This window comes from Chryseobacterium sp. GTID13 (assembly GCF_056172655.1).
Genome location: NZ_JAOCMB010000005.1, coordinates 57672 through 173014, shown reverse-complemented (window position 1 = coordinate 173014; position 115343 = coordinate 57672). Strand labels below are relative to the sequence as shown.

The window sequence follows — 115343 nt, the reverse complement described above, 5'->3', positions numbered from 1 at the left end:
TACCAGAAACTGCAGGATCAGGATGGCGGAAGATTTCTTATCTTCAAACAAGCTTGCCGCCAAAGGATTCAAAGTAGTGATAGAAAGTCCGAAACCAGAGCCTGTAAACGCCACCAGAATCATTAATACCGGAAATAGCAGGGATGTGTCATTCATATAATACTGAAGCGTCCATAAAGCTCCGGTAGAAACGATCATCAGTAATAATCCAATAGCCAGAATGGTCTTCGGACCCCATTTATTAACTAAAAACGGGGCCGCAAGGCAGGAAATAATAATACAGATCACCTGTGGAATAAACAGATTTCCAAACTGAGAGGGAGAAAGCGCAAATAGCGAAGAATCTGTAAAAGCTGTTCCCAATGCAGGAAATACAACAAAATTAACTCCTGTCAGAAAGGCTAATGAAAAGATGATTATAATTTTGGCCAGCCTGGAATTCATGATGTCAGAATATTCTTTTTAAGATGCTCTCCTACCCTCAAAGCCATCGCAATAATGGTAAGAGCAGGATTCACTGCACCGCTGGAAACAAAAAAACCACCGTCCACTATATATAAATTTTCCAGGTCGTGTGTTTTACAATTGGTATCTACGACTGAAGTTTTGGGGTCCAGTCCCATCTTTGTGGTTCCATTCTGGTGGGCCGGAGAGGCAATATCCATTCCTTTGCTGAAATAAATCCCTTTAAACAGGAAGCTTTCAAATTTCCCTGATGCTTTGAGTGCTTTTATAAGTTCGGATTTAAGGTGCTGATGACCTTCTTCGTTATTGGAGCTATAACTTATTTTAATCTGTCCGTTTTCTACAGTTACTCTGTTTTCCGGATCAGGAAGGTCTTCTGAGGTAAGCCAGAAATCAACGGCGTGTTCAGCCATCAGTTCAAAAGTGAAACCCGGTGCGGCTACAGGACTATCAGCCCTGATCTGATACTCATCTGATTTCCCCAGCATCTGGATATGCCCCAAAGGAAAATCGTAATCTCTGCCTGCATGGTAGAAATCATTAATCCCGAATGTTTTCCCGAACTTGGTAGGATTGGGCTGGGTATACAGGGCCACTAATGCTGTATTCTGATGAAACATATAGTTTCTCCCGACCTGATCTGAAGTATTGGCAAGACCATCAGGAAACTTTTCGCTTTTGCTTTGCAGCAGCAGTGCAGCAGAATTAATGGCACCCGCAGAAAGGATCAGCAGATCACAACTTAATGTTTGTGTATTTCCATCCAGTTGTTCTACCACAATTTCTGAAACTCTTGTTCCCGAGTCATTGGTGTTGATCTTTATCACTTTTGTATTGGTCATCAGCTCAACGTTAGGGTGTTCCAAGGCTTTTGCCAGGGCACAAAGGTGAGCATCAGCCTTTCTTTCGGCAGCATCGGGAAATCCGTCGAAACGGTTCAGGATATAGGGAGCATTGGCTGTTTCATGGGGCTTAAAATTGACTCCGATTGGTAATTCAAAAGGATGCAGGCCATAATCCCGCAGCTCATCAACAATTTCCTGAATTCTAGGTTCATGGGGCAACGACGAGTAAGGATAAGGTTCTGAATCAAAAGGTTCCGTAGGATCCGAACCTCTTTTCCCGTGCACATGAAAGAGCTTCTCGGCTTCCAGGTAATAATCTTTCAAATCTTCATACTGAATAGGCCATGCGGGTGAAATGCCACCGTAATGTTTTATTTCTTTAAAATCTTCTTTTCTCAAACGAAACAGGGCTGCTCCGTAAAATTTTGTGTTTCCGCCTACATTATAATGCATCCCGGGACGAAACTGCCTTCCGTCTTTATCCAGCCACAAATCTGTCGTGGTATATTTATTTTTTTCAAAAACTTCTACAGAATCCCAGTTTTCTTTTTCTACAGGGACATAATCTCCTCTTTCCACAACCAGGATTTTTTTCCGCTGTCTGCAAGCTGGTATGCCATGGTTGCTCCTCCTGCCCCGCTTCCTATAATGATAATGTCATACATTTTTTTAATTTTTATCTACCTAAGGTAGAGAATTAAAATCCTGAGTTGCTTAATAAAAAATTAAATTTCAATTGATTATATAAATGGAAAATGGATACATTATATATGATTGTCTTTATAAAGGATGTGCGAAAGGATGAAAATTTTAGTTTATGTTTTTAAGTTTTGGCTAAAGCTGTTGTATTGTCGTTAAAATATAAAAGCGGGCTAAAGCCCGCTCCTATTGAATTTTATTATGATAATGGATAAAAGATATTCAGATTTTGATTCTCTGATATCCAGTTTCAAGATCGGTTATTAAAAATGTACCTGCTTAATTTCTTCTTCTATTTCCTTAGGGGTTTCGTCTTCTGACTTTACAAAGACCATTGTAACGACTGCTCCAATTAACATGCAGACACCTCCAACTACAATATAATCGATAGCATGATTCCCGAATATATTGCTGACAATAGGACCACCCAATAATCCATTGATAATCTGAGGAATAACAATAAAGAAATTAAATATTCCCATATACACTCCCATTTTATGTTGTGGAATAACTTCAATAAGCATAGCATAAGGCATAGCAAGAATACTTGCCCAGGCAAACCCTAAACCTATCATTGATATCCATAAAAGACTTGTATCTCTAATAAAATACATAGAAATCAAGCCAAATCCACCACTCAAAAGAGCTAATGCATGAGTTTGTTTCTTTCCAATTTTTTTGCAATCGGAGTTAATAAAAATGCAAACGGAATAGCCCATAGATTATACATTCCGAACAGTTTCCCGGTCAGATCCCCCGCATTATTAAATGCTTTTGAATGGGTATCTTCAGGAGAAAGCCCAAAATGATGGGTAGCTAAAGCACTTGTTGTAAATACCCACATCGTAAATAACGCAAACCACGAGAAAAACTGCACAGCACCTAATTTTTTCATCTGTGTTGGAATACTTGCAAAATCTTTAAAAATATCTGCAAATTTTGAAGGCTCCTGTGGGATATCTTTTCCGTCTTCAAATGCTGCAAACTCCTCTGGAGAATACTCTTTAGTCGTAAATATAGTATACAATATCGTAAGTAACAATATACCAGCTCCAACATAAAAAGAATAAATCACATTGTCTGCTACAAAGCCTTCAGGTGCTTCATTAGAGACTCCTAATGAAGTCAGTATACTTGGAATATATGATCCAACCACCGCTCCTATCCCTATCAGAATAGTCTGAACAGAAAACCCCAAAGTTCCCTGATGTTTTGGAAGCATATCCCCTACCAAAGCCCGGAAAGGTTCCATAGCAATGTTAACCGAAGCATCCATCATAGCCAAAAACAGTACGGCAAGCAGCAATGTATTAGCAGCAAATAAATGGGTTACAGTAGCTGCATTTGGAAGGAGCACCAACCCTAATGCACACAGAATAGCTCCGATTAAAAAATACGGTTTTCTTCTTCCTAACGGACTCCATGTATTGTCTCCCATATGCCCGATAATAGGCTGAACAATAAGCCCGGTAATAGGGGCAACCAGCCAAAACCATGATAGCTCATGAACATCAGCACCTAAATTAGCCAAAATTCTGCTCGCGTTTCCATTCTGCAGACCGAAAGCCATCTGAATCCCAAGAAACCCCATACTCATGTTGATAATTTGAGGCATTGAAAGATTGGGTTTTATTCTTTTTAAACTACTCATTTTTGTTTTTTTAATTCTTGTATTAGTACATCTTCTATTGGAGCTTTTTCTACAACCACTTTATCTACCACATCATTAGGAACGGTTACAGAAAGTACATATTGTTTTACTTTCCAGCTTCCATTGATTTTTTCTACAACGCCTGAGCCTCTGCAGATTTTCATCTGGGTATCCAGCAGCTCATCGAACCAGGCCAGTTTTCCGTCTTTGCTGAAGTAGATATTTCTTTTAAGGGAAGTGAAATTCCAGGTTTTCTTTTTGTCGAAATGAGGCTTTGCCCAGACCATAAATGCTTTTTTGTCCCAAACTTCTGTAGCATCGGTTCCTATAAATGTGGATTCATCGGCAAAATAGTTGAAATAAGCATTGAAATCAGCTTTTGCTGCTGCTGCATTAAAACCTTCGAGCATGGCTCCTATTTCCGTTTTATCTTTTTCAAATTTAGCACCGTTGGATTGGGCGTTCAAACCTGTAAAGCCTAACACCAATATGATCATCGTGCATATAATTGTTATTTTTTTCATAACCGGTTTATTTTAGTTTTGAAATTCTATAATCATTGAGGTTTTTGCGGGAACGGAAAGGCTGTTCTGTATAGAAATTTCTTTTCCGGATATCACCTCTTTTCCTTTTTTAGCATTTCCCAAAGATTCAGCAAAACGTTTCAGATCCAGAGTCTGGTCTTTTTCATTATTATTCAGGACAACCATTACATTTTCTTTACCATCGTATCTGAAATATACAAAAACTCCATCCTGTGGAACGTAATTTTTAGTTTTTCCGGTATGGATCACTTCTTTTCCTTTTCTCCAGTTCAGCAGCTTTTGGGTAAACTGATAAAAATCTTTTTGTTCAGGGGTCTGAGATGAAGGGTTTAAGGCATTCTGAGCATCCGACTTCCATCCTCCCGGAAAATCTCTCCTGATATCCGCATCTCCGCCTTTGTTTTTGTCTCCTTTCATGCCAATTTCCGATCCGTAATAGATCTGCGGAATTCCACGAACTGTAGAAATGAGCGTAAGACCCATTTTGTAGGCTTTAGGATCTGCGTTGAAGATTTCGTTCCATCTTTCCGTGTCATGATTTTCAAAGAATACCAGGACGTTATTGATGTCGGGATACAGGAAATCGCTGGTAAAAACATTGTACAGCTTTACCATTCCGGTGTCCCAGCTTTCTTTTTCTTTAATTGCTTTCGGCATATCACCATACAGCATAAAATCCATCACGGAAGGCAGGTTAGAGTTGTATCCCGCTGCTTCTCCGGTTTTGGAATTCTTTTGCCAGGCAGAGATCTGTCCTGCCGTATTAAGCCATGTTTCTCCTACGATATTGAATTTCGGATATTCGTCGGTGATGGCTTTTGCCCACTTGGCCATAGCTTCTTTGTCATTGTACGGATAAGTATCTACCCGGAATCCTCCCAGCTCTGCATATTCTATCCACCAGATTGCGTTTTGGGTGAGGTATTTCAGAACTAAAGGATTTTTTGGTTGATATCGGGCATTGTGGTATCAAACCATCCGTTCAGAGCATATTTTTTGTCGATTTCTGAAGCATTGGTATCAAACTGCGTCGTTGTTTTGTAATTGGATCGGTAAAAACCGTTCTTTCCTTCATCAAACCAATGAATCCAGTCTTTGGAAGGGAGATCTTTGATCATCCAGTGGGAAACACCCCAGTGATTGGTAACATAGTCCATGACCAGCTTCATATTCCTCTTGTTCAGCTTCTGTGAAAGCTCACGGTATTCTTCATTGGTACCAAATCGTCCATCGATTTTATAAAGGTCAGTCTGTGCATATCCATGATAGGAGTATACTTTTTCATTGTCTTCATTAACAGGGGTAAGCCAGACGGATGTTGCGCCCAGATTCTGAATATAATCAAGGTTATTGATAATTCCGCGGAGATCACCGCCATGTCTTCCGTTAGGTAAACTGCGGTCTGCCTTTTCAATGAGATCCGGTCTGGAATCGTTCTTTTCGTCGCCATTGGCAAAACGGTCCGGCATGATGAGATACATGACGTCTTTTGAGGTAAAAGATTCACGGTCCGCAGATCCGGGAAGTCTCTGCTTCAATTCATACGAGTAAGAGTTTATATTTTTCTTTCCTTTTTTCAGATTGATTTTAAAGGCAGGAACATTGATTTCATTGGTATTTACCGTAATGAAAACATAATTAGGATTTTCTACCTTCTGAATGTCTTTAATCTGAATATTATCTGAAAGCTCAATTTCATTATTGGCAATATTTTTTCCGTACACTAAAATCTGAAGTTCAGGATTTTTCATTCCTTTCCACCAGAAAGCAGGTTCTACTTTCTGAATCTGGGAAAAAGCTACTGAAGCTGCTGAGAGAGCAAAAATTGCGTATATTTTTTTCATTTAATGGATGTATTTTGATCAACAAGGTTAATTCTGTTCGGTATCTTATATTTCTCAGTGTTTTTTTAATTAAAAGTAATGCCCCGGCCCATTTTTCCGAATATAATGAACCGGGGCATAACAAACTTATGAATTAAATCTTAATTGACAGGCTTGACAGAAACTGCAAAACCGCCGCTTCTCGCCATTTTGAAATTCAATTTAGATTTGCTGGTGATCTGTTTTTTGTAGATGTTATAGCTTTGAGGATTATCAATATAATCTGCATCTTTTCCATCTTCGTAAACGGTTACCTCATATTTTTTCCCTTTGTCCAGGAAAGAGAAATCTACGGTGTAATCGCGTTTATTTTCGTCAGTGATCCCTCCTACAAACCAGTTGTCTGTACCTTTTGCTTTTCTGGCTGTCACTACATAATCACCTGGTTCTGCAGATAAAATCTTGGTATCATCCCAATCTGCCGCAACATCTTTGATGAACTGGAAGGCATCCATGTGCTTTTTGTAGTTTTCCGGAAGATCTGCCGCCATTTGAAGAGGCATATACATGGTAACATATAAGGCAAGCTGTTTTACCAATGTGGTTTTTACGAAACGCTTATCACCCGGGAAGTAATAATCCAGTTTTGTCTGGAAGATTCCCGGTGTATAGTCCATAGATCCTCCCATCCATCTAGTGAAAGGAAGAATAGTCTGGTGATCGGGGTTGTTACCTCCGAATGCTTCGTACTCCGTTCCACGAGCTGCTTCTGCAGAAATATAGTTCGGATAGGTACGGCTTTCCCCTGTCGGACGTACAGATTCGTGAGAATTGACCATGATCTTGTATTCATTGGCTTTCTCCGCAATTCTGTAGAAATGGTTAATCGTCCACTGAGAATAATGATGCTCTCCTCTTGGAATGATGTCTCCCACATAACCTGTTTTCACCGCATCATAACCATATTTGTTCATCAACTGGAATGCTTTATCTGCCCATCTTTCGTAGTTCGTTGCCGAACCTGAAGTTTCGTGGTGCATGATTAATTTAATTCCTTTAGAATGAGCATATTCATTTAACATTTTAATATCAAAATCCGGGTAAGGCGTAATGAAATCGAAAACAAATTCTTTAGAGTGACCGAACCAGTCTTCCCAACCAACATTCCAACCTTCAATCAATAGACCCTGGAAACCGTTTTCTGCAGCGAAATCGATGTATTCTTTAACTTTTGTATTGTTGGCTGCGTGTTTTCCGTTCGGCGTTAATTTGGAGAAATCTGTTACCCCAAGACGAACGTTAGATTCCGGCTGACCGTATGCCCATTGAGATTTTCCAATGATCATTTCCCACCAAACTCCCATGTATTTCGTAGGGTGAATGTAAGAAGTGTCTTTGTATTTTGTAGGCTCATTAAGATTGAAAATCATTTTCGAATCCATTACCGTTTCCGCTTTCGGTGCTACGATTATCGTTCTCCACGGCGTTACGGAAGGGGTCTGAATATAACCTTTCGCTCCTTGTCTGTCAGCAGTAAGATGTGTTTTCAGCTTAAAATTCTGAGCATCTACTTCTAAATGTGAAGCAGGATAATCCAGTACCGCTGCCTCAGCTACGTTGATATATAATGGTTCTTTTCCTTCTTTTTTAAGCATTAAAGGTGACTGAACCGCATTTTTAATTAAAGTCTGGGAAGCATTTGCATCTGCAGCCTGCAGCCATCTTGCCGGAATTTCAGAAATTTTTGTTTCCTGATATTTGTATTCCTGAGAATCGTAGTCCGCTACAATCCACCAAGACTTCATATCTGTCGGGAAATCGATTTCAGAATCTTCTTCACGGATGGTGAAATAGTTCAGGTTTTTCTGCTGTGGAAATTCATACCTGAATCCCAACCCATCATTGAACAATCTGAATTTTACAACGATATTTCTCTCTGTTGAAGCCTGATTCAGGGTAACAGCCAATTCATTGTAATTGTTGATATAATTTTTCTTTTCACCTAAAACAGGCTGCCAGGTTTCATTTTTAGAATCTCTTTTTTCGTCCGTTTTAGTGAAACCGTTGTTAAGGTCAAACTTTACATCTTCGGGTTTCGCAATTTCTGATGCGAATTTTATGGAAGTATCCTTAAATAATCTCAATCCCAATTTAGAATCTTCTACCACTACGGCACCATTATATTTCAGATTGTAATAAGGTACCCCTTGTTTCAACTGAAAATTCATTTCGAACTTTCCATCCGGTGATTTCAAAGACTGTGCATTAACACCTGCGAACATCATTGTGAGCAACATCGCTCCAACTGTAATTTTCTTCATAATGATTATTTATAACCTTAAAAATAGATAAAGTGCTGCGGTAAAGCAACACTTTATCAAATTATTTTGTATGTTTTACAATTTTGTAACAGTTAGCTTATAAAATGCTGAATTATGTAAATCCAGTTCTATTTTATAGTTTCCTGCTTCGGATACTTTATAATTAGGATCACCGTCTACTGTATTTTCAGCACTGAAATAAGATTGTACAGCTTTTCCTGAAACCAGAGTTTCATCATCTTTTTTAGGCTGGAATTTCATTGCCCAGTCGTCATTTGCTCTGAATTTGAATACTCCGGTATTATTTAAAGCAATGGAGTTGATTACATAAGTTTTAGTAGCTGGATTATATACAAAATCTGTATCTGAACCCCATCCAGTAGGTGTAGCATCTCCGATCACTCCGAAGTTTGCCAATACGGAAGAATAGGTATTCGCAGCCCAGTCAACTTTAATATAATATGTCCCTATTGCAGGTGCTTTTATATTTGCTCCGTCCCCAACTAGTTTTCCTGTATTAGTTCCATCATCACCCTTATTTCCTGGCCAATCCTGGTTTATAGCAAATTTATACTGCCCGTTTTCACCTGTAAGACTACTAATTAGAATAAATCCTCTGTATTTGTCATTTTTCTCAGGCGAGAATAAGTTAGGAGAATTAGCAGGATTCCAAGTTGCATATCCTGCTGCTCCGGCATATCCGCCAGGTACATTGATCTTAGGATATACCAAATCCGGATTCGGAGTATAAGGCGTTACTTTAAGAGCTACAACATTTGAATAGAAAGCTGCTGCTCCTACAGATGTTTTTAATCTTGCCTCAATATCATTTACAGCGTCTGCTGTTGCACCAATACTGAACATCGCAGCATTCATTGCAGCGTGGGTAATAGCACCTGATGTAGCATCATTGGCAAAATCAACAGTAGCACTTTTTTAAAATTATCTCCTTTGATTCCAAACTCTATCTGCTGAGTGGAAACTACAGCAATATTAAATGTGGGTTTTGTCCATGTAAAACTGATTGCCGCATCATTGGCAGTAAGCTCATTAAGAATTACAGCACTTTTATCAGCAGATAGCTTGCCTGTAGTTGTTTCATTAATGACTGCCTGATCTTCATCTTTCTCACAGGAAATAACCAGAAAACCAATCAAGGCTATGGTTAAAAATCTAAATATTTGTTTCATTTTATAGTGTTTTTAATTAATATCCAGGATTCTGAATCAAATTAGGATTCGCAATGATATCTTTAGCAGGAATCGGATAAAGATTTCTGTAATTTTCTACTGCTTTTCCATCTTTTATATTTCCTTTCCAAGGCCATAGATAATCTCCTGTCGTAAATTTTCCAAATCTGATTAAGTCCGTACGTCTCGTCATTTCCCAGGATAATTCTCTTGCTCTTTCATCCAGAATGAAATCCAAAGAAATTGAAGCTACATTTCCGCTTGTATTTCCATAAGCTCTCTGTCTTAATTGGTTAACATAGCTAATGGCAGTGGCCATATTTCCGTTTCCTCCTCTAAGCGTTGCCTCTGCATACATTAAGTAAATATCTGCTAAACGGTATAAAGGAATATCTGCTTCAACCCAGTTGTTATTAGCCCCCGGAGTCCCGTCGCTTTTAACATTTTTAAATTTGATGAACGCATATCCATCATTAAATGATCCTAAATCATTTATTTCTAAGTTTTGGCCACTAGTATAGAAATTACCTCTTTTATCACTTCCATTTGTGGGAAACTTATTTACAAACGCTTTTGTTGTTCTGATACCACTCCATCCGCCATTGATCCCAAAATCTGAAGCCGGCATTGTTCCTCCTACTGAAGCATGTACCAAATAGGTGGTTCCACCATTCGTCTGGGTATTAATTCCATCAAAATTTACTGTAAGAATTGCTTCAGGATTATTAAGATTATTATCAGCTAAGAATAAAGAACCATAGTTTGATTTCAATGAATATCCTGCACCAATGATTTTATTACAGTAAGTGATAACATCATTGTTTCTTTGTGTACCTGTATATACTCCTGCATTTAAATATAATCTTGCCAGTAATGACCAAGCAGCTGCTTTATCTGCTCTTCCATACGCATTTGTTTTTGGATCTCTTAAATCACTTTCACAAGCTAGTAACTCCTTTTCAACATAGTTGAATAAAGCTCCTCTTTCTATTCTTTGAGGCGGGTTAACTGATCCCGGAAGATAATTTTCATCCACAAACGGTACATTTCCAAAAAGATCTAAAGCATGATAATATGACTGTGCTCTTAAAAACCTTGCTTCAGCACGCATACGCTTAGCTTCTGCCAGATTATCTCCTGTAATATTATTGGATGCCAGTTTTTCATCTGTTACGTTTCTAAGAAATTCATTACAGAATGCAATTTCTGTAAAAATCCTATAATACATTGCGGCAACAAATTCGTTGGAAGAATCCCAGGTCATTTTATGGATAGTATGCAAGTTTCCATCATTCCAGCCAATTACAGCTTCATCGGTAGAAATTACATTCAGAGTATACATTAATCTTGTATATTGAGAAAATCCTCCGTTTACACCATTAATATCACTGTTTGGCGGATCTCCGTCACCACTTACCTGTCCTCCCATTGCAAGACCTCCATATAATTTGGCTAAGGCATTAGGGTAATTTGCAAAATCGGAAAAAACACTGGCAGATGTAACATCGGTAATAGGTTCTCTTTCAAGATCTTTAACACATGATGTTGCTGAAAGCAGCATTATAACAGAAGCCGATAAAACTATACTTTTGAATTTTATTTTATTTGATTTCATCTTTTTACTTATTTAAAATTGAAAATTAAAGCCTAAAGAATATACTCTTGGGCTCTGATAATAGCCATTATCAATTCCGCCAAAAACTTCAGGGTCTACACCAGAATATTTTGTGATTACAAAAACATTCTGAGCCATAGCATACACTTTCAGGTTACTTCCTTTGGTAAATAACTCTCCGAAATTATAACCGATATTTACATTATCTAATCTAAAGAATGAAGCATTTTCTACAAATATGTCTGAAAAAGCTCTATTGGCATCTTTAAACTGATATTCCGGTGCAGTATAAAAAACGTTCTGTAAATATTCATTGGTTGATGCAGATTGTAAAGAACTGTTAGATGAAGCATTGTTGTAAACATAGTTCCCCAGTACAGCTCTTGCACTTAAACCAAAATCCCAGTTTTTCACAGATAATTTAGTAGAGAATCCTAAAAGGGCATCAGGAGTAGTAGACTTGTAATAATATTTGTCATAAACATCTATTTTACCGTCATTATTTCTATCTACAAATGCTCCATCAATAGGTTTTCCTGAATTATCATACACCTGCTGGTATACCCAGAAAGCATTCGGGGCATAGCCTACAGCATGAGCTTGTATTGTGTTTCCAGCCCCTCCTTCAATTCCTCCTACAGGAATATTAAAGCTTGCATCTGCTCTTGCCAGCAAATTGGTAATAACAGGCTTGTAATGTGTTGCGTTGAAGCTTACTTCCCAAGTTGTTTTTTCATTTTTAATAGGAACTACAGTAATACTTCCTTCAATTCCCTTATTCTCCATGTTTCCTACATTCAGTAGGTTGTGGTTACTTAAGTCACCTGCAGCAATAGGGGAATCTACAAGAAGTTTTTCAGTGTCTTTTCTGAATAAATCAATTGAACCTGTTATTCTATTATTAAGGAAGCCATAATCTAATCCTATATTTTTGGTAGTGGTTGTTTCCCAGGTAAGATATGGATTATAGATATTAGGACGGAACATATAATAATATTGTTCTCCAAATTGGTAATTTGCCCCCGCCCCACTAGGATTGTAAGCTGCAAAAGCAGGATAGTTATTAGGTTTATTAGCATCAAGACCCGGAAGCTCCTGTTGTCCAGTTTTTCCCCATCCGGCTCTTAACTTCAATGTGCTTATAGAAGAGATATTTTTAATGAAATTTTCTTCATTTAATTTCCAGGCAACAGAAACACCAGGAAGTTCCCCCAAAGATTATCTCTTGTCCCGTTAAAGAAACGAGAAGAACCGTCTCTTCTTAAAGATCCGGAAATAATATATTTATTAGCAATTGTGAATATTGCTCTTCCGTAAAAAGATATTAATGTATTTCTTGTTTCAAAATCATTATTAATCTGAGTCGGAGCATTTCCTTTATAATTTATTGCTCCAGGAATAGAGGTTAAAAAGTCCTGGTAAGAATATCCTGCTGTAATATCTACTCCGGTATTAATAGCAGAAATATTTTTGACATAGTTAAAATAAGTTTCTAACAACTTATTCTTTTTTCCATACTGTAAATACTCGAACTTCCTTTATCATTGAATCCTGATTTATATCGGGCATCAACTTGCTTTTGTCCTTCACTTTTAGTATAGTCATATCCGGCATTTACATTAAAATGCAAGTCTGGAAGGAAGTGAAATTTATAATCCAACTGCACATTTCCTAAACCTCTCGTAACTGATGAAACATCACGAATAGCCATCAAAGTAGCCAGTGGGTTAGCATTTGCGTTTACGTTCAGCCCTCCGTTTAGTAACCATTCATAATATCCGCCATAGTTTGAGTTACCTGAATATACCGACTGAGTTGGATCAAAATAGGTGGCAGATTTAATTACTCCTCCATCTGCAAATCTGTTATCAGTAAATGTTCCTTTAGCACTTACATTAACGGATAAATGATTATCAAAAAACTTAGGGTTTAAATTTAATCCTAATGAAGTTCTTTTAAATGAGTTTGTTCTTACAATACCATTCTGTTCGTTATATCCAACAGATAATCTGTATGGCAAACCTTTAATCCCTCCGGAAATAGCAACATTATTGTCTGTTCCCCAAGCCTTCTGATAAATCAGATCCTGCCAATTCGTATTTGCTGTACCCAGTTTTGCTTTATAGGCATCAGAAGCATACGTGTTGACAAAACTTCTAAATTCATCTCCGTTAAGAACATCCACATTACCCATTTTAGTAGACAAGGATGCTACTGTTGAAAAGTTAACTTTTAGTTTTCCGGCAGTTCCCTTTTTAGTGGTAATTAAAATAACCCCATTCGTAGCACGGTTTCCATAAATTGCTGTAGCAGAAGCATCTTTTAAAATATCAAATGTTTCAATATCATTTGGGTTAATTAAAGACAGTGGATCTGCTGCGCCATTTACTCCCGTAAAATCCTGTGGTACACCATCAATTACAATGAGTGGAGAGTTATTACCATTCAAGGATGCCGTACCTCTGATCCTAATTGCAGTTCCCGATCCAGGAGCACCACTGTTGTTGGTAATCTGTACCCCAGGCGTTTTTCCCTGGATAAGCTGACCTGCAGAAGTTGCACCTCCGTTGAAGTCTTTCGCTGTAACTGAAGTAATGGATCCTGTAAGGTCAGATTTCTTCTGCTTTCCGTATCCGATCAATACAACTTCTTCAATCTTTTTTTCCTTGGTTATAGAGTCCTGCGCATGCATTATTGAACTGGCCAATAAAAAAGCAGGAGCTATTTTTAATACCGTTGTAAAATTTTTCACAATATCGTTTTTTTAGTTTCGTTTTTCTTAATAAGGCTGTATTACTAGCCTTGCAATTTATAAAAAAATTAGAATTATCATAAGATTATTGAAAATTTAGATAATTTTATGTAAATTGCTTGTCTATTCAAAAACCAAGCATCTGTTTCTCATAACATTACGTTAACATATGCATTACATAACATATTGACATATTTAACAAAAAGTTAAACATTTGTTTAACTAAATGTAATATTTCAGCCTGCAGATTGGGCTTAAAAACTTATTATAACCGAATATTAGGCGGTTTCATGAGATAATCATTATCTTTGCAGTTAAACTTTACTATAAATGTCAAACAGAAAGATGATTACGGCAGCTTTGCCTTATGCAAACGGCCCGGTTCATATAGGACATTTGGCAGGTGTATATATTCCTGCGGATGTCTACGCAAGATTTCAGAGAAGATTGGGAAAAGATGTAGCGTTTATCTGCGGGTCGGATGAGCACGGAATTCCTATTACCATCAGAGCTAAAAAAGAAGGAGTAACGCCTCAGGATATCGTAGACAAGTATCATGAGATTATCAAAAAATCTTTTTCAGATCTGGGGATCTCTTTTGATGAGTATTCCAGAACAACGTCTAAAAAACATTACGAAACCAGCCAGGATTTCTTTAAAGTCCTTTATGAAAAAGGAAAATTTACGGAAGAGGTTTCTGAGCAGTATTTTGATGAGCAGGCAGGAGAATTCCTGGCAGACCGCTATATTGTTGGTACCTGTCCGAACTGTGGTAATGAGAATGCCTACGGAGACCAGTGCGAAAAATGTGGTTCTACCCTATCACCTTCAGAGCTGATCAATCCGAAATCCATGCTGAGCGGAAACGTTCCTGTTCTTAAAGAAACCAAGAACTGGTATCTTCCTTTAAATGAATATGAAGATTTTTTAAATGAATGGATCATTGAAGGTCATAAAGACGACTGGAAGCCGAACGTATACGGACAGGTTAAATCATGGTTAAATGACGGCCTGAAACCACGTGCCATGACCAGAGATCTGAACTGGGGAGTTCCGGTGCCGCTTCCTAATGCTGAAGGAAAAGTGCTTTATGTGTGGTTCGATGCACCTATCGGGTATATTTCTTTTACAAAAGAATGGGCAGAGAAAAACGGTAAGGACTGGAAAGATTACTGGCAAAATGAAAACACCGATCTGGTTCACTTTATCGGTAAGGATAATATTGTATTCCACTGTATTATTTTCCCATCAATGATGAAGGCTCACGGCGATTACATTATGCCGAAAAATGTTCCTGCTTTTGAATTCCTGAACCTTGAGAACGATAAGATCTCAACTTCAAGAAACTGGGCGGTATGGGCTCATGAATATGTTGAAGAATTCCCGGGACAGCAGGATGTTTTAAGATATGCACTTTTATCGTCTGCTCCTGAAACAAAGGATAATAATTTTACATGGAAAGATTTCCAGACTAAGAATAATTCTGAATTAGTAGGAATTTTCGGAAACTTTATCAATAGAGTTGCTGTACTGATCCATAAATATTATGATGGTATTGTTCCTCAGGGAGATGTGAATAGTCCTGAATTAAAAGAAATCAGCAAAGCTGCTAAAGAAATTTCGGGATTCCTTGAAAATTATGAATTCAGAAATGCTTTAACTGCTTTAATGAATCTTGCCCGCTTCGGAAATCAGTACCTTCAGACTGAGGAACCTTGGAAAACCATTAAAGACAGTCCTGAAAAAGCAGCACAATCATTATTTGTAGGAGCTCAGCTGGCTGTTGCTCTGGCACAGTTATGCGAACCTTTCATGCCTTTCAGCTCTGAAAAGCTTTTAACAATGTTCAATGCTGAACAGGTAAACTGGAATGATGTTGAAACCCAATCTGTTTTAATCGAAACAGGTCACAAGATCAATGAAGCGTCTCTTCTTTTCTCAAAAATTGAAGATAGCGTAATCGAAGCCCAGATTGAGAAGCTTGAGCAGACCAAACAAAACAATAAAAAAACAAACCCTAACGCCAAGCCTATGAAAGAAGAGATTTCTTTTGATGATTTTGCTAAAATAGACCTTAGAACAGCTACGATTTTGGAAGCTGAAAAAGTAGAAAAAGCAGATAAACTACTGAAATTCAAGGTAGATACGGGAGTAGATATCAGAACTGTGGTTTCAGGTGTGGCAGAAAGCTTCACACCCGAAGAACTGATCGGAAAACAGGTAATGATCCTGTTGAATCTGGCACCAAGAAAGATCAGAGGAATTGAATCTCAGGGAATGTTCTTATTAACAACAAAACCGGACGGAAAACTATCGTTCGTAACACCGGACGACACTAATGTAGAAAACGGTATTGAGATAGGATAATCTATTTTTTAAGATAAAGTAAAAGACACATGAGAATCATGTGTCTTTTTATTTTCACCGTCATTGCAAGCAAAGCGAAGACTTCTCTAAAGCATTTAAACTTAACGATCTTAAAAGCTTAATTCAAACCTTAATGTTTCAAAGATAAAACCATTAAGAAAGAGTTTAGTGATTAAGAATATTAAGAAATGGCTTCGCTTTGCTCGCAATGACATTTAAGCTGTTATTTTTTAGTGAGTTTTGCAAGATAAGAATCTTCGTCCTGCATTACCTTTTCAATTTTAAAGCCATTATTCTCTGCAGCGTTCTTCAAAGTGGTAAAATCGAGATACAGCCATTTAATAGGCTCTTCAGATTCTCCTTTATAATGAACTACATAATCAAGTTCACCATAATAACCTCCGGCAGGAATATAAATGCCGCCATCGTCATCGCGGTCGAACATATAGAGAATATCGGTACTATCGATCAGAATTTGTCCGTTATCATTCAGTAAAGAATGGAGTTTTTTAAGGTAAATATCAATTTTTTCCAGGCTTTGAAAGATTCCCGTTCCGTTCATCAGGAGCAGGATGGTATCAAAAGTTTCCCCTGAGAAATCCAGCATATTTTCGCATATTGCTTTTTTGATTCCTCTAAGTTGGCAGACTTCAATAGATTTTGGTGAAATATCCAGTGCCCACACATCAAGATTTTTTTCATACTGGAGATATAAAGCATGGGAACCTGCTCCTGCACCGATGTCCAGAGTTTTTCCCTGTGCCAGATCCAGTGCTTTCTTTTCAATATCATTCATCTCTTCAAATTCCCTGAAAAGATAATCTACCGGAAGTTCATCCAGTTCCGAAATTGAAGTTTCCGTTTGCAGATCCTCAGGATTTTCGTTGTGAAAATAATCCCAGATTGCTTTGCCCATTAAATCTTTCATTGTTGTCTTTAAAAGCTGCAAAGATAGGAGTTTCCGGGCGAAAGGTCAAGAGGTGCGGGATCGGGTTTCGAGTTGCGTGATTCGTGATTCGGGGTGTGAGATGCGGGGTGTGAGTTGCGTAAAAGTTATTACCATTTATCTTATGACAATTATAACAGGATTCACCATCCACTTGCAAAGCAAATTCACGATCACTTAATATCTGATTAAAAACTAAATTTCACAACCTTCATTAAAACTGTAACAAACCCGAAACACCAAGCCACGCAACTCGAAACCCGCAACCCGAAACTCAAATCCTCTACCCCATCGAATCCTTTTCCTTATGCCTATCCTTTTCCGATTCATTTTCCGCAACACCGGCTTTCCAGTATGAATAGGCATTCAGTTCTTTTGCCAACCAGTTTTTTCTTTTCTGAGATAGGTGCGGATTTCTTTAACGCTTGAAAATTCTGCGGCAATATATCCGAATTTAGTGGTTTCCGGAATAGCAATACTTTTTACCGTATCAGCCATTTCACTGCTGATATGAGGGGTTGCATTATGAAGCCATATGAACTCAATATCAGCTTTGGTTTTTAAGGATTGTTCATCTTCTTTTCCGTGAACTTCAATAATGCAGACTCCTTTTGCAGTCTCAGGAAGTGTTTCCAGCATGGCACCCAGAACAGGAATTGCTGTAGCATCCCCGGCAAAAAGGTACCATTCAGCTCCCGGATACAATTCCTTGGGTTCTGTCCGCATCATAATGCCCAATTTAGCGCCAGCTTCAGAATTTCTTGCCCATTTTGATGCAGGGCCGCCATCTCCATGGTCTACAAAATCAATGATCAGTATATTTTTCTCAGGATCAAGGCCCCTGTGGGTATAGGTTCTGACCGCAGGCGCTATTTCCTTTGGCGGATAAATCCATTGCCGGTTTTCATCCAGGGTGGGAAAATGAACCTCATCCAGACCCGTTGGAGGAATGGCAATTTTATTATTATCACCAACGGTAGTGTTTTTAAACAAATGAGCCTCGGGTGAATATAGATAAACCCTGATATAATGGTCAGTAATATATTCTTTTCGTATCATTTCGGCAACAATCCGGCCTGTTGAGATCCTCGACATCTATTTTAATTTTTAATTCTTACAAATTTAATTTTATTTTGTCTAAATAAAAACAATTGTATTGAAAAAAGTAAAGCCCCACTACAAAATATAGCAGAGCTTTACCAGTGAAAAACAAGGTATCTTTAAACTGCAGGTCCTGCAGCGTCTTTTACTTCTTCTAATAGTTTTTTTCTTTCCCGAAGTCTTCTTCTTGCAATGACAGATTTACCACCAAGAACTCTTACAAATCTGAAATATTGAAAACGTTTGGCTCCAAAGTGATGGGTAGCAACATAAATCAGTACCCCGAATCCCACCAAAATAATATACCCAAAAATCTTTTTGGTCGCAATGATAATGGCATTCAGCTGAAGTATTTTCATATTAGACGCCAAAGTTTGAGGAGTGACCGTCATTCCATCAATATAAACCGCAAGATCCCCCACTGCAGTCACCTGAAAACGATACTGGAACCAGGAATACAGTGTTGAAAAAATTCCAACGGCAAGGAAAGTCCTCCAAACCAGTACCAGTCCGATCGCAGCAAGCATTTCATCCATTTCAAGCTTATCCAGGGTATAAAACCAAACAGATATAAACAGGGAACACATTCCGAAGCCTTTTAAAAACATCGGCAGATACCAGTTGTCATAGCTGAATTCCAGTACCATAGAAAAGTACATAATAATAGCGTATCCGACCATGGCTGCAAAACCGGAAAAAATATACATTTTCAAAGGCTTTTCTTTTTTGAACCAAAATATAGCAATCACTCCGGCTAAGATAATTCCGGGAATCATCAGTAGGCTCAGTCTGGTATTGGTCAGCTGATTGTATCCCAGTACTCCTACCGCAAAAGTATTCTGAATGGAAGCTGTTCCTAAAAACATTCCCAACCAAAACAGCATAAACAAACCGTGCTGTACATTATTTTTTGTAAAAATCCTGAATGAAAGATACGGCCGTTTTAAGGTTAGCTGACGGATAGAAAGCAGGGCAAAACTCACAAAAGCAGCAATACTTGCATTTAAAATATTCCTGGAATTGAACCAGTCCTGCTGCCTTCCAAACGAATATACATACGCTGAAAACATAAAGGTTGAAATGAAAAGTATAATACTTAACCAATCAATATAATGCAGGGGAACTTTTAAAGCAAAATATTTATCATGCATAAAAATCCAATGGATCAATGCTAAAATAAAGCATAAAACGGCTGTAAACAGATAAAACTGCTGCCAGTTGTAAAGAAGGGCAAATTCTGCGGCATAATAGGTAGCCACCTGATTCATTACCAAAACGAATGTATAAAATGCGCCGTAAAATATTCCACGGTTTCCGATCATGGCCATCAGCGGCAGAAACAGCTCTATGGTAACCATCATCTTCATAAAACCAATCACTAAAGCTGTAAATACGAAAATCATAGGCTGTAAAGTAGTTCCGTTTACGTAGCTAAGCAAACCTAAAAGGACCAGAAGCAAAACCATCTTGTCTCTTACCTTGAATCTCATTTTGAATCTGAGAACTACAGGCATACAGGCTCCCATGCCAATAGTAGTCGCATAATTAGCCCACATGAAATATTCTGTCATGGCGCCGGTACCACTTACCAGAGAACTGATATTCCCGGTATACACCCCACCGATAGGCATTACCACTGCAAGCAGCAATACAATCAGCAGCAGCTGCACGGGTTTGGGCACCCAGTCATGATATAATCCTTTGTTGTACATTTTTATTAGATATTAAGTTAGAGGATGGAAGCTGGAAGATGGAGGATAGAAGTTTCTCTTTGTTAGTCTACTTCTATAATTCCAAATAAGTAATGATATACTATTTGAAAGATCATCAATTAGAGAAAAGCCGGAAGTTTTTTCTTCCCCATCAACTTCCATCTTCTGGCTCCCGGCTTCCATTATAAAATCTTCAATCCTAATTAATATTCACATTCATATTCATTCCCGCGCTCAGCTTATCCAGATCTTCTTTTCTGTTGGAAGCACTGAATTCTATTCTTACAGGAATTCTCTGCTGAACCTTGATAAAGTTACCGGTGGAATTATCTGTAGGAACACTGGAATATCTTGAACCCGTTGCAGCAGAAATTGCTGTCACTACCCCCTCAAATTTCTTTCCTCCCAAAGCATCGGCAGTCATCGTTATTTTCTCTCCGATTTTAATATTCGGCATCTGGCTTTCCAAAAAGTTAGCCGTTACCCATTTCTGCCCGTTAAGAACGATTGTTGCAACCTGCTGTCCCGGTTGGATCAGCTGCCCTTCAGAAATTGTTCTGCGGCCCATTATCCCGTCATACGGAGCTGTAATGACCGTATAAGAAAGATTGATTTTTGCCATATCCAATGCCGATTTCGTTCTTTTGATCTCAGCATCATTAATTCCCAGCTTGCTTTTAACTTCAGTTGTGGAAAGGTTTGCCGACTGTTTTTGGTTAACCAGTGTCTCATACGCCGCTTTCTGGGCATCATATTCAGTTTTGATCTGGTCGTACTGTTGTCTGGTAACAGCTTCTGCGGCAAGAAGGTTTTTATACCTGTTTAAATTCTGCTCGGCATTCCACAATCTTGCTTTTGCCCCTGCGATATTGGATTCCATTACACTAACGTTATTGGAAACTGTATTCACGGATGAGCTTGTTGCCGATCTCTGAGCCAAAGCATTCTGATAAGCAGCTTCTGCCTGACCCAATTGGGTTAATAATTCATTTTTGTCAAGAATAACCAATGTATCTCCTTTTTTAACGTGCTGGTGTTCGATGAATTTTATTTCTTTGATATAAGCCGAAACTCTTGTATTGATCGGATTGATAAATTCCTCCACTTGGGCCGCTTCCGTGTAGGTTTTGTCCCCGATGTGAAAATATTCGCGGACCAGCCAGAAAAGCCCGAATCCTATCAGCAGAAATACCACAATATTGGAAATGATAGCCCTGATCTTATTTTTTTTGTTCTGTTTCTTTTTCACTGCAGCTCCTGACTGTGCGGGAGCGGCCTGAGTATTTTGAGTGGTTTGTTCCTTGTTTTCCATTATCTTGATTTTCAGTTTTAAAATTAAAGTGTTCCCGCAGCCTTCAGCAGGTTATAATATTGGTATAATACATTAATTTCTGCGTTGGCAAAATCCAGCTCAGCCTGAAGCTTCTGGTTCTGGGCATCAATCATTTCAGCCTGTACGGCTAACTGGTTTAAATATTTAGCTTCGGTGATCTTGTAGTTTTCCTCTGCCAGTCTTTTAGAATCATTCAGAATGTCTGCCTGCTGGATAGATTCCTGGTATTTTACATAGGCTGCATTCACTGCCATGTCCACGTTCTGCTGTACCAGGGTTACGGCATCTCCTGCCTGTGTTTTCTGCAATTCACCAAGCTTTACCTTTTCTTTTGTTTTGTATAAATTATCAATATTATAGCTCAAAGAAACGCCTGCCTGCCAACCTCCGGAGTACATATCCAGAACCGGGTTTCTTGTTGTGATAGGACGTTGCAGAGTATATCCTCCAAAGCCGGAAAGTGTCGGTAACTGATCTGTTTTAATGATTTCTATATTTTTATCAGCTACATCAATGTTTTTCTTTGCTGATTTCAGCTGCGGGTTGCTGTTATGAGCAAGATCCATATAGTAATCTATTCCGATTCCCGATTCTTTATTCTCTAAGCTTTCCACAGGAACAATTTCTGTCCCGGAAGGAAGCCCTAAAGCAATATTTAAATTATAATTAAGGATTTTTTTATTGTTACCCAAGGTTAGGATTCCCTGATCAAGGTTTTTAATGGCCAGTTCTCCCCGGATCACTTCATTACGGGTCACCATTCCCTGCTGATAAAACTTCTGAATATTTTTCAGGCGTTCCTGAGCAAGCTTTTTATTATTCTGAAAAACGGTTTCCTGATTGAATATCTTATAGACATCGAGATAATTGGAAATTACAAGAAATTTTACATCCTGTTTGTTTTTTTCCAGGTCAAGCTCAGAAAGCTGCTCACGAAGTCCGGCCATTTCGATGGACTTATTCACCAGACCTCCTTTGAAAATTAGCTGGGTTGCCTGTACAGCATATGAGCTTCCGTAGTGAGGCATCGGAATATTGGTCGAATTTGAAAAATCTTTGTCAATTGCTACGGCATCCCCTAGATAAAACTGGCTTGTAGAAGCTGTAATATTGGGAAGCTTTTGAAGTTTTACAACGTTGGTATTTTGTTTTGCGATGTCAATATTCTGTGCAGCTACCTTTAACTGCTGGTGGTTTTTCACTGCCAGATCAGCAGCTTCACCTGCAGTCATTTCTTTAATCTGCTGAGAAAAAAACAGCGCAGGGAATACACCTATCATGAATGACAGTGCTGTTTTTATGTTATTTATCATTTTACCTTGTTTTACGAAGGCAAAGTTACGGCAGCAAAAAAGTCAATCAAATGTTTGAATTTTGGAAAAAGATGTTCAAATGTAAGATTTTAGTTTTCGAACTGATGTCTGTACTGTCTGGGGCTTATTTCAAGATGTTTTTTGAAAAAGTGGGAAAATGCGTATTGATCACTAAAACCAAGAATTGATGAAATTTCCGAAACCGGCTTATTGGAAGAGTTTAAAAGCACTTTTGCCTCATTCATTACGATTAAAGCAATAATCTGGCTGGCAGATTTCCCGGTAATGGATTTCACAACCGAAGAAAGATGTCTGGTTGTAATGGATTGGCGTTCGGCATAAAACTCAACGGTTCTTTCTGTGAGATGATGTTCTGCAAGGTCTGTAAGAAATACAAAAACAATTTCTTCCTGCCTGGACATCTGGTTCATAGAATTGGTATCTTCCTTAGAAATAATTCCCGCCATCTGATAGCAGAAAACGGAGAAAAGATGCTCTACCATTTCTTTTTTATACAGCATTTCCGTATCTGAATCAAGGATAAATTTCAAAAAATTCACGCTTTTCCATACCACCTCCATTTCATTTTCAGGAAAAGGAACGCCTTTATTCATCTGCTGACGGAAATAGCGGTAGGTAATCAGCCTGTTAAATTTAAGAGACAAAGCAGAAATAAACTCTCTTTTGTAAGAAACCATTCTTGACTGGAAGTCCCCGCTTACGGAAACCATTTCATAAATAGTCTGCGGATCGGTAACCATAAACATATTGGCAGAAAGCTCCAGATCGCTGAAATGCTGGCGGAGCTTTATAGTCCCTGATTTAATAAAAATAAAAGCAGGATTATCCGGACGGAAGGGTTTATCCGCAGAAATTCTCTCGAAAATATTGTGCTGGGTAAAAATCTCAACACCGAATTTTTCTAAGGCTGACATAAAGACAAATGTAGCCAATATATTCCGTGCTTACAATCTTTTAGTCTTCCAGGGAATAAACGGCAAAACTTGCCAGCCAGTGATCTCCGCCATAATTCCCCTGAAATAAAAGAGGAAGTCCGTTCGCTAAGAATACGTCAGCCGTTTTCTTAAAAGCCTTTTTTAAAGGATGCCCATTGGGAAGTGCTTTTGATATTCCTTTCATGCACCATGCTTTGGAAAACGACAATCCTACGAGGTGAACGGTTTGATAGTCGCTAAGATCACTTACCACAGGGATTTTTTCAATATTTTCCAGGCTTCTTTTTTCATAGAAGCTGTTTAGCCAAAGCACAAATTCCTTTTGAGGAAGAACTCTTCTCATGAGATCGGCAATTTCAAGGCTTGGCGAAAAGAAATCCGACCCGTCTGGTTCCAGGTAGGCCGGGGTTTTCTGGTCTTTCCCATAAAAATATTTTGCCTTTTCTTTCAGCTGGGTCTCAAATTCTTTGTCATTATTGGCAACCGCCCAATCAATCGCGAAGGCAAGTCCAAATGCAGTATTCGGATGGACACCGGTTCTGTTCGGATAGGTTTGCTTCGGAAGGTAAGCCTTCCATGATTTTAAGATCTGCCCGGTAAGCGGTTTTAAATTCTCGTGCCAGATTTTAGCTTTCGGATGGTTCCAGGTAGTCAGTTCTTCGTCAAGTTTTAGCAGCCAGGCCCAGCCATATGTTCTTTCAAAGGTGGCTGTCAGCTCATATTTGGTAAAATAGTCGGCTTCAGCCTGTAAATTTTCTTTGCTTAATGAATGGTCAAGAATCTTTTCAAGGTCTTTTGCATTGGCCAGATCCGGCTTTGTCTTCAGCAGCCTTACCAGCATCCAATGTCCGTGAACAGAACTGTGCCAGTCGAAACAGCCATAAAAGCTTGGATGCAGGTCTTTAGGAGTTAAAGTAACTTCGCCTGCGTTGTTGATGATGTGTGCCGTTTTATTGGGATATTCCTGGTTGATGCAATGAAGTGGTTTTTCCAATAACTTAACTGCCATTTCATCAGTCAGCTTAGGGACTTCCTGTGCATAGATCAGAAACGGAGAAAATACGAATGCTAAAAGACTTTTTTTCATTCATTAAAAATAAAAAATAATTTAGATTTTCAATTGGCTTTTACCAATCTCAATGAATTTTATAAAAATAAAGTTTTTTAAACTTTACAAAACACAAAGTCACAAAAGCTTTATTTTAAAACTTAGGTCTTTTTTTGATGTATAAAGTTTAATTCTAAAAAATTTAAGCGATTAAATCTTTTTTGTGTGTGAATTTGAAATAAAATAAATATTTAAGCATAATTTTTGATAAGTTCATTTAAAAAAATACCATGAAAAAGACATTTCTGCTTTTATTCATAACTCTTTTAATGTTGGGATGTAAGAAATCTGAACTGGAATCCGTAAACTCTTCTCCGGCTGTGGCCGCATATGATGTAGAAGCCCCACCACCCCCAAAAGAAGTTCAACAAATAGCTCCTCCCAATGCAATTTCTGAAAAGCTCCTTCCTGATGAAGATCAATCCTCTCAATCTCCTGTAGCACCGAAGAAAATAGATACTATCTCCCAAAAGATCATTAAAAATGGCAACATGAAAATCCAGGTCGGAGATATAAAAAAAGCCCAGACTCAGGTCGGAGAAATTCTAAAGAAAAACAATGCTTACATTCAAAATGAGCAGTTTCAGAATACTGATATGGATGATAATCTGGAGCTGGTTATCCGTGTTCCTCATAAGAATTTTGATGCGTTGGTCAATTCATTTTCTGACGGAGTCGGCTCTGTACTGTCCAAAAACATCTCCTCTGATGACGTGACGGAAGAATACACCAATGTTTCGATCAAACTGGCCAATAAAAAAATCTATCTGGAAAAGTACCGGGATATGCTTAAAAAGCTTCTACCACTAAAGATATGATCGAGATTCAGGAGACGATCCGTGAACTGGAAGATGAAATTGATGTAGCGGAAGGTAAGCTTCGGTTTATCGATGACCGGGTGAAGTACAGCACCCTGAATTTAAGCTTATATAAAGAAAAAGTGAGAAGTTCTTCAACTTCAAAAATTGGTTTCGGAAGCCGCTTTGCCGATTCTGTGACTGAAGGATGGAACAGCTTTGTGAGTTTTCTATTGGGAATTATTTCATTCTGGCCGTTCCTGCTGATCATTCCTATTATTATCTTTTTATGGAGAAAGTGGAAAGCTGGCAGAACAAAAAAATAAATCTGTTTTTCATATAAAAATCCGGATACCATTACTGATATCCGGATTTTTATTGCATTATCAATAATCTAAGCATTGAAATATTCTTTAACTGTTTCAAGAACCTGCTCATCCGACATTTTCTGTGCCGTATCCAATGTTATTTTAAGGTTTTTGAACTGAGCTATATCATGAAGATAGTTTTTGAGCTCTTCCTGAATGGTTCCCGGACCTGTAATATACACTTCCTGGGAATTGGTAAGAAGATGCTCCACTTCTTTGAAGAATTTCACTCTATTGGTACGTTCTGCATTGTTCGATGCATTTTCACTTGAGTTTCCATGCTGTATTTCTGCTTTTACAGGACTACAAAGGAAAAATTTGAATGCATTCTGAGCATCGTGATTCTTTACTACAATTGCTTTTTCTGAATCGATCCAGATTCCTGCTAATTTCTTGTCTGACATAATCTATTTTTTGGTGTTATACTTAGTATAAAACAAGAATGGTGCAAAGGGAACGTTAAGGGCTGTTAAATGTTTTTTGGGGAAAGGTTAAGTTGAAAATGAGAGTATTTATTTAATTCTCGCAGATTTGGCAGATTGCGCAGATTTTTATGGTTGTTAAGTAGTTATAACAGTTAAAAAAAATAAATTCTGTATTGAGTCATTTAAAATATTAAATTGGAGGAATATAAAACACAAATAAATGGACGAAAACGAGATTTCTTATATGGTAAGAAAATGTATCTTCAATGTATACAACAAACTGGGGCCAGGCCTTTTAGAAATTGTTTATCAGAAAATTCTTATCTACGAATTACAGGAGAATGGGCTTGACGTAAAAGCTGAATCTGCCATTCCAATCGTTTATGATGGTAAAGAGTTTGACTTTAATTTTAGAATAGACATTCTGGTTGAGGATAAGGTAATCCTGGAACTTAAATCAGTGAAAAATTTAGAAGATATTCATTTTAAACAGTTGGCAACTTATCTGAAGCTTTCGAATAAGAAGTTGGGATTGCTTATTAACTTTAATACTACCAATATTTTAGATGGAATAAAAAGGGTGGCTAATAATTTATAAAATAATCTCTCGCAGATTGTGCAGATTGTGCAGATGTTTATGCCTATTTTGATTTTATAATTATGGATAAAACATGCTCAATAATACTCTTATATTTTAACAAATAAAAGCATAACTATAACGCAAACATCTGCGCAATCTGCCAAATCTGCGAGAAGAAAAAAGAATCCCAATCAACAATACTACACCATAAATCAAATTCATAGTATAGAGATTGCTTCACCTATGGTTCGCAATGACATTATTTTCCCAGTACGAAGACCGCAGGAATTTTGTGAAGCTCCGGCTTTGCTTTTTTCCAGTCATTAATGGTTTTTGTCAGGATAAATTCGTGCTCCGGATCGTTGATATTGGCAGCAATACACAGTTTGGTATTGGGAGAAAGAAATTTCGTAAGGTCTTCAAAAAGCGGATTGTTTCTGTATGGAGTTTCCATAAAAATCTGGGAATAGCCGGTCTGCTGAACCAGACTTTCCAAACGCTGGATCTGTTTCTTTTTTTCACCTTTATCTATCGGTAAATACCCATGAAAAGTGAATTCCTGACCATTGAAACCGCTTGAAATCAAGGCAAGGATGATGGATGATGGCCCTGAAACAGGAATCACCCTGATATTTTTCTCATGGCACCATTTCACGATCAGGTTTCCGGGATCTGCAATGCACGGAAGACCGGCTTCAGAAAGAAGACCGAAATCCTGTCCCTGCAGCATCAAGCTCTGAGCTTCCTTAATATCGGCATTTTCTGTGTATTTGTCTAATAAAAACAATTTCAGATCAGCCTGCTTTTTTTCAGGGGCGAAGAATTTAATAACCTTTCTGGCAGTTTTTTCATTTTCAACAAAAAAATAGTCCGTCTGCATGATATAATCTTTCAGAACGGGCGAAAAGTGAGTGATAGAAGTATTTTCTGATAAATAGGCTGGGAGTAAAAAAAGCATTTTATTGTTTTTTAGTTCTTTCTTTTAGTGAAGGCTGAGGGAAATATTCATAAAGATCCATAGAAAAAGTGACTGAAGTAATTTTCCATTTTCCGTGGATCTTCATCAGAGTCCATATTTCTTTACCCCAATTTTCCATTTTCCCGTCGTACCAGAAACTGTAGTCAAAGTTGGCAGAGGCTATAGCTCCATCTTCAATGATTTTGATATTGTCGAATTTTTCTTCAGATTTATTATCCTTAAAGCTTCTGATAAAGGCTTTATAATCATCTGAAAAATAGTATTCCGCTTTAGGATTTTTCTCCAGACGTTTGGCCTGGGTTCTGTCGTTATAAATTCCGGTCCAGAGTACAGGTTCCTGAAATAAAGATATAAATCTGGCTTCATCCCTGGTTTTGATGCATTGCATAAATTCTTCCATTATTTTCCGGATTTCAGTTTCATCCCGGGTTTGGGCAACAGAAAAATTAAAGCTTAAGAGAAGGGCAAGAATCAATGTTTTCATATTATGATAGAATTTGATTTTTAATAGCATCACAACCTTTATCCAACAACTGAAAAACATCTTCAAAATCCTTCATATCTCCCCAGTACGGATCGGGAACCTCAGCATTTTTATGGTCTCCTAAAGCTTCAAGAAATAATGAGATTTTCTGGCGCTGTTCTTCATTTTCAGCCTTTGAAACCACGTCTTCATAAACGTCAATATCCATGCAGTAGATTTTATCAAAGGTTTCAAGATCTTTTTTTATAATGGGCCTGGATTTTTGCCTTGAAATATCAATATGATGGTTTGCCGCTGTTTTTATTGCCCGCTTATCGGGATGTTCGCCTTCATGCATAGAGATAGTCCCAACGGAATCCACGAAAAAACCTTCAGGAAGTTTTGTTTTCATAATTCCTTCTGCCAAAGGACTTCTGCAAATGTTTCCCAGACAGACCATCAGTATTTTCATAAAAGATTAAATGATTTTAATTATTTAAAGATTCTGTTATTACCAGCAACAAAACTAAATAAAAAATGAAGAATACGGATATTCTTCATTTCAATTTATTCAGATTGAATTATTTTTATTTCTTAATTCTTTCAGCAAGATCTTTAACGTACTTCTTTACTTCTTTGTCAATTTTCGATACGTCTTTAATGGTATCGCAGGCGTACATTACTGTTGAATGGTCTTTCCCGCCCATTTCTTCACCAATCTTTGTAAAGGTTGCATTGGTCAGCTCTTTGGAGAAATACATGGCCAGCTGTCTGGGAAGGGCAATTTCTCTTTTTCTGGTTTTAGAAAGAAGCTGCTCTTTTTTGATTCCGAAATAATCGCATACCACTTCCTGGATATAAGGGATGTTGATAACTTTCTTCTGGTTGGCAGCAATTTTATTGATCGTATCTTTCAGTAATTCAAGGCTTAAGTCTTTTCTGTAAACAGTTGAATAAGCAATTACAGAATTGATCACCCCGATAAGCTCTCTTACATTCGTTTTCGCTTCCGCTGCAAGGAAATCAAGCATATCTCCCGGAAGAACGATTCCGTCTCTGCTTAATTTGTCTACAATAATCTGTCTTCTTGTGGAAAGATCCGGAGATTTGATTTCAGCAGAAAGTCCCCATTTGAAACGGGAAACAATTCTTTCCTGAATATCCATAATATCTGCAGGAGCCTTATCCGAAGTAAGGATGATCTGCTTTCCGTTCTGGTGAAGATGATCAAAGATATGGAAGAAGCTGTCCTGTGTGGCAGATTTACCGGACAGGAACTGAATATCATCGATGATTAAAACATCCACCATTTGGTAGAAATTGGCAAATTCTGTCTGCTTATGTGCTTTCGCAGCAGAGATGAACTGCTGAATGAATTTTTCAGATGAAAGATAAAGAACCACTTTATCCGGAAACTGATTTTTTACTTCAAGTCCCACAGCCTGCCCCAGGTGAGTCTTCCCCACTCCATAACCTCCGTGAAGGAATAATGGATTGAAGGCGGTTGCGCCTGGTCTTTTGGCTATTGATCTCGCTACCGTGGCAGCAAATTTATTGCTTTCTCCTTCTATATAATTATCAAATGAATAATCAGACTTCAGGTTAGAATCTATATTTACTTTTCTTATTCCCGGAACCACAAAAGGGTTTACAATATTGGCAGAGAATCCCTGCGGCATTGTTTCCTGCATTTTTGGGGTGGGAACGCTTTTCCCCTTCATATTCATGGTCACTGGCTTCTCCTCACCGGTTGGCCTGTTTTCCATAACTGAGTACCATAATTTCACACCTTTTCCAAGATTTTTCTTCAGGGCAGCAGAAAGCAGGGACAGGTAATTATCCTCAATATATTCCTTGTAGAAATCACTCGGCACTATAAGCGTAAGGTTATTGGCAACCAACGAAAGTGGCTGTACCTTATCGAATAGCATGTCGAAGGATTTTTCAAGCTTCTTAAGATCAGAATTGTCCTCAGCAGCGTTCAAATTATCCCGCATAAACTGAAGGCACTTCTGCCATATCATCATTAAATTTTCATCCATATTTATGCCCCGATTAAATCTTTGTTAGTACTTTTTTTAGAAGGAAGACAAAGGTCCAATTTTTTCTTTTTAAAAAAAATATTGCAGGTATTGATTATTTAAAAATATATTTGTATGTGTAAATAAGGACTAAAAATGATACATACAACTCACTCAATACGAGTACGTTACGGAGAAACAGACCCTATGAAATATGTGTACTATGGAAACTATGCGCAGTACTTCGAAATTGGCAGAGTGGAACTCTTCAGAAGCATAGGAATATCATACGATGAAATTGAAAACCAAGGAATTTGGCTTCCCGTTTCGGATTATAAAATTAAATACATCCGTCCTGCCCTGTATGACCAAAAACTGGAAATCCATACCTATGTAAAAAAATTACCGGGGGTAAGAATTGAATTTGAATATGAAATCTTCAATGAAGAAAAGGTAAAGATCACGGAGGCATCCACTACTCTTTTCTTTCTGGACGCGAAAACCAGCAAGATTATAAGATGCCCGGATTTTTTAATGAAGATGATTGAAACTAACTGGAAAGAGACTACAGAGGAAATATAAAAAAGCGAAAATTGAAGGGTGAGTCTTTATATCCCATAACCTTAATTAAACCCTCTTCTTTAAACTTTGAACTATAATTCGCACCTTTGTCTTTTAATCATAACAACACCTTATATTTACTTATGAAGATTGCATTTTTGGGACCTCATGCCAGCTTTACACAGCTTGCAGCCACACAGCTTTTTCCCGGGGAAGAACTTTTGCCACAGGCCAATATTCTGGACTGTTTTAACGCTGTGAATAGCGGAGAAGCTGAAAAAGCAGTTGTCCCTTTGGAAAATTCTATTGAGGGTACAGTTTCCATGACGCTGGACTACCTCTATAAAACACCAGCCATCAAAATCGAAGCGGAAGGAGTAATGCCTATTGCCCATCATCTGATGATCCACCCTGAGAACAATATGGAGGATATAGAAAAAATATATTCGCATCCTCAGGCTTTAGCGCAAAGCTTTCATTTTCTGGACAGCCATTATAAAGATATAACGAGACAGGATTTTTCTTCTACGGCAGCCGCGGCAAAATACGTTTCTGAGAATAAGGATTTAAAGATAGCTGCCGTAGCCAACCAGTTTGCAGCCAATTTATATGGATTGAAAATCGTCCAGAGGAATATTCAGGATTTTGAACAGAATCATACCCGTTTTATCGTTATTACCAAGCAGAAAACCGAGTATCACAATACAGATCTTGAAATTTTAGGCGAAAAATCAGGCATGCTGATCAATCTTCCGGAGGATCATGCCGGTGGCCTTCACCAGGTACTTTCTGTTTTTGCCTGGAGAAAAATGAATCTCAGCAAGATTGAATCTCGGACTTTGAAAACAGGGCTTGGCAATTACTTCTTCTTTATCAACGTTGTTGGAAAATGGGAAGAGGTACTTCACGGCAATGCTCTTCTGGAGCTTGAATCGATTAATGCAGAAGTGGATTTCCTTGGAAACTATAAGGAATTCCTCCTCGAAAGTTAAAAATATAACATAGAAGAATTTAACACTGCTCTTACAGCAGTGTTTTTTTTAACCTGTGCCATCTTGGCAGGTTGCATTCCTGCCATAACGGTGGCTTACACTGTCACAAAAAGTGACACTTTAAACATTTAAAAAAATATTTAATTCATTTAATAGAGATATATGAAAATAAATATTTATTTTTACCTCAATATAATTTTAAAAAATAACATCCCATAACCATATTACGGAATAATATGCATTTTAGAATTAAGATATATTTGAAACATTCACATCATAACAAATATTTAATTGAATAAATCGCAATACAAGGCATGATTTTTGCATTCATCTCCAAGAAAACTAACTAAAAAACTTACTTATGAAAACCAAAATTTACAGCTTGCTTTTAGCTCTTTCTGCAGCTTCAGCATTTTCCCAGGTCGGAATCAATACAGCTACCCCATCCGCTACATTGGATGTGAACGGAACCTTGAAAGTAAGGGATACCCAAATGATCCCCGCTTTGCCGGGATATACCCTTATGGTCGTGAATGATGGAACATTTCAGGTTGCCAAGGTAGACCCACAGATTATTATCGATGCTGCCACAACTGCATCCGGTACTAATACTTCGGTGTATGCTGCGAAAAAAACCACCGGACTGAACCTGATCAGTTTAGGCCTTTTTCCGTCCGGGTTCAGAGCAGTTAATTTCTTAGCTGCTGAAAGATCAGTAGGAAGTGGTTCTTTATTCTCTGATACTGACAATACGTACACTATACCCTCTACCGGAGTATACGCTGTAGGATACACTTTCCGTTACGGCGCAGGTTTACAGGCAGCCTTACTTACCAATACCCCGGGAATAGGAATTTTCAGAAACAGAGCCGGAGTCGGTACCCTCATCGACAGTCGTGTATTCAGTGGTATTACCGTACCTCTTGTTTTAAGCTTAACGATTTCTGAAAGCAGCATCAATTCCCTGTATTCATTCCAGGCCGGAGATAAAATTTCATTCGGGCTTACAGGATCTTCACTTCTTGATGCAGGAATATTAGGAACCAGTACAAGCTCTTTCTACATTTACAAAGTATCTAATTAATAAGATAAATTTAATCACTCTGCACGGTTAATCCATCACAGAATATGTGGTGGATTAATTTTTTATCCTGTTACAATTAGTTTATATTTGATAAAAAACTAAAGAATGAGCGGAATGCTTCTGACGATATTAATCATCATTATCATCATCTTTTTTGTCTTCAATCATCTTAATAACAGGATCAGGAAGCTTGAAAAGGAAGTTTTTGATCTGAATCAGAAAATCAATCAGCCCAAACAAAATAGGGAAACGCTTTACCAGCCTGTATTGAATGAAGAAGTCTCTGTAAGTCATCAGACTCAGGATATTATTGCTCCTGTACCAACAACTCCTGATGAACCGCCTGCACCTGAAAAGGATTGGCTGGAACCTGTTTTTAACTTTTTAAGACAAAATATCCTTACCATTATCGGAATTTTCACACTGGTTCTGGGAATCGGGTATTTTGTAAAATATGCCATTGACAAAAACTGGATCGGAGAAAGTGCAAGGGCCGGAATAGGTCTGGCTGTAGGAGCAGGAATCATGCTCACAGGACATTTTCTGAGGAAGAATTATGCTGTTTTTGCTTCCATCATTACCGGAGGGGAATTGCCGTACTCTATTTTACAACCACCATTGCATTCCGGGAATACCATCTGTTTACCCAGAATACTGCTTTTATTATTACAACGCTGGTTACTGTAATTTCTATTGTTCTGGCCCATTATTACAAAAGCGAGGTTCTTATTATTTTTGCCTTACTCGGTGGGTTTTCAGCTCCGCTGATGATCAGCACCGGCGAGAGCAACTATCTCTTCCTATTCACCTACCTTACGCTTCTGAATATTGGCATGCTCGTCACTTCATTTTTAAAGGAATGGAAGAGCGTGGGATGGACATCTTATATCTTTACCAGCCTCTATCTTTTCTTCTGGACTATAAAGCAGCCCGATCTTGTGAGCATTGCTTTTTATATGATCAATTATGTTATTTTTTACATTTTTGCTCTTCAGAATCATTTCAAAAAGGATATACTTTCACCATGGGAAACTTTGCTGCTGGTATTAATTAACTTTTCCAGTATTATCGGGTTGATTTATATTTTCAAGACATTACACTATGAACCTGTCATTATTTTCCCGCTTCTTTTTGCAGCGCTTAACGGTATACTTCTTTTAAGGGAATATGGAAAAAAGAGTTTTGGTTTCAGTTATTCTATTTTCGCGGCGCTCACAATAAGCCTGATCACGGTGGCGGTTGCTCTTCAGTTTAGGAGCCACCTCATTACGAGTGTTTGGGCAATAGAAGCTTCACTGCTCCTTTATATCTGGAAAAAAAGCGGCCATTCAATTTTCAAAACATGCTTTTATGTTCTGTTTCCTCTAGTTATCATTGCACAGATCATAACATGGTCGGAATACCTGAACAAAGAACACATGGGTATTGTATTTAATCCTGTCTTTTTAACCAGCCTTGTCACTGTTACGACTACGATCATCAATCTTTTCCTGTTAAAAAATATCAATGAATCCCACAAACAGGAAGACAGTTTTTTTGAAAATGTTTTTACCGTTATAAGCTACAGTATCATCTATATTTCGCTTCTTCTGGAGATCACTTATCATATTTCGGATATGCCGTGGCCGGCTGTTACAAGTATTGGTCTTCTGTTCAGCATCTATTATATCTTTATGCTGATGATATTCAGGAAAAAACTGGCTATCGGCAGTATGATTCAGACAGGTCTTATCTATCTGTTTCTTATTCTGATTGTCTTGAATGCTTCGTTTGCGGCTTCAGCAGTCGTTGATGCAGTTTTACAGAAGAAACTTACAGCCGGTTTTTACATGATCCATCTTCTTCACTGGATTCCTTTTGTATATATTTTGTGGAATACCGCTTCCGGCTCAGATTTTTACAAAACCAGAATTTCCTACTGGATGATTTCAATAACGCTTGTAATTGCCGTAAGCTGCGGGTTCTATCATACTTATATTCTCAGCTCCGTAAATGATCTTTCCCTTGTCTACAAGGCAAAGGAACATTTCAATATCCTTTATCTTCCGATCATATGGACTGTGCTGGCCAGTATTTTTATATACATGAGCTTAAAAAAGAACATTCCGGAATACAGCAGAATTGGTTTTGTCCTCATAGGAATTATGGTCCTGAAGCTTTACAGCTATGATGTATGGCAAATGGACAATATTTCAAGAATTACTGCCTTTATCATACTGGGAATCATTTTATTACTAAGTTCTTTCACCTTTCAGAGGCTGAAAAACATTATCAAAAATATGGTTGATAAAAAAGAGGAAGAAAAAGAAAGTTAATAAGAAGCCTCCAATAGCTTTTCTAAAAATTAAAAATTCCTAACAAATGTTTTTATTTCTAAACAATATTTAAAAATTCATTCACATTTTGTAAAAATTAATTATATTTATCCAGTTTTTAACAGTTACATATCCGGTTATGAAAAAAATACTCTATTCTTTTTTAATATTATCATCTGTAGCATTATCTGCCCAGAAAAATCCTTCTGTAAAATTCGCGGTTGCCAATGATGTAGTAGGAACAGTAGGCATGTTCAATGCAAGAAAAGCCATTGTTCAGAGCTCAAATGTTTATAAAAGTCCAGCCGGCCTGCCTCAGGGTTTAAAAAAATACAGCTTCATTGCAGAAAAAGGCCTGACGGAATTTAAAATCAAGAATGGGCAAGAAGGTTTGGATACCATCTCCCTAGCCCAGCTGAATTCACAATACGGAGTACCTGAAAATACACCGGTTTTTATTGAAGGTTACGAATTCCCTGACAGCAGCACAAAGATCTATGGTGACATCATGGGTAATGTGGAAGTAAAGGATCATGACGGAAGAAAAACCGTTTTCCTGAGTACAAATGGTATAAAATAATAGCACAATACTTATCAATTATATAACAAAAGGATACTTTGAAAGTATCCTTTTTATTTTAATATCTGTCGCTCCATTTTTTCTTCAGCTCCTCGTAGATCTTCTTCTCGGTAGCGTTGTTGCCCGGCTGGTAAAGCTTTTCGTTTTTAATTTCTTCAGGCAGAAAATCCTGTTCTACAAAATTCCCTTCATAGGAATGGGCATATTTATATTCTTTACCGTAATCCAAGTCCTTCATCAGTTTGGTCGGTGCGTTTCGCAGATGCAGAGGAACAGGCAGGTTTCCAGTTTTCTTGACAAGAGCCAATGCATCATTAATAGCCATATAGGTAGAATTGCTTTTAGGAGAAACAGCAAGATAAACTGCCGTTTCACTTAAAATGATCCTTGATTCCGGGTTTCCTATTACATTAATGGCCTGAAAGCAGTTGTTCGCAATCACCAAAGCATTAGGATTGGCCAACCCGATATCTTCTGCGGCAAGAATAAGCATCCTGCGTGCAATAAACTTGATGTCTTCCCCGCCTGCAATCATTCTCGCCAGCCAGTACACCGCTCCGTTCGGATCTCCCCCACGCATAGATTTTATGAAAGCGGAAATAATATCGTAGTGCTGCTCACCGTTTTTATCATAAAGCGCCATTGTTTCCTGCAAAACACCCAGAACATCTTCATTCGTGATCTCTTTTGTGTCCGAATTCCTGTATTGGTTCAGGACCAGCTCAACGGAATTGATCAGCTTTCTGGCATCCCCGCCGGAATACTGGATGAATGCTTCTTTTTCCATGATCTTAAAATCTGTTCCTTCATCTTTATTGTATCTACGGGAAGCAGTATCTATCAGGTCCTCCAGTTTTTCGTAGCTCAATGCCTTTAAAATATATACCTGACTTCTTGACAAAAGTGCAGATACCACTTCAAAGCTTGGATTTTCTGTAGTAGCGCCAATTAATACGATCCAGCCCTTCTCTACAGCATGCAGTAAGGAATCCTGCTGGGATTTGTTGAACCGGTGGATTTCATCGATGAATAAAATGGGAGACTTTCCGGAAAAAAGATTCTGCTTTTTAGCATCCTCAATCACATCACGTACATCCTTAACCCCTGAAGAAACTGCTGAAAGCTTATAGAACTTCCTGCCCGATTTTTCTGAAATAATTTCAGCAAGGGTTGTTTTTCCGGTTCCAGGAGGACCCCAGAGAATCAGTGAATTTAATGTGTTATTTTCAATCATTTTTCGGATTGTCCCTTTTTCACCGGTAAGATGTTCCTGCCCAAGAACTTCATCGAGGGTTTTGGGTCTTAATTTTTCGGCTAATGGTATATTCTGGCTCAAGATATTTTATTTTTTGATCAACAGATTCAGAGGTATACGATCCCTGAAACTTCTAACAAAATTAAACCAATTTTAATTTATTTACCCTATTTTTGTATTGTTTTGAAACTTACATTCAATAAAGTCATCAGTTTTCCTTTGGTAATTTTGATCAAATTTTACCAATGGTTTATTTCGCCCCTACTTCCCAAAAACTGCCGGTATGAACCTACCTGCTCCCATTATATGGTGGAAGCCCTTCAGGTGCATGGTATATTCAAAGGATTGTGGCTGGGCATCAGAAGAATTTCAAAATGTCATCCGTGGGGAGGCAGCGGCTATGATCCCGTTCCCCCGAAAAAATTAAATCAGTAATAAACTATTAAATCAATAGAAATGAGTAATCTAATTTTCAGAATTTACCTCATCGTATTTGCATTCATTACCCAATCTATGTTTGCCCAGAATTACCCCGGAGGTTTATCCGACGGAACTCTGAAGGTAAACGGAAACAATGTTCCGGTAAAAATCTTTTCCACCACAGAAATAGGTGACCTTAATGCTTTTCCGGAAAAAGCTACAGGCAACGATGTTTTGGTTATTCTGAACGAATCCAATTTTGAACCTGCTTATTTTAACTACAGCGCAACAACTTTAGAAAAATACAAGACTGCCCGCTACCAGTTTTTTGACAAGAATTTTAAGCTGATCGACAGTCCCGCTACAAAAGAAAATATCACCGATTTCAAATATGCCGTAAAAACAGCAAAACCAATTAACGGATCTGACACTGTAGCCCTGGAAACGCCTTTCAAAATCTGGGATCCTTCAAAAGGTATTCACATATTTTCAGCCACCTTGCATTTTTATAGCCTGATGTTCGTTTTTGCCTTTGGTTTCGGCTATGTTCTGATGTCAAGGATCTTCAAGATCGACAATGTAAACCAGAAATACCTTGAACCGCTTTTCACATGGACGCTGATCGGAACTATTTTGGGAGCAAGATTAGGCCATGTTATTTTCTATCAGCCAGAATTGTTTAAAGAAGATTTCTGGAGTGTATTTCTGCCGATAAGCACTAAAAACGGAATTAAATTCACAGGATTTTCAGGGCTTGCCAGCCATGGAGCTACAATTGCTTTAATTTTCACTACATTATATTATTCATTCAAAATCATCAGAAAAAATCCTTTCTGGGTGTATGACAGACTGGGCATTGTAGTTGCTTTGGGCGGTGCATTTGTAAGGCTTGGGAATTTTTTCAATTCTGAGATTGTAGGAAAAGCTGCTGCTCCTGATTCTCCTTTGGCTATCCTTTTCCCACAGCAGAGCAGTGAATATGGCCCTACGGTTCCCCGCTATCCGGGCCAGCTCCTTGAAGCCATCGGTTATGTGTGTCTTTTTGTTTTATTATGGATATTATATAGAAAAACAAATAAAAAATACCAGCAGGGATGGCTGTTCGGGTTGTTCTTTATTATCCTTTGGGCGATCAGGTTCTTTGTTGAATTCCTCAAAGAGCCTCAGGGCGACGAGTTCATCCAGATTGGCGGACTGAATACGGGACAGGTGCTTTCCATTCCGTTTATGATTGCAGGAGTGGTTATCATGATTATTTCAAAAAAATTCAAAATTACTCAGGCAGAAAACGAAAAACCTGAATAATTCAGTAATAACACAAAAATTAAAGCTTTTCAGAGTCATTTCTGAAAAGCTTTTTTTATTTATTTTCTTTAAGGCTATCTTTCCAAAAGCTTAAATACATTTCCCAGCTCATTGATAACGTCTGTTGGCAGCATTGATTCCCTGGAGTGTTTTTCCGCGGCAAAATCAGCTGCTTTTCCATGGAGCCAGATTCCCAGAATTGCTGCCTCTTCCTCAGAATATTGCTGGGCTGCAAGCGATGTGATAATACCGGTAAGAATATCACCGCTCCCTCCTTTTGCCAACCCTGAATTCCCTGTAATATTATAGTAAACCTTTCCTTCAGGGGTAATAACCTGGGTATGATGATCTTTCAAAACAATATATATCCGGAATTCTTTAGCCTTATTTTTTGCCAGATCGAGTCTTTGATAAGAGTCTTCTGATTTTCCAAAAAGCCGTTCAAATTCTTTAGGATGCGGAGTTAGGATGGAGTTTTCAGGAATTAATTTTAAGTTCGATTCATTCTTTGCAATAATATTCAAGGCATCGGCATCCAAAACCAGGGGTTTTGAATATTCTTTTAAAAATTTTAAGAATGCCTTCCGGGTTTCAGCATCAGTTCCTAAGCCGGGACCTATTCCGGCTACAGTATCTTTTTCTATATCAAAATGCTCAATATAAGTTTCCCCTCCTTTAATGAACATGGCTTCCGGGCAGGAAGACTGAAGAATTTCATAACCACAGTTGGGAGCAAGGGTAAATGTAAGACCTGCACCCGTTTTCAATGCAGACCTTGTGGAAAGTACTGCTGCTCCTATTTTCCCATAGCTTCCGGCAGCTATTGTAACTTTACCGTAAGTCCCTTTGTGGGAAAATTCTGATCTCGGCTTAAAGATATTTTCAATAACGGTATCATCAATAACAAAATCATCAGTTTCTGTATGGGAAACATATTCTTTGCTTAGATCTATATCCAGAATAATCACTTTTCCGGCATAAGGCCCTGTTTCAGGATGTAAAAAAGCTTTTTTCCAGGATTGGAAGCTCAAAGTATAATCTGCCTTAAAAACAGTGGCGTCTTTCTGAGAAATTCTGTCCGTGAAAAGACCGGAGGGAATGTCCACAGAGATTTTAATATTGCTTCTTTCATTTAACTGATCGATGATTTCTTTATATTCACCTTCTATATTCCTGGACAATCCGGTTCCAAAGAGTGCATCAATAATGATTGTTTTAGCATCAAAATGATTCTGATCTATATCTTTGAATTCTTTTACGGATATCCCTGAAAAATCCCTCAGCTTTTTAAAGTTCACTGTTCCGTCGTCTGAAAACTTTGATCGGGAATCTTTAATAAATACATCTACATCGAAACCTTTCAGATAAAGTATTCTTGCAACAGCAAAACCATCACCGCCATTGTTTCCGTTTCCACAGAAAACGGCAAATTTCCTATAATTTTTACAGTTTTCAGAGATCCAGCCTGCCAATGCTTCCGAAGCCCTTTCCATAAGCTGGATGGATGAAACAGGTTCATTCGAAATGGTAAACCGGTCCCAGTCACGTATTTGTTCTGCAGTGAATATTTTCATAAGATGGTGTAAACTTTTAACCAAATTACGAAAGTTTTTTCTGACATCTCAGTCTAAATGATGACAACAATAAAATATTAGCTAAAAGAATAAATTCACTAAAAAAGCTAATGAATTGCAGCAATTAATTCAACAACTGAGGAGTAAAAAACTATAAAAAGTAACGTTTTTACATTTTTTAATTATATTTTTGTGTGTATACTAATTAAAAAAATATAAATTATGGGATTTGTTAAAGAATTTAAAGAGTTTGCCATCAAAGGCAATGCTTTCGATCTGGCCGTTGGGGTAATCATCGGGGAGCATTCGGAAAAATAGTAACGAGTGTTGTGGATGACCTTATTATGCCTTTGGTAGGAGCTGTGATAGGTAAGCCGGATTTCAGCAGTTTATACCTTGTACTTTCTGACCCGAATAACGGTGTAAAGCCGGGAATGGTTTTGGAAAATGCAAAAAAAGTAGATGGAGCGAGTATTTTTGCCTATGGAAATTTCCTGACCGTAGGTATTAACTTTTTACTTCTTGCATTCGTCGTTTTCCTTATGGTAAAAATGATTAACAAAATGAAAAAGACCGAAGCTGAAGCCCCTGCCGCACCTACTGCAGATCAGCAATTACTGACAGAAATCAGAGATCTTCTTAAAAGTAAAAACAATATATAAAACAAAAGCACCTCTAAAACGGAGGTGCTTTTTATTTTATTCTTTTTCAGCTATTATTGAATCTGTAAAATGCTTGAGATTTGTTCAGCCAGAGAAAGCCCGATTCTGTCCTGAGCTTCTAAAGTGGAAGCGCCGGTGTGAGGAGTCAGGAAATCTTTGAATGATTCAGGATTTCTTTAGAAGGTGTAGGCTCGTTGATGAAAACATCCAGCCCTGCAAACTTCACCTTTCCTGCATCCAATGCAGCAATTAAAGCCGTTTCATCAATAACACCGCCTCTTGAACAGTTTACGATGGCAACCCCGTCTTTCATGATATCAAATTCATTCTTTCCGATCATATAACCGTCTTTCTGAGCAGGAACATGCAGTGTAATAAAATCTGAATGTTTCAATACATCCTGAAGCGGTTCTGTCTCAATATCCACATTAATGAACTGGTTGTTGTAGAATTTTACTTTGATGCTTGCTCTTCCTACATTATTGTCCGCTGCAATTACTCTCATTCCCAATCCAAGAGCGATTCTGGCAACTTCCTGTCCTATTCTTCCCATTCCGATAATTCCGATGGTCTTTCCTCTTAATTCGATACCGGCAGTATAGGCTTTTTTAAGGGCTGCAAATTCCGTATCTCCTACCAAAGGCATTTTTCTGTTTGAATCCTGAAGAAATCTTGCTCCCGAAAATAAGTGGGCAAAAACAAGCTCAGCAACCGATTCTGAAGAAGCAGAAGGGGTATTGATCACATGAATTCCTTTTTCTCTTGCATAATCTACATCAATATTATCCATTCCTACACCACCTCTTCCGATAATTTCGATAGACGGGCATCCGTCAATAATATCTTTTCTTACCTGCGTGGCACTTCTTACCAGCAGGGCACGGATTTTATGTTCATTAATGTAATCCACCAAAAATTCCTGTGGAACTTTTGTGGTGATCACTTCAAAACCTTTCTCAGCCAGAGCATCAATTCCAGATTGATCCAGACCGTCGTTTGCTAAAACTTTCATAAATACAATTTGATATTAAAAGTGAAAAGATTTAAAAATTAAAGAATTTGAGTGCGTACACTTATCATTTAATTTTTAAATCTCTGTATATGTTTTCTTAATCTTCTTTGAAAACTTCAATGGTAACCTGCTTTTCTACAAGGTCTGTAAATTTGCCTTTGTATCTTGTTGCTCTTACCAGGTGGTTATCTATCCAGTGGTAGTTTCCTCCTCTCGGCTTTCCGCAGAGTACACTGTGGTATTTGAAGCCATGCTTATCCAGCCAGTCGATGGTAATCTGCTTCAGATTTTCTGTTCTTGAAGTGAAGAAGCAGATCTGATGTCCTTCGTCATACCATTTATTGATGGTTTCAAGTGCATCAGGATAAGGTTCGCAGGTAACCATTCTTTCAGGCTCTTCATTCGGGACATCATCTGTAATGGTACCGTCTATGTCTATTAAATAATTTTTTACCCCGTCCTTAAGAATAGGACTTATATGCTCTTTGTATTCTAATTCCATCATTAAAATTTGAGTTGCAAAGTTACACTTTTTATAGGTAACAGGAGTATTAAATCGAGTTTAAGTTAATAAATTACTACAAAAAATCATATTTAGCGAATAATATAAATATTTTATTCATTAATTTAATATTTCTGATTAAAATTTTTCTTATTTATGTTATTTTCTTAATAATGACCATTATGTTTTGAATTCTTATGACAGGATTTTAATTAATGGTTGATGATTTATCATTTAAGCTTGGTTATAGCCTTGGTTAAGAATGTCTCTTTCTGTTTAACCACCCCGTCTTTCAAAATTTTAATTTTGAAATCCACCCCTCCGGAGGAGGGGAATGTTCAGCTGGAGTTTTACTGTAATCTATAATCTATAATAACCTCTATTCTCTTTCAATCTCTAAAAATATGATGTTTCTCCAAAAATTTTCAAAATACATTTATTAGGCTTACATTTGTAGAAATGGAAGAATTTGTAGTTTTAGTAAATCCTGAAGATGAAATTTTGGGCCTTATGGAAAAGCAGCAGGCTCACATCAACGGTCTTCTGCACCGTGCATTTTCTGTATTCCTGTTCAACAGCAAGGGTGAAATGCTCCTTCAGAAAAGAGCGCAGGGAAAATACCATTCTCCCAATCAGTGGACTAATGCGGTATGCTCTCATCCAAGAGAAAATGAGACCTATTTCGATGGCGCCAGACGCAGAGTAAAGGAAGAGCTCGGAATTGAAACTGAACTTTCGGAAAAATTCAGTTTTATCTATAAAGCAGATGTAGGAAACGGCCTTTGGGAGCATGAACTCGACCATGTTTTTGTAGGAAACTATGAAGCTGGATTCAATTTAAATCCGCAAGAGGTAGAGGAAGTAAGGTTTATTTCCATGAAAGATCTTGATCAGGAAACGATTGAATCTCCGGAAAATTTTACAGAATGGTTCAAAATCATCCTTGAAGAATATAAACACCATTTTTAACTGATGAAAAAAATAGTATTGATCTCCGCTTTTTTATCGGCAAGTCTGTTCTTTGCCCAAAAAGCAAAAATTTATGAGACTCCCGGCTACTCTATCAATGTCCCTGAAGGCTGGAAATCTACCGACGACAGCGGCATTGTGAATGTTTTCCCTGCGAATGAGATCGGGGCTATCACTATTTCGGAATACCATGATCTGGATCTTCCCAAGGCAGAGATGAAAAAGTTTATCCTGGCCCTGTATAAATCTCAGGATCCGGAAAACAAAATAAAAGAAAACAAAGGCAAAAAAGGATACACAGAATATTTTTACGAATATTTTGATGAAAAAGAAAAAACATTCTGGATCACCAAAGCTTTTCAGAAAAATAAAGATTTGTATCTGATCTCTATCAACTGCGGCCAGAAATTCTGGAACGGAAATTACATGAGCCTTTTTAACGAAACTTTCAACAGCTTTAAAATAAAGAAATAAAAATTAAATATGAAGAAAACAGCCTTATACGATAAACACGTTTCTTTGGGCGCTAAAATCGTACCTTTTGCAGGTTTTGAAATGCCTGTACAATATTCTGGTGTAACGGAAGAACATTTTGCAGTAAGAGAAAAGGCAGGATTGTTTGATGTTTCCCACATGGGACAGTTTTTCATTGAAGGACCCGGATCTAAAGATCTTTTACAGTTTGTGACAACAAACAATGTAGATGCCCTGGAAAACGGAAAAGCTCAGTATTCTTGTCTTCCTAATGAAAACGGAGGAATCGTGGATGACCTTATCGTTTACAAAATGGAAGATGACAAATACTTTGTAGTAGTAAACGCATCAAATATTGACAAGGACTGGGATCATATATCAAAATACAACACTTTTGGAGCTAAGATGACCAATGCTTCTGATGATATGTCGTTATTGGCTGTTCAGGGTCCGAAAGCTACGGAAATCCTTCAGAAGCTTACAGACACCAATCTGTCCGAGATTCCTTACTATCATTTTGCAGTAGGAAGTGTAGACGGAGTGAATAATGTGATTATTTCAAACACAGGATATACCGGAAGCGGAGGTTTTGAGATTTATTTTAACAACGAAAATGCAGAACAGCTTTGGGATGCTATCATCAAAGCAGGGGAAGCGGAAGGAATTATTCCTGCCGGACTTGCCGCGAGAGATACTTTAAGACTGGAAAAAGGGTTCTGCCTTTACGGAAACGATATTGACGATACCACCTCTCCTATTGAAGCTGGTTTAGGATGGATTACAAAATTTGATAAGGATTTTGTCTCCAAAGATACATTTGCCAAGCAAAAAGAAGAAGGCGTTACAAGAAAATTAGTTGGCTTTGAGCTTCAGGATAAAGGAGTTCCAAGACACGACTATCCTGTAGTAGATGCAGAAGGAAACGTAATCGGGAAAGTAACATCCGGAACACAGTCTCCAATGAAAAAGATCGGTTTAGGACTTGCTTATGTAGACAAACCTCACTTCAAATTGGGTTCTGAAATATTTATTCAGGTAAGAAACAAGAACATTCCTGCAAAAGTGGTGAAAGCTCCTTTCGTATAATTGTTCAAAAAAAATATTAAAAAAAAACAGGCTGTAATTTTTACAGCCTGTTTTTTTAATTGCACAACAGCAAATAGTTCTTTTGGGGTTACAGGCATCATTTAATCATAGCCTGGTAATTTTAAAATAAATCATTACTTAGGAGTGTGCTGAAAACAATAATCATTTCCGATCCGGGTATAATGCTTGCACCTTGTTCCTGCTTTTGTTGTGCCCAGACACTGGTTTCCTTTATTTGTCCCGTTTACTTTCTTAGGTTTGGAAACAATTCCATAAATGCTACTCCTTGGAGGATTACAAATTTTGCAGGGTTGTAGCCCGGTTTCCAACGCATCTCTTACTTCAAGGCCTGAGGAAACATTCTTTACCATTCTGCATGATGATAAATGATATTTCGTTCCTGAAGGTGTTCTATAAACTGTTTGTCCATAGAAACTTAAAGAAGCAAAAAGCAATATGGAAATCAAATATTTCATTCATTCACTCCAAAGAATTCTTGTAAAGCCTCTACATTTTTCTTATCATTTCCTACAAAAATTTCATTGTCGGTAAGAAAAACAGGACGTTTTAAAAGGTATAATGATCCAGCAGCAGTTCTTTAAAATCCTTTTCACCAAGGGATTTCACGTCCAGTCCTCTTAATTTGATCTGGGTCGATTTTTTACTGAACAAAGCTTCATACGACTTTGTTTTCTTGTGCATCGCTGCCAGTTCTTCCTTGGTAACAGGCTCTTTTTTAATCTCCCTGAGTTCCCAGTCAGTAAGGTCAAACTGTGCTAAAATCTTTCTGCAGGTATCGCATGTATTAAGGTAAAATACTTTCTTCATTATTACTTTTAAATCTGTTATTGTTAAATTTCCTTCTTCATTGAAGTTTTGTCTTTCAAAAGTAGGATTTAATCCAAAATTCTGGAAATTATTAAATAACTTTATTCAAATTTTATAAAGATGCAGAACAAACCTATTACTTTTCAGTTTATTTCAGAGCCTTCGGATGTGAATTATGGAGGAAATGTACATGGAGGAAGCGTTATGAAATGGATTGATCAGGCAGGTTATGCCTGTGCCACAACATGGAGCGGAAATTATTCCGTAACGGTTTATGTAGGCGGTATCCGTTTCTATGAACCGATTAAGATCGGGGAAGTGGTAAAAGTGGATGCACAGGTTATTTATACCGGGAAATCCAGCATGCATATTTCCATCAATGTTTTTTCCAGAAATCTTAAGCAGCCTACTTTTGATAAGAAAACACACTGTATTATTGTGTTTGTAGCAGTAGATGAAAACGGTAAGAAGCTTCCGGTACCAACATGGGTTCCTGAAACAGAAGAGGAAAAACAGCAGGAAGAGTATGCCAAAAGACTGATGAACCTGAGAACACAGATTGAGGATGAAATGAAGCCTTTTTTATAGCCTATGTACAGAAAAGATTTCATCAAACTTTCATCTCTGGGGCTTCTGGGCTTATATTCCTGTGGAATTTCTAAACCGGGGAGTAAGAAACCTTTGGCCATACAGCTTTACACCGTTCGGGATGCTGTTTCGGATAACCTTGAAAAAGCTTTGGAAAAACTGGCAGCTTTGGGTTTTACAGAACTGGAAATCTATGGATATAACGGGACATTCTTTGGAAAAAGCAGGACAGAATTCCAATCAATTCTTAAACAGAACGGCCTGAAAGTCATCAGCTCACACCACACGACAGGACTGCTCCATAAAGACCAGGGCACTTTACTGTATAATTGGGAAAAATCTGTAGAAGACCTGCATTTTATCGGCTCGGAGTATATGGTCTGCTCCTATCTTTTTCCTGAAGAAAGAACTGCTGAGCATTATAAAAAGCTTCCTGAATTATTTGAAAAATCCGGTGAAATTACCCGGAAAGCAGGAATTCAGTTTGCCTATCACAACCATGATTTTGAGTTCGAAAAATTTGAAGATGATAAAAATGTCTATGATTTTATTTTAAACAATACATCATCTGACCTTGTAAAAATGGAGCTGGATTTATACTGGATTTCAAAGGCAGGACTTGATCCGCTGGATTATTTTGAAAAATACCCCGGGCGTTTTCCCCTGTGGCACGTAAAAGATATGCAGGCCGGAACAAAAGATTTTACAGAAATCGGGAACGGGACCATCAATTTTAAAAGAATTTTTGAAGCCAAAGAAAAAGCAGGCCTCAAACACTGGTTTTTAGAGCAGGATTCAAGCGATAAAGATATTTTCGAAAGTATTGCCATCAGCAAAAAATATATTATCGATCATCCCTATTTTAAATAAACTTATCAAAAAACTGCCGTCATGAAAAAAATTTCCTCCCTCATTGGTTTGCTGATCATAGTTTCTTTAAGCTCTCAAACCCATCGGTTCGTTTATGAGCTTCAATTAAAAATGGACTCCACAGAAGCCGATTATCAAAAGTTTAATATGAATCTGGATATCAATTCCAAAGAAGTAAAGTTCTATGGGCGCAATCTTCTGATCGCAGATTCCCTGAACAAAAAATTCGGGAATATGGATAACAGACATGTTGATATGACGGGGCAGATTGTCAAAAGAAAGATCAACACTTTTGATAATGAGAACTTTATCAACATTAAATTCGGGTATTATTCTTTTAAAACCACAGATAAAATCAACTGGAATATCTCTCATGAAACCAAACAGGTTCAGCAGTATACCTTACAAAAAGCAACGGCAACATTCGGCGGAAGAAACTGGATTGCCTGGTTTAATAAAGATATTCCTTTCAATGAAGGTCCCTTTAAGTTTTCCGGACTTCCGGGATTAGTTTTTGAAATATCCGATTCAAAAAAGAATTTCATCTATCATCTTGTAAAAAGCCAGGAACTTCCGGACCTCTATCCTACCGATGATTTTCTGGAATCCAATTTTGGAAACAAAGCCATCCCTATAAATGAAAAGCAAAAACAAAAGCTTTTACTGGAGTTTTATAATGATCCTTTTTCTTTTGAGAGAACCAATTTCAGCAAATCAGCAAACAGCAATTTAAATATCAACATCGGAGGAAAAGAAATACATTCTATTGATGAGCTGAATACCCAGGTAAAAAGCATGCAGGATATTATAAGAAAATATAATAACCCGGTTGAAATTAATAAAGCTGTTCATTATAAAAATTAAATCATTTTAAAATAATAACTATATTTGCCTCATAAAAGGAAATGGTGCTCTTCCTTACCCAACCGCTTTACAGAAGCTGATGACGCCTGATTAAGAGATTATTAACCAATAACTTATCAGGATTATTATGTCAGAAAATCAAAGAACAATACGCAGAAAAGCAATTTTTCATACCCGGTTTTTCTTCAGGAAATATCCGTCCTTACCGTATATTTTAAAATGGCTGTGCATCAGTATCATTATTGGAGCATTGGCAGGTACCGCTTCTGCAGGGTTTCTTACGTCTCTGGAATGGGCGACCGCCTTCAGGGAAAATCATCTGTGGCTGATCGCGTTCCTTCCCGCTGCTGGGTTTCTTATCGGACTTTTATACTATTATTCCGGAAAAGATGTTGAAGCAGGAAATAATCTGCTCATCAACAATATCCATGATCCGAAAGAGATTATTCCCTTTAAAATGGCGCCGTTTGTTTATGTGGGAACTATAATTACTCATCTTTTCGGTGGTTCGGCAGGCCGTGAAGGCACGGCACTTCAAATGGCGGGAGCTATTGCAGACCAGCTCAGCAAACCTTTTAAGCTTGATAAAGAAGAAAGAAAAACATTGTTAATTGCTGCAGTCGCTGCGGGCTTCGGATCGGTTTTCGGCACCCTCTGGCCGGCGCGGTCTTTGGTCTGGAAGTTTTCCTGATCGGAAAAATACGGTACAATGCTATTTTTCCGGCCTTTGCCTCTGCTGTTTTTGCAGATCTGGTTACCAGTCTATGGAATGTAAAACATACTCATTATCACATAGACCTTATCCCTAAATTAGAATTTTTACCTGTTTTATACAGTGTCCTGGCAGGAATTATTTTTGGGATCTGTGCAGCATCTTTCAGCAGGATTCTTCACTGGACAGGCTCCATTTTTAAATCCAATATAAAATATCCTCCGCTTCGGCCGGTGATTGGTGGAATTATCATTGCCGTTGCCGTTTTTGCAATGGGAACGACCCGATACATCGGGCTGGGTATTCCCGTCATCCTGGAATCATTTGAAAAACAGCTTCCCATATACGATTTTGCCTTAAAAATGATCTTTACCATTGCCACCCTTTCAGCAGGATTTAAAGGCGGGGAAGTCACTCCTTTATTTTTTATCGGGGCGACGCTAGGCAGTGCCTTATCACTATTTATTCCCCTACCGTTCGGATTGCTTGCTGGGATGGGTTTTGTAGCTGTATTTGCAGGAGCTACCAATACTCCACTGGCCTGTATGCTGATGGGAATTGAACTGTTCGGAGCAGAAAGCGGTGTTTACATCGCTATTGCCTGTGTGGTTTCTTATCTGCTTTCCGGTCACAACAGTATTTATACAAAACAAAAGATCGGAGAAGCAAAAAACAGGAGGTACGAAAGTGACCGGGAAAGGTCTGTTTCGGATTTGTAACGGGGTGCGGGGTGCGAGGTGCGGGTTTCGGTTTCGAAGTGAGGAATATAGGTTTCGGGATTGGATGATGCGATTCAGTTTGAGATTAGAAAGTTTTAGAGTTTAAATAAAATACCCATTAAAATTTATCACATATATTTCTACTTAATCCTAATAGTTGTACCTTTTAACCCAAAACCCGAATCCCGAAACCCAAAACTTGTTATAACCATAAGCTTCCCCAATGTTTGACTACAGATTAAAAGTTTTTCATACAGCCGCTTCAAGACTGAGTTTTACAAAAGCTTCTGAAGAACTTCATATTTCCCAGCCGGCAGTCACCAAACATATCAAAGAAATTGAAAACCAGCTGGGTACCAAACTGTTTGACAGGAAAGGAACTTCTGTACAGCTTACCCAAAGTGGAAAAATTTTATATGAGTGTGCAGAAAAGATCAGGAATATCTACCGCGACCTTGAATTTGAAATCAGTAAAGTCAACGAACAGCATAAAGGAAGATTGATCATTGGAGCCAGCACCAGTGTTGCCCAATATGTTTTACCCGAAATACTGGCGAAATTCAATTCCTATTACAAGGATATTAAAATTGAGCTGATTGCCCATAACACTGAAATGATCTCCGAACTTCTGAAGGAGGGAAAAATTGACCTGGGAATTATCGAGGGCGAATCCCAATCCTCTTTTTTTGACTATAAGATTTTCAGACCTGACGAAATCGTTCTCACAGCAAAAGCAGATCATCCTATGGCCAATAAAACATTAAGCCTGAAAGATCTTTATCATTTAAATCTGATCTTCCGCGAACAGGGCTCCGGCACCCAGGAATTTATCCAAAACCGTTTAAAGGAGAAAGGAATTAACCTCGAAGAGCTGAATATCGTCATGCAGCTCGGAAGCAGCGAAAGCATTAAAAACTATCTTTTACACTCAGATTGTATGGCATTTCTGTCGATCAGCACTATTTTGAATGAACTGAAAATCAATACTTTGACCATTGTGGATATTAAAAACTTCAGCATTGAAAGAAATTTCCACTTTATCCTTCCGAAGGGAGATCAGTCTGAAATGATTAGGCTTTTCCTTAGATTTGTGAGGAGTTAGGTGGCAGATGGTAGGTGGCAGGTTGCAGGAATGGTAGTCGTAAATTAGCTTGTAGCCTTTTGATTGAGGTGTTATTGTGAATGGTGAATTTGCTTCGCAAGTGAGTGGTGAATTTTTAGCTACAATTATAGCCAGCAACAGAGACCATTTTAACTTGTTTACTCTCAAACCTTACCTTTCGCTCAAAATCAAAGCCAATATTCGATAATTAAAGCCATACTCATTTACCCTCAAACTCTATTACTCTCAAACCCTTTTACTAACACGCAACTCATAACTAAAAGTTATCCATTATAATAAAATACAATTTACTTTGTAATACTAATTTCCGGAATTTTGGAGTCTTATTTAAAACTTATTTATGAAAGGCTTCATCCAAAATGAAACGACACGAAAAATTATTTTTATTATACTTGCTGTGGTGTGTCTCACTCCGCTTATTTCTTCTCCAATAGCATTGCTTCTGGGTTTTGGTTTGGCAATGCTGGTAGGAAATCCCTTTGAACAGCATCTTCATAAATACATTCATCTTCTCCTTCAGATTTCCATTGTAGGGCTGGGTTTCGGACTTAAGCTTGATGAAGCGTTACAGGCAGGAAAAACCGGATTCTTTTTAACGGTTGCTAGTATTTTAACGGTGATGATTCTTGGATATTTTTTAGGAAAAGTATTCAAACTTGAGAAAAAACTCGCTTATCTGATCTCAGCCGGAACTGCAATCTGCGGTGGAAGTGCCATTGCTGCCGTCTCTCCTATCATAAAGCCCGGTACAAAAGAAATTTCTCTGGGGCTGGCCATTGTTTTTACCTTAAATTCCATAGCGTTGTTTGTATATCCGGCTATCGGGCATCTGCTGCAGCTTTCCCAGGAACAGTTCGGGCTGTGGTGTGCAGTAGGAATTCATGACACCAGTTCTGTGGTTGGAGCAGCCGGAAAGTATGGGGATGAGGCTCTAAAAATCGCTACAACCGTAAAATTAGCCCGTGCCTTATGGATTATCCCGGTTTCTGTGATCACCATGTTTATTTTTAAAAATAAAGAATCTAAGGTTAAAATTCCATGGTTTATCGGATGGTTTATCCTGGCAATTTTAGTGAATACTTATTTTCCAATTTTTGATGGTTTCAGTAGTTCTGTAACAACGCTGGCCAAATCAGGATTAAATCTTACCCTGTTCTTTATCGGGACTACTCTTTCGGTTCAAACTTTAAAAACAATAGGGATCAAACCGTTGGCCGTAGCTGTTATTTTATGGATTACTATCAGTGTTGGCAGTCTTCTTTATATTATCAGTTAAGATTGATAAGCTTAGTTCAAAGACAAAAACCTTTTGGAAGATCCAAAAGGCTTTTGCGTATTAAATGTGGAAATGTTTATTCCTTACTGAAATAAGTCTAAACCGGATTAATCAAGACAGTTGTAAACCTGTGGACAGGCTATATACTGTACGCAGTAATAAGGTCCTGTAACGGAACCTGAGCAGCTGCATCCGCATTTAGATAAATCAACAGGTCCGCTTACGCCTCCTGTAATGTTTTTAAGATCTTCCTTTTTTAGCTTTTTAGCATTTTTCATGTGATTTGATTTAGAGATTAAACAATATAGTTTGGTTACTTTCCAAAGTTAAACAAATATTAATTATTCGCAACATAATTAATTAAAATTTTAATAACACCTTGATTTAAGTACTTTTATTACATTATAAACGCAAAATGTAATCATAATATTTCTTAAACAGTTTTAATTATTCTGTAAATTCCAGATCCTTATCGTGGGTTTCCGAGATGGTCAGGGATGAGTAAAAGGCCAGCCCAAAGACAACAGCTCCCACAATTGCCGCGCTTATAATGACCGTGAAATTATTTTTTAAAAGATCAAATGCCAGGATCATAACAGGAACCAAACCTCTTACCATATTGGGAACGGTGGTAGTCGCCGTATTTCTGATATTGGTCCCGAACTGCTCTGCTGCCAGGGTTACGAACATGGCCCAATAACCGGTTCCCAGTCCCAGCCAGACACAGAATATATAATATTTTGTTTCTGAATCGGTATTCCCAAACAGCATAATCGCCACTCCTATTATAGTGAAGAGCAGCATATAAAAAATAGCCATTTTACGGGATTTAAGAGCATGGGAAATAAAACCGCTCATCAGGTCGCCGACAGAAATGCCTACGTAAGCCCACATAATAGCTTTTCCGGGGTTGAGATCCTTAATCCCCAGTTCAGGGGCAAATTGGTTGGCTAAAACAGCCAGAATCCCTATACAGTACCATGTAGGCAATCCCACCGCTATACATTTAAGATATCTGACGAAACGTTCTTTATTGGTAAAGAAGGAAATAAAATTGCCTTTGGAGACGCTTTTATGCTCTAAATTTTTATAAATTCCGGATTCTGAAACACTTACCCTGAGAATCAGCAGCATGATTCCCATAATTCCGCCGATGATGTAGGAGATATTCCATCCTCCGGCCAACTCTACGGTGAGTTGCGCCACAACGGCTCCCATCAGTCCGAAACCGGCCACGACAGAAGTTCCGATGGCTCTGAGATTCTTTGGCAGGCTTTCGGAAACAAGGGTAATTCCGGCTCCAAGCTCTCCGGCCAGTCCTATCCCTGCAATAAACCTTAATCCTGCATATTGGTACACCAGATGCTCTTTTGGAAAATAGGGCAAAAATCCACAGGCAATATTGGCCAGGGAATACACCAATATGGAGCCGAAAAGTACGGAAAGTCTTCCTTTTTTATCTCCAAAAATCCCCCAGAAAACACCGCCGATAAGAAGGCCGACCATCTGGCAGTTCAGGATAAAGGTTCCGTCGGCATCAGGATTCAGACCCAAAGCCTTCAAACTCGGAATTCTTACAATCCCGAATAAAAGCAGGTCATAAATATCTACGAAATAGCCCAGGGCTGAAATAATAACGGGAATTGAAAAGATGTACTTCAGTTTTGAAGACAAAGGCAGTTCTTGCATTTTTAAGTTTTGATAAAAATAAAAAACCTTTCAATTTCTTGAAAGGTTTTTATTAAATATCTTATTCCGTTTTGAAGAATCAATTTTTCTTAAATAAAATTAGGTGCATTTAATATTGTTTTAAATGAATTTTAAATAGTACTTATTATAAATGCTATTTTTTAAATTCAACCTTCTTGTCTATTTCTACGGGATTATTTTTATCTATTAGTTGTTTTTGAATACTTTCAGTCATTTCCTTCCAGCTTACACTTACAGGATTTCCATTTGCATCACCAGTCTTTGTTTTGATGCCACGGGCTTTAATTTCAGCAAAAGGATCATTGTAATAGTCGCTTTGCAATTTTTTATAGATATCCCAATTTATTTCTTTTCCTTTTCGGACATAAAACATATTATTTTTATCAGATCTTTTAATTGAGATGAGATTAAAATCAAAATCACCCTGGTCATCACTCAATTTTAGAATTAAACCGGGAAGCCCATAAAAAACATATGGTCCATCTTTTATTGGGTTTTTAGAATCAAACCAAGCTATCCAATTTCGCCCGCCATATTGTACTGAAGCCTTTTGGCATTCTATATCACAAATTTTCTTTTTTCCGGGAGTATCTGCCATTGAAGTTTATCATCAATATTGATATGGTATAGGTCATACATTGCCGGATGTGTAACACTTTTATACACCTTATTACTAATTAAGTTCTTGAAGGAATATATATGATCAAATGTCGGTTTCCGACTTTGCCAGAATCCATTCTTTTGCATTAAAGAATCAGCATTTCTTGCATTTTCTGATCTAAAAACAGATTGGCTTCCCAAAACGTCCAAATAATAATATTCTGTTTTAATTTCCTTTTCTGAGTTGGGTTTGTATTTCAAATCATAGATAAAAGTAATATTTTGTGCAAATATTATATTCGATATACATATGAAAATAAATAATAAGTGTCTCATGTACTCTGCATTAGTTATTATAAAAATAGAAAAAAAGAGATACTTTGATATCTCTTTAAGCATTCATTTCAAATTAATTACATACACGCGTTATGACTCTCTACTAATACACCATCTTGGTAAGTGTACCAAAACCCACATTCCAATCCGTATTGTGCGCAAACATCGCCTGCTCCCGGTTGACAGAAGTCTGCTCTTCTACCTCCTTGGACTTTTTTCAAATTCTCTCTTGAAAGTTTTTTAAGATTTTTCATAATAATTTTTTTAACTGTTTTGTGCCTTATTGACATTCAAATATATCAAGCACAATTGAAATAAATTCACCATTTTTATGTAAGTTTTATGTAGATATCAGCAGATAAATAAATATAGTTGTACATAAAATAATAAAAATAAGTTGATAAAAACCACTTAAGGAAAAATACAGGAAAGCATGGCTAGAATATTACATATGACAGCCTCAATACCAAAGAAGAGAAAAAGGAGAAATCAGACATCCAAAGTCTTAAGATAGACTATTCCAGTTATATAAAAAAACCTTTCAATTTCTTGAAAGGTTTTTTATTAAATATCTTGATCGTGTTATTATCTTGCAATATTCACGGCTCTTGTTTCTCTGATTACCGTTACTTTTACCTGTCCCGGATAGGTCAGCTCATTCTGAATTTTTTCAGAAATATCATAAGACAGCTGGTTGGCTACTTCATCATTTACTTTTCCGCTTTCTACCATCACTCTCAGCTCTCTACCGGCCTGGATCGCATATGCGCTTGATACTCCGTCGAAGCTTAATGCTGCCGATTCAAGGTCTTTCAATCTTTGGATGTATGATTCAAGCACCTGCCTTCTTGCTCCCGGTCTTGCTCCAGAGATCGCATCGGCTACCTGGATGATCGGTGACAATAATGACTTCATTTCAATTTCGTCGTGGTGAGCTCCGATGGCATTAACCACTTCTGCATTTTCACCATATTTTTCAGCCCACTGCATTCCTAATAAGGCGTGAGGAAGTTCTGATTCCTGCTCAGGAACTTTACCGATATCGTGTAAAAGACCTGCTCTTTTAGCCAGTTTTACGTTAAGTCCTAATTCTGCAGCCATTGTCGCGGCAATATTCGCAACTTCTCTTGAGTGCTGTAAAAGGTTCTGTCCGTAAGAAGAACGGTATTTCATTCTACCTACGATTTTGATCAATTCAGGGTGTAATCCGTGGATTCCAAGATCAATGATGGTTCTTTTTCCTACCTCAATGATTTCTTCTTCGATCTGCTTTCTTGTTTTTTCTACTACTTCTTCAATTCTTGCCGGGTGGATTCTTCCGTCCGTTACCAATCTGTGAAGGGATAATCTTGCAATTTCTCTTCTCACCGGATCAAAGCATGAAAGAAGGATTGCTTCAGGGGTATCATCAACAATGATTTCCACTCCGGTTACCGCTTCTAAAGCACGGATGTTTCTACCTTCTCTACCGATGATTCTTCCTTTTACCTCATCAGATTCAATATTGAAAACAGATACTGAATTTTCGATGGCCTGCTCGGTTCCGATTCTCTGGATGGTCTGGATAACGATTTTTCTTGCTTCGTTTTTAGCATTAAGCTGCGCTTCTTCCATAATGCCCTGAACGTGTGCCTGAGCTCTTGTTTTCGCTTCCGCTTTCATGGTTTCTACCAATTCTGCTTTCGCTTCTTCTGCTGTGTAGTTAGCAATTTTCTCCAGGATCTCTACTTTTTTGGCAGTAGCTACGTCCAGTTCCTGTTGTTTTCTTTCTAAGATTTCGTTTTTCTTAGCGTAATCTGCAATCTGCTTGTCAAGGTCTTTTTCAAGTTTTCCGGTCTTGCTAAGCTCGTCATTCAGCTTGTGTTCCTTGTCTTTGATCCTTTTTTCGATCTCCTGCATTTTCTTTTCACGGGACTGGATATCCGCGTCGTGCTGGGATTTCAGTTCCAAAAATTTTTCTTTGGCCTGCAGATTTTTTCTTTCTTTATGGATTCAGCTTGAACATTTGCTTTTTCTATAAGGTTTTCGGCATTTTTCTTTGCATCATCTACAATAAATTTTGCTTTGGTATTGAGTGAGCTCTTAGAGAAAAGAATCCCTATTACCGCTCCTACAACTAAGCAAATAACGCCGACTATAATGGCTGTTGTCATAATATATATTGAGTTTTAATTGTCTTACACTTATCTAAATAAAAAAACCTACAACAATTCAGGGATTGAGAGTAAACTCCTAATCAACACGATTTGAACTGAGTTCCACTGTCTGTAATCCGGGAGACCCGGCACGCCATTCAGCGGACATTCGTTCGGTAATTGTTTAGCGTTGAGTTTACCTTAAATGTGTTAGAATTATTGTAGGCAGTCAGTTGGGAAAAAAATCTATTTCCCAGTTTCATTCAACAACTGATTAATTTTCACTAATCTTTCGTTGGTAGAATTTATATTTTTTTCGTAGTTAAGAGAAACTACTTCAGCATTGGTTCCCAGTTTCAGGGCACACATCGCCAAAGCATCCTGTTTGTCTCTTACATCGAAGTTCTGTTCAAAATCTTTAATCATATTTTCAATCTGCTTTCCTACCTTACGCAGAGTCTCCTCCTCTGCGGCCGGTACGTTCAGCGGATATACCCTTCCTGCAATGTTGATGGTTATTCTTCTTACATCCATTATAATCCACTGTTTTGAAGCTGTGCAATACAGAAATCAATTTCTTTTACCAATCTGTTGATATGGTTTTTCATTAATCTGTTGTGTTCAGGATTCCCTGATATTGCTGAATAAAGTTTTATATTTTTTTGTTCTTCTGCTAATACCTGATTTCTTCTTCTTTCCTCATCATATTTCTTCTTCAGATCTTCATGCTCAACGGTTAATTCAGATAATGTCTCAGTAAGATTTTTATAGTTCTTTTGTAAAAGCAAAATCTTTTTCTCTAATTCTGAAAAATTATTTTCTAAATCTTGAAGCATTTCAGGTTTTCTATATTCTAACTAATAGCAAAAGTAAAAAAATAATAACAGTAACAAAAATAAAAGTCCCTATATTTTGACCGGGTACGAAAAAAGGAGGTGCATAAGCCCCTCCTTCTGTTTTTTTTGATGTATTAATTCGCTTATTCGAATTTAAGAACAAACATCACCGCTCTTGTCTGAAAGGTAGACATCGCTGCTGCCCAGTACGGAGGTGTGGTTGCATTATCCGCTACCTTCTCATTGTTCATGAAGAACGTTCCTCTGATAGCCGGAGTAAGTTTAAATTTATTGAAATAAAACTGGATTCCCATTTCAGCAGACCAGGCAAAGTTATGCGTGGTAGATCTGAAAACCTGCTGCATGTTGTCATCTTCAGAATCTGAATTGGACTGAAGGTTAACTACATAGTTCACCCCAGCTGCGATGTATGGCCTGGAATTGTACCATCTGTTACCATGAAGCTCAAGAAGCACCGGCACATCTACCAATGTGGACTTGATATCTCTTGTTTTATCTTTATCAGTTAAAGGAATTGGAGTAAAAGGAGGATTCGTCAATGTTCCGGCAGCGTACTGGTCATTGGACTGGGTATTAAAGATCAACTGTCTTTGAGCAAATTGCAAGCCTGGTTCCAATCTTAAATCCAGATAGTCGTTCAGTCTCCATTTGGCGATCAAACCGGCTCCGAAACTGTAGCTTTCTTTGGATTTAACAAGATTCTGATTGCCTTCTGAACCGTATCTCGGATGAAGGACGATACGGTAGTCCAGCCTGTTGCCGTTCAAATAAAAACCCCAACTGAATTTCTGCTCGTCAAAGTCTTCCAACTTATCCATTCTGTTTCGGGTTCTGAATTGTGCATCTGCAAAAACTGCAATATTGACTGAGGCTAAAACCAGTGCTCTTAATAGAAATTTATTCATAGGTTACTTTGTTGCTTTATAAATTGTGGCTATACCTAAACTTAGTTTTTTATATTCTACGTTCTTAAATCCTGTATCTAAAAGAATTTGCTTCATCTTCTCCCCGAAAGGAAAAGCATTTACAGAATCCGGAAGGTATGTATATGCCCTATTATCTTTGGAAACCAGTCTGCCTATAGCAGGTAATATGTTTTTGAAGTAAAACATATAGAATGGACCTAAGAACCCCTCAACCTTTGAAAACTCCAGTATATAAACACTCTTGTTATCTTTAACTACTCTTCTTAATTCTGCCAAACCTTTGGTAAGGTTTTCAAAATTCCTTACTCCAAATGCAACGGAAACCGCATCGAATCTATTGTCCTCGAAAGGTAAATTTTCTGCATCCCCTTTTTGCATGGAAATTTTGCCGTCTAATTTAAGTTTTTTTATTTTAATAACGCCAACATTCAGCATTTGTTGTGATAAATCTAAACCAATTACTTTTGCACCGGTTCCTTTTTCTATCGTGATTGCCAAATCTCCCGTTCCTGTAGCCACATCCAGTACTTCCTGCGGGTTGTCTTTTTTCATCATTTTCACCAATGTATTTCTCCATAAAACATCAATTTTCATAGATAAAACATGATTCAGAAGGTCATACTTCGGTGCAATATTGTCGAACATATCCTCTACCTGGCTTTTCTTGGTAGCCTCAGAATTGTAGGGAGTAACTTTGGTAATATCTTTTGTCAAAACTTAAAACTTGTAATATTCTTTGTAATAATTTAGGAAATCCTGCTTTCTGAAGATCTTTGATCTCGATTCCACTTTCTGGATGTTTTTGATCACTTTATCGTAATCTTCATCTACGTTATAATAAAAATCTTCGGTGTAAAGCTTATTGAAATGCCTTGCCCCTCCGAGATATTCTTTTCCGTCTATCGTGACCTTGTCAAGGGCCAAAAGTAGTGAATCTTTTTTAAGATTGTACCCATAATACTGATCATTAATATAATAATCCTGATGAGCAATATTAATCAGCCCACGAATTTTATTCACTTCAAAAGCAGAATCATAGAGCATTTTCTTATTCTGATCAAAAACCTTGATCGAATTTTTTCCCTTATTTAGGTCTATATGTACATACTGTCCCGCAGAGATAATTCCTTCGGAACCGTTATTAATCTTAAAATAATAGGTATTGGAAGTAGGGTTGTCTACGACAAAATAATTTTTCTTGGCTAAAAAAAGAAGTAGATCCCAAAGGCGAGGATAAACACCACAGCTGCAATAAGTAAGCCTTTTAAGGATGAGTTGTTTTTCATACGATTGTAAAGTACAATTTTTGCAAATTTAATAATATTTTTAATTCTCCGTTATTAATATTAATTATTAACTTTGCATCTTTAAAAAATCATATAAACGAATGCCGAATACGATCATTATTGGTTCCGGGTCCTATATTCCTAACAGAGTTATTGGTAGAGATTATTTCATGGATTCTGAGTTCTACACTGAAGATGGAGTAAAGATTGAGAAACCTGCTGAAGAAACTATCGCGAAGTTTGTAGAAATCACAGAAATAGAAAACAGAAGATTTATTGAAGACGATCTTTCCAACTCGAAGATTGGCTTTGAAGCTGCAAAAGCAGCCCTTGAAGATGCCCAAGTAGATGGAGAAGAACTGGATTATATTATTTATGCCAGCAACTTCGGTGAAGTTACCCAAAACGGATATGCCGATTTCATGCCTACCATGGCAGCAAGAGTAAAAAACAAACTAGGCATTAAAAACAGAAAGTGCGTTACCTACGATATGCTTTTCGGATGCCCGGGATGGGTGGAGGCAATGATTCTGGCCGATAATTTAATCAAAGCTAAAGTTGCAAAAACCATACTCGTTATCGGAGGAGAAACCCTGAGCCGCGTTACAGACCCGCATGACAGAAACAGAATGATCTTTGCAGACGGCGCAGGCGCTGTAGTGGTAAAAGCTACGGATGATGAAAATGTAGGAATTATTGCCCACAATACTATCTGTGATAACGGCCCGGAATTAAATTACCTGGCTAACGGCCCTTCCATCAACAAAGATGCAGACCAGACGCGTTTATTTGTCAGAATGCAGGGTAGAAAAATTTATGAATACGCTCTGAAAAATGTCCCTGTAGCCATCAAAGAAACCATTGATGAGGCCGGACTTTCCCTTGAAGATATCGACAAGATCCTGATTCACCAGGCCAATGCAAAAATGGATTATGCCATGATCGAAAGACTTCACAAGCTTTATGATGTGAAAGAATACGACCATGCCATCTCCCCTATGACCATTCAGGACTTTGGAAATACCTCTGTAGCAACCATTCCTACCATGTATGATTTAATAATTAAAGGAAAAATGGAGGGTCAAACGTTTAAAGATAAAGGTAACATTGTGATGACTTCGGTAGGTGCCGGAATGAACATCAATGCTATCGTGTACAGATTTCCTTAAACATATTTAATTAATAAAAAAATATAAAGCACAGGGAAACTATTCTTTGTGCTTTTTTAAATTTGATCATGCAAAGAAATTTTTTAATCATTGCCGCCGTCTTCCTGTTCCTTGAGGTCTATATCTATCAGGCTATAAGAACATTAACTGATAATTTCTGGATAAGACTCGGATACTGGGTGGTCTCTTTGACCGTCTATGGGATTTTTGCCTATGAAGTTACCCAATTCCAGAAATCAGACAGAAGTACGATCAGATTCCAGATCATGATTTCATTATTCCTGATCTTTGTCCTGCCTAAAATTTTTGTAGTCCTGTTTTTGCTGATTGATGACATCTTCAGAACCGGCGGATACCTGATAGGATTAACCCGGCCTACTGAAAACTTCTTCCCTGAAAGAAGAAAGTTCCTGAGCCTGGTAGGTTTAGGTCTTGGTGGTGTTCTTTCCGCACTTTTCATTGATGGAATCACATTCGGGAAGTACAGGCATACGGTAAGAAAAATAAAGATCAAAATCCCAGGCCTTTCAAAAAGCTTCGAGGGCTATAAAGTAATCCAGATTTCTGATGTGCACAGCGGAAGTTTTTCCGATCCATCTAAGCTGGAACATGCTATTAACCTGATTAATGATCAGAATCCGGATCTTGTCCTTTTCACTGGGGATATGGTGAATAATGTTTCGGATGAATTCAAGCCTTTTATCCCTTTATTTTCAAAAATCAAAGCCAAAGACGGCAAGTTTGCAGTGCTCGGAAACCATGATTATGGAGATTACGTTACATGGACCTCTGCTGATGCTAAAAAGAAAAATCTGGACACACTTATCGAATACGAAAGACAGGCCGGTTTTGACATGCTGAGAAACGAAAACAGAGTGATCGACAGAAACGGAGAAAAGCTTTACATCCTTGGCGTTGAAAACTGGGGACTGAAGCCTTTCCCTCAGTTTGGTAAAATTGATGACGCCTTAAAAGGAGTACCGGAATCCGCACCGAAAATCCTGATGAGCCATGACCCTACCCATTTTGATTATGTAGTCAAAAAACACCCGGGAAACATCTATTTAACTCTTTCAGGACACACCCATGGTATGCAGTTCGGCTTAGATCTGAAAAACATCAAATGGTCTCCGGTACAGTACCGTTACCCAAAATGGGCCGATCTGTATGAAAGTGAAGGGAAAATGCTGTATGTTAACAGAGGGTTTGGAGTTCTGGGCTACCCGGGAAGAGTTGGAGTATTGCCGGAAATTACCTTGTTTGAGCTAAGTTAGTTTCGAGGTGCGAGTTACGGGGTGAGAGAGTCTGAGAGCTTTAGAGTAAATGAGTCTGGAAGAAGGCTGCCAGTTACCGGTTGCTAGTTTATAGCTAGAATCTTGGCTCTTGGTTTTTAGTTCTTGATTCTCACCAATCAAAAGACCAAAGGTTTTAACCTTCGGCACAATCCCTAATCCCTAATCCCTAATCCCTAATCCCTACAACCTGCTACCTACCATCTAAAAAATATAATCCTTCATACGCGAAGTAGCCATATCATTCTCATCGATCCAGGCAAGGAGTGCCTCCAGCTTGTCCTCCATTTTTTTACCCGAAAACAGGCTTCTGTAAAACGGAATGTCAAATCTATACTTTTTAAAGTCGGTGAACTGCCAGGAATTAAGATAGATCAGTACAAAATCATCCTTTTTAAGGGTTTCAAAAACCATATTCTGGTAATACTTCATGGGCAGGATCTGAAATACAAAATCATTATATGGCAGCTGGCTGTATGGTGAGATACTTTCAGGCACAATACTCAGCCCGTCCTCTTCAATGATCTCTGTATCTCTTTTTAGCCTTTTGAACGGGAAAAGAATATCTGCATTATCGATATTGGAAACATAATTGAACTCCAAAGATTTCAGATTTTCCTGAGGCAGTTTAAAATCTTTTTGCCTGATTCCCCGGATCTGTTTTTCCAAAAGATCCTGGATATTTTTTTTGACATTTTCAATTTCCTGCAGATTGGAGTTCTTATTATAAAAAGCAATTTCATGCCCTTTGGATGAAATTGCTTTTATCAAATTCTGCAGTTTTTCTGCGATGGAAATCTCCACAAAAAAACTGGCTTTAATATCATGAATATCTAAAATCCGCAGAATAGCTTTTGTATTGTCTTCTGCAATTTTCAGTCTTTCCACATCCGAAATTTCCGAACTGTTTTTTGCCTCAGCCTCAATATTTAAGATGTTAAAAGTCAATAAAATCATTTAAATTAAATTTTAGATAATATTTATAATTAATTAAAAATCAGATGTTAAATAAAAATTTATTTAAACATTAACTTTAAGTAATTAATTTTTGTTTAATTTCACTCTGAGATTCTTAATCATGTCTTTCGTCATTTCAGAAATTCCGAAATCATAAGTAAGTCCCCAGTCTTTTTTCGCAACAGAATCGTCAATCGAAGCCGGCCATGAATCTGCAATTGCCTGTCTGAAATCCGGTTGATAATCGATCGAAAAATCCGGTATTTCTTTCTTGATTTCTTCTGCCAGTTCTTTAGGGGTAAATGACATTCCACCCAAATTATAAGAAGAACGAACGGTAAGACTTTCTTTCGGAGCTTCCATTAATTTCAAGGTGGCATTAATAGCATCATCCATATACAGCATCGGCATTCCGGTATCTTCAGAAATAAAGCTTGTATATTTCCCCTCCTCTATTGCTTCATAAAAAATCTCTACAGCATAATCGGTAGTACCGCCTCCTGCAGGAGTTTTCCATGAGATAAGCCCAGGATATCTGATGCTTCTTACATCTACTCCGTATTTATCAAAATAATATTCGCACCATTTTTCTCCAGCCATTTTAGAAATTCCATATACAGTAGTCGGATTCAAAACAACATCCTGCCCTACATTCTGTTTTGGAATTCCTTTACCGAATACAGCAATTGAACTTGGCCAGAAGATCTTTTTAAGAAGTCCTTCTTTTGCCATTTCACAAAAATGAAGGAGAGGTTCCAGATTCAGTTTCCAGGCGAAAATTGGCTGCTTTTCTGAAGTTCCAGACAAAGAGAAGCCAGGTGATACACCGTAGTGATCTCATAATCCTTGATTACCTGTCTTACCAGCTGCGTATTGGTAACGTCCATTCTTTCGTAATGTCCTGCAGCAGTAATTCCTTTTTGCCATCTGTCCAGTCCTGATGCTACTACGTTATCAGCTCCGTGGATTTCAACAAGTCTGTTTGTCAGTTCGGTGCCGATCTGTCCCAAAGCACCTGTAATGAGTATTCTTTCCGTATAGGATTCCATTTTACATATTTTTAGAATTGTACAAAAGTAAAAAAATCATACCATCCAAAATAAAAAAGGTATGCAAAAACATACCTTTTTCATTATCCCTGAAAAGAAGCCTTTAAAAGCTCAGGTTGACCCTGGCAAAAAGGAATCTTCCATTCATTCCGAACTGGGATGTATTTCTTGAATACACAAACTGATTCTGGTTGGTAAGATCTACAGGAGCAGCGTTAGCAACATACACCAGGTTGCCGGAACTGTCCAAAGCTGGTGTTTTCACAACATTGGGTCCGTAATTTTTATCCGGATAAACATCAAATAAGTTGTTGGCTCCGATAGTCAGCCTGAACTGGTTACTGAATTTATAGCCTACAGAGAGATCGGTAATCACTTTGCCACCCCAAACAGGATGTTCTGTGGCAACAGCCTGCCCGTTGATAATCTCACCGCTTATAATACCATCTCCGTTAGCATCCATCACATTCGGGTCGGTAACTTTTCCGAAATACACGTTTCTGAGAAGCACATTGAATCTGCTGATCTCAAAAGAATTATTAAGAGAGGCCTTAAATCTCGGAACTGCTTCCTGTAGATAGATCCTGCTGGATTCCGAGTAATACCGGTTGATCTGCCCGGCATTAATCAAAGCATCCGAACCATGAATCTCTCCTATCCTGTTGGTTTTGGACACAGTTACTGCCAAGTCAGAGTTCAATGAAAACTTTTCGGAAAATCTCCCTCTGTGGGAAATCACCCCTTCCAGCCCTTTAGTCTGAGTATCAATAGCATTGGCGAAAAATGTTGCCGCATTGGCATTAGCCTGATCAAAAAGAACCTGTAGATTTTTCTGCGGACTTCCATCAGGAAAAGTTCCGGATGGCCTTGAAAACTGATCGGTAAGAACCACCCTGTTCTTAATTTTAATATAATACCCGTCAACCGTAAAGGTAAGGTTGGCTTGTGGAATTTTAGCAGTAAACCCAGCGGAATAACTTGTTGATTCTTCCTGTTTTAACTGCGGGATACCTAAAAGTTTGGCTGCATCAGAATCATTTGAAAATGTACCCACCTCAAATGCTGTACCTCCTACAAACTGGGTTGCAGTAGCATTGAAATAAATCTGCTGCAAAGAAGGCGCTCTGAAACCTGTAGAATGAGCCGCTCTTAAATTAATCTGATCGGTCAGTTTATATCTTGTTGCAACTTTATAATTGAAGGTAGATCCAAAATCTGAATAGTTTTCATAGCGTAAAGCCGCACTCAAAAGCCACTTATCCGTAACATCCAGTTCGGTATCCACATAAGCCGCTACAGACTGCCTGCCTTTATTTAAAGCATTTTCAGGTCTGAAACCTGGAAATACCTGCGATCCACCCGGTCTGGTAGCTCCAAAGAAGTCGGTTGGTTTTAAAGAAGCATCAGTTGTTGGTGTCTGAATTCTTCCGTTGATATCATAAAGTGCCCAGGATGACTTTTCTCCGTTTTTTATCTTATATCGCTCAAACCTTGCTTCACCTCCGAAAGCGATGTTAAAGCCCTTCAGCCAGTCAACTTTTGTATCAAAATCTGCATTGATGGTATTCTGCATAAAGCTTAATCCCCCTGCATCAAATTCCGTTTTGCTGGGATAAGGCATGGATGCATTGGCAGTGTTTTTAATGGTATAATCAAAAGTATTCTGACCAAAAGTATTACTGATGTCATAATTGATATTCCCCAATTTTCCTTTAAATCCACCCGCAAAAGAAAGGTCAATCACATCAGAGGCTATTTCAGGCAAGAAGCCATTTGGATACAATGAAGTGGATGTCCTATTCTGGTTCGGTCTTCTGAAAAAGCCAGCCGCATTACCATCTCTGTAAGAAATTCCCCAAAGGCATATCCCTTTACTGATGAAGAAAGATCAAATTCTGAATTCATAAAAAACTGGCCGGATGTCAGTTTCGACTGCCCTACCCGCATATTAAAATCATCCCTTGTTAATTTCCTGTAAGCCAGTTCATTTTCAGTGACGTTAACTTTCAACAGGTTCTGCAATTGAGCAATTGTGTTAGCAGACTGAATATCAGCTTGCTGCTGCGCTGTAAAATAGCCAACTTGCGGAGCAAACTGATGGATATAATTTATAATCTGCTGCGTATTTGGAGTATTATTAATGTTACCAAAAAGCGAAGAAATATTCACTCCGTTTTCCAGCGCTCTCTGTTCAATGGCATTATAGGCATTAAAAATATCTCCTGTCGCAGCCATAGCTCTTCTGGTATCGTCCCGGCTTAATAAACTTGCCGTGAAATTGATAAATCCGCCTGCCCCGAATTTAGTTCCATAATTAAGATCTACCTGGTATTTTCCGCCATCCCAGCCTCCATGATGATCATTGGATCCTTTTGAATTAAAAGCTCCCGCCGTAACAGCAGCTGTAAAAGCATTGGTATTTTTCTTCATAATGACGTTGATAACCCCTGCAATGGCATCAGAGCCATATTGTGCAGAAGCTCCGTCTCTCAATACCTCCAGTCTCTCAATGGCAAATGCAGGGATCGCATTGAGGTCGGTCCCTACCGATCCTCTTCCCGGCGAGCCATTGATGTTGACCAAAGAAGAGGTATGCCTTCTTTTTCCATTAAGAAGAACCAATACCTGGTCAGGTCCGAGTCCTCTTAACTGGGCAGGATCTACATGGTCCGTCCCATCGGCTACAGTTGTTGAGTTAGAAGTAAAAGAAGGTGCCGCATAATTCAAAATCTGATTGAGATCCATCTGCGGACTTAAAACCGATTGAGATCCAATATTAATAACATCTACAGGAACAGGAGTATCGGTAGCTACCCGGGCCTTATTTCTTGAGCCGATGGAGATCTTTACTTCATCTACCTGATTAGTCTTTATGGAATCGTTGGTTTGGGCACTGGCATTTGCTGAAATAAAAAACAATACTCCAAGCAAAGCAATTTTCTGGTAATTTTTTCTCATATGGTTCGTTTTATCAAAAATAGCAATTAAATCAGTAAAAAACTACATTTAATTCAATAAAACAATTCATTTAATGAAAATAAACAAAACAATATTAATAAATAAAATAAATTAATCAATATGATTTATTTTTTACATGCAAATAAATAATTTAACGGATAATTTATTTTCCGGTGATTTTTACAGCTATAAACTCCTGTTAAACACATATAGTTTCTTCAAAAATTCTCTACTTTTGTTTAAAACAAAAATCTTATGAAGAAGTTTTTTATTGCAGCAGTACTGTTGGCAAGTAATGTATACTGGGCCCAGTTTACTGATTTCAACATCATAAAAGAGGTGAAAGTAAAGAATAAAGGTGTAGTAGTCTCTGCCCACCCTCTTGCAAGCCAGGCGGGAGCAAATATTATGAAGATGGGAGGAAATGCTTACGATGCTATTGTAGCAACACAATATGCCCTTGCTGTGGTATACCCTCAGGCCGGGAATATCGGTGGTGGTGGCTTTCTGGTAGGTGTAAAAAACAATGGTGAGAAATTCACACTGGATTACAGAGAAACCGCTCCCAGGAGAGCTTCCAGAGATATGTATGTTGACAAAACCGGAAAAGCCAATACAGACCTGTCCCAAAACGGAAGACTCGCCGTAGGAATCCCAGGAAGTATAGCAGGATTCTTTTCGACTTTAAAATATTGCAAACTCCCGATGGACAAAATCATTCAGCCGGCCATTGATCTGGCGGAAAAAGGATTTGCTATTACAGAAATGGAGGCCAATATGCTGAATACCCACAAAGAAAACTTCTTAAAACACAATAAATCTTCTATCGCTTTTGTAAAAGATACTCCCTGGAAAGCCGGTGATCTTTTGGTCCAGAAAGAGCTGGCCGCCACGCTGAGATTAATACAGAAGCTTGGAGCAAAAGGATTTTATGAAGGTAAAACAGCTGAATTAATGGTATCCGAAATGAAAAAAGGCGACGGGATCATTACTTTGGAAGACCTTAAAAATTATAAAACAGCAGAAAGGAAACCTTTGGAATTCGATTATAAAGGAAACCGTGTAGTCACCATGCCTCTTCCTTCCAGCGGCGGTGTATTGCTGGCCCAGATGCTGACGATGGCCGGATACGAAAACCTTGAAAAATATCAGCAGAATTCAACAGAGGCCGTACAGATCATGACGGAAGCTGAAAGGAGAGCGTATGCAGACAGAGCAGAATACATGGGCGACCCTGATTTCATTGAAGATAAAACCGCTTATCTGACTTCGGATGCTTATTTAAAAAACAGATGGAAAAGCTTCAGCTTCAGTAAAGCTACACCAAGCTCAGAAGTGGGAAAAATCATCGAACAGCCAAAAGAATCGACACAGACCACCCATATTTCCGTTATTGACAAAGACGGAAATGCCGCTTCTGTAACGACTACCCTTAACGGATACTATGGAAGTAAAGTTGTTGTTTCAGGGGCAGGATTCTTTTAAACAATGAAATGGATGACTTCTCTATCAAACCCGGTGTCCCGAATATGTTTGGAGCCGTAGGCGGAGAGGCCAATTCCATACAGCCTAATAAAAGGATGCTTTCTTCAATGACTCCTACTATCCTGCTGAAAAACGGAAAGCCTTACATGGTAGTGGGAACACCGGGAGGAACTACCATTCCTACTTCAGTTTACCAGTCTATTGTGAATGTGGTGGATTTTAAACTGAATGCCAATATTTCAGTGAATGCCCCAAAGTTTCATCATCAGTGGCTGCCTGAGAAAATTACGGTAGAAAACAATTTCCCCGAAAGCACGATTGAAGCCCTTAAAAGCAAAAATTATGTGATCGAAAAAATAAAATACATCGGAAAAACCGAACTGATCCTGATGGATGACAATGGAAACATCCATGCTGTGGCAGATGGCCGCGGGGATGATTCGGTTGCCGTGCAATAATCGACTATAGTTTTATAACATATGCTTCGGCTCCGCTCAGCATGACATCTCTGATAAATATAAGTGTAGAGACCGTAAACTGTCATGCTGAGCGGAGCCGAAGCTATTTCTTTAAAAACGAGCAATTCAGTCAAAAACGTTTTTATAAACTTTCAGAATCTTCTATTTTTTGATTTCTCCTTCTCTTTTCAAGGCCTCCGGATTATTTTAACTGACATTTGTCATGTTTAAGATAAAAATTCTTAATTTTCCGCATCCAAAATAAAAAGAATCTCTTGAAAGCGAAACAAATTCATCAACAACTTTATTTTCAGGTTATTATTGCCATAGCAGCAGGTATACTTCTAGGTAGGTTTTATCCTGAACTGGGCGAAAAAATGAAACCATTGGGCGACGGGTTCATCAAGCTGGTGAAAATGATTATAGCCCCGGTGATTTTCATTACTTTAACGCTTGGAATCGCGCATATGACTGACCTTAAAAAAGTCGGACGTATTGCCGTAAAAGCCATGATCTATTTCTTTACATTTTCAACCTTAGCCCTGATCATCGGGCTTATTGTCGGAAATCTTTTGCAGCCGGGACATGGTCTCAACGTTGATCCCGCTACCCTGTCAGGAGATGTTTCACAGTATCAGCAGAAAGCCCATGATACCACACTGACCGGCTTTATTATGAATATCATTCCTGAAACCCTTTTCAGTCCGCTGGTTGGCGAAAACATACTTCAGGTATTACTTGTAGCCATTTTAATGGGTGTTGCACTGGTTTTAACCAAAGAAAAAAGCCAGAAAGTAACCGATTTTTTACAGGATCTGTCAACCCCGATATTCAAAATTGTCCACTTACTGATGAAACTTGCCCCGATCGGAGCTTTTGGTGCCATGGCATTCACCATTGGGAAATATGGCCTTCATTCAGTACTGAATCTTATATATCTAGTGGGAACATTTTATATTACTTCTATTCTTTTTGTAGTATTGGTTTTGGGTGCCGTAGCCTGGTATAATGGATTCAATATTTTTAAGCTGATGTTTTACCTGAAAGAAGAACTGCTGTTGGTTTTAGGAACAAGCTCTTCCGAATCGGCACTTCCGGGAATTATGGAAAAGCTGGAAAAAGCAGGCTGCTCAAGAGCTATTGTGGGCCTCGTGGTTCCAACAGGATATTCTTTTAACCTGGATGGAACCAATATTTATATGACACTGGCCTCTCTTTTTATAGCACAGGCCCTGAACATTCATCTTCCGTTGGAAAAACAATTAATGCTGCTGTTGGTGGCTATGCTTAGTTCAAAGGGTGCTGCGGGAGTTACGGGAGCAGGGTTCGTTACTCTGGCGGCAACTTTGGCTGTAGTTCCGGAAATTCCCATTGCAGGAATGACTTTGATCCTGGGAATTGATAAATTCATGAGTGAATGCAGAGCACTGACAAACGTTATTGGAAATTCTGTAGCAACAGTAGTGGTTGCCAACTGGGAAAAACAGCTGGATAAGACCCAGCTTCAATACTGTCTGGATCACCCGACTGAAATAGAGAAAAAACTGGAAATCTGATTTTAATGAAAATAATATGTGTAATTAAACTCTTATTTGTTTTAGCTATTTTAATTCCAATATTTGGAACGTCTCAGATCAATGACAATAATATACGATTAAAAGCTCTACGAAAAGCTCTGATTGGCAAAGAATTGACTTTTGGAAAATGGAATGAGAAAGGTGGAACAGAAACTCATTTAACATATCTAGGCACTGTAAAGACAAACCGTGGGAAAATATATAAAATCCTGAATTCAACCTGGATATGGGGATTATCCAGCAGAGCAACAAATCGGATTTTGATTTTTAATGAAAGAAATCAATACTTAGGAAACTATTATGTGTCTCTGGACACAGATTTACCGACTGAATTAAAAAATAGAATTTTAATTTTCCAAAATACAGATTTAAACTGTGACAAAAAGATAATATCAAAAGTCAGTTTTAAAAACGGTTTACCCAGGCAATTTTTCAGAGAATGTAAAAATGGTTATGGTGATATTTACGGATTCGACGGGACTAACTAATTAAAAATACAATACTTATATTAAAATATTTAAACTTGACGGCTGTACTTTTACATGAACCGGTGATTTTATTTTATTAAACTCACCATCAAGATGCCAGTTTTTAGTATTTACCTTAAATGAAATTTCGGAAACGGGAAGATAAGTCACGTACTCATCATCCTTCAGCCTTTTAGTAAACATCCTGAAAGCGAAAAGCGCTGAATAGGTCAACGGGAATTTTTTCACCAGCACCATATCGACCAAACCGTCACTTTTACTGGCATTCGGGGCAATGTAAGCATTATTCCCAAACTGGCGAGTATTGGCTATATTAAGCATCAGATACCGGCCATTGTACTGCTGGTAGGCTTCATCAAAGAATTTCACCTTGATAGGTTTGTAATTGAAGAATGTTTTCAGAGATACTTTAATGTAATTTTTGAATCCGCGGGTGGTTTTTTCGAATTCCTTAACAACTTTTCCGTCAAATCCTGTTCCTGAAACGTTGATAGATAATCTGCCGTTAACGGTAAAAGTATCAATCTTTCTGGAAGCTTTCGCTTTAATCTTGTTTAAAAGCTCATCCAGATTTTTGCTGAATTTGGTTTCATTTGAAAAGCCATTTCCGGATCCGGCAGGAAAGATGGCCAGAATTTTATCTGTATTGATGAGATTTCTTGCTACAGTAGAGATGGTTCCATCTCCTCCGATGGCCACAAAGATATCAACATTGTCAAAATTTCCCCTGATAAAATCATCTGTCGCCGGAATCGATTCGGAGATATAATATAGAGGATTGCCAACCTTTTTTTGAGCTCGTCAAGAAACGGCTGATAATTTTTTTGGCCGAAAAGGGATTAATGATAAAAGCTGTTCTTTCCATTACCGCAAAAATAAAAAATGCTTCCACATCCGGAAGCATTAATTTACTTTATTTTCATTCTTTCTTTAAATTCTGTATTAAGAGTTCCCTTCAATTCTTCCCATGATACTGGAATTACAATATCTCCGGCAGCAAAAGCTGTAATTTCATACGGACTGTAGTGGAAATAGAGGTTTTTCTGATCAAAATAGAAATTATCTGTAGCAGGAATCACTTCTACCAGCAGCATATCTGAATTTTTTACGTCACCTCCGTTGTCACTTGTCCCACTGTGAATTTTATTGATGTTTTTCATCAAAATACTTTCAAGCTTAGCTTTAGGCATTGAAGTAATATCTTTAAGCTCTAATTTTTTGTTGTTTTTAAGATCGAAAACTCTTTCTGAAAATCCATAATTATCGTGAGCACCTCCTTCATAAGAGCTCCAAAGGTAGCTGATGTGTAAATAATCATTTTCATTGGAAACCAGATTCATATGGGAATTGGTGTACCAGTCCTGCGCGTAAGAATCTGAAATCCAGTCTTTGCTGTCGTCTTTTACAGATTTGAAATATTTATTTTTATCACTTTCCAGATAGGACTGAAGTCCTTTTTTAGAAAAATCTTTAATGCCTTTATTTTGAAAATAAATACTGTCCAACAGCTTTTTGTCTTTCAAAGATGGAAAAACGAGCAGTTTGGAGGTAAAGCTTACCGTAAGTGAATCTGCAATCTTGGATGAATCACTTACTTTTACAGAGTCTACCGTAAATTTTTCCGGCTGGGAAGTTTCTGTTTTATCGGCTACGGCTGTATTTTCTGTTTTTTTACAGGCTGAAAAAGCAAGAAGTGAAGAAACAGCCAGAACGGCGATGGTATTTTTCATAATTATTTTTTCTATCCTAATGCAAAAACCATTCAAAAATGAATGGTTTTGCAAAATTATTCTGAAAGAATGGTTTTTTATGATTTTTTGACCAGGCTTATCACCTGGTTTTCGCTTTTTGAAGCGGTCCCCCAGATCTGCTTGAATGCAGGATAATATTCTTTAGGATAATCCGGGCTGGCAATTTTTGTGGTGGAAATTATTTCAAGTTTGTTGCCTTTCTGCTCGGCTATATAGCTGTATTCAATTTCTTTATCTTCTGTAACGATCTTTTTACTTTTAGGCATTGCTTCTATAACATAGCCTTCCGGTATTTCAAGAGTTACTTTTTTCACTTTAGTAAATGAAGAAATAAAGTCGATCGAATATTTTCTTTCTTCAGCCTGATCAAATTCATTGGAATTTTTACTTAAAAACAGCATTGGATTGATGATCATTTTCTTCCCTACTTTATCGATAAGGTTGTCTGAAGAGAATTTCATAGTGCTTTCAAAATCTCCGTTATCCAGTATTTTCGATTCAATTCCTGTAAAATCTATTGAAAAGTTTTCTTTGTACTGCTTCTTGTATTTTTCGGCATTCTCATCGTAGCTTTCTTTAACAAACATGGCATATGAACCGGTATCTTTATCGGAATAGGTTCCTGAAATACTGCCATCCTCATTAATCTTCGCTTCTGTAGTGAGATAATTGTAGCTGGTGGTTGTATTTCCCATCTCCATCAGGGAAGCCTTTTCTTTAGCTATTAAAACACCATACTGGTTCCAGTCTCTTGGCGGAAGGTTATTCATAGATGCCTGTTTTGAAGTGGCATCATACATCATGAAGCCATCTTTCATCTTTACAACTGCAATCACAAAATTCATCCCGATTATACTGGGAGAAACCAGGTTAATCAAACCGTTGTCTACGGTGGAAATAACAAGTGGATCAGCTTTCAATCCGGCTTCTCTAAGCATCATGACAAGAAAAAGATTAATTTCCGCTGCATTTCCTGTTTTGGTTTCTAAAAGTTTTTTTATTCCGTCTTCTGTATAAATCCCGCGGTCTTTGTTCCAGGTAAATGTATTTTTCACATAATTAAAAATAGCATCGGCTTTTTCAGCATCGGAATTTAAGCCTGAAATAACAGAGGTTACCTTTTCTTTAGCGAGTTTAGTTTTTTTCAGTTCTTCTCCAAAATCTTCATCCTTATACAGCTTATCTTTGATTTCTTCCCAGGAAGAGGAGTACATTTTCAATTGTCCAAAATTAGTGGAATGAAGCTCGGCACTTATTTTCGTACGGTAATTCCTGTCATTTTTAACAAATTTCTCAGTTTTGAATCCTTTCAGGTTTTCATATCCGAATCTATAGGTTTTAAACGGCATTCCATACATCGTTTTTTCTTCTACTACTCTGTATTTTGGAGTCAGGGAACCTGTATAATTCACATTATAGGATATATGCGAAGGACTGTCCAGAATATATTCCGTGTAAAGAGAAGGCGCATCCGATTCTATCAGAATTTGCGGAACCGAGTATAGAAACGGAGATAAAACTTCGTATTGATATTCTATTACAGAGCCGTTTTTCACATTAGGGAAAGCAAATTTAGTTATGGTTGTATACTTACTTTCCTTACTTTTATATTTTGAGCTCTTATCTACTTTAGTAGGAACCGCAGTTCCATTTTCGAGATTATAAACGAAAGCTTTCACTTTGCTTAAAGTTTCTTCGTCATTGCTGGAATTTCTATATAACGGAATCTCGAGATTCAACCAGTCTTCCGCTTTATCTTTATTATAGATTTTTACTCTGTAAAAAACATTTTTTCTAAGAGTTCCTGTGGCAGGATCTACATTAAAGTGTACCGATTTGTATAAAATTTCTGCAGAGGCATTTTCGTCAAGCTCCGATTTTGTCTTGGACAGATCTGCATTGTCAAACTTCGGTGGATCCAGAAACTCGTGCTTCTGACCATTTACAGAAATTATAATCCCAAAACAGAAAGCGGTTAATAGTATTTTTTTCATGGTTAAATTTTAGTCAGTAATATTTTAGAATTATCCATATTCAGGGTTTTCTTCCTGAAGCTTACATAATCGTTGTATTTTTCTTTTGGAAATATCCCTTTGTTAATTTTGATAAACCTTGTCACTTTCAGTGATTCTCCGTTTTTCACAAGAGTTAGTTTATAAGTTCCGAATTCGGAATTAATGGTTACATTTTCCGGAACCTCATCTATTTTATAATTTTTAGGAATGGCATAATCAATTTCGTATTCATCCTGGAAAGACTGTCCAATTTCAAACGGAAGCTCTCTGTTCTCATCAGATTTATAGAAATTATTGCTAAAAATAGGTACAGCTCTGAAAAGTAAATTAGTGCCTGCGGTTTTTGAATAATTATTAGCTTTAAAATCCACATTGAACCTGATCACAGCATGGTCTTTATCATTCACAAGGTCTTTCATGTCAACCTTTTCAAAATTCAGCACATCAAAACTTTTTTCAAAGCATCAATTCTTTCTTTTGGTGATAAATAAGTATATATCAAATTGTTATCGTACTGACTTCCGGTATAGGCAAACTGAATTTCCCCATTGATGCTATTGTCTTCAGTAAGGTTAATTTTTAAAACCTGCTTTTCTCCATTCTGTTCAGCAGAATAAGATGGTGTATTGATCAGCTCTATCCCTTTTTTGGTAACAGCAAGAACATTTCTGTCTGTAGTGTTATAACTTAAGTGATTATAAGCGATCTGCTGTGAAGTATTTTCGAGCCAGATATTTCCTTTCTCTGTAGGCACCATAAGAATGGCATGGTTTCCACCCATAGATGGAAAATCGGGATCAAAAGAAATATCAGACGAACCGGAATTGATCACACAATAGTTGGAAGGAATACCGGCTTCGTTCAATAAAGTTTTCATGTAATTGGTAAGCCCTTTACAGTCGCCATATCCTTTTTTCTGAACTTCATCAGGAAGCATAGGAAGCCATCCTCCAATACCCAGCCCGACAAATATATATCTGGTTTTCGACTGCATATATTGGTAAAGTTTTTTCACTTTTTCTTCTGTTGAGCCTTCCAATTTCAGAGCAGCCACCTCCGCTTTAATGGCCGGAGTAGATGCAGAAACAGGCTCTACAAGGTTGGCATAATACCAGGTTCCAAAATCGGTCCAGTTATTCAACCCTCCCTGCTTTCCTTCCAGATTGAATTTCGTCAGGGCAAAACTTACTTTAGGCAATATTTTTTCAGGCTGAGGGAGCATGAGTACATCATCCATAGCCGGAACATTTTTATAAGAATAAGTTTTCTCGTTACCATTATCAGCTACAGTAACTGCAGTATAATTGTATTTTGAAGGATAACTTTTGGTCTTAAGGTCAATCCCGGATTTATTGATTATTTTAAACTGAGCTTCTTCCAAAGATGTATTGGGCGAAGAAAACGGTACAAAATCAGGAATGAAAATGGTATTTTCATCAGTGATCTGGTACGAAAAATCAATAGTATAAGGATAATAGGCAGAGGTATAAGGTAAAGCTAAAACCCTGTTATCCGAATAAAACACTCCTTGGGTATTGTTGGCAAAGTCCCCGAAATCAGATTTTGAAAAACTTTTTACTTTCTTCCCGGATTCATCATAAACCGTCACCTTAACTTCAGAGATATTATCTCCTTTTTGATAAGGAATATAGATCAGGGCTTTGGAGTCTCCATCTTTATTTAAGACAGTAGTTACTTTATTATGCTGATACCTGATTTCGTCAATTTTGTTAATCTGAACGGTTGTAAAATCTTTTCTGATTACAACATTGGCATTTTTCTTTAAGTTTTCAGGGATAGCAGAAACCGGATAGGTTTGTGCGAAATATAGTGAGGCTGTAGATAAAGCTCCTAAAAATAATATTTTTATCATTGCGGATGTATTGTAAGATATTGATTATCGATTAATTATTATTTTTTCTCTAAGGTAATGACCTGGTTTTCAGAATCGGATATTACTTTCCATATCTGTTTAAAGAAAGGATAATATTCTTTAGGATAATTCTGACTTGCAATATTCACTTTTGATGTAACTATTAATTTATTACCTGAAGTTTCAACTTTATATTCATAAGATATTTCTTTATCATCAGTCGAAATTTTCTTTTCTTTTGGAAGACTGGAAACTTTATAATTTTGTGGTATTTCCAATTCAATTTTCTTTTCTTTTTCAAAGGCAGAGATAAAATCGATCTGATATTTCCTTTCATCAATCTGGTCGAAGGATTCATTTTTCTTGTTCAGAAATAAAACAGGATTAATAATCACTTTGTTTCCTACAATATCCATTAAACTATTTCCTGAAAACTGCATACGTGATTCAAAATCACCATTCTCAAGGAGTTTAGACTCCACTTCTTTGATATCCGCATTGTATCCGGTTGTAAAAGACTGATTATATTTATCCTTATTAATATCAAATTCATCATAAGACTCTATAGCATACATTCCGTTATCCTTCTGTACAAAAGTTCCTTTCACAAGAGAGTTTTCTACATCCAGAATTGCTTTAATCGCCAATTCTTTCTTGCTAATATCAGTATTGGAGTAGGAGAAGCTTGTTCCCTTATCTTTTTCTATCAGTATTCCGAAATCATTCCAGTCCCTTTGCGGAAGAATATTTGCTTTTGAGCTAAATGATGTTGCATCATAAAAATAGACCTGACCATCAATTTTTACCGATACCAGCACAGTATTCAAATTTCCAAGACTGGGAGATACGATATTTAATATTCCATTATCTACTGTAGAGATCAGCAAAGGATTAGCTTCTATTCCTACGCTTCTTAAAAGCTTGATCAGGAAAAGATTAATTTCTGCACTGTTTCCTGATTTTGTTTTCAGAAGCTGTCTGAGGCTTTGTGAAGTCAAAATAGCATCTTTTCTATTCCACTTATAATTTTCTTTTACAAAACTGAAAATTTTATTTGCCTTTTCTACAGAGTTATTACTGCCTCTTATCTTATCTGGGAGCATATCGCCTATATCACCTTTTAAGAAACCACCGAAATCGTCATTATTGTCAAGCCGTAATGCTACTTCATTCCAATCTTTCACCTCTGAATAAATGAAATAATTCCCTTTATATTTCTTTAGCTGCGGTCTTATTTTCCCCCGATACCGGTCCGTGTCTTTTACAAATTTTTCTTTCTGAAGCGACTTCATATTTTCGTAACCGAAACGGAATATATTGTACAATGCACCTAAACGGTCCTCTGTGCTGGAAACAGTGTATTTTGGGGTAATGATATTTCCGGTGTTGTTAAAATGATAAACAATACGATCATCCGGATATTCCAAGTTATATTCCTGATAAACCACAGGTATGTCATACTCAAGAAAATAGGTAAGATTTACAGCATTATTTGTTACCACTTTATAGCTGTATTCAATGATAGATCCATCCAAAACATTGGGTACAGCCAGTTTATATATCTTCAAGCCTTTTGTAAAGTTTTCTTTAAGCTGCTCTTTTTTATCAATTGAAATTTTCTCTACCTTGTTATTTGTAAGATTGTAGATTTTTACATCATATTTATCCAGCCTGTCTTCAAAAAACAGAGGAATTTCTATATTCAGCCATTGCTCTGCATTCTTTTTATCATATATCTTGATTTTGGAATAATATTCCTTTTCTATAGTATTATCAGATAGAAAACTATATCTTACAGAATTATAAAGTATTTCCGCCGGTGCATTTTTCTCTATTTGTGAGTTAGCTTTTCTTAGATCGTCTTCATTAAAGACCGGCCTGGCAAGAAACTTATGTTGTCCAGAAAATAAATTAAAGGCAAAAAAGCATATTGTGATAAGACTTTTATAATGAGCCGCCATAGTATTTTTTATCATTTGTTGTTATAATTGGAATAAATTTTTGAATATTCAGATTAGTATATAAAATTTCCTCTGGTTGAAAATCTTTTATTAGCTTTATAGTATACTTCAATAAAAGTTTGAATCAAGAATAAATACTATAATCTTTGTGCAGGAAATAAAAATGCTGGTTACAGCTCTTATAAAAATTTTCATCATGGTTATTAAAATTGAGCAAAAATAATAAAATCTTAATAAATGTTAATTTTTTATTTCAATATAAATTAAAAAACACGATAAAAAACTAAAAATCAATAATTTAAATTTACAACCTTAACATTTTAAATCTCCAAACAAGGATATCAGAGTTTAAAATAATTATTCATCTTTAATATCAGGACAAAAAAAGACCCCATTTCCGGGGTCTTTTTACTTTATTTTTAAGATCAATTATGCATCAATATTAGCATATTTTGCATTTTTCTCGATAAATTCTCTTCTTGGTGGTACTTCATCACCCATCAGCATTGAGAAAATACTGTCGGCTTCCACTGCATTATCGATGGTTACCTGTTTTAGAATTCTATGTTCAGGGTTAAGGGTAGTTTCCCAAAGCTGTTCAGGATTCATTTCCCCAAGACCTTTATAACGCTGTACTTCTACTCCTTTTCCGTCCGGAGACATTTCCAGAGTAAACTCTTCACGCTCTTTTTCGTTGTAGGCATACACCTTTTTGTTTCCTTTCTTTAATAAATATAAAGGTGGCTGAGCAATATAAATATATCCGTTCTCAATAAGTTCCTTCATAAATCTGAAGAAGAACGTAAGAATCAGAGTAGAAATGTGAGACCCGTCGATATCGGCATCGGTCATGATAACTATTTTATGATATCTTAACTTAGCCATATTCAAGGCTTTACTGTCTTCTTCTGTTCCTACAGAAACTCCAAGAGCGGTATAGATATTTTTGATCTCCTCATTATCATATACTTTGTGAAGCATTGATTTTTCAACGTTCAAAATTTTACCTCTTAAAGGTAAAATAGCCTGAAAATGCCTGTCTCTACCTTGTTTGGCAGTTCCACCTGCGGAATCTCCCTCTACCAGGAACAGTTCAGACTCTTCCGGATCTTTGGATGAACAGTCGGATAATTTTCCGGGAAGTCCGGAACCACCCATCGGCGATTTTCTCTGAACCATTTCACGGGCTTTCTTCGCTGCCTGTCTTGCTTTTGCTGCCAGAACCACTTTCTGAACGATAATTTTCGCTTCATTAGGGTTTTCCTCCAGGAAATTGGTAAGCATTTCCCCTACAATTTTATCTACAGCACCGGAAACTTCAGAGTTCCCCAGTTTTGTTTTGGTCTGCCCTTCAAACTGAGGTTCCATTACTTTTACAGAAATTACAGCAGTAAGTCCTTCACGGAAATCGTCACCGGTAATTTCTACTTTTTCTTTCTGTGGAATTCCCAGATCATCGGCATATTTCTTCAGCGTTCTTGTTAAAGCACGTCTGAAACCGGCAAGGTGGGTTCCCCCTTCATGGGTATTGATGTTATTAACATACGAGTGAAGGTTTTCGCTGAATGATGTATTATAGCGCATTGCCACTTCTACAGGAATTTCATCTCTTTCCCCTTCCATGAAGATTACGTTTTCCATAATAGATTCACGGTTTCCGTCAATATGGGCAACGAACTCTTTTAATCCTCCTTCTGAATAGAAAACTTCTGTTTTGAAAGACCCGTCCTCCAACTTTTCTCTTTCATCGGTAAGGGTAATGGTAATTCCCCTGTTAAGGTAAGAAAGCTCTCTTAAACGGCTTGCTAAAGTATCATAGTTGTAAACCAGTTCTGTAAAGATAGTATCATCCGGCTGGAAGAACTGTTTGGTTCCTCTTTTGTCACTGTGACCGATTTCTTCAACTCCGGTTTGGGCTTTTCCTCTTGAATATATTTGCTGATACACATTTCCGTCTCTGTAAACAGTAGTGATCATTTCATTGGAAAGTGCGTTCACACACGAAACCCCAACTCCGTGAAGACCTCCGGAAACTTTGTAAGAATCTTTATCAAATTTACCTCCTGCCCCGATTTTTGTCATTACAACCTCAAGGGCGGATTTTTGCTCTTTTTCGTGGAAGTCGACCGGAATACCTCTACCGTTATCACTAACCTCGATTCCGTTTCCTTCTTTAATGCTGACGAAGATGGTGTCGCAGTATCCTGCCAACGCTTCATCAATAGAGTTATCTACTACTTCATAAACCAAATGATGGAGACCTCTTACTCCTACATCACCAATGTACATTGAAGGACGCATACGTACGTGCTCCATTCCTTCCAATGCCTGAATACTACTAGCTGTATATTGTTTCTGACTCATATAAATTATTAAAATCCTGCCAAATGCAAAGACCCACAAATATCGTGATTTTTTTCGACTTATGAAAGTTAAAATATGTCAAAAAAGAGTGGAGTTTTTATGAAAACCCAGGACGTGATTTTGCTTAAAAAAGTTTAAAGTTATTATCTATTTCCCAAATATCAACTGTATTAAATCATATCCTGCATACCTAATTTATTCTTAAATTTATTACTCAAAAGTTGATTATATGGATGATTTTATTGCAGCCCGCGCGCAGATGGCTCTCTCGCTGGGTTTTCATATCATTTTTGCATGCGTGGGAATGGTAATGCCTTTTCTTATGGCTTTCGCCCACTGGAAATACCTGAAAACCGGTAATGAAGTATACAAAGGTCTTACAAAAGCCTGGAGCAAGGGAGTTGCTATTCTTTTTGCCACCGGGGCTGTATCCGGAACCATGCTTTCTTTTGAGCTGGGCCTTTTATGGCCGGCATTTATGAAACACGCCGGACCGATCTTCGGAATGCCGTTTTCCCTTGAAGGGACTGCATTTTTTATTGAAGCTATTGCCATTGGATTCTTTTTATACGGCTGGGAAAAATTTAATAAATGGTTCCACTGGTTCTGTGGGTTTTTAGTAGGCTTAAGCGGACTGGCATCAGGAATCCTGGTAGTTGCAGCAAATGCCTGGATGAATTCACCTGCAGGCTTTGATTATATCAATGGGCAGTATGTCAATATAGATCCTATTAAAGCGATGTTTAATGATGCCTGGTTTCCACAGGCCCTTCATATGACGGTGGCAGCATTCTGTGCGACAGGATTTGCAGTAGCCGGCGTTCATGCCTTTTAATTATGAAAGGTAAGAATGTGGAGTTTCATACTAAAGCGTTCAGGATTGCTGCCGGATTTGCTTTGATTGGAGCGTTTGGGGCACCTTTAAGCGGTGATGTAGCAGCAAAGTCCGTTGCAGAGAGACAACCCATCAAACTGGCCGCAATGGAAGCTCATTTTGAAACTGAAAAGGGCGCTTCATTCGTGCTCGGAGGAATTCCTGACGAGGAAAAAGAAGAAGTAAAATATGCCATTAAAATTCCGAAAGTGTTAAGTTTTCTGGTAAGCAATGATTTTAATTCTGAAGTAAAAGGTTTAAAGGATTTTCCCAGGGACGAATGGCCTCCTGTAGCTGTTGTTCATTATGCTTTCCAGATCATGATTTTTTTCGGTGTTGTGATGATCTGTATCGGGGCTGTGTACCTTTACTCTTTTTTCTTCAAAAAGGAATGGCTGACCAAAAACTGGCTTTTAAAAACATTCCTGATCGCTACCCCTTTCGGATATATTGCTCTGGAAGCCGGATGGACAGTTACAGAGGTTGGAAGACAACCCTGGATTATCTACGGAATCATGAGAACGGCTGATGCCGTAACGCCAATGCCAGGCATACAGTATTCTTTCTATTTCTTTACCGCTATTTTCGTATCCTTATCGCTGGTCATCATCTTCCTTTTGAGAAGACAGATCCAGATGGTACCGAAACTTTATGACCCTACAGACGCTCAGTTTAACGATAAAAACAAAAAATCATGATTTACGTTGTTATAGGCTTTCTTTGGCTTTCCATCTGTCTTTATATTATTTTGGGTGGCGCTGATTTCGGAGCCGGAATTGTAGAGCTTTTCACCCACAAAAAGGCCCGTCACAAAACACAGGAAATCATGTATGAATCCATTGCCCCTGTATGGGAAGCCAATCATATGTGGCTGATTATTGCTATTGTTATTCTTTTTGTGGGGTTTCCTGACATTTATACGACAATGTCCACCTACCTCCATATTCCTTTGGTTCTGATGCTTTTAGGAATTATCGCAAGGGGAACGGCTTTTACATTCAGACATTATGATGCTGTGAAGGATAACTGGCAGGTTTTATATACCCAGATCTTTTACTACGCAAGTCTTTTGACTCCATTTTTCCTGGGTTTGATTGCAGCTGCAACGGTTTCTCATTCTATCAATCCTGATGCAGTTGGATTTTTAGATTTATATATTTTCAGCTGGCTGAACTGGTTTGGTGTTTCCGTAGGACTTTTCACCGTAGCACTTTGCGCTTATCTGGCTTCCATATTTTCATTAAGGGAAACGCGGGATAAAGCCGATCTTACATTAATGATCAAAAAGTCAAAGCAAACCATGGTTTTTGTAGTGGTTACCGGAATATTGGTGTTCTTAACGGCATATATTTCGGATATTCCTCTTTTGATGTGGGTATTTTCAAAACCATTGGGAATTATGGCCATATCTTTCGCTACAATTGCTCTTCTTCTTATCCTTCGGGCCATGAATCAAAGAAAACTGCTTCCCGTACGGGCACTGGCAGGTTTCCAGATGGTAATGATTCTTGTGGCAGCAACTTATCAGCATAATCCGGATATTATCCTGCTCGGAAACGGACAGCACCTTTCATTACTGGAACATATGGCTCCTCCGAAAACGATAGCGGCTTTGGGATGGGCTCTCATGCTTGGCTCACTGTTTATCCTTCCGTTTTTGTTTTATCTGATGGGTTCGTTTAGCAGACAGAGAAAATAATAAAAATATGATTCAATATAAAGACAAAGCAGACCTGGTTGATGCCATAAGGAAAAATTATTCCCTTTATGATCAGGAATTCGACGATATCAAAGAAGAGGAAAAAGATCTGCTGAAACCAGGAATTGATAAAACACCTGCTCAAAATATTTCCTACCAACTGGGCTGGACCAGCCTTCTCCTACAATGGGAATCCGATGAGAAGAATGGTATTGAAGTAAAAACTCCCGCTCCGGAATATAAGTGGAATAATTTAAAGGGGTTATACGAATCTTTTTATGAGAAATACAGCTCTTACAGCCTGAATCAGCAAAGGGATCTGCTTAGAAAACAGGTGAATGAAATTATCCAATGGATAGAAAGTCTTGATCATGAAGCATTATTTCTTCCGGAACAGAGAAAATGGGCGACCACTCCAGCAAAATGGCCGGTCTGGAAATGGATTCATATTAATACTGCTGCTCCGTTTAAAAATTTCAGGACACAGCTTCGGAAATGGAAAAAAGAAAACCAGTAAATTTGTAAAAAAAGCTGCCTCAAATTGAAGCAGCTTTTTATTGTATTTAATTATTTTTTAAACCAGTTTCATCAAAAGATTCTCATCAATCTTCTCCACTTTCACCAGATTATTTTTAGTCAAGGTTTTAGATGCTTTATCCCACTTTTTACCGGATAGCTGGCTTCTCTCTTTTACTTCAGCCAAAGACATCGCCTCTTCCTGGGAATTAAGGATTTCAAGAATTACTTTTTCATCTTCACCCAATTCAATCTGAGGAACCGTTTTTTCCGGTCTCATCTGAGGGAAGAATAAAACTTCCTGGATGGATGCATTGTTCGTAAGGAACATAATTAGTCTGTCCATTCCGATTCCTAATCCGGAAGTTGGCGGCATACCGTATTCCAGTGCTCTTAAGAAATCCTGGTCGATAAACATGGCTTCATCGTCTCCTCTTTCTGATAAGGCCATCTGGGATTCAAAACGTTCTCTCTGATCGATTGGATCGTTAAGCTCTGAATAAGCGTTTGCGATTTCTTTTCCGCAAACCATCAATTCAAAACGCTCTGTTAAGCCTTCTTTACTTCTGTGTTTCTTGGTCAATGGAGACATTTCAACCGGGTAATCTGTAATGAAAGTCGGCTGAATGAAATTTCCTTCACATTTTTCACCGAAAATCTCATCAATTAATTTTCCTTTACCCATGGTTTCATTCACCTCGATTCCGATAGATTTGGCAAAATCAAACAATTCCTGTTCAGTTTTCCCGGTGATATCGAAACCTGTATACTTCTGGATCGCTTCTGTCATGGAAACTCTTGGATAAGGCGCTTTCCAGTTGATGGTATGCTCTCCGAAAGTAGATTCCGGGCTTCCGTTAACCTGAGTCGCACAGAATTCCAGAAGTTTTTCCGTAAAATCCATCATCCAGTTGTAATCTTTGTAAGCCACATAGATCTCCATGGCTGTAAATTCCGGGTTGTGGGTTCTGTCCATTCCTTCATTTCTGAAGTTTTTAGAGAACTCATAAACACCATCAAAACCTCCTACGATCAGCCTTTTCAGATACAATTCGTTGGCAATTCTTAAATATAAAGGAATATCTAAAGCATTATGATGAGTAATGAAAGGTTTTGCTGCCGCTCCTCCCGGAATCGACTGCAGAATTGGCGTTTCAACCTCAAAATATCCGGCATCATTAAAGAAAGTTCTCATCGCATTGAACATTTTTGTTCTTTTTACGAAGATTTCTTTCACCTGCGGATTAACCGTTAAATCTACATAACGCTGTCTGTATCTGAGTTCAGGATCTGTAAATCCGTCGTGCACTACTCCATTTTCATCAGTTCTTGGTTGAGGAAGCGGGCGTAAAGCTTTGGTAAGAAGCGTAAAGCTCTTAACTAAGACAGTCATCTCACCTACCTGAGTGGTAAATAGAGTTCCTTCAATACCGATAATATCACCGATATCTAAAAGATGTTTATATACTTCGTTATATAGTTCTTTATCTTCACCCGGACAGATCTCATCTCTGTTGAAATAAACCTGGATCTTACCTTTAGAGTCCTGCAATTCAGCAAAAGAAGCCTTTCCCTGAATTCTGCGGGACATTAATCTACCAGCGATCTTCACCTGTTTATTCTCAGAAAAATCCTGTTTTATAGATTCTGTAGTATCTGTAATCGTATACTCGTCCGCAGGGAATGCATTAATTCCCATTTCAGTAAGCTTGTTCAGCTTTTCTCTTCTAATGATTTCTTGTTCTGATAATTGCATTTCTTATTTTTCTAAAAGCGTACAAATTTAGGCATTTTTGGTGAGTTGTCAATGATGATTTTTTTAATTGTGAATGCCCAATGGTGAATCTGATTCACAGTGAATTTTCCTGTGCAGATTTAAATAGATTATTGATTTGCGCAGCAAAATTGACAATTGACAGCCAACCGTTGACCTTTAAAACCAACCTCTTCTCTCCTTTTGAGGAATAAAAGTCCATGCCAGCATCCTGCTGATTTTCTGCCCCTGCGCCATATCAATTATTTTAATATCTACAGCTTTGACTTTCTTTAAAAGTGTGGTTAATTTATGAAGATTATCTTTTTTAGATACCAGACATGTAAACCAGAGAACCTGTGAAGAATAAAGAATACTTTCTTCAATCATTTTTGTAATGAAAGCTATTTCACCGCCTTCGCACCACAGTTCCGACTGCTGTCCGCCAAAATTCAGCAAAGGCTTTTTAGATTTTGATTGATTGATATTTCTCGTTTTTCTCAGATTTCCCTTCAATGCAGATTCTTCAGAATCATGAAACGGAGGATTACACATAGAAAATGTAAAACGGTCTCCAGTCTTAATGATATTTTTAAAAATATGGTGAGAACCAGGTTGTTGTTTTAAACCGATAACAGGTAATAAGTCCCGATTTTGATCTAAAATATGCTGTGCATTTTCCAAAGAATCAAGGTTAATATCGGTTCCCAGCATTTTCCATCCATAAGATCTATGGGCCAATAAAGGGTAAACAAGATTTGCCCCGGTTCCGATATCCAGGCCGGATACAGAAATTCCCGTCGGGATTTCAGAATTTTCTTCAGCTAACAGGTCAGCAATATAATGGATATAATCTGCACGGCCGGGTATGGGAGGACACAGATTGGTCTCAGGAATATCCCAGCCCTTAATATGGTAAAAATGTAAAAGCAATGCCCGGTTAAGAAGTTTAACCGCTTTGGGAAGACTAAAATTAATGGTGCTTATTCCGTAAGCATTAACGAAAACATAGTGTTTCAGTTCTGGCACACAAGAAATAAGCTGATCAAAATCATAAGGATTGCGATGCAGATTTCTTGTGTGCAGACTGGATTTTTCGGCAGACATTATTTATTTTTTCTGGCTCAGAATATATTCTACCATTTTTTTGGCATCTTCTTTAGATACCTGTGGATGGGCAGCCATCGGAACGCCTCCCCAAACTCCGCTTCCGCCTTCTATGATTTTGGAAGCCAGCAATTCAATATCTTTTTCAGAATATTTCTCTGCGATTTCCTTATAAGAAGGTCCTATCATTCTCTCGTTCACGGCATGGCACCCTGAGCAGTCTAAAGTTTCAATGATCTGGTCACCTGAAAGATTAGCTTTTGCCGGCTCTGAAACAGCGGCTGTTTCAGAAGACACCTCTGGTACCTCCGTATTTTCTTTTTAGAACAGGAAAGGATAAGCAACCCCATCATTCCTGTTAAAAGCAATTTTTTCATTATTTTTTGGCAGCAGTAGAATCTGTTTTAGCAGCAGGATCCGGCGTTGTAGGAGTAGCTGTTGCAGCAGGAGCAGCCGGTGTTGATTTAGCTGTAGAATCTACTACTGTTGTAACCTCTGGTTCCGGCAACATCGTGTTGCTGTCTTGTAATGGATGTTCAGTTTTTTTAGAGCAGTTTACCACGAATAAACTTCCGATGAATGCAATTGCAAATACTTTTCTCATTATTTTTCTAAAATTTAGACAAAAATATAAAAAATAAGCTTTTAAACTCATGACTTATCTCCACATTGCTATATTTTTCAATAAAATTAATGATTATATGCGCCAATAATTTTAAATTTAAGCTATGATTTTAATATCCAAAATTCTGTTTTTCACCAGTCATCACGGTTTTTACACTGTGATTATTCTTCTGGTATTCTTTGGACTGCTTTCATATGTGACCAAAAAAGCATGGTTTCTGATTCCTATCATCCCTCTGGCTATTCTGAATGGTGTGGCCGGACAGTATCTGAACGCATGGTTTTTAAACAAATATGGTGTAGAAAGTACAGCAATCATCACTTCTGATGTAGAAACCAATTCTACTCTGAACGACATGTACATTCATGATTATGAAGCTATTGTAAAAAAACAGGACGGCAAATATGTATCTACTTATTTTTCTACGACAAGCGCTACGATTTATCCGATCGAAAATGCCATCAGGATCCCGAGAACGGAACAGCATTTCCCGGTAAAATACATTCCGGGATATGAAAAAAATATAGTAATCCTGTATTACCAGTCTGAAGAAGGCAACGCTTTGCTGGAATATGAAAAGATGGCTCCGGTAAATTCCGCAAAGATTAAATATGAAGCAGACAGAACGAATAAGGAATTTATTGAAGAATACATTTCAGCTTTGGAGGATTATGTAAGTTCCTATGACAATGAAGAATACAAAGCAAAAATTGAAGAATTAAAAAAGGAACTGAAGCAGCTTAAATAAAGGATTTCAATATTAAGTTTTTTTATTTTTGGACGTTTTTTGTTTTTTTATTAAAAAAATTTCTACATTTGTACCATGTTTAATATGAGCAACAATAATTGGTGGTGGCTTTCAAACTCTTCGTCGGGTCTGAAGGTATTGTCATGTTGCTAAAAGATAGCAGGTAATTAAAACAAACAATATATAATAGGCTTTGACGGATTCCGTTGAAGCCTTTTTTATTTCATTTAAACAAAAAAATACAAGTCAGATGACCACTCAAAGAATAAAAATAAAGACCGGATCTAAAAAAACATTGGGAGATCTTTATACTCCAATGAATATCTATCTTCAGATCAGGGACAGATTCCGGGACACTATCCTTCTGGAAAGTTCAGATTCCAAGAATATTGATAATAATTTCTCCTTCATTGCAGTGAATGCTGTGGCAGGAATTGAAGTGAAAAACCTTACCGAATTCGAAATCAAACTACCGGGTTCAGATCCTGTGAAGCAATTGATAGGTGAACGGAATATCACGGATATTTTTGAGGAATTTCAAAGTGTTTTTGAATGTGAAACTACGCATGACCCTATTGAACAGACCGCGCAGAGCCTTTTCGGGTATACAAGCTTTGAAGCAGTACAGTTCTTTGAAGACATCAGCTTAAAGCCTCAAAGTCCGGAAGTAGAAATTCCTATTCTTCGCTACAGACTGTATCAATACGTTATTGCCATCAACCATTACAATGATGAGATGCATATTATCGAAAACCAGATCCCTGGTTTGAAATCAGAGCTTTATCTGCTGGAAAACCTGATCAGAAACCAGAATACCCCCGTCTACCCTTTCGAAAAAATCGATAATGAAACTTCTAACCTTACCGATGAAGAATATATCGAACTGGTAAAAATAGCCCAGAAACACTGCATGCGAGGTGATGTTTTCCAACTGGTGCTGAGCAGAAGATTCGAACAGAAATTCAAAGGAGACGAATTCAATGTTTACCGTGCCCTTAGGAATATCAATCCTTCGCCTTACCTTTTCTTTTTCGATTATGGAAATTATAAATTATTCGGTTCAAGTCCCGAAAGCCAGCTGATCATCAAAGATCATAAAGCCGTTATTCACCCCATCGCAGGAACTTTCAAAAGAACCGGACACCTTGAAACCGATCTCCAGTCTATTGAAGCTTTAAAAAATGATCCGAAAGAAAATGCAGAGCACACGATGCTGGTAGATCTGGCCAGAAATGATCTTGGAAAGCTCGGTAAAAATGTGACGGTAACAAAACTGAAAGAAATCCAGCTTTTTTCACACGTTATCCATATGGTAAGCGAAGTTACTGCCGACCTTCCTGAAAATATCAATCCTCTTGATATGGTTTCTGCCACTTTTCCGCAGGGAACTTTAAGCGGAGCCCCAAAACATAAGGCCCTTCAGCTGATTGATCAGTATGAAAAAGATTCCCGCGGTTACTACGGCGGATGCATCGGGATGATCGGGTTAAACGGAACCTGCAACCAAGCCATTATGATCCGTACTTTTTAAGCAGGAACAACACCCTTTATTACCAGGCCGGAGCCGGATTGGTAGCAAAATCTGTCCCTGAAAACGAACTTCAGGAAGTAAATAATAAATTGAATGCTTTGAAAAAAGCAGTAGATAAAGCAGGGAAAATTGTGATGAACTAGGTTGGAATTCGCGTTCCGAGTTGCGAGATCCGGGGTTCAGGATTGAACAATTAAAAACCAGTAACTGGCAACTAGCAACTGATAACTAGTAACCACCAATAAAAAACAATTAAAAAGACAAAAAATGAACAATAATATAATTAACGAACAACCTAAAGTTCTGGTTTTTGATAACTACGACAGTTTCACCTATAACCTGGTTCAGATCATTGAGAGAATTCTGGATCAGAAAGTAGATGTCGTAAGGAATGATCAGATCACATTGGAAGAGATTGAAAAATATGACAAAATTATCCTTTCTCCGGGCCCGGGAATTCCGGAAGAAGCAGGAATTTTACTGGATCTGATCAGGGAATATGCACCGACTAAAAGTATTTTAGGTGTTTGTCTCGGGCAGCAGGCTATTGCAGAAGCTTTCGGAGGAAACCTGATCAACCTTTCTGAAATTTTCCATGGAGTGGCAACCTCTGCTGAACTGGTGAAGGAAAATACCAAAATTTTCAAAAATCTGGCTTCAGGAATAGAAGTCGGAAGATACCACAGCTGGGCGGTGAATCCTGAAGGCTTTCCTGGAGAACTGGAAATTACAGCCGTAGACAAAGACGGAATGATCATGGCATTGCAGCATAAAACCTATGATGTACATGGCGTACAGTTCCATCCTGAAAGCATTTTAACTCCTGACGGAGAAGTGATAATCAAAAACTTTCTTTTAGATTGAAAACTACAGAAATACCTATAAAAGCACCTCAGATGAAAGAAATATTACAATACCTGTTCAATCACCAGACTTTGTCCAAGTCGGAAGCAAAGGCCACGATGATCGAGATCGCACAGAATAAATTCAACTCTGCAGAAGTCACTGCATTTATCAGTGTTTTTCTGATGCGGAATATTACCCTGAAAGAATTGGAAGGTTTCAGAGAAGCACTGCTGAAAATGGCCGTTCCTGTACTTCTTGAGCCTACGGATACCCTGGATATTGTAGGAACCGGAGGTGACGGAAAAAATACAATCAATATATCAACCCTCGCCAGTTTTGTGGTGGCCGGCGCAGGACAGAAAGTAGCAAAACATGGAAATTACGGAGCTTCTGCCACGACCGGATCATCCAATGTAATGGAGGAACTTGGCTATCAATTCAAAAGCCATTCAGACCAGCTGAATGAAGAGCTTGAAAAAGCCAATATCTGTTTTCTTCATGCCCCTTATTTTCATCCGGCCCTTCAGTCCGTCGGAGCTTTAAGAAAATCTCTGGGGCTGAGAACATTCTTTAATCTTCTCGGTCCGTTAGTCAATCCTGCGAAGCCAAAATATTCGGTAATCGGGGTTTATAACCTTGAAATTGCAAGGATTTATCAATACCTTTTACAGAAAGAAGAGCGTGAGTTTATTCTTGTTCACGGTTTGGATGGATATGACGAGATAAGCCTTACCCAAGACAGCAAGATCATTACGAAAAGTGGTGAAGAGATTTATTCTGCCGAAGATCTCGGATTTGGTTCCGTAAGCCCGGAAAGCATCAAAGGAGGCGAAACCCCTCAGGAGTCTGCAAAGATTTTCAGGAACATTCTGGAAGGAAAAGGCACAATACAGCAGAATTCCGTAGTGCTTGCCAATGCAGCAACCGCCCTTTTTCACACCAGGAAATTCGGGCCGTATGAAGATTGTGTTGCCTTGGCAAAAGAAAGCCTGGAAAGCGGAAAAGCCCTGAGAAGCCTTGAATTATTGATTAATGGTTAATGAAGTTGCCGGCAACTAGAAAAAAGAACATGACAATACTGGATAAAATTATTGAAAGAAAAAAAGAAGAAATTGCAGTTTCAAAAGCGAAAATTTCAATGGAAGGCTTGAAGAGTTCTGAATTTTTTGGAAGACAAAACTTTTCACTCAAAGAATCCGTCAGAAATAAAAGTGGGATTATTGCTGAATTTAAGAGAAAATCTCCTTCAAAAGGGATCATCAATGATAAAGTTCAGCCTTTGGAAGTAGCTTCTGCCTATGAAAATTTTGGAGCATCCGGAATTTCTATCCTGACGGACAGCGATTTTTTCGGAGGAAGCTTTGATGATATTTTAAAAGTTAGAGAACATATTGGTATCCCCATTCTCAGAAAGGATTTTATGGTGGATCAATACCAGTTTTACGAAGCAAAAAGTATCGGTGCCGATGCTGTTTTGCTCATTGCTGCCTGCCTCTCTCCCGTTCAGGTTTTAGAATTCACAGAACTGGCACATCAGCTCGGCCTGGAAGTTCTGCTTGAGATCCATACAGAAGATGAGCTTAAGCATTTCAACACTGAAATTGATCTCGTTGGCATCAATAACAGGAATTTAAAGGATTTTAAAGTTGATCTTCAGCATTCCGTGCTTTTAAAAGACCAGCTTCCGAAGAATGTACTGTCTGTTGCAGAAAGCGGCATTTACAGTACGGAAGATTTCAAATATTTAAAGGAAAAAGGATTCGACGGTTTCCTGATGGGGGAATATTTCATGAAGAATGAAAATCCTGCCAACCAATTTGCTGAATTTATTTCTGATGTAACAAATAACAGTTAATCAATTTAACAATGAATAAAGACCGGTTATCTAAACTGAAAGTATGCGGAATGACCCAGTTGGATCAGATTCATGAACTGATTTCCATGAAAACAGATTTTCTTGGCTTTATTTTCTATGAAAAATCACCGAGGTATGTTCTGAATCATTTAAATCCGGAAGATATTCTGAAAATTGATCATCCGGGGAAAACCGGGGTTTTTGTGAATGAAGAGATAGATATCATAACAGAGTTCGCAGAAAAAGCAGGATTGAATCTCATCCAGCTTCACGGTGATGAAAGTGAAGATTTTGTAAATCAATTAAAGCAAAGCCTGCGACCGGAGATTAAAATTATAAAAGCCATCAGGATCGGAAATAATGATCCGGAAACGAGGCGAAAAATAGAAAAAATGATAAATTGCCATGTTTCAGCTGTGGATTACCTTCTTTTTGATACGGATAGTAAAGCCTTCGGAGGAACAGGGAAACAGTTTGACTGGACCCTACTGAACGAATTGGAGATTCCGCTTCCCTATTTCCTGAGTGGTGGTATTTCGGAGGAAAATATTGAGAATATCAGCCTTTTGAACCAAAAACCTTTTGCAATAGACATCAATTCAAAATTTGAGCTGAAACCGGGAATTAAAAACCTGGAAAAAATAAAAAAATTCATTTCGAAAGAGTCCTGAAGGATTCAATTTTAAAAAAAATACACATAAGATGATGAATATACATCTGCTAAAAAAAACATTTTATAAAACCCTGTTTCCGCCCAGGTTTGGAAACCCAAAAATCCAGGATCTGTACAATTTTGTTTCTCAGAATGACAGTGATGCGGAATATTGGACCATCGACGGGCAGTTGCAGGAATTTATCGAAATTATCAAAATCTTTGATGAGACAGACGTCCAGTATTTCTTTGAAAGAATCGGACTCTGGAACAGTTATTATCTTGTGATTATTTCCGATAAATTTTTAGACAGCCATGTGAAGGCAAATATCAAATACGATCTGGGAAAGGTTTATGCTAAAATTTTTCTGCTTTATGAAGACTCGGATCCTTATTTTCTGATTGACAACCTGGAAATTGCCGTTACCATGTACGATTCAAAAATAGATATTGCCACCCTGATTGATCTGATCAGTAAAATTGAACTGCTTCATCATAAAAAGCTGATCACCAGACAGCAAAGAAACCATAACATTCAATTTATCAACAGTTTGACCGATGAATTATCAAATTAAAGTGCCAGATGAGCTCACAGATCACGAAACAGAATATATTCTGAGTCTTTGGGAAGTCCCTGAATGGAACGAAATGACACCTGCTTATTTCCGGAATTTTTTTAAAGATTCGGAATTTCACATGCTATCAGATTCCGGAAATGAAATATTGGCAGTAATACGGCTCAACCTTGATTTTATTCTGGAAATATCAGGAAAAGAGTACACTTTTGCTGAGGCAGTCGGACTCGTTTCTGCCCTGGAAAAAAAGGCTACGGATCGCAGCTCGTTCAGCTTTTTAAAGAAAACCTGATTGAAAGGAATATAGAAGCCATAGGATTCTGTGCTACCGGTCTTCGCCCCTTTTATCAAAAATGTAATATCGAAAACCTTGAAAACAGAGCCAAAGCTATCCTGGAAAATACTAAAGACAGATGGATCAGCTCTGAAGACGATGATATTTTGATTTTCAATGCTTCCGGAGAAACCCGGGAGCTTCTCAGAGAACTCGGACCTGAAAAAAATGCTTATTTAATTGACTAAAAACAATACAATGAATTATAGAAACCCTGATGAACATGGATATTATGGCGAATTCGGAGGCGCTTTCATCCCTGAAATGCTATATCCTAATGTAGAGGAACTGCAGAAAAACTATCTTGAGATCATTGAATCTGAAGAATTTCAGAAGGAGTATCAGGACCTGCTTACAAACTATGTAGGACGGGCCACACCGCTTTATTTTGCTAAAAATTTAAGCCAGAAATATAATACTCAGATTTATTTAAAAAGAGAAGACCTCAACCATACCGGAGCCCATAAAATCAACAATGCTTTGGGACAGGTTCTTCTTGCCAAACGCCTTGGAAAAACAAGAATTATTGCAGAAACAGGAGCCGGACAGCATGGTGTGGCCACAGCTACGGCCTGCGCCCTGCTTGGACTGGAATGCATTGTTTATATGGGTGAAATCGACATCCAGCGCCAGGCTCCGAATGTGGCAAGAATGAAAATGCTGGGTGCAGAAGTTATTCCGGCAACATCAGGCTCCAAAACCCTGAAAGACGCTGTAAATGAAGCCCTAAGAGACTGGATCAATAATCCCGTGACCACTCATTATGTCATCGGAAGTGTGGTGGGACCTCATCCTTTTCCTGATCTGGTGGCCAGGTTCCAGAGTATTATTTCAAAAGAAATCGGGGAACAGCTGAAAGAAAAAATCGGGAAAGAAAATCCTGATTATGTGATTGCCTGTGTAGGCGGAGGAAGTAATGCCGCAGGAACTTTTTACCATTTTGTAGAAGAAAAAGAAGTGAAGATCATTGCTGCAGAAGCCGGCGGTCTTGGCGTAGATTCGGGAAAATCTGCCGCTACCACTTTCCTGGGCACACTGGGGGTTCTTCACGGAAGCAAAAGTCTTGTGATGCAGACTGAAGACGGTCAGGTGATTGAACCCCACTCCATTTCTGCGGGACTGGATTATCCGGGAATCGGACCCTTCCATGCTCATCTGTTTAAGGAAAAAAGAGCAGAATTCTTCAGCATCAATGATAAGGAAGCTTTACAATCTGCTTTTGAGCTCACCAAATTGGAAGGAATTATTCCCGCACTGGAAAGCTCACATGCGCTGGCTGTCCTGGATAAAAAGAAATTCCGCGAAAATGATATTGTTGTGATCTGCCTGAGCGGCCGCGGGGATAAGGATATGGAAACGTATTTAAAAAATCTGTAATTATATGTATTCATGTAAAATGTATTTATGTAAAATGATTTACAATGCATGAAAATAAGCAAAGTCGATAAAAATTTTAAAGTGAATCATGAATACATTCTACATAAATACATGAATACATTTTACATGAATACAAAATATCTAATATAGTAGAAAAACAATGAAAAAACTAAATATATACTTCACAGCAGGAATTCCTCAATTGGAAGATACCGCTGATATTATAAAACTTATTCAGGATGCCGGTGCCGATATGATGGAAATCGGAATGCCCTATTCCGACCCGGTAGCAGACGGCCCGGTCATTCAGCAGGCCCACGAACTGGCCTTAAAAAACGGAATGACCATTGAAAAATTATTTTCCCAGCTGAAAACCGTGAAAAATGATATTCATATTCCAATTATCCTGATGGGATATATTAACCCTGTTTTAAGCTTCGGTTTTGAGAAATTCTGTCGTGAATGTTCGGAAAGCGGAGTTTCAGGACTTATTATTCCCGATCTTCCGCCTATTGAATTTGAAAACAATTATCAGCAGATCTTAAAAAATACAACCTTAATTTTACGTTTCTGGTAACTCCTGAAACTTCTGATGAAAGAATTCTGTATTTAGATTCTTTAAGCTCAGGATTCCTGTATGCCGTAAGTTCCTCTTCTACTACAGGAAACGACAATGCTGTGCTTAAAAATGAAAATTACCTGTCGCGTCTGGCGTCACTTACATTAAAAAATCCGGTAATGATAGGTTTCGGTATCAAATCCAGGGAAGATTTTGAAAATGTGACGGAAAAAGCAGCCGGCGGAATTATAGGAACAGCCTTTGTCAATACCCTTCTGAACCATAAAGACTGGAAGAACGCTGCCATAGATTTTATCCATGCTGTAAAAGGTTAAAATTCACTAAATTTGTATGTCAGAAAAATGGCACGGAATTACGATCCGTTACGGCCATTAAAAGAAACAGACATCAGCATATGAATACACATCAAAATAAATCAATAGAATTTGAAGATCTGGGTATAAAAGAATACCAGCCAGCCTGGGATTATCAGGAAAGCCTGATGAAAAGTATTATTGATACCAAGATCAAAAACCGTGATTTACCTGCCGAACAACAAATCATTACTCCCAATCATTTTTTGCTGGTGGAGCATCCTCATGTGTATACCCTGGGAAAAAGTGGTCATGAAGAAAATATGCTTGCCGGCATCGACAAACTGAAGGAAATAGATGCCACTTTCGTAAAAGTAAACCGTGGCGGAGACATCACGTATCACGGTTACGGACAGGTGGTTGGATATCCCGTACTTGATCTTGAAAACTTCTTTACAGATATTCATAAATATATGCGGAATCTGGAAGAAGTGATCATCAGAACAATTGGTGAATACGGCCTTAAAGGAGAACGTTCCGAAGGAGAAACAGGTGTCTGGCTGGATGTGGGAAAACCTTATGCCAGAAAGATCTGCGCGATGGGCGTAAAAGCCTCCCGATGGGTAACCCTTCATGGTTTTGCTTTGAATGTGAATACGGACATGCGTTACTTCGAATATATTATACCGTGCGGAATCAAAGACAAGCAGGTAACTTCTTTAAAAAGGGAGCTTGAAAGAGAACTTTCCCCTGAAGAAATGGAAGACCTGAAAGCAAAGATCAGAAAACACTTTGCAGATGTTTTTGAAGCTGAACTTGTCACTAAAGTGGTGTGATCATAACAGGCTACAAATTTTCATAAAATATGTTTTTCCACTTTCCGCCTAAAAAAGCCGATTCCAATGACCCTACTTTCCTGGTTGTTGAAAATATTTTTTTGCAAAATTCAAACGGGAAAGTATAACCACCACCAAAACCGTATTTCTTACGCAGGATACATTGGTATTTATATTGAAAGGAAATAAGCATCTGCATATAGACAATGAAACCATAACAGTCAGCTCCAATGAGATCATTTTCTTAAGGAAAGGAATTTATGCGATGGCAGAATATTTTGAGGAAGGCCTCAATTTTGAAGCGATCCTATTGTTTCTGAATCCTCAGATTGTACAGGAAGTGATCTCAGAGTATGGGCTCAATATCAGCCATACCGTTCCTGATGTTCAGTTTTTAAAACTATCCACGAATAAAGTCATTGAAATATATAAAGAACAGCTCCAGGAATATTTTACCAACAACAGCTTAAAAGACAAGGGCATTTTGCTTCTTAAGCAGAAAGAAATCCTGTTTTATATTCTTAAAACAATGCCGCTCCCGCAGACCATGGCTTTCTGGAGTTCCGTAGTCTCAACCTCAACGGAAAGTATGATGTATACTGTAGAAAAGTACCTCTTCCGGAATGTATCGGTGGAAGATCTTGCCAGGCTTACCAACAGAAGTGTTTCCACCTTTAAAAGAGAGTTCAATGCCGTATATGGCTGTCCTCCCAAGAAATGGATCAATCAGAAACGCCTTGAACATGCAAAGCTTCTCCTGAATAATTCAAAAGATACTATTTCCCAGATATCAGACCAGTGCGGATTTGATAATTCTTCCTATTTCACCAGGGCATTTAAAAAAACATACGGCCTCACTCCTTCCGATTTCCGGACGAATTGTTATACATAATGAACTTTTTGTACTAACCCGCTGACTGCTCCTATCATTAATTTTGGCTAAAAAAAGATATGAAAATATTAATTGTAGGTGGCCACGGAACCATTGGAAAAAAAGTAAAAGAATCTTTACAGGAGCGTCACGAAATAATTACTGCCGGAAGAAATAGCGGGAATATCAGCGTGGATATTTCTGATAAAAACTCCATCCGGAAAATGTTTGAACAGCTGAAAACCGTTGATGCCTGCATCTGTACGGCGGGAACCGGTTTTTATGGTGATTATTATTCAATGACTGAAGAAGATATGCTTCCCGGAATAAAAGGGAAATTAATAGGCCAGATGAATCTTGTCCTCATCGGTAAAGATTTCCTCTCGCGAGAAGGTTCATTTACCCTTACCTCGGGCATTGCTGCGGAACATCCTGCTAAAAACGGAACTGCAGTAGCCATGATTAACGGTGCCATTAACAGTTTTGTCCTCGCGTCCTCACAGGAACTTAAAAATGATTTGAGAATCAATGCAGTAAGCCCCGGACTGGTTGAGGACAGTTTTGAAAGGTATAAAGGCTTGTTTCCGGGATATAATCTTGCCCCGATGGATAAAGTTGTCAATGCTTATATTTTAAGTACAGAAGGCGGCGTAAATGGCAAAATCCTAAAAGTCTATTCATAATTTAAGTCATTCTTGACGTCTTAAATATTCTCCTGATGAATATAAATCCCACATTCAGCAGTGTGGGATTTTCTATGTTTTACAATTCCATAAATTTTATTGATACAGAACAAAAGCACGTTAAAACCATTTAAAACAAAGGTTTTTAATGAATAATTACTAAAATAATTGAATTTTTATAAAAAATAATTTGCTGGTATTTTATTTTTATTTACTTTTAATATCACAATAAAGTGAACTATTTTCATACAGGCTTTACATAAAAACGACACACCAAAACTTAAAACAATATATTTATTACTAATCACCAAATTATGAGAATTATGAGAAAATTTTTGTTATCAATGATGGTATTTGTGACAGCCTTGTCATTTAATTCCTGTACAGACTCCAACGCAGAACAGCAAATGAGTCAGAATGAAACAACCACCAAAAATCTAACGGATCTTGGAAAAACTATTCCGGTAGGGATAGAGGACGAAAACGGCACTCTGAAAGTATCTTTTATTGTTACCGCCCAGTTCTATACCATAACTCCTACAAAAGAAAATGAAAACTACATCAATCTGATCAGGGAAGCGGCAAAGAACGAAACTCCTATCCAGGTTTTCATTAAGCCTAATACTCATGAAATTGCCAAAGTAGAGAAAGGGAATGAAGAAGACATCCGTTTTTTCAAATCGGCTTACACCAAACAGGTTAAAAATGAAACCAGCAAGTTAACAAGCGTTCTTCCCAATGTAGCCACATTAAACAGCATGTTTACCCTGATCAAAAACCAGGCTTGTGGTACTTCTACTGCATCTTCACCCTGCATAACCTTCAGATATCCTGTAGACGGATGCTACGCAAGAGCCCATAAAATGAGACAAATCCTGATCAATAACGGCTATGACTGTGAGAAACAGTTTGTATACGGAAATTTAAAAGCATCTACCGGCACCTGCTGTGTAGCATGGAGCTATCACGTTGCCATCCTGGTAAGCTATAAAAATGCTTCAGGTGTTACTGAAAAAAGAATTATTGATCCTTCCCTCTTCCCAAGCGGACCCGTTACGGATACAACCTGGAGAAATGCCTGCATCAATACAAGCTGCGGATCTGCCTCTGTATCATCTTATGCCAATACCGCCGGGAATGTTTACTACAGAAGCCCTGGAGCGTCTTATCTTTATGATGATAATCTGGTGAACACCAACTGCGTACTGAATATTTTCTCTTCCCTCTCAGGATGCTCTCCTTCACCGGCTCCAAGTGTGGCAAGCTGTGGATTTTAATTAATTTAAACAGCTTCTGCCGCTTTTTTCATAACTTAATTGCAGAAGCTGTTTTATCAAATATTTTTTTATGAAAATCTGGACCTATATACCCCTAATACTATTTATGATCACATCCTGTTCCGGAAGCTCAGGTTCACAAAGCCTGACCTGGTATAATAACTCGGTTATCACCAATGTTTCTGAAGACCCTGAAAAACCGGAAGAGTTTACCCGGGTATCCATAGGAATAAGTCCGCAGGTTTTCTATTTGTCTAAAAAAGGAACAGAGTATACATCGCTCCTTGAAAAAGCAGGACAAAGCCATAAAAAAGGAAAAGCATATAATATAGGTATTGAAAACAACACCAATATTATAAAACAGATCAACGAAATTCACTGACCCGCTTTCCCTTTTTATTCGTATTTGCACTTAAAAACTGACTGAATTATAGAGTTCAAATGATTTCCTTATAAATCCCCATCCCTGATACGATGGGGATTTTATGATCTTATCACTGAAATTCCCGCATCCACCCTGATCTCTGCCCCGTGAATATAAGATGCCTCTTCGGAAGCCAGAAACAGTACGGTGTTGGCAATTTCAGAAGGCTCACCTTGCCTTTTAAGAGGAATAGTGGGAATAATACCGCTAACCGCAGTTTCAATCTGCTCAGGATTTAAACCTGTATTGTTAAATATATTGGTTTTAATATGTCCGGGACTGATTCCGTTTACCCGTATTCCTCTTTCCGTAAGCTCTACAGCGAAAGTTTTAATAAAGGACTGCACGGCTGATTTTGCAGCTGAATAAATTGAAAAATCGGACATTGCAATCTCAGTTGCCACAGAAGTATTGAAAATAACCGAGCTTCCTTTCTTCATTAATGGCAATACCTGCTGGACCGTAAAGAACGGGCCTTTTACCAGAGTATTGAAGAGTTGGTCAAAATGATTTTCATCCACATTTTCAATGGGGAAAAACTTTCCGAACCCGGCATTGGCAAATACAATATCAATATGTTCTGTATATTTTCTCACTTGCTGCTGAAGGTTCATCAGATCTTTCATGTTTCCTGCATCAGATACAATTCCGTAAGCATTTTCACCTAATTTTTCCAATGCATGATGCACCGTCTCTTCACTTCTGCCGGTAATGATTGCTTTACCTCCTTCCAGGATGAACTTCTGTGCTGTTGCGAATCCCATTCCATTGGTTCCGCCGGTGATCAGGGCTGTTTTGTTTTTAAATCTCTGCATTATTTTTTTGTTTTAAATCTGTTGCAAAATTTCAAATAATGCATTTCATAAAAAATCCGATTCCTGCGGAGTTATTTCCTTTATCAGTTTTTTCTAAAATGGGGATCAATTAAATCTATTAAAATTAAATTGCGCACAATTTAATTGGTTCTATATTTGCATAGTTATTTCAATCAATGAATGCAGATTCATGATTAATTAAAAAATATAATTTAAAATTAGAAAAATGTCATTAATAGAAAACTTACAATGGAGACATGCTGTAAAAGCATATGATCCTTCAAAAAAAGTAACAGAGGAAAATCTTAATACCATTTTAGAGGCAGCAAGACTGGCTCCTACTTCTTCGGGTCTTCAGCCTTTCCGCATCATTGTTGTGGAAAACCAGGAATTAAAGGAAAAAATGATGGCCGGAGCTTTGAATCCTGAAGTAATGAGAGATTCTTCCCATGTCCTGGTATTCGCTGCCTGGGACAGTTATTCCAATGAAAAAATCGATAAAGTATACGATTATCATACTGATGTAAGGGACTTACCAAGAGGACGTTTCAGCAGTTATACGGATAAGATCAAAGAAATATATGGCGCTCAGACTCCTGAAGAGCATTTTGCCCATACAGCACGCCAGACTTATATTGCATTAGGGTTAGCGATGGCTCAGGCTGCAGAATTAAGAATCGACAGCACTCCTGCAGAAGGATTCAGTAATGAAGTTGTGGATGAGATTCTGGGATTAAAAGAACTGGGACTAAAAAGTGTGAGTCTTCTGTATCTTGGGTACAGGGATGAAAAAAATGACTGGCTTTCTACGATGAAAAAAGTAAGGATTCCTATGGAGGAATTCATCATCAGGAAGTAATATATTACCTAAACTTTCATTTTCATCTTATGGAAAATTCAAAATCGTTACAGCTGCAAAACCAGATCTGCTTTCCACTTTATGTGATCGCAAAAGAGATCACAGGTCTCTACCGTCCGTTTCTTGATGAGATCGGCATTACCTATCCGCAGTATCTTGTGATGATGGTATTATGGGAAAATGATGGCCTTCCGGTAAACCATATCGGTGAAAAACTTTTTCTGGATAGCGGAACATTAACACCTCTCCTGAAAAGGCTTGAATCCAAAGGAGTTATTTCCAGAAAGAGAAAAAAAGAAGATGAAAGAGTGGTTGAAGTATTTCTAACCGAAGCCGGAAAGCAGCTGCAAAAGAAAGCCTGTGAAATTCCTGGAAAAATACAGACTACCATTGGAATAGAAACAGAAGATCTGCTCCATCTCAAAGAAACGGTCTTAAAAATATTAAACAAAATAGAAAATAAATGAAAACATTATATACAACACAAGTAACCGCACAGGGAGGAAGAAACGGTCATGTAAAAAGTGAAAACGGAGTTCTGGACCTTGATGTAAGAATGCCTAAAGCTTTAGGCGGCGCCAATGATGACTTCGCTAATCCTGAAATGCTTTTTGCAGCCGGATACTCAGCGTGTTTTGACAGTGCCCTCAACAGAGTGATCAGTTTATCCAAAGTAAAAACCGGTGAAACAACCGTTACAGCACAAGTCAGTATAGGTCAGCTGGACAACGGAGGATTTGGCCTGACTGCAGAACTGGACGTAAATATTCCCGGAGTTTCTATTGAGGAAGCACAGGAATTAACGGAAAAAGCACACCAGATCTGTCCGTATTCTAATGCGACGAGAGGTAATATAGAGGTGAAGCTTTCGGTGACAAATAACTAAGAGGAGTTCCTTTTTTATAAAAAAATCTGTTTCTTTGGAGGCAGATTTTTTTATTTATTAATGAAAACCAGCTCAACCATTGCAACTTTACCGTCAAAGTGTAGAAGCACATTAACAGAAATAGTACACCAATAGTATGAATAGTAATTTTTTGATTGTCTTTCTGTTAGCTCTGTGTATCTTATTAATTAAATACTACACTCCCAAAATAAAGGGGTTAATTGGCGAGAATAAAGTTTCAAAAGCTTTAAAAAGGCTCAATAAAGAAAAATACATTGTTCTGAATAATATTGAATTGAACATTAAGGGCTCCACTTCACAGATAGATCATATTATTGTTTCAAATTATGGAATTTTTGTCATCGAAACCAAGAATTACAAAGGCTGGATTTTAGGTTATGAAAATGATAAATTCTGGACTCAGGCCATTTATAAATACAGACGCAAGTTTTACAATCCTGTTTTGCAAAACCAGGGTCATATCTATGCTTTAAAACATATACTGAAAAACTATAAGTATCTGAGGTACTACTCAATAGTTGCATTTACAAAAAGAGCGACGCTTAAAACCAAAACATATACTGATGTTGTTTACATTAACAGATTAGTTAAAACAATAAAAAAATATGATTCGTTTTATATTAACGAGCAAACTAAGAATGAAATTGTTGCCATAATTCTAGCAGCAAAAACAAACAGCCGGAATAAAGACAAAAGGCTCCAGGCTAATTCTAACATCAATAAGAATATTGTATGCCCGAACTGTGGCGGAAATCTTATTGAGAGAAGCGGTAAATATGGTACTTTTCTGGGCTGCAGTAATTATCCGGGTTGTAAATACACAAGGAATAAAAAGCAATAAATTTTATTAATACAGATAGATAAATTTATTAAAACTATTTTCTATCCAAAAAATTAATTATTTTTATTGTAATCATCTTATGAAAAATCGTAAACAAGCATTCACAATATTTATTGCCATTCTGTTTTTATGGCTGTGCGGACACTTGATTTATATCACTATTGACGGTTTGACAGACAAAAATAAGCACGCAGATATCGCTGTAATTTTAGGCAATACTGTAAATGAAGATGGAACACTTTCAGAGAGACTTGAAAAACGTATGGAATGTGGGCTTAATCTTTATCGCTCCGGACGGGTGAAAAAAATAATAGTGAGTGGCGGACTTGGAAAAGAAGGATTTTACGAAGGAGACAAAATGAAAGAGTATTTAATTAAAAACAAAGTACCTGACAGCGTTATCATTGTCGACAATTTTGGCAATAACACATTGGCAACCGTAAACAACACCCTTAAATTAAAAGACAGTTTACATTTTCAAAGTTTAATTGTTGTTTCTCAATATTTTCATTTGACAAGAACTAAAATGTTGTTTAGAAAGCAACATTTTGAAAATGTAAGCAGTGCAAGTCCCCAATATTTTGAATTGAGAGACCTCTATTCGTTACTGAGAGAATTTGTGGCTTATTATATAGGATAAGATATCATATAAACGACAGATTATCTCGTCGTTGAATCGCTTCTTTTAAAGGCATCTACCCTTTTATAAGAATCATTCTTTTCTTTTTCCTTTTTATCTGAAATCAGAATACCGAAGAGATGATCGATTTCATGCTGAAAGATAACCGCAGTAAAGCCTTCTACAATTTCGGAATACTTCTGCCCTTTCAGATCAACATATTCCAGCTGAATCACTTTACTTCTGTAGAACTGATCCCTGAATTCAGGAATAGATAAATCACCTTCCGGACCAAGATTCTGTAGTTCCGATTTCCAGACAATCACAGGATTGATGAAATATTCCAAAGGACTTCCTTCTTTATCAAAACGCTGAACCCAGATTACTTTTCTGTTGATCCCGACCTGCGGCGCTGCAATTCCTACTCCGCCATCCGTTGAAAGAAGGGATTCTTTCATTCTTTTCACTAAAGTTGCCGTATTGGGGTCAACCGGATCTATTTCAGTAGAAAGGTTCAGTAAAGTTTTATGCTGATGGGCATCTGTTGTCTGGTAAATGGGTAATGCCGTGCTGATTTCTCCCTGATTGATCAATGAAATTTCGTTAGATGTCAGTTTCTGGGCATTGATAAAGCCGATAAATAGGATAAGCAGAAAAGATATTTTTTTCATGAGGACGATTTGTAATGCAAAGATAGATATTACGTCTTAAATAAGCGGTTGGGCTAAAGCCTTGTTGGATTATTTTTGAGAAAACGGGCTAAAGCCCGTTCCTATTGAATTTTAATACATTACGTTTATTTTTAATAAATATAAGGCTTCGACTCTGCTCAGCCTGACAATGCTAATACTATCCGTATATTGTCCACTGTCAGGCTGAGCAGAGTCGAAGCCTTTTTTATAATTACAAAATCCTTTAGTCAAAAAAAGACTTTCAGAATTAAAATGTCTTCGTCATATCCGCCGGAATAATCAGGTTGAAATCCGTAGGGATGTAATCTTTTGCAGGAATTTTAAGCTCCGGATCTTCCGATTCAAAGACAGAAATCACGGCCATTTTAAGTTTCGGGTTTTTCTGTTTGATATACCAGTAAATTCCACCGAATTCTTTACTATGATAGTTTCCGTTATAGTGAATAAATGTTTTTCCTGCCTGTATATTTTTCAGAATCGATTCGGCCATGGTAGCATCTTTTGTAGCCTGTGCCGAAATGAAGTTCATCACTTTGATACCTTCCGCATGATCGCCCATCATGGCTTTCATTTCCTGATAACCTGGGGTATCCAGGGTTACTTTAATAGGAAGCTGGGCAATGTAAATTTTCTCCTGGACGCTTAATTTATTCAGCGATTCAAGACCTTCTTTTGCAGTTTGGGAGGCATATCTTCTTGGAATATTGGTCGCGATAAAGTTCAGCTTTTTAGTTTTGGCAAAATCAACCAAAGGTTTGTAGTCTGTGGCATAATTGTTCCATAAACGGGCTGAGTCTTTTAATGTTTTAGCATCAAATTTTCCGTTTAAATACTTATTCAGCTGCTCCTGATTATCTCTTTCGAACATTTCCGCTCCCAGAATGATCTGTCCGTTCTTCTTTTCAAACAAACCTTCGGTCACCTTCAGCTGAAGCCAGTGATTGATAGAGCTGTTATGATTTTCGCCAAAGAAAACCACATCATACTCAGACAGCTCTTTAATAAGTTTATCGGTTTTTATTTCTTTCCCTTTTTGATCATAAAACTGGTAAGCCTTAAAATCCTGCCCGCTCAATGAGCAAAAACCTGCCAGTAAAATGACGATGAAAATATTCTTCATTATATTTTATTTAAACACAAATTACACAAAATGTTTCTTTACAAATACCACAAATTTTTTACACTGATATTACACCACAAAAGTCACAAAAGTTTTTAATTGATTTAAACACTTTAGCACACTTTAGTTTCAAAAGTTTTAATATTTTGAAAACGTTCAGAACACATAAGCAGAAAATCAAAGATTTTCACAGAACTTAGGTGTACTATGTATGCGCAATGTATTAACTTTAAAAATAACTAAAGTGTTTAAAAAACTTTTGTGACTTTTCTGGTTTAAAAAATTGCAATCTTTTTATTCTTCAGCAAATTCAGAGATCTGCTTTAAAACAAAAGACCGCCTTGAATTAAAAAAACAAAACGGTCCGCTTAAAATCATCTAACTATTTATTTCTCTAATTCTGCTACAAGGTCTTTCCACTCCTGCAGCTCAGGAATTCCTGGTTTTCTTTTTCCGAAGAACTGAACGATGAAGTCTCCTTCTTTATTAAATACCTCAATAGCCGTAACTTCTCCGTCTTCAGTCGGTTTTTTAACGATCCATGCTTCAGCAATTTTCGTAACATCCAGATGGAGATTGAAATCCGGATCCATTACATTGAACCACTGCTGGTGCCAAAGGGTTTTCTTCACATTTCCGGTGTGGATCTGGATAATTCCCCTGTTTCCTACAAATACCATGATCGGGATATTTTTTCTGAAGCATCTTCCAGAACATTTACCACTTTGGAATTGTCAATTTTTTTAGCAAATCCTTCAGGAGCCAGCCTCAATGCCTGGGTTCTGCTTACCCCAAATTTTCTGGTCATCATGAAGAAATCGTGGGTATCTTTTAATTCTGTCCATGCTTTTTTGAATCCTTCCGCATCAATTTCAGAATCTGCCTTTTCAGGAGCTTTCGGAGCTACAGCTTCAATCGTTACAGCCTGGTTCTGATCTTCAGCTTTGAATTTTTCTACAATAGCATCGAATGCAGCTTCATCACTGTCTTTTGTCAGATATATTTTATGAAGCGCAAGACCATCTTTTCCGAAGAACTGAAGACTCTTTTTATCGCCTTCTACGACTGCAAATGCAGATTTCCAGTGGTTTAGGAATATCCTAAGATCAATATCTTCACCCACAAAAAGCTGGGCATGCGGGCTACTGAAATCACCGTTCTGGTAAGTTCCTTTTCTTTCATGAACGCATTCGTCATTACGGGTAAGAGCCATTACTTTGCCTAATTTTTCTGCTTCGGTAAGGATAGCTGGAAATTCAGGGGTAAGAACAGTTACACCTTCTCCAATGCTTGTTGCCAATAATTCGGCTTCGCTTACTTCCAGCTGTGCTGCAGCATTTCTTATTCTTATATTTGGATTTTCTGCTTTCAGAGCTTTCCATTTTTCCTTTAAATCATTAACTAATGTGCTCATTATTTTATTTTTTTATGGTTAAAACTGTATAAATTCTGTGTATAGTCTCGTTTCCCGATTTGCTTGGTATATCTTCTTCTTTTTCAGAAATTTTCATTCTCTTGAAATGACTTTGGGAAACAAGCTGCTCCATTTCGCTGTTGCTGTATAGGGTAAAATCGTATTCCGTGAACGGAAGCGTTTCCATGAATTTTCGCTGTCCGAAAGTCAGAACGAAAGTCCCGTCTTTCTTTAAAACCCTGTAGATCTCATTAAGAAATTCAATAGGTTCTTCCCAGAAATACACGGTATTGACAGTAAATATTTTATCAAAAGTTTTGTCCTCAAAAGGCAGTTTTTTACCTTCATACAAAATAAATTCTGCCTGATTTTCAAAGTCTTTGTTCAGCTTTTGGGCTTCATTATGCATAGTTTCGGAAATATCAACTCCTGTATATTTCAGATTTTGGGCCCTGCTTAAAATATTTTTCAGATGTCCTGCATTTCCGTGCCCTATTTCAAGAATATGTTCATCATCTTCTATTAAAAGCATTTTAACGCTTTCCAATGTCATGCTGATGTTGGTGGCATGCATCATTTCGCCGATCTCGATTCCTTTTTCTCCCTGCGGATTGGCAAGGTTCTGAGCAAGGATTTTTAATTCATCTTTTTCCATGGTTATCCAAAAATGATCATTGGGTTATTGGTAATCGGGTGTCCGCAGATGGTGCACGGAAAATTGTACGCCCGGCTGATATTTTGGGCCGTAAATACTTCTTCCGGTGTTCCGTACGCAGAAACCTTTCCTGATTTCATTAATAAAATTTTGTCTGCAAACTGGGCGGCAAGGTTCAAATCATGCATCACGACAATAGCGCTGTTGGCTTTTCCGGTAAATTTTTTAATAATTTCCAGAGCTTTGTACTGATGTTTTATGTCTAAATTATTCAGGGGTTCATCCAGGAAAACCAGTTTGTGGGCGATTTCATTTTGCAGCTGCGCCATTACTCTTGACAGGTGTACACGCTGTTTCTCTCCTCCTGACAAGGTATTGTAGTCCCTGTCTTTCAGATGAAAAATATCTGTTTCATACATCATATTGTTCATGGCTTCAAGATCTTCTTTTGCGGGCTGGCTATCGAAGTAAGGATACCTGCCCATCATAACAACATCTTTTACCTGCAAAGGGATTTCATTGGAATTATGCTGGGAAAATTTGGATTTATGCCTGGATAATTCCCTTACTTCCCAATCGGTAATGGGTTTGTCTTTAAATACAATTTTCTGTTTTCCTTTCACTTCATTGGCCAAAACACTGAGAAGGCTGGATTTTCCGGCTCCATTCGGTCCTACAATTGCTAAAAACTCTCCATAATCCAAAGAGACATCAACGCCGTCAAGAATATGGAAATTCCTGTGGAGATAATTGATCTGATGGGCTTTTATCATTAGAGTGATTTTTTAAATTTAATTAAAATAGCAATAAAAACAGGCCCTCCGATCAGGGAAGTCAAAATACCGATCGGCAGTTCCGAAGGGGCTACAATGCTTCTGCTGATGGTATCGGCAGTCAAAAGCAAAATGCTTCCCAAAACTGCTGACAACGGCAGAATAAAAACATAATCGGACTTGAACAGAAGCCTTAAAATATAAGGAACAATAAGTCCTATAAAGCCGATCGTTCCTGAAAATGCAACGCAGGTTCCCACCATCAGCGAGGTAATGATCACAATCTGCTTTTTCAGTTTTTCAACATTGATTCCTAAATGTTCTGCATCTTTTTCCCCCAGCATCATGGCATTCAAAGCCTTTCCTTTCGGAAGCAGAACAGCATATGAAATGATCAAAACAACCGTTAAAACAATATTCTTCGTCCAGGTAGCAGCGCCAAGACTTCCCATATTCCAGAAGGTGAGGTCTCTTAACTGCTCATCTTTTGAAATGTAGATAAGGAATCCGGTAATGGAAAAGCCTATTGATGTAATGGCAACCCCGCTTAACAGCATCATGACAACATTGGTTTTTCCTGCACTGGTAGAAATCCTGTACACCAGCATCATAGCCAGCAAAGCACCTAAAAATGCCGATATTCCTACCAATGAAAACTGAACTACCTCAGGAAGATACTGCTTAAAATGGCCTCCCAGAACAATGGCAATAGCTGCCAGTAAGGTTGCCCCTGAAGTTAAGCCTATCGCTTCACCCGTTGCCAGGGGATTTTTAAATAAACCCTGCAGGCTTGTCCCTGAAACTGCCAGCATGCTTCCTATAAGTATGGCCATGATAATTCTCGCGGCTCTTACATCCCAGATGACATATTTATCGTTTAAGGCCAAACCGGGATCTCCTTTGATCAACTGTCCTAAAACACTGAACGGCGATGTCCCATTGAAATCGTAAACACCAGTATATAGTGCCCCAACTGTCAGAATAACCAGTAGTAGAGCACTTATGATAAGATAAAAGTAAAGTTTACTTTGTGTTCTCAATTAAAAGTTTGTTTAGTTCAACTGCAGCCTCTCCCAGTCTCGGTCCGAAACCTGAAACCAATCCTCCGTCCATCGCGATGATCTTTTTATTTTTCCCGGCATTGGTTTGTGCCACGCCCGGCATTTTAAGAGCTCCTTCATTTCCGCCGGCACCCTGAAGGCCAGTTTCGAAGAAGAATAAGATATCCGGATTGGCTTTTACAACGGCTTCCGGTGTCAGTGGCTTGAAATCTTCGAAATCGTTCACGGCATTTTCACCGCCGGCAAGACCTATTAAAGAAGCCATAGGTGTATTTTTACCTGAAACCATCAGCATATTTCCTCTTGCGTAGATGAACAATACTTTTGGCTTTTTAGCGATCGGCTGAATTTGTTTCAGATCAGCATCGATTTTATCGTTTAATTTCTGATAATCTGTATTTCCGATAGCTTTGGCAACATCAGCGATCAGTTTTTTGGTTCCTTCTACCGTGTATTCCTGTTTGAAAACCTCAGCCTGAATGCCTGAAGACTTGATCTTACCCAATAAGTCCGGATTAATATCCTTATCTGAAGCTAAAATCAAAGTTGGGCTAACCGCCATGATCGGCTCGATGGTCATGGATCTTACGTGTCCAAGATCTTTAGCTGTAGCCTTCAATGTTGCAGGATAGGTACTGGTAACATCTGTTCCTACAATTTCTTTTTCGTGGCCTAATGCACTTACAATTTCTGTAATGCCACCGTTCAGAGTAACGATTTTGTTATTGGATTTAGGGGCTTCAGAAGATGTTTCTGTTGTATTTTCTGTTTTAGCTCCTTCTGCTTTTTTGCAAGAGTAAACTGCCATCAGAATGGAAGCTGCAAGGATTAATTTTTTCATGATATACTATTATTTGATTATTATAAAGGGTCAAATTCGAAATTGGTGGTACCGCGGTGTCCGTCTTCGCTTTTCATGGTATTGAATCTCAGCTTAAAGTAAAATCCTTCAGCATCTTTCAGAACAAAAAAGCGGTCAGCATATACATGGGCCTGCGGATTGTCTGTGGTTCCCGTGGTGGTTCTCCACTTATCGCCAAGAGCTCTCTGGTCATTGAATACAAATTTCGACTGGTCTATATCGCTTAGCTTAAAGGAGTTGTAAGCCTGATCAAGATTCCCTGACGGAGTGACCTGGTATACACCTACCCCGTTAAGGGTATTTGTAATGATAAAATCAGCAAAAAAATAACTTCCGGCACTGACTCCGGGGGCTGTAAACACTTCATTGGTAAATGTGGTAAAGCCTAAATCCCAATCTTTCTTCTTAGGCTGGATTTTTACCGTTGTCCCAGTATTAAAGCTGAAATATGTAAAATTGTAATCTGTATCTTTCGGGATAAAGTATTCAGTATAGCTTGTTGTATTTCCTATATCTGCATAACGTATTTTGTATCCGTTCAATGCTCTGAGAATCTGGATCTTTTTCCAGCCTCTGGCAGCACCTGACAAACTGACGGAGCCTGGTCCGATATTATCAGGAGATGGAATGTCTCTTCCCAGATTCAGAAGATAAACAGGGTTTTCAGCATCATTTTCTTTAACCGGTTCAATTCCTGATGTCTGGGTAAGGAAATTCCCGTCAGGATGATCAATAAACTGCATATTGGCAGGATCAAATGTCCCTACCGCTGCACTTCCTTTAAGGGCTGAAACATCTGCTTCCGTTACTGCTTTTATGTCCGTTTTATTGGAGATTTTTGCCACTGTCATGGCCAGGGAACCGTTAATCACTACATGAAAGCCGTCTCCGCTGTAGAAACCAAGATCCCAGTCTGTCCTTCTATTGACAGAGGGTTTTTCATAATCACTTAAATCTATCCAGACCTGATTAGGTTCCGTAGCTCCTCCTGATTTTACTTCTACTACAGATCCGGTGATCGGAGGTGCAGGAACAGGATCTTCATCAGCTGAAAGACAGGACTGTAAAGCAATAGCTGAAAAAAGAGCAAATATTTTTAAATAGTTCATAAGGGTAGCTTTTGGTTTAGAATTGATAAATTAATCTCGCAAAATAGCTTCTTCCGTAGTACAGATTAAGACGGTCTGCAGAGCCTGTATGAGCCGTTCCGGCAGTAGCAGTTGTATTGATACTGGTGACATCGAATATGTTTTTCACTCCCACAGAAAGTTCCATATGGTCTTTCCAGAATGGCTGGCTTACAATGAAATCCATCATATGAAAGTCATTTGTTTTTCCAAGTCTGAAGCCGGTGGCTTCACTTTCCAGTACATAATTTCTTCCCGGACCGGTATATTTATAGTAAAGGGCGAAAGCCGTTCCGGCATTTTTCAGCTTATAGTTTGCCGATGCTCCTGCCTGTACAAGGTATTGGTAATCTGTGGGTGATTCGTGATAAAGCCCGTTCAGAGATACGGAAGTTCCGCTTACAGAACCTCTCAGGGATAGGGCCAGCTGGTCTTTTCTAAAATCTATATTGGCGGAGAACAGCATATTCCTGTACTTATCCATATTCATATATTTGTAGGTAGAGGGATCTTTTACAAGCACCATTTCTATCCTGTCGCGAACGTCAAGGTATAAGGCATTGATGCTGTACCCGATTTTCCAGTCGTTTGCCGTAAAGTTCTGATCCCAGAAAGCACCTGCTGAAAAGCCTTTTTCAGGATTAAGGTCAGGATTTCCCTGTACATCATGATTGATATTCACGAAATAAGTATAAAGCTCATCATAGGTAGGAAAACGGTTGGCAGTTCCCGCTACAGCCCTTATGTTGGAGTTTTCAGAAGTTTTATACCTTGCGGAAAGGGAATAATTGAACTGATTGTCAAAGTTTTCGCTTACGGAAAGCCTGGCACCGGGCCTTACGGAAAGCCTGTCTGAAATATTCCATTCTCCGGAAAGGAAGTTGGAATAGGTAAAGATTTTTCTTTTCACTGCTTCACCAAAGAAATCTCCGGCAATAAGTGCTGCATATCCGTCAGTATAATCCAGTTCATAACCAAGCTGGAAATCGAAAGTTTTGTTATTGAGGAAATTACTGAACATCCCTCTTGAATAGATGACATCTGTTTTGTAGTATGATCTGTCTTCCCTGCTGATTCTCACAGCTCTGTTTGGAATATCGTAATTATAGTCATGGTATTTTCTGTCCTGGTTCTGGTAGGAGAAATCTCCCATATACCTGATATTTCCAATGTTGGTTTGGATATTAAACTGATGGGCCCATCGTTTGGTATTATATTCCCTGTCTATACTTTCATATAACGCTCCTCCCATTCCGTCATTTAATGGAATTCTGTTGACCTCAGGATTGTAAAAATTGAATTTTTCATATAAATAAGACAGTTTATAGTAGAAAGAAGTTTTGTTTTTTGAATAGTGGATCAATGCCGAAGCATCATATTGATCTTTTGGATTCCATTCGAAACCTCTTTTATTATCTCTTTCGAAATATTTGTAGCCTTTACTGTCTCCTTCATATCCCATGAACTGGTTGTGGTTTAAGCTTACATTGGCAAACCAGTTATTATCAATATTATAATCTACATTAAGGTTCTGAATATGTCTTCCGTTTCCTTTTTTCTTAAGGTCATAGTTGTCTCTTACGGTTTCTTCCTGCAATGAGGCCCTTACACTTACTTTTCTTGTATTGCTTTTCTTGGTAATGATATTAATAACTCCTGCTACTGCCCCGTTACCGTATTCTACTCCCATGCTTCCTTTTACAACCTCTATTCTTTCTACATTGTTAAGGGATAGTTTGGTAAGATCTATATTGCTTCCCAATCCTGTATCTCCCACTACGGGAATATTATCGATAAGTATTTTCACATAGTTTCCGTCAAGCCCCATCATATTGGCTGTAGAGTTTCCCGAGCGGGTTTCCGGCGTAATCTGGATGTTAAGACTTTGGTTAAGAACATCGGCAACATTGGTTGCTGCCATATTTTTGATCTGCTGAGCATCTATAACCTCAACTTTGTATATTGATTTATTGATAGACTGCTGTGTGTACTGTCCTGTAATAACTACTTCCTCTATTTTATTTTTATTAAGAGAATCTTTTTCTTGTGCGTTCATCCAAAAGGCAATGGACAATGACAGAACGGAAAGCACTTTCTTCTTCATAGAGTAAAATTTTCGCAAATATAACGCTTTATTTAGAATAGTTAAAAATAAATACTTATTTTTGTAGAACAATTCTAAATAAAAATAACGTTATGAAATTAAAACTACTTCTAGGAACATTAATGTTTACGGCTATTACAGCGCAAGCACAAGTAGCAACGCTTAATGAAAATTTCAACAACTTTACTATTGGTACGACTACTTTTCCTCAGAATGGCTGGTCTGCGGTAGTTGCCCCTATAACGGGTGCATTCCCCCCAGCTCCGCCAAGAATGATTGTAGCAGCTCTTGATACGGACAACAGCCAGAGATTTATCCAGTCTTATGCAGGTAACAATGCGACAGCTCCTTCATATCTTATTACGCCTATGATTGAGAATCTTACAGGAGATCGAGTTTTAAAATTTAAAACTACATTAGTATCCCCGTCACCAGGACCTGGAACCATCCAGATCGGATTAGCGACAAGCGCCAGCGATATGTCGACTTTTGTAGGGGTAGGAAATCCTATCAACGTAACTACAGTTGGAGTGGTTCAAAACATAAGTATCAATATTCCTTCAACGACTGGTTCCTATATTGTATTTAAATTCACTCCAAGCGCTACCCATGTTGCGATACAAATAGATGATGTGGTGTATAACT

General features: G+C 38.0%; 97 protein-coding genes, 17 pseudogenes and 1 riboswitch (2 of these 115 cut by a window edge). Of the genes and pseudogenes, 49 read left to right on the top strand and 65 right to left on the bottom strand.

Annotated elements, in window-relative coordinates; translation table 11 throughout:
• From N4G44_RS06740 to N4G44_RS06680, 13 genes and pseudogenes are all read right to left on the bottom strand, one after another.
• Positions 1-444 carry the 5' portion of an MFS transporter gene (locus N4G44_RS06740; protein ID WP_474925417.1) on the bottom strand. Its footprint begins 723 nt before the window's first position, so the window shows 444 of its 1167 coding nt (coding positions 1-444); its start codon is at positions 442-444; its stop codon lies off the left edge, out of view.
• Positions 441-1889, bottom strand: coding sequence for a GMC oxidoreductase (locus N4G44_RS06735; protein ID WP_474925415.1), 1449 nt, complete (start codon positions 1887-1889; stop codon positions 441-443). The genes N4G44_RS06740 and N4G44_RS06735 overlap by 4 nt, the downstream gene beginning before the upstream one ends.
• Positions 1862-1975 (bottom strand): FAD-binding protein, encoded by a 114-nt coding sequence (locus N4G44_RS06730; protein ID WP_474925413.1) that lies wholly within the window; start codon positions 1973-1975, stop codon positions 1862-1864. The genes N4G44_RS06735 and N4G44_RS06730 overlap by 28 nt, the downstream gene beginning before the upstream one ends.
• 297 nt (positions 1976-2272) lie before the next feature.
• A pseudogene (locus N4G44_RS06725) lies at positions 2273-3660 on the bottom strand (MFS transporter).
• Positions 3657-4184, bottom strand: coding sequence for a nuclear transport factor 2 family protein (locus N4G44_RS06720; RefSeq protein ID WP_474925412.1), 528 nt, complete (start codon positions 4182-4184; stop codon positions 3657-3659). Before N4G44_RS06720 ends, N4G44_RS06725 begins: the two are co-directional and overlap by 4 nt.
• A gap of 12 nt (positions 4185-4196) precedes the next feature.
• Positions 4197-6049: pseudogene (locus N4G44_RS06715) on the bottom strand (glycoside hydrolase family 13 protein).
• A gap of 140 nt (positions 6050-6189) precedes the next feature.
• The gene (locus N4G44_RS06710; protein ID WP_474925410.1) at positions 6190-8349 is read right to left on the bottom strand and encodes a glycoside hydrolase family 97 protein; all 2160 of its coding nucleotides are present in this window, start codon (positions 8347-8349) and stop codon (positions 6190-6192) included.
• Between the two features lie 75 nt (positions 8350-8424).
• Positions 8425-9225 carry a hypothetical protein gene (locus tag N4G44_RS06705; protein WP_474925408.1) on the bottom strand — a complete coding sequence of 267 codons (801 nt, stop codon included), beginning with the start codon at positions 9223-9225 and terminating at the stop codon, positions 8425-8427.
• Positions 9222-9539 (bottom strand): SusE domain-containing protein, encoded by a 318-nt coding sequence (locus tag N4G44_RS06700; protein WP_474925406.1) that lies wholly within the window; start codon positions 9537-9539, stop codon positions 9222-9224. Before N4G44_RS06700 ends, N4G44_RS06705 begins: the two co-directional genes overlap by 4 nt.
• A gap of 16 nt (positions 9540-9555) precedes the next feature.
• Positions 9556-11154 (bottom strand): RagB/SusD family nutrient uptake outer membrane protein, encoded by a 1599-nt coding sequence (locus tag N4G44_RS06695; RefSeq protein WP_474925405.1) that lies wholly within the window; start codon positions 11152-11154, stop codon positions 9556-9558.
• Positions 11155-11166: 12 nt separating this feature from the next.
• Complete coding sequence (locus N4G44_RS06690; protein ID WP_474925404.1) at positions 11167-12369, bottom strand: SusC/RagA family TonB-linked outer membrane protein; 1203 nt, start codon at positions 12367-12369, stop codon at positions 11167-11169.
• Positions 12330-12653 (bottom strand): hypothetical protein, encoded by a 324-nt coding sequence (locus N4G44_RS06685; protein ID WP_474925403.1) that lies wholly within the window; start codon positions 12651-12653, stop codon positions 12330-12332. Before N4G44_RS06685 ends, N4G44_RS06690 begins: the two co-directional genes overlap by 40 nt.
• Entirely contained in the window at positions 12647-13906 is a 1260-nt protein-coding gene (locus tag N4G44_RS06680; RefSeq protein WP_474925401.1) for a TonB-dependent receptor plug domain-containing protein, read from the bottom strand. Before N4G44_RS06680 ends, N4G44_RS06685 begins: the two co-directional genes overlap by 7 nt.
• Before the next feature lie 330 nt (positions 13907-14236).
• On the opposite strand from N4G44_RS06680, the gene metG reads away from it, so the two are divergent.
• Positions 14237-16273: a methionine--tRNA ligase gene (gene metG / locus N4G44_RS06675; RefSeq protein WP_474925399.1), complete on the top strand. Its 2037-nt coding sequence runs from the start codon at positions 14237-14239 to the stop codon at positions 16271-16273.
• Between the two features lie 223 nt (positions 16274-16496).
• Here metG and N4G44_RS06670 read toward each other — a convergent pair whose 3' ends face one another.
• From N4G44_RS06670 to N4G44_RS06640, 7 genes are all read right to left on the bottom strand, one after another.
• Positions 16497-17201, bottom strand: a complete 705-nt coding sequence (locus N4G44_RS06670; RefSeq protein ID WP_474925396.1) for a class I SAM-dependent methyltransferase — start codon at positions 17199-17201, stop codon at positions 16497-16499.
• Between the two features lie 384 nt (positions 17202-17585).
• Positions 17586-18314 (bottom strand): siderophore-interacting protein, encoded by a 729-nt coding sequence (locus N4G44_RS06665; protein ID WP_474925393.1) that lies wholly within the window; start codon positions 18312-18314, stop codon positions 17586-17588.
• Between the two features lie 125 nt (positions 18315-18439).
• Positions 18440-20032 (bottom strand): efflux MFS transporter permease, encoded by a 1593-nt coding sequence (locus tag N4G44_RS06660; protein WP_474925390.1) that lies wholly within the window; start codon positions 20030-20032, stop codon positions 18440-18442.
• Between the two features lie 199 nt (positions 20033-20231).
• Complete coding sequence (locus N4G44_RS06655; protein WP_474925386.1) at positions 20232-21344, bottom strand: HlyD family secretion protein; 1113 nt, start codon at positions 21342-21344, stop codon at positions 20232-20234.
• A 23-nt stretch (positions 21345-21367) separates the two neighbouring features.
• Complete coding sequence (locus N4G44_RS06650; RefSeq protein WP_474925385.1) at positions 21368-22678, bottom strand: TolC family protein; 1311 nt, start codon at positions 22676-22678, stop codon at positions 21368-21370.
• Positions 22679-22767: 89 nt separating this feature from the next.
• The gene (locus N4G44_RS06645) at positions 22768-23613 is read right to left on the bottom strand and encodes a helix-turn-helix domain-containing protein (protein ID WP_474925383.1); all 846 of its coding nucleotides are present in this window, start codon (positions 23611-23613) and stop codon (positions 22768-22770) included.
• A gap of 40 nt (positions 23614-23653) precedes the next feature.
• Positions 23654-24721: a DUF2891 domain-containing protein gene (locus N4G44_RS06640; RefSeq protein ID WP_474925382.1), complete on the bottom strand. Its 1068-nt coding sequence runs from the start codon at positions 24719-24721 to the stop codon at positions 23654-23656.
• 251 nt (positions 24722-24972) lie between these two features.
• Here N4G44_RS06640 and N4G44_RS06635 point away from each other — a divergent pair.
• A pseudogene (locus tag N4G44_RS06635) lies at positions 24973-25865 on the top strand (DUF4349 domain-containing protein).
• Between the two features lie 68 nt (positions 25866-25933).
• On the opposite strand, the gene N4G44_RS06630 reads toward N4G44_RS06635, so the two are convergent.
• Positions 25934-26311, bottom strand: a complete 378-nt coding sequence (locus N4G44_RS06630; RefSeq protein WP_474925380.1) for a hypothetical protein — start codon at positions 26309-26311, stop codon at positions 25934-25936.
• A gap of 241 nt (positions 26312-26552) precedes the next feature.
• Between N4G44_RS06630 and N4G44_RS06625 the strand changes: the two genes are divergently transcribed.
• Entirely contained in the window at positions 26553-26930 is a 378-nt protein-coding gene (locus N4G44_RS06625; protein WP_474925378.1) for a GxxExxY protein, read from the top strand.
• A 241-nt stretch (positions 26931-27171) separates the two neighbouring features.
• Here the strand turns inward: N4G44_RS06625 and N4G44_RS06620 are convergent, their stop codons facing one another.
• The 4 genes from N4G44_RS06620 to dnaA form a co-directional block, all read right to left on the bottom strand.
• Positions 27172-27870: an SAM-dependent methyltransferase gene (locus tag N4G44_RS06620; RefSeq protein WP_474925377.1), complete on the bottom strand. Its 699-nt coding sequence runs from the start codon at positions 27868-27870 to the stop codon at positions 27172-27174.
• A 1-nt stretch (position 27871) separates the two neighbouring features.
• Positions 27872-28375 (bottom strand): Cif family virulence factor, encoded by a 504-nt coding sequence (locus N4G44_RS06615; RefSeq protein ID WP_474925376.1) that lies wholly within the window; start codon positions 28373-28375, stop codon positions 27872-27874.
• A gap of 1 nt (position 28376) precedes the next feature.
• The gene (locus N4G44_RS06610) at positions 28377-28826 is read right to left on the bottom strand and encodes a low molecular weight protein-tyrosine-phosphatase (protein WP_474925374.1); all 450 of its coding nucleotides are present in this window, start codon (positions 28824-28826) and stop codon (positions 28377-28379) included.
• Positions 28827-28941: 115 nt separating this feature from the next.
• Complete coding sequence (gene dnaA, locus N4G44_RS06605; protein WP_048503571.1) at positions 28942-30396, bottom strand: chromosomal replication initiator protein DnaA; 1455 nt, start codon at positions 30394-30396, stop codon at positions 28942-28944.
• 135 nt (positions 30397-30531) lie between these two features.
• Between dnaA and N4G44_RS06600 the strand changes: the two genes are divergently transcribed.
• The 5 genes and pseudogenes from N4G44_RS06600 (at position 30532) to N4G44_RS06580 (ending at position 35907) form a co-directional block, all read left to right on the top strand.
• Positions 30532-30957: an acyl-CoA thioesterase gene (locus tag N4G44_RS06600; protein ID WP_474925371.1), complete on the top strand. Its 426-nt coding sequence runs from the start codon at positions 30532-30534 to the stop codon at positions 30955-30957.
• 122 nt (positions 30958-31079) lie between these two features.
• Positions 31080-31928 carry a prephenate dehydratase gene (gene pheA / locus N4G44_RS06595; protein ID WP_474925370.1) on the top strand — a complete coding sequence of 283 codons (849 nt, stop codon included), beginning with the start codon at positions 31080-31082 and terminating at the stop codon, positions 31926-31928.
• Positions 31929-32289: 361 nt separating this feature from the next.
• Complete coding sequence (locus N4G44_RS06590) at positions 32290-33012, top strand: hypothetical protein (protein WP_474925369.1); 723 nt, start codon at positions 32290-32292, stop codon at positions 33010-33012.
• Positions 33013-33117: 105 nt separating this feature from the next.
• Positions 33118-35327, top strand: a pseudogene (locus N4G44_RS06585) (DUF2339 domain-containing protein).
• 139 nt (positions 35328-35466) lie between these two features.
• Positions 35467-35907 (top strand): hypothetical protein, encoded by a 441-nt coding sequence (locus N4G44_RS06580; protein ID WP_474925367.1) that lies wholly within the window; start codon positions 35467-35469, stop codon positions 35905-35907.
• Between the two features lie 58 nt (positions 35908-35965).
• Here the strand turns inward: N4G44_RS06580 and N4G44_RS06575 are convergent, their stop codons facing one another.
• The gene (locus tag N4G44_RS06575; RefSeq protein ID WP_474925365.1) at positions 35966-37243 is read right to left on the bottom strand and encodes a replication-associated recombination protein A; all 1278 of its coding nucleotides are present in this window, start codon (positions 37241-37243) and stop codon (positions 35966-35968) included.
• A gap of 102 nt (positions 37244-37345) precedes the next feature.
• Here N4G44_RS06575 and yidD point away from each other — a divergent pair, with 102 nt between their 5' ends.
• Both yidD and lgt read left to right on the top strand, forming a co-directional pair.
• Positions 37346-37597: a membrane protein insertion efficiency factor YidD gene (yidD, locus tag N4G44_RS06570; protein WP_474925363.1), complete on the top strand. Its 252-nt coding sequence runs from the start codon at positions 37346-37348 to the stop codon at positions 37595-37597.
• A 423-nt stretch (positions 37598-38020) separates the two neighbouring features.
• Positions 38021-38887 (top strand): prolipoprotein diacylglyceryl transferase, encoded by an 867-nt coding sequence (lgt, locus tag N4G44_RS06565; protein ID WP_474928287.1) that lies wholly within the window; start codon positions 38021-38023, stop codon positions 38885-38887.
• Positions 38888-38961: 74 nt separating this feature from the next.
• On the opposite strand, the gene N4G44_RS06560 is transcribed toward lgt, so the two are convergent.
• The gene (locus N4G44_RS06560; protein WP_474925362.1) at positions 38962-40461 is read right to left on the bottom strand and encodes an NAD(P)H-hydrate dehydratase; all 1500 of its coding nucleotides are present in this window, start codon (positions 40459-40461) and stop codon (positions 38962-38964) included.
• Positions 40462-40683: 222 nt separating this feature from the next.
• On the opposite strand from N4G44_RS06560, the pseudogene mscL reads away from it, so the two are divergent.
• A pseudogene (gene mscL, locus N4G44_RS06555) lies at positions 40684-41123 on the top strand (large conductance mechanosensitive channel protein MscL).
• Positions 41124-41176: 53 nt separating this feature from the next.
• On the opposite strand, the pseudogene N4G44_RS06550 reads toward mscL, so the two are convergent.
• Both N4G44_RS06550 and N4G44_RS06545 read right to left on the bottom strand, forming a co-directional pair.
• Positions 41177-42135: pseudogene (locus N4G44_RS06550) on the bottom strand (NAD(P)-dependent oxidoreductase).
• Positions 42136-42232: 97 nt separating this feature from the next.
• The gene (locus N4G44_RS06545) at positions 42233-42637 is read right to left on the bottom strand and encodes an LNS2 domain-containing protein (protein WP_040996424.1); all 405 of its coding nucleotides are present in this window, start codon (positions 42635-42637) and stop codon (positions 42233-42235) included.
• 459 nt (positions 42638-43096) lie between these two features.
• Here N4G44_RS06545 and idi point away from each other — a divergent pair, with 459 nt between their 5' ends.
• From idi to gcvT, 3 genes are read left to right on the top strand one after another with little or no spacing between them, the layout of a single operon-like run.
• Positions 43097-43606, top strand: coding sequence for an isopentenyl-diphosphate Delta-isomerase (gene idi / locus N4G44_RS06540; RefSeq protein WP_474925360.1), 510 nt, complete (start codon positions 43097-43099; stop codon positions 43604-43606).
• 3 nt (positions 43607-43609) lie between these two features.
• Complete coding sequence (locus tag N4G44_RS06535) at positions 43610-44080, top strand: hypothetical protein (protein WP_474925359.1); 471 nt, start codon at positions 43610-43612, stop codon at positions 44078-44080.
• A 9-nt stretch (positions 44081-44089) separates the two neighbouring features.
• Positions 44090-45166, top strand: coding sequence for a glycine cleavage system aminomethyltransferase GcvT (gcvT, locus tag N4G44_RS06530; protein WP_474925357.1), 1077 nt, complete (start codon positions 44090-44092; stop codon positions 45164-45166).
• Positions 45167-45300: 134 nt separating this feature from the next.
• Here the strand turns inward: gcvT and N4G44_RS06525 are convergent, their stop codons facing one another.
• Positions 45301-45642 (bottom strand): hypothetical protein, encoded by a 342-nt coding sequence (locus N4G44_RS06525; protein ID WP_474925355.1) that lies wholly within the window; start codon positions 45640-45642, stop codon positions 45301-45303.
• Positions 45639-45994: pseudogene (locus tag N4G44_RS06520) on the bottom strand (arsenate reductase family protein). The gene N4G44_RS06525 and the pseudogene N4G44_RS06520 overlap by 4 nt, the downstream one beginning before the upstream one ends.
• Before the next feature lie 120 nt (positions 45995-46114).
• Between N4G44_RS06520 and N4G44_RS06515 the strand changes: the two are divergent.
• From N4G44_RS06515 to N4G44_RS06490, 6 genes and pseudogenes are all read left to right on the top strand, one after another.
• Entirely contained in the window at positions 46115-46582 is a 468-nt protein-coding gene (locus N4G44_RS06515; RefSeq protein WP_040996070.1) for an acyl-CoA thioesterase, read from the top strand.
• 3 nt (positions 46583-46585) lie between these two features.
• Positions 46586-47452, top strand: coding sequence for a sugar phosphate isomerase/epimerase family protein (locus N4G44_RS06510; protein ID WP_474925353.1), 867 nt, complete (start codon positions 46586-46588; stop codon positions 47450-47452).
• A gap of 21 nt (positions 47453-47473) precedes the next feature.
• Positions 47474-48316 (top strand): GLPGLI family protein, encoded by an 843-nt coding sequence (locus N4G44_RS06505; RefSeq protein ID WP_474925352.1) that lies wholly within the window; start codon positions 47474-47476, stop codon positions 48314-48316.
• A 28-nt stretch (positions 48317-48344) separates the two neighbouring features.
• Positions 48345-48412, top strand: a riboswitch (Fluoride riboswitch).
• 31 nt (positions 48413-48443) lie between these two features.
• Positions 48444-49747 (top strand): annotated as a pseudogene (locus N4G44_RS06500) (voltage-gated chloride channel family protein).
• Between the two features lie 223 nt (positions 49748-49970).
• A complete protein-coding gene (locus N4G44_RS06495; RefSeq protein WP_474925351.1) occupies positions 49971-50849 on the top strand; it encodes a LysR family transcriptional regulator in 879 nt (292 codons plus the stop codon).
• A 361-nt stretch (positions 50850-51210) separates the two neighbouring features.
• Complete coding sequence (locus N4G44_RS06490; RefSeq protein WP_474925350.1) at positions 51211-52146, top strand: YeiH family protein; 936 nt, start codon at positions 51211-51213, stop codon at positions 52144-52146.
• Positions 52147-52253: 107 nt separating this feature from the next.
• Here N4G44_RS06490 and N4G44_RS06485 read toward each other — a convergent pair whose 3' ends face one another.
• The 10 genes and pseudogenes from N4G44_RS06485 to N4G44_RS06440 all read right to left on the bottom strand — a co-directional run bounded on the left by N4G44_RS06485 (position 52254) and on the right by N4G44_RS06440 (position 59996).
• Positions 52254-52424, bottom strand: coding sequence for a hypothetical protein (locus N4G44_RS06485; RefSeq protein ID WP_175547508.1), 171 nt, complete (start codon positions 52422-52424; stop codon positions 52254-52256).
• A 169-nt stretch (positions 52425-52593) separates the two neighbouring features.
• The gene (locus tag N4G44_RS06480) at positions 52594-53835 is read right to left on the bottom strand and encodes an MFS transporter (protein WP_474925348.1); all 1242 of its coding nucleotides are present in this window, start codon (positions 53833-53835) and stop codon (positions 52594-52596) included.
• Positions 53836-53989: 154 nt separating this feature from the next.
• A complete protein-coding gene (locus N4G44_RS06475; RefSeq protein ID WP_474925347.1) occupies positions 53990-54454 on the bottom strand; it encodes a GLPGLI family protein in 465 nt (154 codons plus the stop codon).
• 415 nt (positions 54455-54869) lie between these two features.
• Positions 54870-55046 carry a bacteriocin-like protein gene (locus tag N4G44_RS06470; RefSeq protein WP_474925345.1) on the bottom strand — a complete coding sequence of 59 codons (177 nt, stop codon included), beginning with the start codon at positions 55044-55046 and terminating at the stop codon, positions 54870-54872.
• Between the two features lie 331 nt (positions 55047-55377).
• Positions 55378-56945, bottom strand: a pseudogene (gene rny, locus N4G44_RS06465) (ribonuclease Y).
• A 228-nt stretch (positions 56946-57173) separates the two neighbouring features.
• On the bottom strand, positions 57174-57461 hold the full coding sequence (locus N4G44_RS06460) for a cell division protein ZapA (protein WP_040996063.1): 288 nt from the start codon (positions 57459-57461) through the stop codon (positions 57174-57176).
• On the bottom strand, positions 57461-57763 hold the full coding sequence (locus tag N4G44_RS06455) for a hypothetical protein (RefSeq protein ID WP_048503546.1): 303 nt from the start codon (positions 57761-57763) through the stop codon (positions 57461-57463). The genes N4G44_RS06460 and N4G44_RS06455 overlap by 1 nt, the downstream gene beginning before the upstream one ends.
• A gap of 143 nt (positions 57764-57906) precedes the next feature.
• Complete coding sequence (gene porT, locus N4G44_RS06450) at positions 57907-58689, bottom strand: type IX secretion/gliding motility protein PorT/SprT (protein ID WP_474925344.1); 783 nt, start codon at positions 58687-58689, stop codon at positions 57907-57909.
• A 3-nt stretch (positions 58690-58692) separates the two neighbouring features.
• Positions 58693-59424 carry a bifunctional demethylmenaquinone methyltransferase/2-methoxy-6-polyprenyl-1,4-benzoquinol methylase UbiE gene (ubiE, locus tag N4G44_RS06445; RefSeq protein ID WP_040996056.1) on the bottom strand — a complete coding sequence of 244 codons (732 nt, stop codon included), beginning with the start codon at positions 59422-59424 and terminating at the stop codon, positions 58693-58695.
• A 3-nt stretch (positions 59425-59427) separates the two neighbouring features.
• Positions 59428-59996, bottom strand: a pseudogene (locus N4G44_RS06440) (hypothetical protein).
• A 101-nt stretch (positions 59997-60097) separates the two neighbouring features.
• On the opposite strand from N4G44_RS06440, the gene N4G44_RS06435 reads away from it, so the two are divergent.
• Together N4G44_RS06435 and N4G44_RS06430 are read left to right on the top strand one after the other, a co-directional pair.
• On the top strand, positions 60098-61165 hold the full coding sequence (locus N4G44_RS06435) for a 3-oxoacyl-ACP synthase III family protein (protein ID WP_073064227.1): 1068 nt from the start codon (positions 60098-60100) through the stop codon (positions 61163-61165).
• Positions 61166-61233: 68 nt separating this feature from the next.
• Entirely contained in the window at positions 61234-62439 is a 1206-nt protein-coding gene (locus tag N4G44_RS06430) for a metallophosphoesterase (protein WP_474925343.1), read from the top strand.
• A 222-nt stretch (positions 62440-62661) separates the two neighbouring features.
• On the opposite strand, the gene N4G44_RS06425 is transcribed toward N4G44_RS06430, so the two are convergent.
• From N4G44_RS06425 to N4G44_RS06415, 3 genes and pseudogenes are all read right to left on the bottom strand, one after another.
• Positions 62662-63414, bottom strand: a complete 753-nt coding sequence (locus tag N4G44_RS06425; RefSeq protein ID WP_474925342.1) for a polysaccharide deacetylase family protein — start codon at positions 63412-63414, stop codon at positions 62662-62664.
• 84 nt (positions 63415-63498) lie between these two features.
• Positions 63499-64463, bottom strand: a pseudogene (locus tag N4G44_RS06420) (NAD-dependent epimerase/dehydratase family protein).
• Positions 64464-64566: 103 nt separating this feature from the next.
• Positions 64567-67421 (bottom strand): annotated as a pseudogene (locus tag N4G44_RS06415) (TonB-dependent receptor plug domain-containing protein).
• 255 nt (positions 67422-67676) lie between these two features.
• On the opposite strand from N4G44_RS06415, the pseudogene ggt reads away from it, so the two are divergent.
• From ggt to N4G44_RS06400, 3 genes and pseudogenes are all read left to right on the top strand, one after another.
• Positions 67677-69364, top strand: a pseudogene (ggt, locus tag N4G44_RS06410) (gamma-glutamyltransferase).
• Positions 69365-69639: 275 nt separating this feature from the next.
• Positions 69640-70920: a dicarboxylate/amino acid:cation symporter gene (locus N4G44_RS06405; RefSeq protein WP_474925340.1), complete on the top strand. Its 1281-nt coding sequence runs from the start codon at positions 69640-69642 to the stop codon at positions 70918-70920.
• Between the two features lie 5 nt (positions 70921-70925).
• Positions 70926-71429 (top strand): hypothetical protein, encoded by a 504-nt coding sequence (locus tag N4G44_RS06400; RefSeq protein WP_474925338.1) that lies wholly within the window; start codon positions 70926-70928, stop codon positions 71427-71429.
• A gap of 15 nt (positions 71430-71444) precedes the next feature.
• On the opposite strand, the gene N4G44_RS06395 is transcribed toward N4G44_RS06400, so the two are convergent.
• The 7 genes from N4G44_RS06395 to gyrB form a co-directional block, all read right to left on the bottom strand.
• On the bottom strand, positions 71445-72128 hold the full coding sequence (locus N4G44_RS06395) for a diacylglycerol/lipid kinase family protein (protein WP_474925337.1): 684 nt from the start codon (positions 72126-72128) through the stop codon (positions 71445-71447).
• A gap of 209 nt (positions 72129-72337) precedes the next feature.
• Positions 72338-73159: an RsiV family protein gene (locus N4G44_RS06390; RefSeq protein WP_474925335.1), complete on the bottom strand. Its 822-nt coding sequence runs from the start codon at positions 73157-73159 to the stop codon at positions 72338-72340.
• 77 nt (positions 73160-73236) lie between these two features.
• A complete protein-coding gene (locus N4G44_RS06385; RefSeq protein ID WP_474925333.1) occupies positions 73237-75174 on the bottom strand; it encodes a transglutaminase-like domain-containing protein in 1938 nt (645 codons plus the stop codon).
• Between the two features lie 2 nt (positions 75175-75176).
• Complete coding sequence (locus N4G44_RS06380; protein WP_474925330.1) at positions 75177-75638, bottom strand: DUF3858 domain-containing protein; 462 nt, start codon at positions 75636-75638, stop codon at positions 75177-75179.
• Positions 75632-77068, bottom strand: a complete 1437-nt coding sequence (locus N4G44_RS06375) for a DUF3857 domain-containing protein (RefSeq protein ID WP_474925329.1) — start codon at positions 77066-77068, stop codon at positions 75632-75634. Before N4G44_RS06375 ends, N4G44_RS06380 begins: the two co-directional genes overlap by 7 nt.
• Before the next feature lie 38 nt (positions 77069-77106).
• Positions 77107-79044, bottom strand: coding sequence for a transglutaminase family protein (locus N4G44_RS06370; protein WP_474925327.1), 1938 nt, complete (start codon positions 79042-79044; stop codon positions 77107-77109).
• Between the two features lie 414 nt (positions 79045-79458).
• Positions 79459-81393 (bottom strand): DNA topoisomerase (ATP-hydrolyzing) subunit B, encoded by a 1935-nt coding sequence (gene gyrB / locus N4G44_RS06365; RefSeq protein WP_474925326.1) that lies wholly within the window; start codon positions 81391-81393, stop codon positions 79459-79461.
• Between the two features lie 229 nt (positions 81394-81622).
• Here gyrB and N4G44_RS06360 point away from each other — a divergent pair.
• The 3 genes and pseudogenes from N4G44_RS06360 to N4G44_RS06350 all read left to right on the top strand — a co-directional run bounded on the left by N4G44_RS06360 (position 81623) and on the right by N4G44_RS06350 (position 84483).
• Positions 81623-82965, top strand: a pseudogene (locus N4G44_RS06360) (cytochrome ubiquinol oxidase subunit I).
• Positions 82962-83966: a cytochrome d ubiquinol oxidase subunit II gene (locus N4G44_RS06355; RefSeq protein ID WP_474925325.1), complete on the top strand. Its 1005-nt coding sequence runs from the start codon at positions 82962-82964 to the stop codon at positions 83964-83966. The pseudogene N4G44_RS06360 and the gene N4G44_RS06355 overlap by 4 nt, the downstream one beginning before the upstream one ends.
• Positions 83967-83973: 7 nt before the next feature.
• Positions 83974-84483: a ClbS/DfsB family four-helix bundle protein gene (locus N4G44_RS06350; protein WP_474925324.1), complete on the top strand. Its 510-nt coding sequence runs from the start codon at positions 83974-83976 to the stop codon at positions 84481-84483.
• A 57-nt stretch (positions 84484-84540) separates the two neighbouring features.
• Here the strand turns inward: N4G44_RS06350 and lysS are convergent, their stop codons facing one another.
• The 4 genes from lysS to N4G44_RS06330 all read right to left on the bottom strand — a co-directional run bounded on the left by lysS (position 84541) and on the right by N4G44_RS06330 (position 87946).
• Complete coding sequence (lysS, locus tag N4G44_RS06345; RefSeq protein ID WP_474925323.1) at positions 84541-86238, bottom strand: lysine--tRNA ligase; 1698 nt, start codon at positions 86236-86238, stop codon at positions 84541-84543.
• Between the two features lie 177 nt (positions 86239-86415).
• Entirely contained in the window at positions 86416-87342 is a 927-nt protein-coding gene (rlmF, locus tag N4G44_RS06340) for a 23S rRNA (adenine(1618)-N(6))-methyltransferase RlmF (protein ID WP_474925321.1), read from the bottom strand.
• Between the two features lie 3 nt (positions 87343-87345).
• Complete coding sequence (locus tag N4G44_RS06335; RefSeq protein WP_474925319.1) at positions 87346-87639, bottom strand: c-type cytochrome; 294 nt, start codon at positions 87637-87639, stop codon at positions 87346-87348.
• A gap of 79 nt (positions 87640-87718) precedes the next feature.
• On the bottom strand, positions 87719-87946 hold the full coding sequence (locus tag N4G44_RS06330) for a hypothetical protein (protein WP_474925317.1): 228 nt from the start codon (positions 87944-87946) through the stop codon (positions 87719-87721).
• A 124-nt stretch (positions 87947-88070) separates the two neighbouring features.
• Between N4G44_RS06330 and N4G44_RS06325 the strand changes: the two genes are divergently transcribed.
• From N4G44_RS06325 to N4G44_RS06255, 15 genes and pseudogenes are all read left to right on the top strand, one after another.
• Positions 88071-88715: a hypothetical protein gene (locus N4G44_RS06325; RefSeq protein ID WP_474925315.1), complete on the top strand. Its 645-nt coding sequence runs from the start codon at positions 88071-88073 to the stop codon at positions 88713-88715.
• A 250-nt stretch (positions 88716-88965) separates the two neighbouring features.
• A pseudogene (locus tag N4G44_RS06320) lies at positions 88966-90389 on the top strand (anthranilate synthase component I family protein).
• A 124-nt stretch (positions 90390-90513) separates the two neighbouring features.
• Positions 90514-91110, top strand: a complete 597-nt coding sequence (locus N4G44_RS06315; protein ID WP_474925312.1) for an anthranilate synthase component II — start codon at positions 90514-90516, stop codon at positions 91108-91110.
• Positions 91111-91142: 32 nt separating this feature from the next.
• The gene (gene trpD / locus N4G44_RS06310) at positions 91143-92132 is read left to right on the top strand and encodes an anthranilate phosphoribosyltransferase (RefSeq protein WP_474925311.1); all 990 of its coding nucleotides are present in this window, start codon (positions 91143-91145) and stop codon (positions 92130-92132) included.
• A 29-nt stretch (positions 92133-92161) separates the two neighbouring features.
• A complete protein-coding gene (gene trpC, locus N4G44_RS06305) occupies positions 92162-92947 on the top strand; it encodes an indole-3-glycerol phosphate synthase TrpC (RefSeq protein WP_474925308.1) in 786 nt (261 codons plus the stop codon).
• Positions 92948-92958: 11 nt separating this feature from the next.
• Positions 92959-93618 (top strand): phosphoribosylanthranilate isomerase, encoded by a 660-nt coding sequence (locus tag N4G44_RS06300; protein ID WP_474925306.1) that lies wholly within the window; start codon positions 92959-92961, stop codon positions 93616-93618.
• Between the two features lie 31 nt (positions 93619-93649).
• Positions 93650-94174, top strand: a complete 525-nt coding sequence (locus tag N4G44_RS06295) for a hypothetical protein (protein ID WP_474925305.1) — start codon at positions 93650-93652, stop codon at positions 94172-94174.
• Positions 94158-94466 (top strand): hypothetical protein, encoded by a 309-nt coding sequence (locus N4G44_RS06290; RefSeq protein ID WP_474925304.1) that lies wholly within the window; start codon positions 94158-94160, stop codon positions 94464-94466. The genes N4G44_RS06295 and N4G44_RS06290 overlap by 17 nt, the downstream gene beginning before the upstream one ends.
• A 240-nt stretch (positions 94467-94706) precedes the next feature.
• Complete coding sequence (gene trpB, locus N4G44_RS06285; RefSeq protein ID WP_474925302.1) at positions 94707-95885, top strand: tryptophan synthase subunit beta; 1179 nt, start codon at positions 94707-94709, stop codon at positions 95883-95885.
• A 160-nt stretch (positions 95886-96045) separates the two neighbouring features.
• A pseudogene (gene trpA / locus N4G44_RS06280) lies at positions 96046-96779 on the top strand (tryptophan synthase subunit alpha).
• 80 nt (positions 96780-96859) lie between these two features.
• Positions 96860-97594 (top strand): lipoyl(octanoyl) transferase LipB, encoded by a 735-nt coding sequence (gene lipB, locus N4G44_RS06275; RefSeq protein ID WP_474925301.1) that lies wholly within the window; start codon positions 96860-96862, stop codon positions 97592-97594.
• Between the two features lie 163 nt (positions 97595-97757).
• Positions 97758-98486: a helix-turn-helix domain-containing protein gene (locus N4G44_RS06270; RefSeq protein WP_474925296.1), complete on the top strand. Its 729-nt coding sequence runs from the start codon at positions 97758-97760 to the stop codon at positions 98484-98486.
• 59 nt (positions 98487-98545) lie between these two features.
• A complete protein-coding gene (locus N4G44_RS06265) occupies positions 98546-99148 on the top strand; it encodes a short chain dehydrogenase (RefSeq protein ID WP_474925295.1) in 603 nt (200 codons plus the stop codon).
• A 323-nt stretch (positions 99149-99471) separates the two neighbouring features.
• Complete coding sequence (locus N4G44_RS06260; protein ID WP_474925293.1) at positions 99472-100425, top strand: protein-glutamine glutaminase; 954 nt, start codon at positions 99472-99474, stop codon at positions 100423-100425.
• Positions 100426-100531: 106 nt separating this feature from the next.
• Positions 100532-100807, top strand: a complete 276-nt coding sequence (locus tag N4G44_RS06255) for a hypothetical protein (RefSeq protein WP_474925292.1) — start codon at positions 100532-100534, stop codon at positions 100805-100807.
• Positions 100808-100908: 101 nt separating this feature from the next.
• Here N4G44_RS06255 and N4G44_RS06250 read toward each other — a convergent pair whose 3' ends face one another.
• On the bottom strand, positions 100909-101664 hold the full coding sequence (locus N4G44_RS06250) for an SDR family oxidoreductase (protein ID WP_474925290.1): 756 nt from the start codon (positions 101662-101664) through the stop codon (positions 100909-100911).
• 226 nt (positions 101665-101890) lie between these two features.
• On the opposite strand from N4G44_RS06250, the gene N4G44_RS06245 reads away from it, so the two are divergent.
• The 5 genes from N4G44_RS06245 (at position 101891) to N4G44_RS06225 (ending at position 104911) form a co-directional block, all read left to right on the top strand.
• Positions 101891-102523 (top strand): NAD(P)H-dependent oxidoreductase, encoded by a 633-nt coding sequence (locus N4G44_RS06245; protein ID WP_474925289.1) that lies wholly within the window; start codon positions 101891-101893, stop codon positions 102521-102523.
• A gap of 29 nt (positions 102524-102552) precedes the next feature.
• Complete coding sequence (locus tag N4G44_RS06240) at positions 102553-102990, top strand: MarR family winged helix-turn-helix transcriptional regulator (RefSeq protein ID WP_474925288.1); 438 nt, start codon at positions 102553-102555, stop codon at positions 102988-102990.
• On the top strand, positions 102987-103409 hold the full coding sequence (locus tag N4G44_RS06235; protein WP_474925286.1) for an organic hydroperoxide resistance protein: 423 nt from the start codon (positions 102987-102989) through the stop codon (positions 103407-103409). Before N4G44_RS06240 ends, N4G44_RS06235 begins: the two co-directional genes overlap by 4 nt.
• A gap of 136 nt (positions 103410-103545) precedes the next feature.
• The gene (locus N4G44_RS06230; RefSeq protein WP_474925284.1) at positions 103546-104271 is read left to right on the top strand and encodes an NERD domain-containing protein; all 726 of its coding nucleotides are present in this window, start codon (positions 103546-103548) and stop codon (positions 104269-104271) included.
• Positions 104272-104350: 79 nt separating this feature from the next.
• Positions 104351-104911: a YdcF family protein gene (locus N4G44_RS06225; protein ID WP_474925283.1), complete on the top strand. Its 561-nt coding sequence runs from the start codon at positions 104351-104353 to the stop codon at positions 104909-104911.
• 20 nt (positions 104912-104931) lie between these two features.
• Here N4G44_RS06225 and def read toward each other — a convergent pair whose 3' ends face one another.
• From def to N4G44_RS06180, 9 genes and pseudogenes are all read right to left on the bottom strand, one after another.
• Positions 104932-105561: a peptide deformylase gene (gene def, locus N4G44_RS06220; RefSeq protein WP_474925282.1), complete on the bottom strand. Its 630-nt coding sequence runs from the start codon at positions 105559-105561 to the stop codon at positions 104932-104934.
• 268 nt (positions 105562-105829) lie between these two features.
• The gene (locus tag N4G44_RS06215) at positions 105830-106702 is read right to left on the bottom strand and encodes a ChaN family lipoprotein (protein WP_474925280.1); all 873 of its coding nucleotides are present in this window, start codon (positions 106700-106702) and stop codon (positions 105830-105832) included.
• 386 nt (positions 106703-107088) lie between these two features.
• A pseudogene (locus N4G44_RS06210) lies at positions 107089-108116 on the bottom strand (hemin-degrading factor).
• Between the two features lie 4 nt (positions 108117-108120).
• On the bottom strand, positions 108121-108771 hold the full coding sequence (locus tag N4G44_RS06205; protein WP_474925279.1) for a class I SAM-dependent methyltransferase: 651 nt from the start codon (positions 108769-108771) through the stop codon (positions 108121-108123).
• 2 nt (positions 108772-108773) lie between these two features.
• The gene (locus N4G44_RS06200; protein ID WP_474925276.1) at positions 108774-109544 is read right to left on the bottom strand and encodes a heme ABC transporter ATP-binding protein; all 771 of its coding nucleotides are present in this window, start codon (positions 109542-109544) and stop codon (positions 108774-108776) included.
• The gene (locus tag N4G44_RS06195; protein WP_474925273.1) at positions 109544-110584 is read right to left on the bottom strand and encodes a FecCD family ABC transporter permease; all 1041 of its coding nucleotides are present in this window, start codon (positions 110582-110584) and stop codon (positions 109544-109546) included. The genes N4G44_RS06200 and N4G44_RS06195 overlap by 1 nt, the downstream gene beginning before the upstream one ends.
• Positions 110568-111446 carry a heme/hemin ABC transporter substrate-binding protein gene (locus N4G44_RS06190; protein WP_474925270.1) on the bottom strand — a complete coding sequence of 293 codons (879 nt, stop codon included), beginning with the start codon at positions 111444-111446 and terminating at the stop codon, positions 110568-110570. Before N4G44_RS06190 ends, N4G44_RS06195 begins: the two co-directional genes overlap by 17 nt.
• A 20-nt stretch (positions 111447-111466) precedes the next feature.
• Complete coding sequence (locus tag N4G44_RS06185) at positions 111467-112576, bottom strand: HmuY family protein (RefSeq protein WP_474925268.1); 1110 nt, start codon at positions 112574-112576, stop codon at positions 111467-111469.
• A 16-nt stretch (positions 112577-112592) separates the two neighbouring features.
• Positions 112593-114698 carry a TonB-dependent receptor plug domain-containing protein gene (locus tag N4G44_RS06180; RefSeq protein ID WP_474925265.1) on the bottom strand — a complete coding sequence of 702 codons (2106 nt, stop codon included), beginning with the start codon at positions 114696-114698 and terminating at the stop codon, positions 112593-112595.
• Between the two features lie 92 nt (positions 114699-114790).
• Between N4G44_RS06180 and N4G44_RS06175 the strand changes: the two genes are divergently transcribed.
• A protein-coding gene (locus N4G44_RS06175; RefSeq protein ID WP_474925262.1) for a T9SS type A sorting domain-containing protein crosses the window boundary here: on the top strand, positions 114791-115343 show its 5' portion. 266 nt of this gene lie beyond the right edge of the window; 553 of the gene's 819 nt are visible here — the first part of the coding sequence; it begins with the start codon at positions 114791-114793; the stop codon falls past the right edge of the window.

Coding starts and splice junctions, on each gene's coding strand:
- N4G44_RS06730 (WP_474925413.1), bottom strand. CDS start 1,975: ATGTATGACATTATCATTATAGGAAGCGGGGCAGGAGGAGCAACCATG.
- N4G44_RS06720 (WP_474925412.1), bottom strand. CDS start 4,184: ATGAAAAAAATAACAATTATATGCACGATGATCATATTGGTGTTAGGC.
- N4G44_RS06710 (WP_474925410.1), bottom strand. CDS start 8,349: ATGAAGAAAATTACAGTTGGAGCGATGTTGCTCACAATGATGTTCGCA.
- N4G44_RS06705 (WP_474925408.1), bottom strand. CDS start 9,225: ATGAATGCTGCGATGTTCAGTATTGGTGCAACAGCAGACGCTGTAAAT.
- N4G44_RS06700 (WP_474925406.1), bottom strand. CDS start 9,539: ATGAAACAAATATTTAGATTTTTAACCATAGCCTTGATTGGTTTTCTG.
- N4G44_RS06695 (WP_474925405.1), bottom strand. CDS start 11,154: ATGAAATCAAATAAAATAAAATTCAAAAGTATAGTTTTATCGGCTTCT.
- metG (WP_474925399.1), top strand. CDS start 14,237: ATGTCAAACAGAAAGATGATTACGGCAGCTTTGCCTTATGCAAACGGC.
- N4G44_RS06670 (WP_474925396.1), bottom strand. CDS start 17,201: ATGAAAGATTTAATGGGCAAAGCAATCTGGGATTATTTTCACAACGAA.
- N4G44_RS06665 (WP_474925393.1), bottom strand. CDS start 18,314: ATGTCGAGGATCTCAACAGGCCGGATTGTTGCCGAAATGATACGAAAA.
- N4G44_RS06660 (WP_474925390.1), bottom strand. CDS start 20,032: ATGTACAACAAAGGATTATATCATGACTGGGTGCCCAAACCCGTGCAG.
- N4G44_RS06655 (WP_474925386.1), bottom strand. CDS start 21,344: ATGGAAAACAAGGAACAAACCACTCAAAATACTCAGGCCGCTCCCGCA.
- N4G44_RS06650 (WP_474925385.1), bottom strand. CDS start 22,678: ATGATAAATAACATAAAAACAGCACTGTCATTCATGATAGGTGTATTC.
- N4G44_RS06645 (WP_474925383.1), bottom strand. CDS start 23,613: ATGTCAGCCTTAGAAAAATTCGGTGTTGAGATTTTTACCCAGCACAAT.
- N4G44_RS06640 (WP_474925382.1), bottom strand. CDS start 24,721: ATGAAAAAAAGTCTTTTAGCATTCGTATTTTCTCCGTTTCTGATCTAT.
- N4G44_RS06630 (WP_474925380.1), bottom strand. CDS start 26,311: ATGTCAGACAAGAAATTAGCAGGAATCTGGATCGATTCAGAAAAAGCA.
- N4G44_RS06625 (WP_474925378.1), top strand. CDS start 26,553: ATGGACGAAAACGAGATTTCTTATATGGTAAGAAAATGTATCTTCAAT.
- N4G44_RS06620 (WP_474925377.1), bottom strand. CDS start 27,870: ATGCTTTTTTTACTCCCAGCCTATTTATCAGAAAATACTTCTATCACT.
- N4G44_RS06615 (WP_474925376.1), bottom strand. CDS start 28,375: ATGAAAACATTGATTCTTGCCCTTCTCTTAAGCTTTAATTTTTCTGTT.
- N4G44_RS06610 (WP_474925374.1), bottom strand. CDS start 28,826: ATGAAAATACTGATGGTCTGTCTGGGAAACATTTGCAGAAGTCCTTTG.
- dnaA (WP_048503571.1), bottom strand. CDS start 30,396: ATGGATGAAAATTTAATGATGATATGGCAGAAGTGCCTTCAGTTTATG.
- N4G44_RS06600 (WP_474925371.1), top strand. CDS start 30,532: ATGATACATACAACTCACTCAATACGAGTACGTTACGGAGAAACAGAC.
- pheA (WP_474925370.1), top strand. CDS start 31,080: ATGAAGATTGCATTTTTGGGACCTCATGCCAGCTTTACACAGCTTGCA.
- N4G44_RS06590 (WP_474925369.1), top strand. CDS start 32,290: ATGAAAACCAAAATTTACAGCTTGCTTTTAGCTCTTTCTGCAGCTTCA.
- N4G44_RS06580 (WP_474925367.1), top strand. CDS start 35,467: ATGAAAAAAATACTCTATTCTTTTTTAATATTATCATCTGTAGCATTA.
- N4G44_RS06560 (WP_474925362.1), bottom strand. CDS start 40,461: ATGAAAATATTCACTGCAGAACAAATACGTGACTGGGACCGGTTTACC.
- N4G44_RS06545 (WP_040996424.1), bottom strand. CDS start 42,637: ATGGAATTAGAATACAAAGAGCATATAAGTCCTATTCTTAAGGACGGG.
- idi (WP_474925360.1), top strand. CDS start 43,097: ATGGAAGAATTTGTAGTTTTAGTAAATCCTGAAGATGAAATTTTGGGC.
- N4G44_RS06535 (WP_474925359.1), top strand. CDS start 43,610: ATGAAAAAAATAGTATTGATCTCCGCTTTTTTATCGGCAAGTCTGTTC.
- gcvT (WP_474925357.1), top strand. CDS start 44,090: ATGAAGAAAACAGCCTTATACGATAAACACGTTTCTTTGGGCGCTAAA.
- N4G44_RS06525 (WP_474925355.1), bottom strand. CDS start 45,642: ATGAAATATTTGATTTCCATATTGCTTTTTGCTTCTTTAAGTTTCTAT.
- N4G44_RS06515 (WP_040996070.1), top strand. CDS start 46,115: ATGCAGAACAAACCTATTACTTTTCAGTTTATTTCAGAGCCTTCGGAT.
- N4G44_RS06510 (WP_474925353.1), top strand. CDS start 46,586: ATGTACAGAAAAGATTTCATCAAACTTTCATCTCTGGGGCTTCTGGGC.
- N4G44_RS06505 (WP_474925352.1), top strand. CDS start 47,474: ATGAAAAAAATTTCCTCCCTCATTGGTTTGCTGATCATAGTTTCTTTA.
- N4G44_RS06495 (WP_474925351.1), top strand. CDS start 49,971: ATGTTTGACTACAGATTAAAAGTTTTTCATACAGCCGCTTCAAGACTG.
- N4G44_RS06490 (WP_474925350.1), top strand. CDS start 51,211: ATGAAAGGCTTCATCCAAAATGAAACGACACGAAAAATTATTTTTATT.
- N4G44_RS06485 (WP_175547508.1), bottom strand. CDS start 52,424: ATGAAAAATGCTAAAAAGCTAAAAAAGGAAGATCTTAAAAACATTACA.
- N4G44_RS06480 (WP_474925348.1), bottom strand. CDS start 53,835: ATGCAAGAACTGCCTTTGTCTTCAAAACTGAAGTACATCTTTTCAATT.
- N4G44_RS06475 (WP_474925347.1), bottom strand. CDS start 54,454: ATGGCAGATACTCCCGGAAAAAAGAAAATTTGTGATATAGAATGCCAA.
- N4G44_RS06470 (WP_474925345.1), bottom strand. CDS start 55,046: ATGAAAAATCTTAAAAAACTTTCAAGAGAGAATTTGAAAAAAGTCCAA.
- N4G44_RS06460 (WP_040996063.1), bottom strand. CDS start 57,461: ATGGATGTAAGAAGAATAACCATCAACATTGCAGGAAGGGTATATCCG.
- N4G44_RS06455 (WP_048503546.1), bottom strand. CDS start 57,763: ATGCTTCAAGATTTAGAAAATAATTTTTCAGAATTAGAGAAAAAGATT.
- porT (WP_474925344.1), bottom strand. CDS start 58,689: ATGAATAAATTTCTATTAAGAGCACTGGTTTTAGCCTCAGTCAATATT.
- N4G44_RS06435 (WP_073064227.1), top strand. CDS start 60,098: ATGCCGAATACGATCATTATTGGTTCCGGGTCCTATATTCCTAACAGA.
- N4G44_RS06430 (WP_474925343.1), top strand. CDS start 61,234: ATGCAAAGAAATTTTTTAATCATTGCCGCCGTCTTCCTGTTCCTTGAG.
- N4G44_RS06425 (WP_474925342.1), bottom strand. CDS start 63,414: ATGATTTTATTGACTTTTAACATCTTAAATATTGAGGCTGAGGCAAAA.
- N4G44_RS06400 (WP_474925338.1), top strand. CDS start 70,926: ATGAAAATAATATGTGTAATTAAACTCTTATTTGTTTTAGCTATTTTA.
- N4G44_RS06390 (WP_474925335.1), bottom strand. CDS start 73,159: ATGAAAAATACCATCGCCGTTCTGGCTGTTTCTTCACTTCTTGCTTTT.
- N4G44_RS06385 (WP_474925333.1), bottom strand. CDS start 75,174: ATGAAAAAAATACTATTAACCGCTTTCTGTTTTGGGATTATAATTTCT.
- N4G44_RS06375 (WP_474925329.1), bottom strand. CDS start 77,068: ATGATAAAAATATTATTTTTAGGAGCTTTATCTACAGCCTCACTATAT.
- N4G44_RS06370 (WP_474925327.1), bottom strand. CDS start 79,044: ATGATAAAAAATACTATGGCGGCTCATTATAAAAGTCTTATCACAATA.
- gyrB (WP_474925326.1), bottom strand. CDS start 81,393: ATGAGTCAGAAACAATATACAGCTAGTAGTATTCAGGCATTGGAAGGA.
- N4G44_RS06355 (WP_474925325.1), top strand. CDS start 82,962: ATGATTTACGTTGTTATAGGCTTTCTTTGGCTTTCCATCTGTCTTTAT.
- N4G44_RS06350 (WP_474925324.1), top strand. CDS start 83,974: ATGATTCAATATAAAGACAAAGCAGACCTGGTTGATGCCATAAGGAAA.
- lysS (WP_474925323.1), bottom strand. CDS start 86,238: ATGCAATTATCAGAACAAGAAATCATTAGAAGAGAAAAGCTGAACAAG.
- rlmF (WP_474925321.1), bottom strand. CDS start 87,342: ATGTCTGCCGAAAAATCCAGTCTGCACACAAGAAATCTGCATCGCAAT.
- N4G44_RS06330 (WP_474925317.1), bottom strand. CDS start 87,946: ATGAGAAAAGTATTTGCAATTGCATTCATCGGAAGTTTATTCGTGGTA.
- N4G44_RS06325 (WP_474925315.1), top strand. CDS start 88,071: ATGATTTTAATATCCAAAATTCTGTTTTTCACCAGTCATCACGGTTTT.
- N4G44_RS06315 (WP_474925312.1), top strand. CDS start 90,514: ATGAACAATAATATAATTAACGAACAACCTAAAGTTCTGGTTTTTGAT.
- trpD (WP_474925311.1), top strand. CDS start 91,143: ATGAAAGAAATATTACAATACCTGTTCAATCACCAGACTTTGTCCAAG.
- trpC (WP_474925308.1), top strand. CDS start 92,162: ATGACAATACTGGATAAAATTATTGAAAGAAAAAAAGAAGAAATTGCA.
- N4G44_RS06300 (WP_474925306.1), top strand. CDS start 92,959: ATGAATAAAGACCGGTTATCTAAACTGAAAGTATGCGGAATGACCCAG.
- N4G44_RS06295 (WP_474925305.1), top strand. CDS start 93,650: ATGATGAATATACATCTGCTAAAAAAAACATTTTATAAAACCCTGTTT.
- N4G44_RS06290 (WP_474925304.1), top strand. CDS start 94,158: ATGAATTATCAAATTAAAGTGCCAGATGAGCTCACAGATCACGAAACA.
- trpB (WP_474925302.1), top strand. CDS start 94,707: ATGAATTATAGAAACCCTGATGAACATGGATATTATGGCGAATTCGGA.
- lipB (WP_474925301.1), top strand. CDS start 96,860: ATGAATACACATCAAAATAAATCAATAGAATTTGAAGATCTGGGTATA.
- N4G44_RS06265 (WP_474925295.1), top strand. CDS start 98,546: ATGAAAATATTAATTGTAGGTGGCCACGGAACCATTGGAAAAAAAGTA.
- N4G44_RS06260 (WP_474925293.1), top strand. CDS start 99,472: ATGAGAAAATTTTTGTTATCAATGATGGTATTTGTGACAGCCTTGTCA.
- N4G44_RS06255 (WP_474925292.1), top strand. CDS start 100,532: ATGATCACATCCTGTTCCGGAAGCTCAGGTTCACAAAGCCTGACCTGG.
- N4G44_RS06250 (WP_474925290.1), bottom strand. CDS start 101,664: ATGCAGAGATTTAAAAACAAAACAGCCCTGATCACCGGCGGAACCAAT.
- N4G44_RS06245 (WP_474925289.1), top strand. CDS start 101,891: ATGTCATTAATAGAAAACTTACAATGGAGACATGCTGTAAAAGCATAT.
- N4G44_RS06240 (WP_474925288.1), top strand. CDS start 102,553: ATGGAAAATTCAAAATCGTTACAGCTGCAAAACCAGATCTGCTTTCCA.
- N4G44_RS06235 (WP_474925286.1), top strand. CDS start 102,987: ATGAAAACATTATATACAACACAAGTAACCGCACAGGGAGGAAGAAAC.
- N4G44_RS06230 (WP_474925284.1), top strand. CDS start 103,546: ATGAATAGTAATTTTTTGATTGTCTTTCTGTTAGCTCTGTGTATCTTA.
- N4G44_RS06225 (WP_474925283.1), top strand. CDS start 104,351: ATGAAAAATCGTAAACAAGCATTCACAATATTTATTGCCATTCTGTTT.
- def (WP_474925282.1), bottom strand. CDS start 105,561: ATGAAAAAAATATCTTTTCTGCTTATCCTATTTATCGGCTTTATCAAT.
- N4G44_RS06215 (WP_474925280.1), bottom strand. CDS start 106,702: ATGAAGAATATTTTCATCGTCATTTTACTGGCAGGTTTTTGCTCATTG.
- N4G44_RS06205 (WP_474925279.1), bottom strand. CDS start 108,771: ATGGAAAAAGATGAATTAAAAATCCTTGCTCAGAACCTTGCCAATCCG.
- N4G44_RS06200 (WP_474925276.1), bottom strand. CDS start 109,544: ATGATAAAAGCCCATCAGATCAATTATCTCCACAGGAATTTCCATATT.
- N4G44_RS06190 (WP_474925270.1), bottom strand. CDS start 111,446: ATGAAAAAATTAATCCTTGCAGCTTCCATTCTGATGGCAGTTTACTCT.
- N4G44_RS06185 (WP_474925268.1), bottom strand. CDS start 112,576: ATGAACTATTTAAAAATATTTGCTCTTTTTTCAGCTATTGCTTTACAG.
- N4G44_RS06180 (WP_474925265.1), bottom strand. CDS start 114,698: ATGAAGAAGAAAGTGCTTTCCGTTCTGTCATTGTCCATTGCCTTTTGG.